Origin of the sequence: Streptomyces sp. NPDC057963 (assembly GCF_042887155.1) — a bacterium.
In the GTDB taxonomy this organism is placed as follows: domain Bacteria; phylum Actinomycetota; class Actinomycetes; order Streptomycetales; family Streptomycetaceae; genus Streptomyces.
Genome location: NZ_JBHVPX010000006.1, coordinates 100,605 through 215,947, shown reverse-complemented (window position 1 = coordinate 215,947; position 115,343 = coordinate 100,605). Strand labels below are relative to the sequence as shown.

The window sequence follows — 115,343 nt, the reverse complement described above, 5'->3', positions numbered from 1 at the left end:
AGTGGAAGCTGCCTTCCTTGTAGGCGGTGAGGAAGGGGTCTTCGATGCCGGTGGCCACGGAGGACTCGGCGCGCAGTTCCCAGTACGGAATGGTGTCCGGGGTCAGGTCGACCACCTGGATGGGTACGAGGTTGTTGGCGGCGAGCGCCTTGAAGTAGTCGCCGCGCGGGTGGATGTTGCACGTGTAGTGCTCGTCGATGCGGCTGACCGCCTTGGAGCGCAGGCCGGTGACGTCGTTGGAGCAGCCGGTGATGCAGACGTAGCGGCCGCCGTACTCCAGCAGCCGCGAGAACTCGCCGAAGAGCTCGTTCAGGTCCACGTACATGGTGGTCTCGTTGGTCCAGATCGCGCGGCGCGAGCCGGTGTCGAGACGGGTGTCCAGCATGTTGCGGAAGTGGAAGCGGACCTTGTCGGCGACACCCCGCTTCTCGGCCTGCTTGTTGGCGAAGGCAACCTGCTGTTCGGAGATGCTCACGCCGTCCATGTGGCAGCCGAAGCGCGCGTTGGCCATGAAGCTGGTGCCGCCCCGGCCGGAGCCGGCGTCCAGCAGGTGGTCGCCGGGGGCGATGGCGCCGAGGTGGTCGAGCAGGACGTCGGCCTGGGCCGTCTCCAGACGGTGGAGTTCCTCGATGATGCGCTGGTCCCGGGTCTCGGCCGGACCCTCCAGGACGGAGCGGTCGTATGCGCCGAGACCGTAGTGGTGGTGGTAGAGGCCGTCGACCTCGCCGAGCCGGATGTTGACGGGGTCCTTCTCCTTGTTCCAGTAGTCCGCCACCGACTTCTGGTAATCGGTGCGCAGCACGTCGCGCATGGCGAGGTTCTCCATCGTGGTGCCGATCTTCGACATGGGGGGTCCTTACTCGTGTTGTGGGGGAGGGGCCGGCGGTGTCAGGCCGGGCCGGCGGGCGCGTGGTAGCGGGCGCTGCCCGCGTGCCATTCACGGCTGCCGCCCAGCCAGGCCCACAGACCGGCCAGGAACCGGGCCAGTGCGGGAGAACCGGTGACGGCCAGCGCCGCCGCCTCGGCCTCGTAGGTGTGCATCAGTTCGTCGTGGATCGCGACCGTGCGCTCGACGGCTTCGTCGAGCGAGCACTGCTCCTCCAGGGCGATCAGCCGCGGCAGGCTGAAGTCGGTCGGATCCTCCTTGCCCATGGAGTAGAGGTCGTTGACGATGACGCTGGCGGATCCGGCCATGGTGAACGCACGGCGCACCCGGGGATCGGCGAACTCGGCCGGGGGGAGCTCGTAACCGGCGACCGCGTCGACGAGCGCCATGCACGGCACGAAGCTGTTCTCGTGCCGGTGCATCAGGAACTCCCAGACCGGCGGGGTCTGTTCGGTGGTGTGCCAGACGGCTTCCTGGTTGTATGCCACGAACATGATGGCCAACTCGTGGCGGAGTCGCCGGACTTGTGAGGCCGTGGCGTAGTGGGCGAGGTTGTCGAGGCCGGAACGGAGCGCGACCATCACCGGGTCCTTGCCGACGACCTCTTCCAGCTGGGGCGCGTACGCCTCGGGAAGGTGCGCCTGGTCGATCACCGAGTGGGCGATCGCGAGGCGCTGGCCCAGCAGTTCGGGGCGTGCCTCTTCGGCCTCGCCGTCGACGTAGTGATCGTCGACCGACCACTCGGACAGCGCGCATTTGGCTGCCGCGAGCAGCCGGTCGGGGTCGTCCGTCTCCGGGTGGGCCAGCATGATGAGCCGTCCGAAGTCGCAGGAGCGGACCCGGTCGAGCTGGCCGGGGTAGATACCGACCTCCCCGGCCCACGCGACGAGCCGTTCATTGACCTCTTGGCCCAGGGCGGGGTCGTCACGTACGGCGGGCGGGCAGTGCAGCACGGGCCCTCGTGGTGTGCCGACGGGGCCTGGTGTGCCGACAGGGGCGGGTGTGCCGACGGGGCCCGGCGGGCGCCCGATGATGTGTACGGCCGAGGAGCCGAGGCCGGTCGGCCCGTCCGGGAGGCTGAGGCCGCGCTCCCGTACGGTCGAGCTCGGCACCGCGGCGGCCGGGACGGTCCCGAGGCGACGCACGGGGACCCGGGCCGCCGACGAGCCCAGCCCGGTCGGGCCCGTCGGGAGTCGGCCGGAATCGCCTGTGGGGCGGGACGGGGCGAACAGGTCGCCGCGGGCGGGTCGCCGCGGGTTGGACAGCAGGGCGGAGATCAGTCCCGCCGTGGTGTGGGCGGCCGCCGGCGCGGCCACCCGGGCGATGAGCGACACCGCGGTCAGCTCCCGTTCAGGCGCGCGACCTCGACGTTCTCCAGGACGCCCAGAGCGTCGGGCACCAGCACCGCTGCGGAGTAGTAGGTGCTGACCAGGTACGAGATGATCGCCTTCTCGTCGATGCCCATGAACCGCACGTTCAGACCCGGCTCGATCTCGTCCGGGATCCCGGTCTGGTACAGGCCGATGACGCCTTGGTCGTCCTGGCCGGTGCGCATGGCGATGATCGAGGACGTGCCCTGCTTGGTGACCGGGATCTTGCCGCACGGCAGCAGCGGCACCCCCCGCCACGCGGGCAGATGGTTCCCGTTGATCTCCACCCCGCTGAAGTAGATGCCTCGCTTGTTGCACTCCCGGCCGAAGGCGGCAATCGCCTTGGGGTGTGCGAACAGGCAGCGGGTGCCGCGGCGCATGCTCAGCAGCTCGTCCAGGTCGTCCGGGGTCGGCGGCCCGGAGAACGTGGAGATCCGCTGGTCGTATTCGGCGTTGTGCAGCATGCCGAAGTCCCTGTTGTTGACCAGCTCGTATTCCTGCCGCTCCCGCAGCGCCTCGACCGTGAGCCGCAACTGCTGCTCGGTCTGGTTCATCGGCTTGTTGTAGAGGTCGGCGACCCGCGTGTGCACCTTCAGTACGGTCTGCGCCACATCCAGCTCGTACTCGCGCGGGTCCAGTTCGTAGTCGGCGAAGGTGGTCGGCAGCGCCGGCTCCCCCGTGTGACCGGCGGCCAGCACGATGTCGGCCTCACCGGCCCTGTTCACCGGCCTGTGCCCGTCGGAGCCGGCCGCCCGTACGTGCTCGCGCAGGTGCGTGTACCGGTCGGCGACCGCCTTGTAGGCGCTGTGCGGCAGGGCGAGGACCGTGGTGGCGGTCGCCGCGCGGGCGGTGAATCCCCACTTGCTGCTTCCGTTGCCCAGCACGTGGCCACCGAAGACGTCTCCGTCGGCCATCAGGCCGAGGACCGTCTCCGCCCCGTACGGCCCCTTGCCGATCTTCTCGACCTTGCCGTGCGCGATCAGGTAGACGTGGTCGGCCTTGCGGCCCGCCTCGATGACGACCTGGCCCGGCTCGTACTCCTTCTGTACGAACTTCTCGGCCAGCGCGCCCAGCGCGTCACCGTCCGAGAAGCCGCGCAGCAGCGGCAGTTCACCCAGTTCCTCCGGGACGACCTTCACCTTGGCGCCGGACTGGATGAAGCTCACGCGCCCGTCGCCGACCGTGAACGACAGGCGCCGGTTGACCCGGTACGCGCCGCCCGGCACATTCACCCACGGGAGCATCCGGGTCAGCCACCGCGAGCTGATGCCCTGCATCTGGGGCTCGGACTTCGTGGTCGTCGCCAGAGTCCGGGCGGCCTGAGTGCTCAGGCTCTGCTGCTGCTCCGTCTGTTCCTCAGCGTTCGCCGCCGGAGGCGCACTCGTCTCGACAGACATGCCGTACCTCTTCCTGGTCTGCTTTGCTGTTCTTCGCACCACTGGGCGACCGAACGTTCTTCGCACCACTGGGTGGCGCGACTCGCATATGTGGCAGTCACGCTCTGCACACAGAACTAGCAGACGATGAATTACTTTCCGTAATGGAATCGGCGGGCGTGCAGGGGCACATACTGTCGGGCGAATGCGCCCTCTGCGCCCAGGAGGAGGTAAAAGTGCAGGCTTTGGGGGCGTGGGCGGCGGAGAGGCATGACACTCAAGGCGGGTCGAGGTGACAGAGTGAAACTGTCGACGTCAACGCCATATGCATTGCCGTCACGTTTGGTGACTAACGTGGGGGGTGTCCCGACGTTCCTGCGACGGACCGGTTCCACGAGGGCGACCCCGGCCGCCAAGGGGCCTGTGCCCGAACGCGCCAGGCAGTGTCAGCCCGACAGATCGGCACCGGTGGGACAACCGGTCTGCGGGTGTACCAGGTCGCTCGGGTCGGTGTTCGCCCCGCACAGCACGACGGCGATGCGCTCACCACTGCGCGGCCGGTAGCCGTGGCCCGGGGCCGGCGACCCGTTCGGAAGGTCCGGAGCGGTGAGTGCGGCCAGCGCGGTGGCGGCGGCGTGCTCGACGGCGACGCGATGGTGGTCCCACAACTCCTGGCGGGCACGGACGATTTCGCCGTCCGGTACGAGGACGGAGCGGACGTCGTCCTGGCGTGCTGCGTGCAGGGCCAAGGGGGTGGCGCGGCGGGCGCCGAGGGCATCGATGGCGACCGAGTCGACGGGCACGTCGACCGGCCGACCGGCCTCGATGGCGGCGTTCAGCGCCCGGCAGTCCTCCGGCTCGACGGCGACCGTGCGGATTCCGTGGTGCTGGGCGGCGGTGGCGACACCGGCGAACAGGCCGCCGCCGCCGACCGAGACCACCACGGTGTCCAGACCGGGGATCCGGGCGTGGATCTCCCCCAGCAGAGTGCCCGCCCCGGCGGCGATCAGCGGGTGGTCGTAGGCGTGCGCGGCGAGCGCGCCGGACCGGAGGGCGAACTCCTCGCACGCTTCGAGCGCCTCGGCGTACTCCGTGCCGACCACCCGCACGTCCGCCCCGAACTCACGGAGCTTGGCCACCTTCACCGCCGGGGCGACGGTCGGCAGGAACACCGTGGCCCGCACGCCCTGCTGCCGGGCGGCCCACGCGCAGGCCAGCCCGGCGTTGCCGCCGGAGGCGATGGTCACCCCCGCGTCCGGCAGGGTTCCGGCCTCGCGGTGGGCCTGGATGAAGTTCTGCGCGCCGCGCGCCTTGAAGGACCCGGTGTGCTGCATGAACTCCAGGGCGAACCAGACCTCGCAGGGCTCCTCGGCGCGCTCCTCGGGGGAACCGCCGTGCGCCGTACGGATCGTTCCCGGGGCGACGGGAGCGACGGCGACCGGGCGGACGTGCCCGCTGATCCGGTCGGTGGCGGCCTTGATGTCGTCGTACGTGAGCTGCTGCACTTCGTTGCTCCTGCCGGGAGAGGCGACGGCGGGCGGTGAGCCGGGCCGGATCGGTACAGGTCAGGAAGAACGCGCGGACGATCACCGCCCGTCAGCGTTCTGCCCCCGCCTGGTGGAAAACCTACCGATCCGGCGAAGCCGTGTCAGTCGCCCCGTGACCTGCACGGCGCCTCGGCCACTGCGACGCAAGGTCTCGGGACCGGGGCGCTGATGTGCGTCCGGCGCCCGCTCGGCTCAGGACGGGTCGGGAAGGTGGGACCAGCCGGTCCAGTTGCCCCCGTTGTCACGGCAGTCTGCCCACAACCAGCCGTCGGATCCCTTGGCGACGAGGCAGAAGAGGTAGGGGTACACCTCCTGCGTGCGGATGGCGGCCGCGCTGTACCACTCTCCGCCCATGGACGTCCACGAGGTCCAACCCCCGGAGGAGTTCGTCCAGCGCGTCCACACGGCCCGGTCGGTGCCGATCCCGAATTCCTGCTTCGTGCCGTCGGGGAGCGTCGTGGTGCTCATGGCGTACTCGCAAATGAAGGTGCCGCCACCCACGTTGCAGTAGCTGGTCGCCTGCGCCGGGGTGGCTGCCACGGTCATACCCGCAACGACAGCAGCCGTGAGGAGGGCGGCCTTGATTCTCTTCATCCTGAATCCCTTTGTTCGCTCGAACGCCACGTTGGTGAGCCGGGCCCGGCCCGGCCGTGAAGCGGCCGGACCTGTCGGCGCCCTTACTCTTCAGCTCACCGCTGACGTCCTGCTCACGTTCCGCTTGCGCCCACGAACTGCGGCTGCCCGCCCAGGGGTTCGTCGGGGCGTTTGCGGCGGGTCAGGATGTTTTGACGGCCTCGACGAACGGCGTCCAGGCGGACGCGGGAACGACGAGCACCGGGCCCTCGGGGTGCTTGGAGTCGCGGACGGGGACGATGCCGAGGTGGCCGTCCGCGACTTCGAGGCAGTCGCCGCCGGAGGAATTGCTGTGGCTGCTCTTGCGCCAGGTGGCGAACCCTTCGGCGACTTCGAGGCAGTTGCCGCCATCGCCGTTGCTGTGGCTGCTCTTACGCCAGCGGGCGAACCCCTCCGCGACTTCGAGGCAGTCGCCACCACTGCCGTTGCTGTAGCTGCTCTTGCGCCAAGCAGCCACGCGGAGATCAGGACCGATGCGGGCCATGCCGGTACTCCTCAGCCGCCTTCTTGATCAGGTCGAGGGACACCTCCGGCGGCAAGGCGGCGGCCCTCAGTCGATCGTATGCCTTGCGGTACCGCATCACGAGGGACAGATCGTCGATGGTCTGACCGTGGTACGGGCCCTCGGTGTAGAGCAGTGGCGGCTCGTCGTCGAAGTCCATGAAGAGGAGCGGCAGCTCGGTGAGGGGGTGGGCCGGACCATTCCACGGAAGGATCTGTACAACGATGCGACCGCGCCCTACCAGCGCGGCGATATGGTCCAGTTGTTCGGCCATCTCCGCAGGCGGGATGATGGAGTTGCGTACGAGGGACTCGTGCAAAACCACCCAGTACTCGGGCTTCTTGGGGTTATTGAACAGCCGGGCCCGCTGCATCCGAGCCTCGATCCTGGCCCCGCTCTCCTCCTGAGTGCTCAAAGCATGCGTGGAGTGGATGACGGCGTGGGCGTAGGAACTGGTCTGGAGCAGCCCCGGGATGAGTGTGCCCGACCACTGGTCGATGGTCCGTGCCCGTTTCTCCGCTTCCGCTACTGGAGCGAAGAACGCGGCGTGAGCCCCCTGCTTGGCCTTCCGTACGTCCTCGCACCGCCGTTGGAAGAATCCGTCCGTCGCCAGCACCCGGTCCACGTGCTGGGCCAGGTCCTTCGGCATCCGCCGGTGACCGTGCTCGATCTCGCTCAGGTACGTGATGCCGTAGAAGCTGCCGTCCACCAGCTTCTCCAGGGTCAGGCCCGCCTCCTCCCGTTTGAAGCGGAGTTCCTTGCCGTAGAACTGCGGGACGCCCGCCGAGCCGTCGATCTCCTTGCGTGTGGCCACTCTTGACCGCCTTTCGCGCTGTGCGTTGTGGAGCGGGAAATGCTTTCAAGGTAGAGCCCTGTGCGGCACCGTGTGAGGCGTTCGTCACGGTAAGCAACGAAAGGTGGACGGCCCCTCATGGACGACACGCGTCCCACGACCCGCACCCCTCACACGTATGACTCACCCCCCTACGACATCGGCGCGGACATCGATGCACTCCGCGACGCGCTCACCGCGCACGGCATCACCCTGCCGTCGCTCGGCGTCGATCCGCTGACCTTTGCCGCGTGGACGACCCGGCCACCGCTCGTCGCGCTCGGCAACTGCAACGCGGCCACCGCGCGTCGGCTGGCCGAGGCGCTGCACGCGGCGGCCGGTGGATGACCCCGCTGCCGCTCACGGTGGACCTGCTCGCCGTGCCGAAGGCCGTACCGGAGATGCGGGACACCCTGCGGGAGCGGTGCGGGGGCGCCGACTCGCCCGATCTGCTGCTCTGCGTCGGTGAGTTGCTGACCAACGTCATCGTGCATCTCGGTGAGGGGACGCCGGTCACGCTCAGGGTCGCCGGTACACGCTCCGGCCGCATCCGCGTCGAGGTGAGCGATCCCGGGCCCGGTCTCTGGCCGGTTCCCCGCACCGCGGGGGACCGCGACGAGTCGGGGCGTGGGCTCGCGCTCGTGGAGGCGCTGGCGTCGCGATGGGGCGTGGAGCAAGGGGTGCACAGGAAGACGGTCTGGTGCGAGCTGCCGGTGCCCGCGGGGTGGGGCCGGGCGGTGGACGAGCCGGTCGCCGTCGGCCCCGGTGGACCGGGCACAGCAGCCGGCCCGGGTGCGGCGTCCCGGGGCGGCGTGGACGGGTGAGGCGGGGAGCCCTGCCGCACGGCCGGACCGGACCGCACCGGTCGGCCCCGCGGCACCCCGGGCAAGCACGAGGGCGGTGATCGGAATGCGTGGACGGCCCCGGCCGGGTGGGGCCGACGCACACCGCCGGTATTCATCGCAGGGTGAGCGGGGTCTCGGATTCCACGCGGGTCAGCTTCTCCGGGTTGCGGACGTAGTAGAGGCCGACGATGCGCGCGTCCTCGACACGGATCGCCATGACGCCGTCGATCTCACCGTCCAGGCGCAGGACGAGGGCCGGGTTGCCGTTGACCACGGTGGGGCCGCTGGTGAGCGCGCCTTCGGCCTTGCCGGAGCCGCCGATGATGAAGCGGGCCACCTTGTCGGCGCCGACGACCGGCCGCCGCGCGGCCTGTTTGACGCCGCCGCCGTCGCTCATCAGGACGACCTCGGGGGCGAGCACGTCGAGAAGGCTCTGGAGGTCCCCGGTTTCGAGCGCGCGCCGGAACGACTCCAGGGCTGCCCGGGTCTCGCCCGGGGAGACCGCCGTGCGAGGGCGGCGGGCATCGACGTGCCGGCGGGCGCGGTGCGCGATCTGGCGGACGGCCGCGGGGCTCTTGTCGACGGCGGCGGCGATCTCGTCGTAGCCGACGTCGAAGGCCTCGCGCAGCACGAAGACGGCGCGCTCCGTCGGCGACAGCGTTTCGAGGACGAGCATCAGCGCCATCGACACACTCTCGGCGAGTTCGACGTCCTCGGCCACGTCCGGTGCCGTGAGCACCGGCTCGGGCAGCCAGGGGCCGACGTACGCCTCCTTGCGGCGCGTCATCGTGCGAAGCCGGTTGAGCGACTGCCGGGTCGTGATCCGGACCAGGTAGGCGCGCCGGTCGCGCACCTGCTCCAGGTCGACCTCGATCCACCGCAGCCAGGTCTCCTGAAGGACGTCTTCCGCGTCGGCCGCCGATCCGAGCATCTCGTACGCGACGGTGAAGAGCAGATTGCGGTGGGCGACGAAAGCCTCGGTCGCCCGATCGGTGGCGTGGTCGCTCATGTCCCGGCCTCTCTCCTTCACGGTCGGCCCCGGTTGCCGAAGGTCTTCACGCGTGCGTCCACAGCAAGGTCCTCTTTCCTCCGTCGACGGCCGGCCGGTGACCGGTGACCGGCCGTCGGTGACAGGCGGCCGGTCACCGGTGCGTGGCCCACCGGGCGGCCTCATGCTGCCCGTTCGGCGGTGGCCGGTGCCGTGCCGCGCTTGTCCCGCAGCAGCTGTCGGCGCTTGTCGTCCTTGGCCCACCAGGTGCGCGCCCCCGGCTTGCGTGCCTCGTACGACAGCTGCCAGACGGTGCCCTTGCAGATGAACTCCTTGAGCTTCGCGCCCGCGTACCCGCCGAGGTGGTACCGCTTGGCGGTGTCGTCCTTGTCGGTGAGCTGAAGGACGCCGCTGCGCCGCCCCAGGCTGATGCACTGGGCGACGAATCCCACGTCGACGGGCGCGGGCGGCTTGCCCGCGAGCCGGCTGAGTACGGTCTCGGCGGCCTGCGGGCCCAGCTGGACCGCGGCCTGACAGCTCATCCGGAACGGCAGGTCCGACGGTGCCGCCGAATCACCGGCCGCGACGATGCGCGCGTCGTCCACGCTCGTCAACGTCTCGTCCGTGAGCAGGCGGCCCAGGACGTCGGTGCTCAGCCCGCTGCGGGCGGCCAGGTCCGGCACGCCGAAACCGGCGGTCCAGACGGTGATCCCGCTCGGGAGTTCGCGGCCGTCGTCGAGCCGCACGGCATCGCGGGTCACCGCCGCCACCCTCGCCCCGGGGCCTTCGAGCACGGTCACACCGAGCCCGGCGAGCCGCCCGGCGACCGAGCGGCGGCCCCGGGGGTGCAGGGACGGGCCGAGCACCTCGCCGCAGACCAGGGTCACGGCGCGGCCCCCCTCCGCCAGCTCGGCGGCGGTCTCGATGCCGGTCGCACCGGCGCCGACCACCGTCACCGCGGCGGTCGCGGGCGCGGCGTCGACGACCGGCCGCAGCCGCTCCGCCTCCTCCAGGCCGGCGATCGGGTAGGCGAACTCCGCCGCTCCGGGCACGCCCGGGTCGGCGCTGCCGCTGCCCACCGCGTAGACCAGGTAGTCGTAGCCGACCGTGCCGCCGGTCGCCAACGCCACGCTGCGCACGGCCGCGTCGATCCGGGTCACGGTGCCGACCACCAGCCGGACGTCCTTGCGCAGGACGTCTCCGTAGTCGACGACCGCGTTGTGGGATCCGCCCACCAGTTGGTGCAGGCGGATCCGCTCGACGAAGGCCGGGCGCGGGTTGATCAGCGTCACTGTCACGTCGTCGCGCTGCGTCAGGCGGTTGGCGGCCATGACTCCGGCGTACCCTCCGCCGATCACGACCACATCGGTGTTCTGGCTCACGGTGCCTCCTTCGTTGCCGGGCTTCGGCATCAAGACACCGCGTGCGGGATGGTTGTGACAGCGCGTGAGGCAGATCACTCGCAGGGGGTCCGGGCCGGGAACGGCGCCCCCGTCCCGTCGTCCCTGTCGTCGTCCCCGTCCTGTCGTCCCTGTCGTCGTCCCCGTCCCGTCGTCCCCGTCCCTCGTTCCCCGTCCGTTCGGCGCAGGGGCCCGGTTCACCGTGGCGGCAGGGGCGGACGGCGCCGGTCCGGGACCGAGTCGTAGGTCGGAGGAGTCGCCGCCGGGTGCGCGGCCAGCAGGTCCAGGGCCACCCGTACCGCGTCGTCGAGCACCGCGTACCGGCCCTCGGCCCAGTCGAGCGGGGTGCGCAGCGCCTCCAGGTCCGGTTCGACGCCGTAGTTCTCGACCGACCACCCGTACGTGTCGAACCAGGCAGCGTTCATCGGCACCGTGATCACCGTGCCGTCGCCCAGCCGGTGCCGGCCGGTCATGCCGACCACGCCGCCCCACGTCCGCTGGCCCACCACCGGGCCCAGTTTCAGCAGGCGGAACGCGGCGGTGATCATGTCGCCGTCGGAGGAGGTCGCCTCGTCGGCCAGGGCGACCACCGGGCCGCGCGGGGCGTTCGAGGCGTACGAGACCGGCTGGGCGTTGCGGGTCAGGTCCCAGCCGAGGATCGTGCGGGTGAGCTTCTCGACCACCAGCTCGCTGATGTGGCCGCCCGCGTTGCCGCGTACGTCGACGATCAGCGCCGGGCGGGAGACCTCCATGCGCAGGTCCCGGTTGAACTGGGCCCAGCCGGAGCCGCCCATGTCGGGGATGTGCAGATAGCCGCACTTGCCGCCGCTCAACTCCCGTACGACCTCACGGCGTTTGGCGACCCAGTCCTGGTAGCGCAGGGGGCGTTCGTCGACCAGGGGGACGATCGCGACCCGGCGGGGGCGGCCTTCCCCCTCGGGCGGGCGGAAGGTGAGTTCGACCGTGGTGCCGCCCGCCGCGGAGAGGAGGGGGTACGGGCCCGTCACCGGGTCGACCGGGCGGCCGTCCACATGGGTGAGGACCGCGCCCTCCCGGATGCCCGTACCGGCCAGCGGGGAACGGGCCTTGGAGTCGGAGGAGTCGCCGGGCAGGATGCGCCGGACCGTCCAGGCGCCGTCCCGGCACGCCAGGTTCGCGCCGAGCAGTCCGATCGCCCGCTGGTAGTGCGGCGGGCCCTCGTTGCGGCGGGCCGGTGAGACGTACGCGTGCGAGGTGCCCAGTTCGCCCAGGACCTCGCGCAGCAGATCGGCGAACTCGTCGGGTGAGGCGACCCGTTCGACCAGCGGGCGGTACTGGTCGAGCACCCCCTCCCAGTCGATTCCGCACATGTCCGGTTCCCAGAAGTACGCGCGGATGATGCGGCCGGCCTCCCCGTACGCCTGCCGCCACTCCGCCGCCGGGTCGACGTCGTGCAGGATGCGGCGCAGGTCGAGGTAGACCGTCGAGTCGCTGTCGCCGATCTCCGTGGCGGGTACGGCGCGCAGTTCGCCCTCGTCCATGACGACCAGCCGCGTGGCGTCGCCGCTGACCGCGAACCAGTCCAGATGGCCGACGAGTTCGGTCTTCCTGGCCTTGGAGATGTTGAAGTGTTCGAGCGTGGGGCGGCCCGACATGTCGGCCGGGTTGGCGAACGTCTCGCCGAGCGCGCCGGAGATCGGCCAGCGCAGCCAGACGAGTCCGCCGCCGCTCACCGGACGCAGGGCCGAGTACTTCGACGCGGAGACCGGGAACGGCGTCACCCGGCTCTCCAGCCCCTCGAACTCGACCGTGACCGTCGACGGCCCCTCGCCCGTACCGGTGTCGGGAATGTCGTCGGCCGGGTCGAGGCCGCCCGCGGCCGGGCGCCCCTCCGGCGACAGGGCGAACGGGGAGGGCGTCGCCGAGGAGAGCGGCACCAGGTACGGGCGGCAGCCCAGCGGGAAGGAGAGGTCCCCGGTGTGGACGTCGTACACCGGGTCGAAACCGCGCCAGGAGAGGAAGGCGAGGTAGCGCCCGTCGCCGGTGAAGACGGGATTCTCGTCCTCGAAGCGGCCGTTGGTGACGTCGACGATCACCGGGGCGCCGGTCCCCAGGATGCGGGCCAGTTTGATCTGGCGCAGCGAACGGCCGATCCCGGGGTGCGACCAGGTCAGCCAGGCGCCGTCCGGCGAGAACGCCATGTCGCGGACCGGCCCGTTGATGGAGCGGATCAGCTCGGTGGGTTCGCCGGTGGACGTCTCCTCGTCCGTCTCCAGGAGCAGCAGCCGGCCGTCGTTCGTCGCGATCGCCAGACGCTCGCCGTCCGGGTCGGAGATCAGCTCCTGGACCCAGCCGATCCGTCCGGAGGCCAGCCGGCGCGGCTCGCGGTCGCCGCTGGCGCGCGGCAGGTAGGCGATCTCGATCGCGTCGTCGCCGTCCGCGTCCGTGACGTAGGCGACCTGGCCGCCGCTGCCGAGCATCTCGGGCAGCCGGACCCGGACCCCCGGGGTGTCGGAGATCGTCCGGGCGGGGCCGTCGCGGTGGGTGAGCCAGTACAGGCTGCCGCGTACGGAGACGGCGCTGGCCCGGCCCGTCTCGTCGACGGACAGCGCGTCGATGTTGCTGGCGGCCGGCACCTGGTGCGTACGCCGTCCGACGCGCGGCCCGCCGAGCCGTACCTCCAGCTTCCGCGGCTCCGCGTCCGGCGACGCCAGGTCGTCCACCAGCCACACGTCGCCCGCGCACTGGTAGACGACCCGGCGCCCGTCGCTGGAGGCGTGCCGGGCGTAGAAGGCGTCGTGGTCCGTGTGGCGGCGCAGATCGCTGCCGTCGGGCCGGCAGGAGTACAGATTGCCGACGCCCTCGTGGTCGGAGAGGAACGCGATCCGGCCGGCGACGAACATGGGCGAGTCGAGGTGCCCGCCGATGTCCGGGAGCAGCCGCCTGCCGTGCAGCCACAGCCGCCCCGTCGCACCGCCCCGGTACCGCTTCCAGGAGGCCGGTTCGTGCGGAGGTTTGCCGGTCAGCAGCAGGGTGCGCCGCTCGCCGTCGATGTCGGCGACGGCGATGTCGGCGACGGGCCCCCAGGGCAGCTTGCCACCGGGGCTGCCGTCCGTGGGGACGGTGTAGGCCCAGGAGACGTGCGAGAACGGCTGGTTGTGCGAGGACACGGCGAGGATCTGCGCGGCGTCCCCCTCGTCGGGGGTCGTCCAGCCGCAGACCCGGGCGTCCGTCGACCCCCAGTAGGTGAGCCGGTGCGCCGGGCCGCCCTCGACCGGCGCGAGATGGATCTCGGGGTCGAGGCTGCGCCAGGTCGTGTACGCGATACGGGTTCCGTCGGGGGAGAAGCGCGGGTGGCCGACCCTGGTCCGGTCGACGGTCACCCGCCACGCGCGGCCGGGCCGCTGCCCCTCCGGGGCGAGCGGGGCGACCCAGAGGTCGTCCTCGGCCGCGAAGCAGAGCAGGTCGTCGTGGAGGTGCGGGAAACGGAGATACGCGACGTCGTCACTCACCCCTCAATGCTTTCCGCGCGAGAGGGCCCCGGCAACTTGTGGTGCGGAACACAAGCGAAACGTTTTCGTTTCGCTGGACCAGAGAGTTACCGTCGATGTGTACGAAACAGTTTCGTTCGATTGACTGATGTACGAGAACAGGAACAGGAGGTCGACCCATGGCACGCACCCGGCTCACGCCCGAGCGTGAGAGCGAGCTGTACGCCGCGGTGCTCGACCTGCTCCGCGAGGTCGGTTACGACGCCCTGACCATGGACGCCGTCGCCGCCCGTACCCATTCCAGCAAGGCCACCCTCTACCGCCAGTGGGGGAGCAAGCCCGAGCTGGTCGTCACGGCCCTGCGGCACAACAAGCCGGTGTCCCTCGCGGAGATCGACACCGGATCGCTGCGCGGCGACTTCCACGCCGCGCTGAGCCGCAGCGACGACTGCCAGATGGAGAAGAACTCCGCGCTGATGCGGGGCCTGACCCATGCCGTCCACACCAATCCCGATCTGCTCCAGGCCCTGCGAGAACTGCTGATCGAGCCGGAAGTGACCGGCCTCGACACGCTGCTGCGCCGAGCCGTGGACCGGGGTGAGCTGCGTCCGGACCATCCGGCGCTGAAATATGTACCGCACATGCTGATCGGCGCCTTCGCCGCACGGCAGCTGGTCGAGGACCGCGCCGTCGATCAGGCGTTCCTCACCGACTACGTCGACTCCGTGATGCTCCCCGCACTCGGAGTCTGACCCCCTCAGTCCCCTTCGCGCGATCCGTCCCCTTCGCGTGGCCTCCTCCCCAGGCCCTACCTGACACGCCGCTCTCGTCGTCGGGCTGGTTCCGCACGCCCTTTTCCCAACACGACCTGACCGGGAGTACGCCTCCGTGGCCACATTCCTCTACAAGCTCGGACGGTTCGCCTTCCGGCGCCGCCGCTATGTCGCCCTGATCTGGGTGGCCCTGCTGGCGCTCGCCGGATTCGGCGCGGCCTCCGCGTCCACCGCCACCTCCAGCTCCTTCTCGATCCCGGGTACGGAGGCGCAAAGGGCCTTCGACCTGCTGGAACAGCGCTTCCCCGGGGCCAGTGCCGACGGCGCGACCGCACGGGTCGTGTTCAAGGCGCCCGACGGCCAGAAGATGACGGACCCGGCGAACAAGGCCGAGGTGAACAAGCTGGCCGGCGAGCTGAAGTCCGGCTCGGACCAGATCGCCTCGGTCACCGACCCGTACACCGGCAACGCCGTCAGCAAGGACGGCTCCACGGCGTACGTCTCCGTGTCCTACAAGGTCAACTCGATGGAGCTGACCGACGCGACCCGGGACGCCCTGCAGGACGCGGGCCAGGCGGCGCAGAAGAGCGGGATGACCGTGGAGATCGGCGGTGACGCGCTCCAGGCGATGCCGGAGACCGGGGCCACCGAGATCATCGGTGTCGCGATCGCCGCGGTGGTGCTCGTCATCACCTTCGGCTCGCTGATCGCCGCCGGACTCCCGCTGCTCACCGCCCTCATCGGGGTCGGTATCGGTGTCTCGACGATCACGGCCCTGGCGAACGTGCTCGACCTGGGCTCCACCACCTCCACCCTCGCGATGATGATCGGCCTCGCGGTCGGCATCGACTACGCGCTGTTCATCGTCTCCCGCTACCGTGCCGAGCTGGCCGAGGGCCGGGAGCGCGAGGAAGCGGCCGGGCGGGCCGTCGGCACGGCCGGTTCCGCGGTCGTCTTCGCCGGTCTCACCGTCGTCATCGCGCTGGTCGGCCTCGCCGTCGTGAACATTCCGATGCTGTCGAAGATGGGCTTCGCCGCGGCCGGCACGGTCGCGATCGCCGTCCTCATCGCCCTCACCCTGGTCCCGGCGATGATGGGCTTCGCGGGCAAGCGGGTCATGGGGCGCAAGGCGCGCAAGGCCGCCGAGGCTCCGAGCCGGCCCGACACCAAGCCGAACATGGGCACCCGCTGGGCGCGGTTCGTGCTGCGCAAGCCGGTCTGGGTGCTGCTGGCCGGTGTCATCGGCCTCGGTGCCATCGCCGTACCGGCCGCCTCCCTGGAGATGGGGCTGCCCGACGACGGCTCCCAGCCCACCAGCACCACCCAGCGGCGCGCCTACGACCTGCTCTCCGACGGTTTCGGCCCCGGCTTCAACGGGCCGCTGATGGTCGTCGTCGACACCGCGAACAGCTCCGACGGCAAGACCGCGGCCAAGCGGGTCTCCGACGAGATCTCGGGCATCCCGGGTGTCGTCGCCGTCACCCCGGCCCAGTTCAACAAGGCCGGCGACACCGCGATGCTCACCGTCGTCCCGAAGGACCGGCCGAGCTCCACCGAGACCGAGAACGTCGTCCACGCGATCCGTGACACGGGCAAGGACATCACGTCCGACACCGGTGCCGAGGTCCTGGTCACCGGCTCGACCGCGATGAACATCGACTTCTCGCAGAAGATGAACGACGCGCTGCTGCCCTATCTGGCGCTCGTCGTCGGCCTGGCCTTCCTGCTGCTGATGCTGGTCTTCCGCTCCGTGCTGGTGCCGCTGAAGGCGGCCCTCGGCTTCCTGCTCTCGGTCGTCGCGGCCCTGGGCGCGGTCGTCGCGGTCTTCCAGTGGGGCTGGCTCGGCTCGCTCTTCGGTGTGGAGCAGACCGGTCCGATCATGTCCATGATGCCGATCTTCATGGTGGGCGTGGTCTTCGGCCTGGCCATGGATTACGAGGTGTTCCTCGTGACCCGGATGCGTGAGGCGTACGTCCACGGCGAGAAGCCCGGTCAGGCGATCGTCACCGGCTTCAGGCACGGCGCCCGGGTCGTCGCGGCCGCGGCCGTGATCATGATGGCGGTCTTCGCCGGCTTCATCGGCTCCAGCGAGCAGATGGTCAAGATGATCGGCTTCTCGCTCGCCATCGCCGTCTTCTTCGACGCGTTCGTGGTCCGGATGGCGATCGTGCCCGCGGTCCTCGCCCTGCTCGGCAGGCGTGCCTGGTGGCTGCCGCGCTGGCTGGACCGGCTCCTGCCGAACGTGGACGTGGAGGGCGAGGGGCTGCGTGAGCAGCTCGGCGAGACGTCCGAGGGCCGCACCGGCGGGGACGGGCGCGGCGGCGGTGCCGGGGACGACCGCGAGCTGAGCCGCGTCTGAGCCGCGTCCGAGCTGTGCCCGAGCTGGTTCCGACCTGCGTCCGAGCCGGTTCTGAGGTTCCGACCTGCGTCCGAGCTGCGTCCGAGTCGGTTCTGACCTGCGTCCGACCTGCGTCTTAGCCGGTTCCGAGCTGGTTCCGAGCTGGTTCTGACCTGCGTCCGAGCTGCTTCCGTGTCGCAGAGAGCCTCCGGGGTCCGCGTCTGAGCGGAGCGCGGCCCCGGATGCGCCGGTTGCCTGTGGGGACGGGGCCGGGGCAATGGCGGAGGCCCCCGTGCGAGCGGCACGGGGGCCTCCGCCATGCGGTGCCCCGTGCGAGCGGCGCGGGGCTTGTGTCCTGCGGTGCGTCACCGCGTGGGGGTCATGCGTCCATACGGGGCATGCGCGCGGGTCCGGCGGTGTTCTCGCCGTGGGTGCGGTGCAGAAAACGGATCAGCGGCGCGTTGTCGAACTGCACCACCTCCACGCCCTCCTTCGAGCGGAGCTCCACGACCAGTTGCGTCCGGCCGCACGGCCACACCCGGATGCCGCCGCGTTCGGCGGGGGAGCGCAGTCCGCGCTCCAGCAGATCGCGGCTGAAGGCCCAGTCGATGCCGCCGGGGAAGGCGACATGGACCATGCGCGGGTCGTCGTCGGCGTCGTACAGCAGGTCGACCGGGACCGCCGGGAGGTCGGGGGTGTCATTGACGAGCCAGGCCTCGGCCTGTTCATGGATCACGGGGGGCATGGGCCGACTCCTCCTGTCTGTTCTCTTCGTCATCCAATGTCCCATATTTCCCACAGGTGGCGCGGGGAGCCGCCAGTTGTGACGCACCCGCTCTTGCGAAGGGTTTGCAACAAGGCCCTATCATTGAGCGGTTCACGACATCGTCCGCGGCAACGCAGGATCGCAGGAAGCGGAGCCTCCCCATGCATGTACCCGACGGATTCATCGACGCCCCCGTCTCCGCCGCCGCCGGAGTCGTCGCCGCGGGCGCCGTCGCCGTCAGCCTGCGGGGCGCCCGCCGTGAGCTGGACGAGCGCACCGCGCCGCTCGCCGGTCTCGTCGCCGCGTTCATCTTCGCCGTGCAGATGCTGAACTTCCCGGTCGCCGCGGGCACCAGCGGGCATCTGCTGGGCGGGGCGCTCGCCGCGATCCTGGTCGGGCCGTACACCGGGGTGCTCTGCATCTCCGTCGTCCTGCTCATGCAGGGCATCCTCTTCGCCGACGGCGGTCTCACCGCGCTCGGTGTGAACGTGCTCGACATGGGCATCACGACCACCGTCGTCGCGTACGCCCTCTTCCGCGGGCTGGTCCGCGTGCTCCCGCGGAGCCGCCGCTCCGTGACGGCCGCGTCCTTCGTCGCCGCCCTGGTCTCCGTACCGGCCGCGGCCTGCGTCTTCACGCTGATCTACTGGATCGGCGGCACCACCGACATCCCGATCGGCAAGGTCTTCACCGCCATGGTCGGCGTCCACGTCCTCATCGGTATCGGCGAGGCCGTGATCACCGCACTGACCGTCGGCGCCGTCGTCGCCGTACGCCCCGATCTGGTCCACGGCGCCCGCGGACTCGCCGCCCCGCTCCAGCTCCGGGTCGACGGCGAGCTCGTCGACGCCCCGGCCCGGCAGCCCGTCGCCCCGGTCGCCGCCCGCTCCACCCGGGGGCTCTGGGCCACCGGCCTGGTCGCCGCCCTCGTCCTGGCGGGCTTCGTCTCCTTCTACGCCTCGGCGAACCCCGACGGCCTGGAGAAGGTCGCCGCCGACCAGGGCATCGACAAGAAGGCCGAGGAGCACGCCGCCAAGGACTCCCCGCTCGCCGACTACGGCGTCAAGGACGTCTCCAACGCCCGTATCTCCGGCGGCCTCGCCGGGGTGATCGGTGTCGGGGCCACGATCGTGGTCGGCAGCGGGATCTTCTACGTGGTCCGCCGCCGTCGCACCCCCGACGCGCCCGCCGCCACCTCGCACGACCGGGAAACCGTCTGACATGGGCGCGGGTCATGCGCACCGGCTCTACCGGCACGGGCATTCGCCCGTCCACGACCTGCCCCCGCACTGCAAGCTCGCGGCCGCCTTCTGCTTCGTCGTGGCCGTCGTCTCGACGCCGCGCGGGGCGGTGTGGGCGTTCGCGCTCTACGCGGTGCTGATCGGCGCCGTCACCGCCCTGGCCCGCATCCCCGCGGGCTTCCTGCTCAAGCGGCTGCTCATCGAGGTGCCGTTCGTCGCGTTCGCCCTGCTCATGCCGTTCGTGGTGCCCGGCGAGCAGACCCATGTCCTCGGCCTCTCCGTCAGCGTCCCCGGCCTCTGGGGCGCCTGGAACGTCCTGGCCAAGGGCACCCTCGGCGTGGCCGCCTCCGTCCTCCTCGCCTCCACCACCGAACTGCGCTCCCTGCTGCTCGGCCTCCAGCGGCTCAGACTCCCGCCGCTGCTCGTGCAGATCGCCTCGTTCATGATCCGGTACGGCGATGTGATCACCGACGAGATGCGCCGGATGTCGATCGCCCGCCGCTCCCGGGGCTTCGAGGCGCGCGGGATACGGCAGTGGGGCGTCCTGGCCGCATCGGCGGGCGCGCTCTTCATCCGGTCGTACGAGCGCGGCGAACGCGTCCACCTGGCGATGGTCAGCCGCGGCTACGCCGGTTCCATGCCGGTCATCGACGAGGTGACGGCCTCCCGGGCCCAGTGGGCGTACGCCTCGGCCCTCCCCGTACTCGCCCTCGTCATCTGTCTGCTGGGATGGACCCTATGAGCCTGCCCACCGCCCCCGCGCCGTCCCTGGAGGTCAGCGGCCTCGCCTACGCCTACCCCGACGGCCACCAGGCACTCTTCGGAGTGAACCTGACGGTCGCCCGAGGCGAACGCGTCGCCCTGCTCGGCCCCAACGGAGCCGGCAAGACCACCCTCGTCCTCCATCTCAACGGCATCCTCGACGCCGGCGCGGGCACCGTCCGGGTCGCCGGTCTCCCGGTCGAGAAGCGCAACCTCGCCGAGATCCGCCGCCGCGTCGGCATCGTCTTCCAAGACCCCGACGACCAGCTCTTCATGCCCACCGTCCGGGAGGACGTCGCCTTCGGCCCCGCCGCGTCCGGGCTGCGCGGCGTCGAACTGGAGGAACGCGTCACCGAGGCGCTGACGCAGGTCGGTATGGCCGAGTACGCGGACCGGCCGCCGCACCACCTCTCCTTCGGCCAGCGCCGCCGCGTCGCCGTCGCCACCGTCCTCGCCATGCGGCCGGAGATCCTCGTCCTGGACGAGCCGTCCTCCAACCTGGACCCGGCCTCCCGGCGCGAACTCGCCGACATCCTGCGCTCCCTGGACGTCACCGTGCTCATGGTCACGCACGACCTGCCGTACGCCCTGGAGCTCTGCCCGCGCGCGGTCGTGCTGAGAGAGGGCGTCATCGCCGCCGACGACCGTACCCAGGATCTGCTCTGCGACGAGGGGCTGATGCGCAGCCACCGCCTGGAGCTGCCCTTCGGATTCGATCCGCGTTCCGTGACGGTGAACATGAGGTGACCCGCCACACGTCCGGCCTGCGCGGGCATGCACCATGGGGGGATGAGCGGGAGCGCAGGAGCAGGCGTGGACGTACGGGGCACGGTGGCCGCCGGATTCGAACCGGTCCGGGACGCCTTCGTCCGTAACTTCGAGCAGCGCGGCGAACGCGGCGCCGCGGTCACGGTCTACCGGGACGGGCGCAAGGTCGTCGATCTGTGGGCCGGTACGAGAGACGTCGACGGCACCGAGCCGTGGGCCGTCGACACCGTGCAGATCGTCCGCTCGGCGGGCAAGGGCATAGCCGCCGCCGTACCGCTGCTGCTGCACCAGCGCGGCCAGGTCGACCTCGACGCCCCCGTCGGCACGTACTGGCCGGAGTTCAAGGCGGCCGGCAAGGAGCGGGTGCTCGTCCGCGACCTCCTCGCCCACCGGGCCGGCATACCCGCCCTCGACTGCCCGCTGACCCCCTCCGAGGCGGCCGACGGGATCTCCGGTCCGCAGGCCGTCGCGGCCCAGCGCCCCCAGTGGGAACCCGGCACGGACCACGGCTACCACGCCCAGACCTACAGCTGGCTCGTCGGCGAACTGGTGCGCCGGGTCACCGGCCGCACCGTCGGCCGCTGGATCGCCGAGGAGATCGCCCGCCCGCTCGGCCTGGACTTCTGGTTCGGCCTCCCGGCGGACGAGGCGCACCGGGTGGGCCGCATCGGCCCCGTCGAACCGCCGGCCGACGCGGGCGGCGGCGGCACGCTGCGGGTGCGCCCCAAGCGGTCCGTCGTCGAGGCCTACCGCGACCCGGAGTCCCTCACCCGCCGCGCCTTCGGGGCCATCGACCCGCTCCCCGACGAGAACGACCCCGCCTACCGGGTGGCCGAACTCCCCGCCTCCAACGGCATCGCCACCGCCCGCGCGCTGGCCCGCTGCTACGCCGCGATGATCGGCCCGGTCGACGGCCACCGCCTGTTCGCCCCGGCCACCCTCACCCTCGCCCGCACCGAGGAGTCGGCGGGCCCGGACCGGGTCCTGGTCGTCAACACCCGTTTCGGCCTGGGCTACATGCTGCACGGCCCGGCGGCCCCGCTGCTCGCCCCCGGCTCGTTCGGCCACCCCGGCCGGGGCGGCTCGCTCGGCTTCGCCGACCCCGAATCCGGCATCGCGCTCGGCTATGTGACGAACGGTCTACAGAAGGGAGTCACCGCCGATCCCCGCGCCCAGGCCCTGGTCAGGGCAGTACGGTCGGCGCTATGACTCCTCCTCACTCCGCAGGTTCACGGTTCGACGGATACGGCGTGCTCATCACCGGAGCGGGCCAGGGCATCGGGGCCGCCACGGCCCGCCGGCTGGCCTCGGAGGGCGCGCGCGTCCTGGTCACCGACCTGGACGGCGACCGCGCCGCACATGCCGCCGCGGCGATACGGGAAACGGGCGGGGCCGCCGAGGCGCTGTCCTGCGACGTGGCCGACCGGGCGGCGGTCGAGGCCGCGGTCGCCCACGCCGTCGCCGCCTTCGGCTCCCTCGACGTGCTGGTGAACAACGCGTACGCCTGCACGCCCGACGCCCCGTTCTTCGAGGACGAGCCCGACGAGGTCTGGCAGCGCGACCTCGACATCACGCTCTCCGGCCCGTACCGGTGCGCCCGCGCCGCCCTTCCGCACCTGGTGGCCTCCGGGCGGGGCGCGATCGTCAACATCGGCTCGGTCAACGGCGAACAGGACTTCGGCAACCACGGCTACAGCGCCGCCAAGGCGGGCCTGGCCAGCCTCACCCGCACCCTCGCGGGCCACGCCGGACCGCGCGGCGTCCGCGTCAACCTGGTCGCGCCCGGCACGATCCGCACGGACGCCTGGGCGGGCCGGGACGCCGAACTGTCCCGGGTGAGCGGCCTCTACCCGCTCGGCCGGGTCGGCGAGCCGGAGGACATCGCGTCCGCCGTCGCCTTCCTCGCCTCGCGCGACGCGGCCTGGATCACCGGCACGACGCTGCGCGTGGACGGCGGGCTGACGGCGACGGACTACGGCTTCCGGGACGCGGTTTCGGGGGCCTGACCGATGCGGGCCCGGTCCGCCCCGCGCCCGGGTCAGGCGAGCGCGGGGTGGATGAGCCGCCCGTTGAGGATGAGGGAGGCGGCCTGCTTGAGACGGCGCACCCGCACACTGATCTCGTAACCCCTGATGCCCTCGGTACGGGCGAACCGGCCGCTGAGGTAGCGGTAGAAGTCCCGGGTGTCCTTGCAGATGACCACGGCCATGATGTTGTGCTTGCCGCTGATGGCCGCGGCGAAGGCGCACTCGTCGTGCCCGCTGAGCTCCTCGCCGATCTCCTGGAGCCGGGGCAGGTCGACCTGGAGCCAGAGCGTGGCGTTGAGCGCGTAACCGAGGCGTTCGGGCACGGTGTCGATGTCGTAGACCAGCGAGCCGGTTGCTTCGAGGACCTCCAGCCGGCGGGCCACGCGCGGCTTGGACCAGCCGGTGGCCTCCGCGAGCCGGGTGTGGGAGGCGCGGCCGTCCTCCGCCAGTGCTTCGAGGAGCGGGCGGTCCTCCTCGGTCGGGGTGAGCGGGGGCCCGGTGGGGGTGGGGCGCTCCGCGGTCAGCAGCCGCACCTGCTCGTCGGTGAGCGAGCCCTCCCGACCGGTCCAGCCGGCCGTGTCCGGGGAGCCGAAGGCGTGGACGAGGAGGTCGACGTTCAGGTCGAGGACCGAGGCCGCCCGGGGGAGCTGCCGCAGCAGCACGTCGTCCCGGGCGGTCGTGGTGGGCGAACGGATGATGCAGATGATCTCCGAACCGCCCGACGCGATGCTCGTGTACGCGACCTCCGGCCTGCGGGCCAGGGAATCCGCGAGCGGCCCCACGGCGTCCGGGCGGCAGCGCAGCCGCGCGATCCACTCGGACCGGCCGTGGGCGGCGGGGCTGCTCAGCCCGACGACGCGGACGACACCGCCGCGGCGCAGGGCGTTGTAGCGGCGCGCCACGGTCTGCTCGGACACCCCGACGACCTCGCTGAGGCGGCGGAAGGAGACTCGCGGCGAGCAGTTCAGGCCATGGATGATTTTGCGGTCCAGATCGTCAGGCATGGATGAATGGTCACATAAGTGGCGCCCCATCCAGAGGTTCCATGACGTTCGCCGGGATCGCTTGGGGATTTATCGACGGTCGGGGCGAAGCTGGTCGACGGCTTTGCGGGTGATCCGGCGGACCGCGTGGAACGCGGTGGTACGCCGGTGCGCCCGGGAGCGGGCGCACGCCGGACGGCGGTGCTCACATCGCAGCCGGTGCCCGCGCGGCACCCACCCCCGCACCAGAAGGAACCTCTTCGTGAATTCCGCAACGACAACGACACAGGGCAGATCAGGGCGGGGCGTCACGCTCGTCATGGCCTGCCTGGGCGTCTTCGTCGCCTACCTCCCCGTGACCACCGTGTCGGTGAGCCTGCCGGCCATCCAGCGGGCTCTGGGCGCCTCCACGTCCCAGCTTTCCTGGGTCTCGGACGCCTTCGTGCTGCCGATGGCCGCACTGATCCTGACCACCGGGGTGTGGGGCGACGTCCACGGCCGTAAGCGGGTCTTCCAGGCGGGCATGGCCTTCTGCGCGCTGGGCGCGGCGATCTCGCTGACCTCGGACTCGGTGCAGGCCCTGTGGGCCGGGCAGGCCGTCTCCGGGCTGGGTGCGGCGGCGCTGCTGCCCACGACGCTGGCCCTGATCAGCCACGCGGCCCCCGACCACCGGGAACGGGGCAGGCTCATCGGCCTGTGGGCCATGTCCCTGATGGCCTCGCTCGCCGTGGGCCCGCTGATCGCGGGTGTGCTGCTGGAGCACGTCGCGTGGCGCTGGATCTTCCTCCTGCCCGTGCCGGTCTCCCTGATCGTGCTGGTCGTCGCGGCGTTCCTGCTGCCCGACTCGCGCGCCCCGCACGGCCGTCGGCTCGACTGGCCCGGACAGATCAGTGCGGCCGTCGCGGTCACCGCGGTTGTCTACGGCGTGATCGAGGGCGGCGCGGACGGCTTCGGCGAGCCCGCCGTGGTGACGGCCCTGGTGCTCGGCGTGGTCGCTGCCGTCGTGTTCGTCGCCGTGGAGCGCCGCAGCGCGAGCCCGATGCTCGACCTGGCGCTGTTCCGCAGCCCGGCCTTCACCGCCACCGCCCTGGTCGCCATGATCAGCTTCCTCGGGCTGATCGGCTTCTTCTTCGTGCTGAGTCTCTACTTCGGCATGGTCCAGCACCTGACCACGATCGAGGCGGCGCTGCGGATGCTGACGGTGTCCGGGGTGGCCCTCGTCGTCGGCGCGCCCATCGGACGCCTGATGCACCGGGTCTCCGCCCGGGTCCTGATCACCACGGGCCTGGTCGTCGCGGCGGGCGCGATGCTCTCGCTGACCGACGTCGACGCCCACACCTCCTACGGCTCGATCGTCTGGCGGCTGGCCCTGCTGGGCCTCGGCATGGGCGCCGTGCTCACCCCGATGACCGCCTCCGCGGTGTCCTCCGTCCCGCACCACCTGGCCGGGATGGCCGCCGCCGGGAACAACGCCTTCCGTCAGGTCGGTGGAGCCCTCGGCCCCGCCGTGCTCGGCGCCCTGCTGACCACCCGGGCCCTCGACGCGCTGCCCGGCCGCCTCACCGACGCGGGGGTGCCCGCCGAGGCGAGTGCCCGCGTCCTCGACACCGCCCGTGAGCAGGGACTCGGCGCCGTGGCCGGGCTCCACCTGGACGCCGCCACCGGACCGGCCCTGACCGCCCTGGGCGACTCCTTCCTCGACGGCATGCGGCTCTGCCTGACCGTCTCGGCCTCGCTCGCCCTGCTGGCCGCCCTCGCCTGCGCCGTGCTCCTGCGCCCGGCCGCCAAGCCGGTGGCCCCGGCGGCCCCGGCCACCGAGGAACCGCCGGCCCGCCCGGCGCCGGTCCCGGTGAGCTGAGCGCGGCGGGACCCGGAGCATCGGCTGCCGCCGCGTCGGCCCGCGAGCTGCCCGCCGCCGACTCCCGCCCTGCGGTGGCGAACTCCAGCAGGTCGGCCGGCGCGGCGGTCGGCGGCACCGCCCGCCCGGCCGTGGCCTGCTTCAACACCCGTATCGTGGAAGCGAGTTCGGCAGCCTGCCTTCGGGCTATCCGCCGGTCGGGCCGCGAGGGTCGGCCAGGCGCCCGACCGCCCCGCCATGCGCGGCACGGCGGGGCGGAGCGGTGTGGGGCCGGTTCACATCAGACGGCGCCGAACTCCCCGGCCTTGACGCCCGCCACGAAGGCGGCGAAGGAGGTGGGGGAGGCGTGCAGCATGGGGCCGCCCGGGTTCTTGGAGTCGCGTACGGGGACGATGCCGGTGGTGGAAGCCTGTGCCGGGGCCCACTCGACGCAGGAACCGCCGTTGCCGCTGTAGGAGGACTTGACCCAGAGAAGGGAGGGGGAATCGGTCATCAGGGGGTGCCCTTTCGTACCTCGTCGATCATGGCCACGGATGCCGCTTGGGAGAGCGCCTCGGCCTGAAGCTGATGGTAGGCCCTTACCAGCGGCAGCACGGATGTCAGTTCCCTGTCCAAGTACCCGTTGGTCTCGGACTCCACGTAGGACATCACCGAGCGGTCGGGCAGGGTCAGCAGATTCACCAGCCGAGTGAACGGGCGACGCTCACCCGTGGAGTAAGGGGCCACCTGAATCACGGTGTTCGGCCGCTCGGCGAACTCGATCAGATGGGCCAGTTGGCGCTCCATAGCCTCAGGTCCGCCGATCATGCGACGGATGCAGCTCTCGTCCAGCACCACGAACAGCATGGGTGGAATGCGCCGAGTCAGGATCGTTTGCCGCTCCATCAGTGCCTCGACCCGCTCCGCAGCCTGGTCCGGGGTGAGCGTGCCCCGCCTGATGTTGCCCTCTTCCATGGCCGTCGCGTACTCCGGCGTCTGTAGCAGCCCTGGAATCACGCCTACGTCGAACAGCCGGATCTCGGCCGAGCGGTGCTCCTGCCCCAGGTACTCCGGGAAGCCTTCCAGCAGACTGCCGTTCCGGAACTCTGCCCACGCGCGTTCGAACGATTCGGCAGTGCTGGTGAATCCGAAGACAGTATCCACGCTCCGCGAAAAGCGGAGCGTTGGCGGTTTGCGGCCGGTTTCGATGGCCGAGATGTGCCTGCCCGAGTACCCCGCCAGGTCAGCCAGCTCATCCTGCGTCCAGCCGCGTAATTCACGGGAACTGCGTAAGCGGGCGCCGTAGGCCGCTCGCGGGCTTGCCTCAGGGTTCAACTGCTTGACGTTTACCAACGTGCCCTCCGATTGCAGAACGTTGAAGATGCCTCGACCGTAGGCCACGCTGAAGCCTCCTGGTAGTGGAATGACTACGGAGCGGAGTTGACGTGCCTGAAGATGACGACGATGCCCTGACTCGTCACGAACCCCTTCAACTCCCCTCGCCCGGCACGCTTGTCCGGGATACCGGCCACGGCTACCGGGTGGGGGAGTTCCGTGGGGTCGCCGGTCCGTACTGGTCATTGCGGCCGGTCGGTGGCGGTGTGGAATGGGAGGCGGAACCCGAGTGGGTCCAGGCGCTGACTCCGGCCGAGCGGCTGAGCGTGGAGAACGCGTTGCGGAATCTGCGGAGCAGCCGGGGTGGGCTGTGAACGGGGCGGCGGTGCCGGAGGGTTATCGGTGCGAGGTGCTGGCCATGGAGTTCTTTGTTGGGGGGACCGGGAAGATGGAGAGACACGTGCTGGGCACGTTCCGGACCATCTCCCCGGTGCTGGCGCTGCGGTGGCTGGGTGGTCAGGCATTGTGGATCGCGGACCGGATCGACGCCGATCCCGACGCCGATCCGGACTCCGACTCCGGCTTCGGCCCGCGATCGGACCTGGAGCGCTCGGCGTGGGTGCAGCCCTTGAAGCGGCTGCCGGTCGGCTCCACGCCCGACCGCCCCGCCGAGCTCCGTGCCTGGTACGAGGACCGGCAGGGCCAGCGCGCGGCCCAGACACACATCAAGAGCGGCAACCCGTTCCTCGTCGTCGTCCCCGACACCGACTTCACGTACACCCTCTCCGTGCACCCCGATTAAAACGTGACGATCGCCCCCCGATGTGTCACGTTCTTTCGTGCATACCCCAGGAGGTCTGCCCGCCCGGACGGACCTCCGAGGGCCAGACGGCGCCGTCAGACGGTGCCGAACTCCCCGGCCTTGACGCCCGCCACGAAGGCGGCGAAGGAGACGGGGGAGGCGTGCAGCACGGGGCCGCCCGGGTTCTTGGAGTCGCGTACGGGGACGATGCCGGTGGCGAGTGCACCGAGCGGGGCCCATTCGACGCAGGAACCGCCGTTGTCGCTGTACGAGGACTTGAACCAGCGAGGGGATTCGGCTGTCACGGGATGCCCTTTCGTAGGAGGCGGAGCTGCGAAAGCGACCTACCCACACGACGCAATGCCCATGGCGGGGAGAGGCATGGGCGAGAACTTTCAGCGCGCGGACTCCGGATCCGCACCGCCCCTGAACCCGCCCCCGCCCCGCTCAACTCGTGTGCAGCATCAGCCCGATGCCGACCACCATCAGCCCCGCCGCCGCGATCCGCGGGGCGCCGAACCGCTCCTTGAAGAACAGCGTCCCGATGGCCGCTCCGACGATGATCGACGACTCCCGCAGGGCCGCGATCGGTGCCAGTGCCGCCCGGGTCTGGGCCCACAGGACGAGGCCGTACGCCGTCACCGACAGGGCCGCGCCCAGCAGCCCGCGTACGGCGAACGGGCGGAGGGCGGGCAGGAGTTCGGCGCGGCGGCGGTACAGCGCGTAGGCCGGGATGGCCAAGCCCTCCAGGATCATCAGCCAGGCGATGTAGCCGAGCGGGGTGCCGGAGGCGCGGACGCCGACGCCGTCCACCGTGGTGTACCCGGCGATGGCCAGGCCGGTCGCGAGGGCGGCCAGCAGGGCCGGCCAGTCGGGGCGCCTGCCGGAGCCCCGGATGCCCCAGAGGGCCAGCCCGACGAGCCCCGCCGAGGCCACCGCGACTCCGGCGGTGGCCCAGCCGTCGGGGTGCTCGCCGACGAAGACCGCGGCGAGGACCGTCACCACCAGCGGCGCCGTGCCCCGGGCGATCGGGTACATCTGCCCGAAGTCGCCCAGGGTGAACGAACGCATCAGCAGCAGCATGTACGCCACATGGAGCGCGGCCGAGACCAGCAGATACGGCCAGGCCGCGGCGGCCGGGAACGGCACGAGGAGGGCACCGGCCGCGCCGATCAGCAGTCCGCCGCCGGAGATCAGAGTGAAGGAGAGGAGCTGGTCCTTGATCGCGTGCGCGATCGCGTTCCAACTGGCGTGCGTGACCGCCGCGACCAGGACCGCGAACGCGACCAGCGGTGTCACTTCGACTGCTCGCGCACGTCCACCACGGTTCCGCCGGCGTGCCCGATCAGCGACTTGGGGTCGAGGGGGAAGACGGTGTGCGGGGTGCCCGCCGCCGCCCACACCACCTCGTGGCCCAGCAGCCCCCGGTCGGCCAGCACCCGGGTCCTCGTACGGTGCCCGAAGGGGGGCACGCCGCCGATCGCGTACCCGGTCGTCTCCCGGACCAGCTCGGCCCCGGCCCGCTTGACCTTCCCGGCGCCCAGCTCCGCGCGTACCCGCTCCACGTCGACGCGCGAGGAGCCGTCCATCAGGACCAGCACGGGGGCCCCGTCGGCCTCGAAGATCAGCGACTTGACGATCTCGCTCAGCTCGCAGCCGATCGCGGCGGCGGCCTCGGCGGCGGTACGGGTGGCCTCGGGGAATCGGCGGACCTCGACATCGAGCCCCAGCTCCCGGAGGGCCTCGGCGAATCGGGGGTGGGCTTCGGCAGCGGCGGTGGCATCGGAAGTGCTCATGCCCCGCACGCTAGCGAATCTCGCGCGGGGCATGCGACGCGGTTCCACGCGGGCGGGAACGGCTGTCACCGTTCCCTGGAGTAATTCACCACGCAGCCGACGGTCAGCAGCACCCCGAACACTCCGAAGGCCAGCAGCCCGAGGACCTTGAGCAGCCCCATCCCGTCCGCCGCGCCCCTGACCGCACCCGCGATTCCGCCCACGGACGCGCAGATTCCGAGAACGAACGTGCGCGATCCCCGGGGCCCGGCAGCCGACATCTCACGACCCCGCACGGAGTACCGCCGCGACCACCGGGCCCGCCGCGTCGCCGCCGTGGCCTCCGGACTGGACGACCGCCGCGGCGGCCAGGTCGTTGCTGAAACCGGTGAACCAGCTGTTGGACGTGGCCTGGCCGTCCACCTCCGCCGAGCCCGTCTTGGCGCCCTTGTCGCCGCCGACCGAGGCCATCGCGGCCCTTCCGGTGCCCCAACTTGCGGTCTGGCGCATCATGTTGGTGATCTGCTGGGAGGCGGACGGGGACAGCGACCGGGACGCGGTGGCGAGCGTCCGGCCGTCCAGGCTCCGGTCCACGAGGACCGGCTGGTGGAAGGTGCCGCTCTTCGCGGTGGCGGTGATGGACGCCATGTTGAGCGCGTTCATCTGGACCGTGCCCTGACCGATGTACTGGGCGGCCGCCTCGCCCCCGGTGGCCTCGGGCACGCTGCCGTCGAAGGACACGACGCCGGTCTGCCAGTCCAGGCCGATGCCGAAGACGTCGCGGGCCTCCTTGGCGAGCGCCGCGTCGTCCTTCGTGTCGTCGATCAGCTTGATGAAGGCCGTGTTGCAGGACCGGGCGAAGCTGGTCGTCAGGGTGCCGTCGGGGATGGAGAAGCCGTCCAGGTTCTTGAAGGTGCGGCCCATGTACATGGCGTCGGGCGGGCACTCGATCTTCTGGTTGGCCGAAGCGAGGCCCTTCTCGATCAGCAGCGCCGCCGTCACGATCTTCATCGTCGAACCGGGTGCCTGCTTGCCCTGCATCGCCGCGTTGAAGCCGGTGGCCGGGTTGTTGGCGATCGCGCGGATCGCGCCCGTGGACGGCCTGACCGCGACCACCGACGCCTGGCTGAACTTCTTCACGGCCACCTCGGCCGCCGCCTGGGCGTTCGCGTCCAGTGTGGTCTGCAACGTGCCCGGCTTGCCCGTGGTGAGGGTCAGCAGGGTCTTGTTCGGGCCCTCCGCGTCCGCGTTCTCGATCCAGGTCTCGATACCGGCCGTGCCGCCGGCCTTCTCCCCGTACTTCTCGCGCAGCGCGTCCAGGATCGACCCCAGGGAGGGGTACTTCTCCTTGGTGAGAACCTTGCCGTTGCGGTCGACGGCCTCGATCGACGGTGTCGACGCCTCCCCCGTCTTCAGTGACGCACCCGCCGTCAGCTGCGGGTGGATCACGGTGGGGGCCCAGTCGATCAGCGGCCTGCCGGTGGTGAGGCCGCGCACCACGGTCAGCTCGGAGGCGTACGACCAGGGCTTGGTCCTGCCCCCGAACGACACGGTCGCCTTCACCGTGTAGGGCACCTTCGTGCCGGCCGCCTCCCCGGGGGTGATCACCGCCCCGGTGACATGGGCGCTCTCGCGGTACCCGGTCAGGGCCGGTTCGGCCTCGGCCGGGTTGTTGGTGAGCTGGGACGCGACAGACGCGTCACCGCTCGCCCAGGCCGTGAGGAACTTCTTCGACGTGTCGTCGATCTCCGCCTTGGTGACCGGCCCCGTCTTCACCTCGGCGGCGGCGGACCTGCTGTCCGTACCGTCGCCGCCCCCGCCGTTCAGCCCGCCCAGGACGTTGTAGGCCCCGTAGCCCACCCCGCCGACCACGACCGCGAACACTCCGCCGACTATCGCAACCTTCGCTCCACTGCGCATCCGTGCAGTCCCCCTCCCCAGGAGTTCCCCCTTGAACGTGTTCAAGGAGATGCCGCTGGGCACCTTACGGGACGGTGGTGAGGGCCGGGACAGTTGTTATCGGAACGCGATATGTGTGGCGTGAGCACGTTGATCCGGACACACCCGGACGACGTGCTCACGGGCGCCCCGACTGTTGCCCATTCGCGCGAGTTCCAGGTCTTCTCTTCCGGATCTCGCTGGACGCGCGACGCCGGGTATCCCTCCCCTAACCCCTAAGGGCGGGGGATCCGCTCGCCGGTCCGGACAAGCGCGGAAGACAGGGAGGCCGCGCGGAGTGGGCCGACGCGCCGGCCCGGCCCGCCACCGCCGCTCCCGAGGAGCTCGCCGCCGACAAGAACTTGGTCACCGGTCGGGCGCTCGACCCGCGCCGCTCCACCCGTACCACCGCCCGCGACACGGCCGAACCACCGCATGGGCCGATCACACGGCCCCTGCTGTCCGCGTGTGGTGCGGACGGTAGCGGGGCGTCAACTGAACGACACCGCCTTTTCGTTGGCTTCCGTCTGCCGGGTGTGGGCGGTCACGAGGAGCGGCAGCCCGGTCGGTGTGGTGCGCAACAAGGCCGGTGTCGTCACCCACCCCGGCGGATGCCGGAACGCGGCAACCGTGTTCACCCGCTCCCGCCCGGGCGCCGACGACACAGCGACCGGCCGCGCCGACGGCGCTGCGGCCGCCTGTGCCATCGCCGCGCCGCGGGCCGGGGCATCCACGGCGTGACGGCCGACAGGCGGCTGATCGGCCGCCTACCCGGAGCGATGAACGACAAGGGCCAGGACTCCAGCAGGAGGTCGGTGCGTCGCCGTACGCCACGAGTTGGATCACGAGCCCATCCCCGAGCCGTACGGGGCACGAGTGGGGCGGAACAGAGACTGGAGGCGATCCGAGACACTGACTTCTGTACAGAGGACTGGCATGGCTCTACGAGGTGGACGAACGATTTCCGCGCTGACGGTCGGCGCGGTGACGGCCATGACGGCAGCGCTCACCCCCGTGACGGCGTTCGCGGCGGGGGATCCGCTCCAGCAGTACGCGCAGCAGAAACTCCGTTGGGAGCGCTGCGATACGGGCGGGCCGGCGGAGTTTGAGTGCGCGAAGGTCAAGGTGCCGCTGGACTACAGCGACCCCGGGGGCCGGAAGATCGACCTCGCGATATCGCGGATCAAGGCGGGCAGTGCGAAGGAGCGGCACGGCGCGCTGCTGATGAATCCCGGGGGCCCGGGCGTTCCGGGGCTGACCATGCCCGTGGAGATGGAGCCGCTGCTGCCGGCGGAGGTACGGGAGCGGTTCGACCTGATCGGCTTCGACCCGCGCGGGGTCGGGCAGAGCTCGCCGATCGGCTGCGGCCTGACGGGCGACGAACAGACCTTCCATCACCCCTACAACGCACGGACGTTCCCGAAGGACGTGGCCCGGGCCCGGACGGTGGCCGACAAGTGCTGGGCCAAGGCGGGGGACGTGCTGCCGCACATCACCACGCGCAACACTGCACGGGACATGGACGTCGTCCGGGCGGCACTGGGGGAGAGGAAGATCTCCTACTTCGGGTACTCGTACGGCACCTACCTGGGTGCCGTCTACACGCAGATGTTCCCCCAGCGCTCGGACCGGTTCGTGCTCGACAGCGCGCTCGATCCGACGCTCGCGTGGCGAGGGGCGTTCCGGGGGTGGTCGGCGGGGGCCGAACTCGCCTTCACCCGGTGGACCGAGTGGGCCGCCGCGCGCAACGCCTCGTACGGGCTGGGCCCGACTCCGGCGGAGGTCCGGAAGACGTACGGGGAGCTCATCGCCCGCGCCGACCGCACGCCCGTCCCGACGACGGGCGGGGCGCTCAGCGGCGGCGCCATCCGTTCCGAGTACGGTGCGTTCGTCCACGTCGCGACCGTCACCCCGTGGATCGTCGCGTTGAAGGACGCGGCCGCGGGCGGACCGCCCGCGCCGGCCACGCCGACCGCGTCGGCGGTGTCCGACTCCGTCCCGGTCCGGTCCGCCGACGTGGGGGCGGGGGCGGGGGCGTTCAGTGCGGACGTTCCGGCGGACAACCAGTCCGCCGGAACGTGGGCCGTATTCTGCGGCGACACCCGCAACTGGCCGCGCAACCCCGAGCAGTACCGCCGGGACGTGATCCGGGACCGGGCCAAGTACCCGCTGGCCGGCGACCTGGGGGCCAACATTCAGCCGTGCGCGTTCTGGAAGTCGGCGGGAAGCGAGCCGGCCACCGTGGTGAGCAACGACGTCAACGCGCTGATCGTGCAGAACCAGTGGGACCCGCAGGCGACGCTGGCCATGGCGCAGGGCATGCGGCGGTCGCTGCACGGCGCGCGGATGGTCACGGTGGCCGGCGGTGAGGGCCACGGCGTGGTGGTGGCCGGCCCGTCCTGTGCGGACGCTGACGTCACGCGGTACCTGACCACGGGCCGGCTGCCCGCGAAGGACCTGACCTGCGGCGGCTAGCGCCATGACCGCATGATCCATTGCCACCGAAGGTTCGACCGGTGTCGCTGCTACTCGCTGGGCATGCCGGCACTACGAGGCTTCGATGCTCTGCGGGACAGGTGCGCGAGCAGCTGACCCGCGCCGACGGCCACGTAGAGCACGACCAGAACCCCGAGTCCGAGGTCAAGCCAGTCATAGGCCGCGCCCCTGAAGAGCGAGGCCCACGCCCTGGCCCCCGCGACGGATCCGGCAACCACCAGCAGCACCGACGCCACGGCGTACAGCGCCTTCGCGGCCCTGGGCCGCCGCTCTTTGAGCAGTTCACCACCCGCACCGAGCACGACCAGCGCGGCGAAGGCGTCGTGCGGCTCCAGACGCCCCGTCCCGATCGCGTCCACGATGTTGATCAGAGCGCCGATCGACCCGACGACCAGGACACCTTGGGATATACGGCGGCTCATCAACCCTCGCCCTGCAGGCAAACCTCGTTGGCAATGAATCGATCCTTGCTGTCGCAGGATAGTGACACCCGCTCCCGCCCAGAGGTTTGGGTGTCACGGCCCCCGTGACGGTGTCAGGTGTCGCACGGGTGTCAGAGCCGTTTCCCGGGCCGACCGCCGGGCCGTCCGCGGGCCGCCGATGGGAACCGGCGATGGCCGGCAAGCACCAGGGGGCCGCAGTCGACGACTGCGGCCCCCTGGTGCTCCTGCCCAGCTAGATCCAGGTGTCCAGCCACATCCGGTCGCGCCACGACCCGTCCGGGATCGGCGTGCCCGTGTAGATCGGCCAGAAGTAGATGAAGTTCCAGATGATCAGCAGGACCAGGACGCCCGCCGCGATCGTGCCCAGCGTCCTCCGGCGTTCCCCCGAGGGGTCGCCGCTCACCAGGCCCAGCTCCTGTTTCGCCCCCGCCCCCGCCGCCGGACCCAGCATCGCGCCGATCATCATCGTCACCGCCAGGCACAGGAACGGCACGAACACGACCGCGTAGAACAGGAAGATCGTCCGCTCCTGGTAGAAGAACCAGGGCAGCCAGCCCGCCGCCACACCGCAGGCGATCGCCCCCGCCCGCCAGTCGCGCCGGAAGAACCAGCGCCACAGCACGTACACCAGCGCGAAGCACGCCGCCCACCACAGCAGCGGCGTCCCGATGGCCAGCACCTCGCGGGAGCACTTCCCGGTCTCCGACGCCGCGCAGCCCGGCTGCTCCGCCCAGAAGTACGAGACGGGCCGGCCGAGCACGATCCAGCTCCAGGGATTGGACTGGTAGGTGTGGCCGGAGGTCAGATTCACATGGAACTCGTAGACCTGGTACTCGTAGTGCCACAGGCTGCGCAGCCAGTCCGGCAGCCATGTCCAGGCGCCGCCCCTGCCGTCGGTCTGCGCCCAGTTCCGGTAGTAGCCCTTGTCGGTGACGATCCAGCCGGTCCAGGAGGCGAGATACGTGAGGATCGTGACCGGGACCGTCGAGACGAACGCCGGCAGCAGATCCCGCTTCAGCACCGCCGCGTACGGCCGTACCGCACCCGCGGTCCGGCGCGCGCCCACATCCCACAGCACCGTCATCAGACCGAAGCCGACCAGGATGTACAGGCCGTTCCACTTGGTGGCGAAGGCCAGCCCCAGCATCAGGCCGGCGGCGAGCCGCCAGGGACGCAGGCCGAGCCGCAGATTCTCCGCGACCCACGCATCGGGGCGCAGCACACCCTCCTCGTCGACCGGCAGCGCGGCGGCGAGCCTGCGCCGCGCCCAGTCGCGGTCGATCAGCAGCGCGCCGAACGCCGCCAGCACGAAGAACATCAGCACCAGGTCGAGCAGCGCGGCGCGGCTCATCACGAAATGCAGACCGTCGACGGCGAGCAGGGTGCCCGCCAGGCACCCCAGGAACGTCGAGCGGAACAGCCGCCGCCCGATCCGGCACAGCATCAGCACCGACAGCGTGCCGAGCACCGCCACCATGAACCGCCAGCCGAACGGCGTGAAGCCGAAGATCTGCTCACCGATGCCGATGATCCACTTGCCGACCGGCGGATGCACCACGTAGCCCGGATCCACCGGGATGTGCACCTTCGACGGATCGGCCAGGATCAGCTTGTCGATGTCCTTGGGCCAGTCGCCCTCGTACCCCTGGTTGATCAGCGCCCAGGAATCCTTGGCGTAGTACGTCTCGTCGAATATCAGCGCGTGCGGGCTGCCCAGGTTCCAGAACCGCAGCACCCCCGCGACCAGCGCCACCAGCAGCGGACCGCCCCACGCGGACCAGCGCACCAGGCGCGCGGCCAGGGGCGGGGAGATGCCGAGCACCGCCCACAGCTGGGCGCCGGGCCGGGTGTACGGCGGAACCAGCCGTTCACGCAGCCCGATTCCGGGCCGGGGCGAATGGCCGAAACGGCGCATCCGCTGCGGCCAGGAGGCGGGCTCTTCGCCGTGCGGTTCCCCGGCGTCTTGGCCCTGCCGGGCCTCGGGCGCAGTACTCGTCACCGCGCCATCGTAGGGAACGCATCTGTGCGAGTGCTGTCGCCCGTGCTGGGAGGATGACTCATGTGACTGGAACGACTGGAACGCTGGTACTCGCAGGAACCCCCATCGGCGATGTGGCGGACGCCCCGCCACGCCTCGCCGCCGAACTGGAGACGGCCGATGTCGTGGCCGCCGAGGACACCCGGAGGCTGCGCCGCCTCACCCAGGCGCTCGGCATCCACACCACGGGCCGGGTCGTCTCCTACTTCGAGGGAAACGAGTCGGCCCGTACGCCCGAACTCGTCGAGGCTCTGACCGGCGGCGCCCGTGTCCTGCTGGTCACGGACGCCGGGATGCCGTCCGTGTCCGACCCCGGCTACCGGCTCGTGGCCGCGGCCGTGGAGAAGGACATCAGGGTCACCGCGGTCCCCGGCCCGTCCGCGGTGCTCACCGCTCTCGCCCTGTCCGCGCTGCCCGTCGACCGGTTCTGCTTCGAGGGCTTCCTGCCGCGCAAGGCGGGCGAACGGCTCGGCAGGCTGCGCGAGGTGGCCGACGAGCGCCGCACCATGGTCTTCTTCGAGGCCCCGCACCGGCTCGACGACACCCTCGCGGCGATGGCCGAGGTCTTCGGCGCCGACCGCCGGGCGGCCGTGTGCCGGGAGCTGACCAAGACGTACGAGGAAGTGAAGCGCGGCCCCCTGGGCGAGCTGGCGGCCTGGGCGGCCGAAGGGGTACGCGGCGAGATCACCGTCGTCGTCGAGGGAGCGGCCGACTCCGGACCCGAGGAACTGGACGCGGCCGAGCTGGTGCGCAGGGTGCGGGTGCGCGAGGAGGCGGGGGAGCGGCGCAAGGAAGCCATCGCCGCCGTCGCCGCGGACGCGGGGCTGCCCAAGCGCGAAGTCTTCGACGCGGTCGTGGCGGCAAAGAATGCGGAGCGAACCGGCCCTGCGTAGGTCAACGAACCGACGTGGTGAGCAAAGCCGGAATCACGAGGCGGGCCTTTCTGCCACGAGTAGGCCAAAACCGCTCCAACACTCGACACGTTCCGATGCTTTTCCGCCAGTAAGGGCGTCCACTGGATCAGGGACGCATTCTCCGGAGTGTTCGTCCGGCGGAGCAAAGGAGCAGGCATGAGCGAGATCACACCCACCACCGTCCATGAGGCGTATGCCTTCGCCTGCATGAGGTGTGGACACGGCTGGGAACAGGCCTACGAGATAGAGCACCACGTCGACGGTTCGAACAACGACTACGTCATATACAAGGCGGACGGGGAACGGGTTCCCTCACCGCTTTCCCGGCCCACCTGCATGAATTGCGACGGACACCTGGTCCGCATCATGGGGTCCGGCCGGGTCTCGACCGTCCAGAAGCTGCTCCACAACCCCCAGCCGACACGGCCGCCGATCGAGGACACCGGCGCAGGGGAGACCGCGGCCGCCACCGCCGCACGCGCGGGCACGCAGCATCACTGGCACCTGGCCGACCTGCTGCACCCGTTCCACCGCAAGTAGGGCACCCGGCTTCCACCACAGGTGGGGCACCCGGCTTCCACGCCGACGAGGTGCCCGGCTTCCATCGGCGGCGAGGCGTCCGGCCTCCACCGCCGACGAGGCGCCCGGCTTCCCATGCCGGCGAGGCACCCGGCGCGGTGCTCGTACGATCGTCGGCATGAGCCGTACCGAAGCCCCGCCGCTGCCCGAGCCCCTCCGGGTACCGGTCGCCGATTCGCACACCCACCTGGACATGCAGGACGCGACCGTCGAGGAGGGCCTGGCCAGGGCCGCGGCGGTCAATGTGACCACCGTGATCCAGGTGGGCTGCGACGTGGCCGGTTCGCGCTGGGCCGCCGAGACCGCCGCCGCGCACGCGAACGTGCACGCGGCGGTCGCCCTCCACCCCAACGAGGCGCCGCGCATCGTGCACGGCGACCCCGACGGGTGGTCGCGGCAGGGGGCCCGTGAGGGGGGCGGGGCGGCGGCGCTGCACGAGGCCCTCGCGGAGATCGACGCGCTGGCCGCACTCGACCACGTGCGCGGGGTCGGCGAGACCGGGCTCGACCATTTCCGTACCGGCCCCGAAGGCATGGCCGCGCAGGAGGAGTCCTTCCGCGCCCACATCGAGATCGCCAAGCGGCACGGCAAGGCGCTGGTCATCCACGACCGCGAGGCGCACGCGGACGTGCTGCGCGTCCTCGCCGACGCGGGCGCCCCCGAGCGGACCGTCTTCCACTGCTACTCCGGCGACGCCGACATGGCCCGGATCTGCGCGGACGCCGGGTACTTCATGTCCTTCGCGGGCAACGTCACCTTCAAGAACGCCCAGCCGCTGCGGGACGCGCTGGCCGTCGCGCCGATGGAGCTGGTCCTGGTCGAGACGGACGCACCGTTCCTGACGCCCGCGCCGTACCGCGGACGACCCAATGCGCCGTATCTCATCCCGGTCACGCTGCGTGCCATGGCTGAGGTGAAGGGCGTGGACGAGGACACGCTGGCGTCGGCCGTCGCGGACAACACGGCCCGCGCATTCGACTACTGACCGTACGCACCCACCGGCCGGGTCCGGTGCGCGGTCGAGCGGTGGAACTCGTGCGCGCGCCGGGCGCGAGCCCCCGGTCGCGCCGCGGCCGTACGCTTACCGGGTGAGCACCACTGAGCCCGACGCCCTCCTGGGCCCCGCAGACATTCGCGAGCTGGCCGCCGAGCTGGGCGTACGCCCGACCAAGCAGCGCGGCCAGAACTTCGTCATCGACGCCAACACGGTCCGCCGGATCGTGCGGACGGCGGAGGTCCGCCCGGACGACGTCGTCGTCGAAGTCGGTCCGGGGCTCGGCTCGTTGACCCTGGCGCTGCTGGAGGCGGCGGACCGGGTCGTCGCCGTCGAGATCGACGACGTGCTGGCGGGCGCCCTGCCGGCCACGGTCGCCGCCCGGATGCCGGGACGCGCGGACCGGTTCGCGCTGGTGCACTCCGACGCGATGCTGGTCCGGGAGCTGCCGGGCCCGGCACCGACCGCGCTGGTCGCGAACCTTCCGTACAACGTCGCCGTGCCGGTCCTGCTGACGATGCTGGAGCGGTTCCCGTCGATCGAGCGGACCCTCGTCATGGTGCAGGCCGAGGTCGCCGACCGGCTGGCCGCCAAGCCGGGCAACAAGGTCTACGGCGTGCCGTCGGTGAAGGCCAACTGGTACGCGGACGTGAAGCGGGCCGGGTCCATCGGCCGCAACGTCTTCTGGCCCGCCCCGAACGTCGACTCCGGTCTGGTCTCGCTGGTGCGGCGCACCGAGCCGATCCCGACGAGCGCGAGCAGGGCCGAGGTCTTCGCGGTCGTCGACGCGGCCTTCGCCCAGCGCCGCAAGACGCTGCGGGCGGCCCTGGCCGGCTGGGCGGGTTCCGCGCCCGCGGCCGAAGCGGCCCTCGTCGCGGCCGGGATCTCACCGCAGGCCCGCGGTGAGGCGCTGACGGTCGAGGAGTTCGCCGCCATCGCCGAGAACAAACCGGCCGGGAACGAGCCCGCCGGGAACAAATCGGCCGGGAACGGGCCCGCCGGGCACGAGCCCTCCGAAAACGGGCCCGCCGGGCACGAGCCCTCGGGGAGCGGCGAGTGAGCGTCACCGTCCGCGTACCCGCCAAGGTCAACGTCCAGCTCGCGGTCGGTGCCCCGCGCCCCGACGGCTTCCACGACCTGGCCAATGTCTTCCTCGCCGTCGGCCTGTACGACGAGGTCACCGTCAGCCCCGCCGACGAGCTGCGCGTCACCTGCTCGGGGCCGGACGCCGCGAAGGTCCCGCTGGACGCGACGAACCTCGCCGCCCGCGCCGCGATCGCCCTGGCCGAGCGGCACGGCATCACACCCGATGTGCACCTCCACATCGCCAAGGACGTCCCCGTCGCGGGCGGTATGGCGGGCGGCAGTGCCGACGGTGCGGCCGCCCTGCTGGCCTGCGACGCCCTCTGGTCCACCGGCGCCACACGCGAGGAGCTCCTCGCCATCTGCGCGGAGCTGGGCAGCGACGTTCCGTTCAGCCTGGTCGGCGGCGCGGCCCTCGGGGTCGGCCGCGGCGAGCGGCTGACCCCGATCGATGTCGGCGGAAGCTTCCACTGGGTCTTCGCGGTCGCCGACGGCGGGCTCTCCACCCCCGCCGTCTACGGCGAGTTCGACCGGCTCACGGCCGGTACGGACGTCCCGGTCCCCGCCGCGTCCGACGCGCTCCTGGACGCGCTGCGGGCCGGTGACACCGCCGCCCTCGCCGGCGCCCTGAGCAACGACCTCCAGCCCGCCGCGCTCTCCCTGTGCCCCGCCCTGGCCGACACCCTCGCCGCGGGCACCGCGGCCGGAGCCCTGGCCGCCCTGGTCTCGGGCTCCGGGCCGACCACCGCGTTCCTGGTGGCGGACGAGGAATCGGCGCAGAAGGTGGCCGAGGCCCTGATCACCTCGGGGACGTGCCGGAACGCCCGGCCCGCGGTGTCCCCGGCGCCGGGGGCGACGATTCAGCGGCCGTAGTGGTAGCGGCACGAGACGATACGTACCTCGTCCTCGACCACGCGGTGGATGAGCCGGTGCTCCCCGCATACGCGCCTCCCGGTGTGCAGTGACGTACAGGAAGCTGTACGAGCCGGGGCCGCCGGGAGGAAAGGCCGCCCGCGGAAACCCGCCCGCGGGCCCCGTACCCTGGGAAGTCGATCGATCCCCCGGGGCAGGAGTGAAATGGCCGTCAATCTGGTCAATGTCGAGCAGGTCAGCAAGGTGTACGGCACCCGTGCCCTGCTCGACGGCGTGTCGCTCGGCGTGTCCGAGGGGGACCGGATCGGTGTCGTCGGCCGCAACGGCGACGGCAAGACGACCCTCATCCGGATGCTGGCCAGGCTGGAGGAGGCGGACAGCGGCCGTGTCACCCACAGCGGCGGGCTGCGCCTCGGAGTCCTCACCCAGCACGACTCGCTCGACCCGGAAGCGACCATCCGCCACGAGGTGATCGGTGATCTCGCCGACCACGAGTGGGCGGGCAGTGCCAAGATCCGCGACGTGCTCACCGGGCTCTTCGGCGGGCTCGCCCTGCCGGGCTTCGAGCACGGCCTGGACACCGTCATCGCGCCGCTCTCCGGCGGCGAGCGGCGCCGCATCGCGCTGGCCAAGCTGCTCATCGCCGAGCAGGACCTGATCGTCCTCGACGAGCCGACCAACCACCTCGACGTCGAGGGCATCTCCTGGCTGGCCGGACATCTGCGGGTCCGCCGTTCGGCGCTCGTCTGCGTCACCCACGACCGCTGGTTCCTCGACCAGGTCTGCACACGCATGTGGGACGTCCAGCGCGGCACGGTCCACGAGTACGAGGGCGGCTACAGCGACTACGTCTTCGCCCGCGCCGAACGGGAGCGGATCGCCGCGACCGAGGAGTCCAAGCGGCAGAACCTCATGCGCAAGGAGCTGGCCTGGCTGCGCCGCGGCGCCCCCGCCCGTACCTCCAAGCCGCGCTACCGCATCGAGGCGGCCAACGAGCTGATCGCCGACGTGCCGCCGCCGCGCGACACCAGCGAGCTGATGAAGTTCGCCAACGCGCGCCTGGGCAAGACCGTCTTCGACCTGGAGGACGTGACCGTCCAGGCCGGCCCCAAGACGCTGCTCACCCACCTCACCTGGCAGCTCGGCCCCGGCGACCGGATCGGCCTGGTCGGGGTCAACGGCGCGGGCAAGACCTCGCTTCTGCGGGCGCTCGCCGAGGCGGCCCGGACGCAGGGCGACACCCAGCCCGCCGCCGGGCGGGTCGTCGTCGGCAAGACCGTCAGGCTGGCCTACCTCTCCCAGGAGGTCCAGGAGCTCAACCCGAACCTGCGGGTGCTCGAAGCGGTGCAGCAGGTACGGGACCGGGTCGACCTGGGCAAGGGCCGGGAGATGACCGCGGGCCAGCTCTGCGAGCAGTTCGGCTTCTCCAAGGAGAAGCAGTGGACCCCGGTCGGCGACCTCTCCGGCGGTGAGCGGCGCCGGCTCCAGATCCTGCGTCTGCTGATGGACGAGCCGAACGTCCTCTTCCTCGACGAGCCCACCAACGACCTCGACATCGAGACCCTGACCCAGCTGGAGGACCTCCTCGACGGGTGGCCCGGGTCGATGATCGTGATCTCCCACGACCGGTTCTTCGTCGAGCGGACCACGGACCGGGTGATGGCGCTGCTCGGCGACCGCACGCTGCGGATGCTGCCGCGCGGGATCGACGAGTACTTGGAGCGCAGGCAGCGGATGGAGGAGGCGGCCACGCCCTCCGCCGCGCCTGCGGCGGCCAAGGAGAAGGCGGCGCCGGTGGCGGCCGTCTCCCCGCAGGCCGCACGTGCGGCGAAGAAGGAACTGCAGAAGGTGGAGCGCCAGCTCGACAAGATCTCGACGCGGGAGACCTCGCTGCACGCACAGATCGCGGACAACGCCACGGACTTCGAGAAGGTGGCGAAGCTGGATGTGGAGCTCCGTGAACTGGTCGCGGAACGCGACGAGTTGGAGATGCGCTGGCTGGAACTGGCCGAGGACGCCTGATCGTTGAGGCGCCTTCGGCGTGAACCGGTCGCAGTGATGCGACCCGTGCGACCCGCACGACTCGTGTGACCCGCGCGAATTGGTGCGAACAGGTGTGACCGGTGGGGTCTGTGGGGCGGGTGGTAGAAAGAAGGCTTGCCCGGCACAGGTGCAGATGCCGGCCCGGTCCGCACGAAGGGGGACGTGCTGATGACCCAGCCGCCCGGCCAGCAACCGCCGCAGGGAGGCTTCGGAGCCCCGTACGATCCGGCGCCGGGGCAGGCCCAGCCGCCGCCCCCGCCGCCCGGCCCCGGACCGGGGTACGGCTCCGCCCAGCCCGGTCCGTACAACGCGCCCGCCCAACCGGGGCCGTACAACCCGCCCGCGCAGCCCGGCCCGTACAACGCGCCCGCGCAACCGGGCCCGTACGACGTGCCCGCACAGCCGGGTGCGTCCGGTCGGCCCGCGCAGCCCGGCCCCTGCAACGCCCCCGCACAGCCGGGCCCGTACGGGATTCAGCAGCCCGGCCCGTACGGCGCGCCCGCACCGCCCGCCCACGGTTACCCGCAGCAACCGCGGACGCCCGGTCCGAGTGGCCCCTCCCGCGGACCGTTCCGGGGCAGGCCCGTAGTGATCATCGGGGCTGCTCTCGCCGCGCTCCTGGTCGTCGGCGGCGGTGTCTACCTCGGCACGGGCGGGGGCGGGAACGGCAAACCCCTCGCCGAGGCGAGCGCGGAGAACACCGATGGCGGGCAGCCGAGCACGCCGCCGCCGGCCAAGGCGCCGAGCGGCGCGGACCGCGTCAAGGAACGGGCCGCGGCCGACGCGCGGGAGACCAAGAATTTCAACGCCGGACGCAAGCCGGGCGAAGCGCGGGTGGACTGGCTCCAGACCAACACCGTCGACCTGCCGCGCCTCGGCGCCGACGCGTACGGCCCCTGGGTGTTCGGCGACACGGTCGTCAGGGGCATGTACCGCACGCTCTCGGGCTATTCCGTGGCCGACGGTGAACAGCGGTGGTCCCTGAAGTTCGGCGCGAACATCTGCGCGGTGCCCAACGAGGCGTCGACCGACGGCAAGCTCGTCATCGGCCTCATGAACGGCACGTCCGACAAAGCCGACTGCGCGGAACTCCAGATGGTCGACCTGAGGACCGGCAGGGCGGGCTGGAAGAAGTCCGTCGACCGGAAGGGCGTGCAGGATCTGCTGTCGGACCTCGCCATGGGGATCAGCGGCGGCGTCGTCACCTTCGGCCGCACCAGCGTGAGCAACGCCTACCGGGTCGCGGACGGCACGGAACTGGACATCGAACAGCCCGGCAACTGCCAGCCCTTCGCCTTCGCGAGCGGCCCCCGGATGATCGCCGCCACGAGCTGCCTGACGGACGACGCCGATGTGCACAACGACCAGGTGCAGGAGTTCGATCCGGTCACCGGCAAGCCGAAGTGGACGTACAAGGTCAAGACCGGCTGGCAGGTGGACCACTTCTACTCGGTCAGCCCACTCGTGGTGTCGCTCAAGAAACGCGGTCGGTGGGGCATCGTCGCCCTGAACGAGAACGGCACCTACCGGTCCCAGATGTCGGGCAAGGGGGACTACGCGGTGAGGTGCGCGGACGAGTACGCGGCGACCGTCAGGAACATCGACGGATGCATCGGCGCGGCGGCCGACGCGAACACGTTCTATCTGGCGACCAAGCAGGTGACGAGCGACACGGCGCCCAACAACGCGGTCGTCGCCTTCGACCTGGACACCGGCAGGCAGAAATGGCGTGTGGAGTCCCCGGCCGGCCAGACCGTCCAGCCGCTGCGGATGGCGGGCTCCGACCTGCTGGTCCAGATCGAGGCCACCTATCGCAAGAGCGGAGGGCTCGCCACCGTCGCGCCCTCCGGCGGCGCTCTGCGGACGGTGCTGCGGCACCCGGCTTCGACGTCCCGGGTCGAGAGCAGCCTCTTCCTTTCCAGGGTCGTCCACACGGGCGGCCGTTCCTTCCTCATGAGCGCGGCGGTGAGGGAGCAGGGCGACAAGGAGGAGCTGAAGGCGAAGACCATGATCGTCTTCAGTGAGTGAGGGGCCGGAGGGGGCCGGACGGGCTCCGGAGTACCGGTACGGGCGCGTCCGCGCGAACCGGCTTCCGCCCGTGACGAGTTGACCGACGGTCACCGCAGCTGCCGTCAGGAACCGGCCCCCAACCGCGTAACGGCGGCATCACGGGGCGGTTCTCCCTTGGGAACAGGGGGCGGACCGGCCCGGTGCCCGGGGTGTTGCGGGTGGTACAAAGAAGCCCCGCTCGACTGTCTTGACGCCGCGGAACCCATGCCCGATTCGCTCCTTTCCCAGGGGAATTCGGGGGTCTTGCCGGACCCCGTGAGCCCTGTGGAATCGCGGGGGAGACCGGAACGGGCACCGGACCGCACGAAGGGGGACGTGCTGATGACCCAGCCGCCCAGCCAGCAACCGCCGCAGGGAGGCTTCGGCGCACCGCAGGAGCCGCCGCAGGGAAGTCCTCAGCCGCCCCAGGGGCCTCCGCAGACCCCGCCGCCCGCGCAGCCGCCCAAGGCACCGGCCGCCCCGCAGACGCCTCCGCCGCCGCCCGCCCAGCCCGGTCACGGCTACCCGCAGGCCCCTGGCGAGGCTCCCGGTCAGGTACCCGGCCAAGCTCCCGGTCAGGCCCCCGGTTACGGCCATCCCCAGCAGCCGGGCCCGTACAACCAGCAGCCCGGTCCGTACAACCAGCAGCCGGGCCCCTATGCCCAGCAGCCCGGCCCGTACGGTCAGCAGCAGCCCGGCCCGTACAACCAGCCGACACAGCCCGGCCCGTACAACCAGCAGCAGCCCGGCCCGTACGGCCAGCCGACGCAGCCCGGTTACGGCTACCCGCAGCAGCAGTACCCCGGCGCACCGGCCCCCGGCCCCGGCGGCGACTCCGCCAAGCGCAAGCCCGCGCTGATCATCGGTGCCGCGGTCGTCGCGCTCCTGGTGATAGGCGGCGGCGTCCTCATAGCCACGAGCGGGGGCGACGACAAGAAGCCCGTGGCGGAGAAGAGCGGCGACGTCAAGCCGAGCAACTCGCCCTCCGTCGACGAGGGCAACGGCAACGGCGACGGCCGTGAGGTCGACGACGACCTCAACGCCGGCCGCAAGGAGGGCGAGGCGAAGGTCCTCTGGCTGCAGAAGAACGACATCGACCTGCCGCGCAACGGCTCGGACGTGTACGGCCCCTGGGTCGTCGGCGACACCGTCGTCAAGGGCATGTACCGCACCGTCTCCGGCTACTCCGCGGCCGACGGCAAGCAGAAGTGGACGCTGAAGCTGCCCGCGGACCTGTGCGCGGCGCCCTCGCAGCCCACCACCGACGGCAAGATCGTCATCGGGGTCGAGAACGGCACCACCGACAAGGCGAGCTGTGCGGACCTCCAGATGATCGACCTCAGCACCGGCAAGGCCGGCTGGAAGAAGTCGGTCAAGCAGAACGGCGTCTGGGACCTGATGTCGGACATCTCGCTCGCCATCAGCGGAGACACCGTGACGGTGGGGCGCACCGGCAACTCCAACGCCTACCGGGTCAGCGACGGCAAGGAACTGTTCGGCAAGCAGCCGGGCAACTGCCAGCCGTTCGCCTTCGCGGGCGGGCCCAAGCTGATCGCCGCCTCCAGCTGCCGCACCGACGACGTCAACAACCCGCAGCACCAGATCCAGGAGCTCGACCCGGTCACCGGGAAGCCCCGGTGGACGTACCAGCCCAAGCGCGGCTGGGAGATCGACCGGGTCTACTCCGTGAGCCCGCTGGTGGTCTCCCTGAAGAAGGACAAGGAGTGGAGCATCCTCGCGCTCAGGGAGAACGGCTCGCTCCGCTCCGGACTCGCCAGTGACAAGAGCGACAAGTTCGCGCCGGACTGCGGCAGCACCTTCGCCATCTTCGGCAAGTCCCTGGACGGCTGCACCGGCGTCGCCGCCGACGCCAACACGTTCTACATGTCGACCTCGCCGGAATCCAGCGGCCTCACCCGTACGAACAAGGTCGTGGCGTTCGACCTGAACACCGGCAAGCCCAAGTGGAAGGCCGCTGCCCCGGCCGAGCGCACGGTGAAGCCGCTGCGCATGGAGGGCGGCAACGTGCTGCTCTACGTCGAGGCCGGTTACAACAAGGGCGGCGGGATCGCCACCCTCGCACCGACCGGCGGCACGGTGAGCATGGTGCTGAAGCACCCCGTGTCGATGTCCGAGATCGAGAGTTCCTTCTACAACTCGAAGATCGTCTACACGGGCGGCCGTTCCTTCATTGCGAGCGGACGGGTCAGTGCGCGCAACGACAAGGAAGAGCTGGAGACGAAGACCATGCTGGCCTTCGGCAACTGACGGCTCACCAAGGCTCTCGACGGCACCGGGCCGTCGGTGCCCGACGGCTCACGACCGGCAGCGGGCCGGACCACTCCCGACCGCTGCCGGTACCGACCCACCGACTCCCTTCCCCCCAGAGGTACGTACGCCATGACGCAGCCGCCCCAGCCGCCCAACGAGCCGCCCCAGGGTGGGTTCGGTGCTCCGCAGGACCCCCCGCCGGGTGGGTTCGGTGCTCCGCAGGACCCCCCGCCGGGTGGGTTCGGTGCTCCGCAGGACCCCCCGCCGGGTGGGTTCGGCGCTCCGCAGGACCCCCCGCCGGGTGGGTTCGGCGCTCCGCAGGACCCCCCACCGCAGGCAGGCAGCCCGCAGACCCCGCCGCCCGCGGGCGTCCCGCAGCAGCCGGTCCCCGGGTACGGCTACCCGCAGGCCGGACCCCCGCAGCCGGGCTACGGCTACCCGCAGGCCGGGCCTCCGCAGCCCGGTTACGGGTATCCGCAGGCGCCCGTCCCCGGCCAGCCGCAGCAGGGCTACGGCTTCCCGCAGGGGCTCCCGCCCGGTCAGCCGCCGCAGCAGGGCTACGGCTTTCCGCAGGGGCTGCCGCCCGGTCAGCCGCCCCAGCAGGGGTACGGCTACCCGACCACCCCGACGCAGCAGCAGTACCCGCCGCAGCAGAACGGGGGCGGGAGCGGGAACGGCGGCAAGAAGTTCTCCACCCGGATGCAGATCATCGTCGCCGCGTCGGTCGCCGTCGTGCTGATCGTCGCCGGGGGCGTCTGGTTCGCCTCCAGCGGCGGTGACGACGGCAAGAAGAACAAGGCGACCTCGTCCAGCGGCGGCACCGCCGAGGACAAGGGAAGCGGCACGGTCGGTGGCGGCGGCACGGAGAAGGCGCCGGCGGACCCCAAGTCCAAGCTCGCCTTCCAGCTGCCGGAGCCCAAGGTCACCGACATCACCAAGGTCGACGGTTCCTGGGTGACCGACAAGGCGTACGTGAAGAGCGGCCTGAACGAGATAGTCGGGTACGACCTGGCCAAGGGCACCAAGCTGTGGTCCATCCCGCTGGCCGGCCGGCTCTGCGCCGCCTCGCGGCACATGTCCAAGGACTTCAAGACGGCCATCGCCTTCGAGGCGGGCAAGCCGACCAAGGCCAAGAAGTACCAGCCGTGCAACAAGGTCGGCGCGCTCGACCTGAACACCGGCAAACTGATGTGGAGCAAGTCGGTGACGGCCGCCACCAGCGGTGACGAGCCGGTCAGGTACAGCGAGGTCACGCTCAGCGGCACCACGGTCGCCGCGGCCGGCACCGAGGGCGGCGCCGCGTTCGACCTCGACACCGGCGCCGAGCGCTGGAAGCCCAAGGTCTCCGCGGACGGCTGCTACGACGCCGGCTACGCCGGCGGCGAGGCCCTCGCCGTCGTCCGCAAGTGCGGCACGTACGACGACCCGCAGCTCGTCGTCCAGGCGCTGAACCCGACCAGCGGCGCCCCGCTCTCCTCGTACAAGATGCCGCCCGGCGTCGACTTCGCGAGCATCGTCTCCACCAAGCCGCTGGTCGTCGCGGCCGACGTCGGTGACACCGCCGGTGACGGCAGCGGCATCTCGGACTTCTTCTCGATCGACGCCTCCACCGGCAAGCTGCTCACCCGGATCGCGGCGGACGGCGAGAAGTACGCCGCGCGCTGTGCCTCCACCGAGGTCGAGAGCTGCCAGAAGCTGGCCGTCGGCAACAACCGCATCTATGTGCCGACCGAGGACCACGAGGGCGCCGGCGAGTACGGCGACACCAACGAGATCGTCTCCTTCGACCTCACCACGGGCAAGCCGACCAGTGACCGGGCCGACGCGGGCGACCGCTACACGATGTACCCGCTCCGCATGGACGGCGGCAACATCATCGCGTACAAGAGGCCCCCCTACGACAAGGGCGGCCAGATCGTCTCCATCGACGGCTCCACCTTCAAGCAGACCCTGCTGATGGAGAACCCGGGCGAGGAGTCCGTCCGTGACGCCGAGAACAGCTTCTCCGGGGACTACTCCGAGATGATCTACTCCGCCGGCCATCTGTTCATCTCGCAGACGATGCTCAGCAAGCCGAGCGGGAGTTCGCTGGACGACAAGGAGTACCTCGCCGTCTCCTTCGCCACCGGCTGATCCCTCCGCGGTACCTGTGACCCGGCCCTGCCGGTCGATCATTCGACCGGCAGGGCCGATCGTTTTCCGCCCGCCGAGCAGCCCTGGATGGCACATAATCCGACACTCCGGGGGCCTTCTGCCGGGTAGGGGGTCCGCAACGTCGAACAAGCGTGTAGCTTGCCGGGTCAGGGCGGGCCGGGGGGCCTGGTGCCGGTGCTACGGGGGTGTACTCGATGGGCGTGCGGCTCATGGTGGTCGATGATCACCGACTGCTTGCCGAGGCGCTCGCCTCGGCGCTGAGGCTGCGCGGTCACCGGGTGCTCGCGGCGGCCGCGCCGACCACGGGGGCGGCGGAGTTGGTGGTCAGCAGGGCGCCGGAGGTCTGCCTCTTCGGCACCGCGGCCCCCGCCGAACCGGGGGCCTTCGACCCGATCGTACGGATCCGGCGGGAGCGCCCGCAGGTGGCCGTGGTGGTGCTCGGTCCGGTGCCCAGTCCGCGCGGGATCGCCGCGGCCTTCGCCGCCGGCGCCGCGGGATACGTCCGCCACGACGAGCGCATGGAGGGCGTCGAGCGGGCGATGGCCAAGGCGCGCGCGGGAGAGGCCGCGGTGGCGCCGCAGCTGCTCCAGGGCGCCTTCGCCGAGCTGCTCAATCCGGCCGCGGCGCCGGACGACGAGGGGCAGCGGCTGCTGGAGCTGCTGACCCCGCGCGAGATCGAGGTCCTGGTGCGGGTCGCCGAGGGTGAGGACACCCGGCTGATCGCGGCCGGGATGCGGATCGCGTCGAGCACCGCGCGCACCCATGTGCAGCGGGTGCTGATGAAGCTGGGTGTCGGCTCCCGGCTGGAGGCCGCGGCGCTCGCGGCCCGCACGGGGCTGCTGGACCGGGCGGCGCCGCTGGGCCGGCCGCTCGACGACCCCGTCGACGAGAAGGGGCCCGGCGACATCGGGTGATGCCCGTCGGCCCCTGCCGAAGGCCGTACGTCGGCCGTCGGCCGGGTCCGGGGCCCTGAGGAGTGTGACGGCGACCCTGGCCACCGCACCGGCGGCGAAGCCGACGGTCGCGGTGACGAAGCCGACGACCGCGGGGACGGAGCCGACCACCGCGGGGACGGAGCCGACCACCACGGGGACGGAGTCGGCGTCCCGGCCCGTGGGGATTCGACGAGCCCCCGTTCATGGATCGCGAAGAGACCGGCCATCGTGGCGATGACGCCCGCCCCCGGCCCCCGGGGTCCGGCAGCCCGCCCTGAACCCCCCGGCCCTGCCCCCCCCACCCTCAACTCCCGCACGCACGCGCGGAGGCCCTGATCGCAGGCGCTCCGTGCCCACCGCTCATGCCGTCGTCGGTCTCATTGACGCGCCTGTTGACTTGTGGTTCATTGTGTTTGGTTATGTTTGGAGGAACTTGGTGAAGAAGACGGTTACGACGCTCGCCGACGGCCGGGAGCTTCTCTACTACGACAGCCGTGACGATGCCGTGCGCGATGCCGTCGACCGGCGGCCCCTCGGCCCCGTCTCGACCTCGTCCGAGATCCGTCGTGACCCGTTCCTCGGTGACAGCGTCGCCATCGCCTCGCACCGCCAGGGCCGCATCTACCACCCGCCGGCCGACGAGTGCCCGCTCTGCCCCTCGCGGGACGGCCGGCTGAGCGAGATCCCCGAGGCGGACTACGACGTCGCCGTCTTCGAGAACCGCTTCCCCTCGCTCGCGGGCGACTCCGGCCGCTGCGAGGTCGTCTGCTTCACCTCCGACCACGACGCGTCGTTCGCCGACCTCACCGAGGACCGGGCCGCCCTGGTCCTGGAGGCATGGACCGACCGCACCGCCGAACTCGCCGGGCTCGCGCAGGTCGAGCAGGTCTTCTGCTTCGAGAACCGCGGTGCCGAGATCGGCGTCACGCTCGGCCATCCGCACGGGCAGATCTACGCGTACCCCTTCGTCACCCCGCGCACCGAGCTGATGCTCCGCTCGATGGCGGCCCACCGCGCCGCGACCGGCCGCAACCTCTTCGACGACGTCGTGGCCCGCGAGGAGGAGGACGGCTCGCGGATCGTCATCGCCGGCGAGCACTGGCTCGCCTTCGTGCCGTACGCGGCGCACTGGCCGTACGAGGTGCACCTCCACCCCCGCCGCCGCGTTCCCGACCTGCGGGGGCTGGACGAGGCCGCGCGCACGGAGTTTCCACAGGTCTATCTGGAACTCTTGAGGCGATTCGACCGGATCTTCGGCCCCGGGGAGCCGCCGACGCCGTACATCTCGGCCTGGCACCAGGCCCCGTTCCGGGCCCCCGGCCGGGAGGACTTCGGGCTCCATCTGGAGCTTTTCACCATCCGACGTACCTCCGGCAAGCTGAAGTTCCTCGCGGGTTCCGAATCCGGCATGAACGTGTTCATCAACGATGTGCCGCCGGAAGCCGCGGCCCAGCGACTGCGAGAGGTAGCGAGCGAGTGAGCAAGCCCCAGAAGAAGTACCTGGTCACGGGCGGCGCGGGATATGTCGGCAGCGTGGTCGCCCAGCATCTGCTGGAGGCCGGTCACGCGGTCACCGTCCTCGACGACCTGTCGACCGGGTTCCGGGAGGGCGTCCCGGCCGGGGCCGAGTTCGTCGAGGGCCGCGTCCAGGACGCGGCGAAGTGGCTGGACGCCTCCTACGACGGAGTGCTGCACTTCGCCGCCTGCTCACAGGTCGGCGAGTCCGTCGCGGACCCGGAGAAGTACTGGCTGAACAACGTCGGGGGCTCCGTCGCGCTGCTCGCCGCGATGCGGGACGCCGGGGTCCGGACCCTGGTCTTCTCCTCCACCGCCGCGACCTACGGCGAACCGGTCAGGTCCCCCGTCACCGAGTCCGACGCGACCGCGCCCACCAACCCCTACGGCGCCACCAAGCTCGCCGTCGACCACATGATCACCGGCGAGGCGGCCGCCCACGGACTGGCCGCGGTCTCGCTGCGCTACTTCAACGTGGCCGGCGCGTACGGCGGTTGCGGGGAACGGCACAGCCCCGAGTCGCACCTCATCCCGCTGGTCCTCCAGGTCGCCCTCGGCCGGCGCGAGTCGATCTCCGTGTACGGCGACGACTACCCGACCCCCGACGGCACCTGCGTCCGCGACTACATCCACGTCGCCGATCTCGCCGAGGCCCACCTGCTGGCCCTGGAAGCGGCCGCCGCGGGCGAGCACCTGATCTGCAACCTCGGCAACGGCAACGGCTTCTCCGTGCGCGAGGTCATCGAGACCGTCCGTGCCGTCACCGGCCACCCGGTCCCCGAGACCACGGCGCCGCGCCGCGCCGGCGACCCCGCCGTGCTGGTCGCCTCCGCCGCCACCGCCCGGGAGCGGCTCGGCTGGGCGCCGTCCCGCGCCGACCTGGCCGGAATCGTCTCCGACGCCTGGACGTTCGCCCGCCGAGAGGAACCCACCGCCCCATGACCGGGAACAGCGAGCTGATCGCCGGCTTCACCGAGCTCTACGGGAACGCCCCCGAAGGAGTCTGGGCGGCGCCCGGCCGGGTCAACCTGATCGGCGAGTACACCGACTTCAACGACGGCTTCGTGATGCCGCTCGCGCTGCCGCACGCCGCGCGCGCCGCCGTCGCCCGCCGCACCGACGGCGAGCTGCGGCTCCACTCGACCGACGTACCGGGCGGCGTCGTCCGGCTCCGGGTCGACGAGCTGGCCCCGCACCAGGGGCACGGCTGGGCGGCGTACCCGGCCGGTGTCGTCTGGGCGCTGCGCGAGGCCGGCCACCCGGTCACCGGGGCGGACATCCAGCTGACCTCCACCGTCCCCACCGGCGCCGGGCTCTCCTCCTCCGCGGCCCTCGAAGTCGTCACCGCGTTCGCTCTCAACGACCTCTTCGGGCTCGGGCTCTCCGCCTCGGAGCTGGCGGTGCTCGGCCAGCGCGCCGAGAACGCGTTCGTCGGTGTGCCGTGCGGGGTCATGGACCAGATGGCCTCCGCCTGCTGCACCGAGGGCCACGCCCTGTACCTCGACACCCGCGACCTCACCCAGCGCCAGGTCCCCTTCGACCTGGCCGCCCACGGACTGCGGCTGCTGGTCGTCGACACCCAGGTCAAGCACGCGCTCGGCGACGGCGCGTACGCCGAGCGGCGGGCCGGCTGCGAGGCCGGTGCGGCGGCGCTCGGGATACGCACCCTGCGCGAGCTGCCGTACGACGGACTCGGCGCGGCCCTGGACACCCTGGCCGAGGCCGGTGCGGACGAGTCCGTGGTGCGCTGCGTACGCCATGTGGTGAGCGACAACGAGCGGGTGAAGCAGGTCATCGCCCTGCTCGACGCGGGCGAGGTGCGGGCCGCGGGCCCGGTCCTCGACGCGGGGCACGCCTCGCTCCGCGACGATCTGCGCGTCTCCTGCCAGGAGTTGGACCTGGTGGTGTCGGCGGCGGGCGAGGCCGGCGCGCTCGGCGCGCGGATGACCGGCGGCGGCTTCGGCGGCTCGGCGATCGTCCTGGTGGAGGAGGAGCGCGCGGAGCCGGTCGCCGCGTCCGTGCTGGCGGCGTTCGCCTCGGCGGGGTACGCGGCGCCGCGGATCTTCCCCGCGGTTCCTTCGGCGGGTGCCCGGCGCCTCCACTGAGGTTCTCCGCCTCGGGCGGAACCCGGGCCACGCCCCGAGAGTCGACCGGCACCGGCCAACTGCGGGCCGGAGTATGCCAGTTCTGCCAATCGCCTTCCGCATCGGCCGTACGGCCGTACGCTGATGGGTGGTACCGGTGGGGGCCGGTGCCGATTCAGGGGTACGAGACAGTCGGGTACGGCGCCCGGGGCGGGTGGCGGTCGGCACACGGCGGCGGTCGTGGGGCTGCGGTCCATCTCCCCGATCCGGGCGGCCGTACCCGCGCCGTTGCGTCCCTCCGTCGGGCCGGGGGTGGCCCAGGAACAGAGGCGACATGGGGGTGCCTGTGGTTCGTATCCGGGTTCTCGTGGTGGACGACCATCGCATTTTCGCCGAGTCGCTCGCGGCGGCGCTCGCGGCCGAGCCGGACGTCGAAGTGGCGGCGGCGGGCAGTGGTCCCGCCGCGCTGCGCTGTCTGGACCGGGCCGCGGCCGAGGGGCGCGGTTACGACGTGATGCTGGTCGATGCCGAACTGGGCATCCTGTCCGGGGCGAGGGGCCGCCGGGCACCCGTCCCGGTGCCCCGAGGCGGCGAGGACGCCCCGGTGGACGGCATCTCGCTGGTCGCCGGGGTCCGTTCGGGCCGCCCCTCCGTGCACACGGTGGTGCTCGCCGAGAAGGACGACCCGGTCCGCGCCGCGCTGGCGCTGCAGGCCGGGGCCTCGGGATGGGTGGCCAAGGACTGCTCGCTGCAACGGCTGCTCACGGTCGTCCGGGGGGTGCTGCGCGGCGAGACGCATCTGCCCCCCGCCCTGCTCACGGGCGTGCTGCGGGAGCTGACGGCGGCGCGCAAGCACCGCACCGAGAGCGAGCGGCTGGTCGAGTCGCTGACTCCGCGCGAGCGCGAGGTGCTGCGCTGCATGGTGGCGGGGCTGGGGCGCAAGGCGGTGGCGGAACGGCTCTACCTCTCCCCGCACACGGTGCGTACGCACATGCAGAACGTGCTGGGGAAGCTGGGTGTGCACTCGACGCTGGCGGCGGTCGCACTGGCCCGACGGGCGGGTGTCGGGCCGGCCGATCTGGCACCGGCCCGGGTGTCAGCCGGGGACGTTGTCGAACGGGGCGGTCAACTGGCGTAGCAGTCCGGCCAGTTCGCCTCGCTGCTGAGTGGAGAGCTCGCTCAGGATGGCGCGCTCCTGGGCGAGCAGCCCGGCCAGTGACTGGTCGGCCTTGTCGCGCCCTTCGGCGGTGAGCCGGACCAGTACGCCGCGGCGGTCGCTGGGGTCGGGGAGCCGCTCGACGAGGTTCTTCTTGGTCAGCCGGTCGATGCGGTTGGTCATCGTGCCGGAGGTGACCAGGGTCTGGGTGAGCAGTTGGCCGGGGGAGAGCTGGTAGGGGGCGCCGGCGCGGCGCAGTGACGTCAGGACGTCGAACTCCCACGGCTCCAGATGGTGCTCGGAGAAGGCGATCCGGCGGGCCCGGTCCAGATGGCGGGCCAGGCGGGAGACGCGGCTGAGCACCTCGAGTGGTTCCACGTCGAGGTCGGGGCGCTCGCGGCGCCATGCAGCGACCAGTCGGTCGACCTCGTCCTCCATGTGGATCAGTGTAGAGGGTCTGTCGACATGAAGTCTCTTGAATTCAAGTGTCTTGACATCAAGATACCCTCCGGTGATCCTGTCACCATGACCGCACCCACCTGGGATCCGCAGCAGTACCTGCGCCACGCGGACCATCGCACCCGCCCCTTCCGCGACCTCCTGGCCCGCATCGCCGAGCCTCCGGCCGCCCCCGCGCCCCGCATCGCCGACCTCGGCTGCGGCGCGGGAAACGTCACCGTCCTCCTCGCCGACCGCTGGCCGAGGGCCCGGATCACCGGCTACGACAACTCCCCGCAGATGCTGGAGCGGGCGCGGGCCCACGCCGGCCCCCTCCTGGACTTCGCCGAGGCCGACGCCGCGACCTGGACCCCCGGGGAGCCGTACGACCTGATCGTCTCCAACGCCCTGCTCCAGTGGGTCCCGGACCACATCGCCCGCTTCCCGGTCTGGCTGGACGCGATCACCCCCGGCGGGACGTTCGCCCTCCAGGTCCCCGGCAACTTCGACCAGCCCAGCCATGTCCTGATGCGGGAACTCGCCGGCTCCCCGCGCTGGCGCGACCGCCTGGGCGGCGTACTGCGCCACGCCGACGCGGTGCCCGGCCCCGCCGCCTACCTCGACGCGCTGACGGCCCCCGGCATCACGGCCGACGTCTGGGAGACCACGTATCTGCATCTGCTGCCCGGCAAGGATCCGGTGCTCGACTGGGTGAAGGGCACCGGGCTGCGCCCCGTCCTGACGGCACTGGCCGACGACCCCGGGGCCCGCGAGGCGTTCCTCGCCGACTACCGCGACCTGCTGCGCACCGCCTACCCCGAGGGGCCGCACGGCACGGTCTTCCCGTTCCGCCGCATCTTCGCCGTGGCCCGCAAGGAGCCGTGACGACCGCCGCCGCGGCTCGTGCTCCTGCCGGTGAGCGGCTGTCCCGCTCAGCTCTTGCGGTGACCTATCAGCCGCGGCTTCGACTCCAGGTTCTCCAGGCCGTGCCAGGCCAGGTTCACCAGATGCGCCGCGACCTCCGCCTTCTTCGGCTTGCGGGCGTTGACCCACCACTGGCCGGTCAGGGCGACCATGCCGACCAGGGCCTGGGCGTACAGCGGGGCCAGCTTCGGGTCGAAGCCGCGGGCCTTGAACTCCAGGCCCAGGATGTCCTCCACCTGGGTGGCGATGTCGCTGATGAGGGAGGCGAAGGTGCCGGTCGACTGGGCGACGGGGGAGTCGCGGACCAGGATGCGGAAGCCGTCCGTGTACGTCTCGATGTAGTCGAGCAGGGCGAACGCGGCCTGCTCCAGGAGTTCGCGGGGATGGCCCGCGGTCAGGGCGCCGGTGACCATGTCGAGGAGCTGGCGCATCTCGCGGTCGACCACGACGGCGTACAGGCCCTCCTTGCCGCCGAAGTGCTCGTAGACGACCGGCTTGGAGACGCCCGCGCGGGACGCGATCTCCTCGACCGAGGTGCCCTCGAAGCCCTTGTCGGCGAAGAGGGTGCGGCCGATGTCCAGCAGTTGCTCGCGGCGTTCCTTGCCGGTCATCCGCACCCGGCGGGTGCGCCGGGTGGAGGAGGGACGGTTGTTCTGGCTGCTGGTACTGGAGTCGGTCGCCACGTCGTCAATCATGCCGCGTCGACGCGGGGGCGGTCGCGGCGGGCGTCGATACGGCGGGACGCGATGCGGGCGGAGTCCGGCCAGCGCACGTCGGACGCCCAGCCCAGCTTCTCGAACCAGCGGATCAGCCGGGCGCTCGAATCGATCTGCCCCTTCATCACCCCGTGCCGCGCGCTCGTCGGGTCCGCGTGGTGCAGGTTGTGCCATGACTCGCCGCAGGACAGCACCGCGAGCCACCACACGTTCCCGGACCGGTCACGGGACTTGAAGGGGCGCTTGCCGACCGCGTGGCAGATGGAGTTGATCGACCAGGTGACGTGGTGCAGCAGCGCCACCCGGACGAGAGAGCCCCAGAAGAACGCGGTCGCCGCGCCCCACCACGACATCGTCACCAGACCGCCCACCAGCGGCGGAAGCAGCAGCGAGGCGGTCGTGAAGGTGAGGAAGTGGCGGGAGATCCCGCGGATCGCCGGGTCCTCGACCAGGTCGGGGGCGTACTTCTGCTGCGGAGTCTGCTCCTCGTCGAACATCCAGCCGATGTGCGCCCACCACAGGCCCTTCAGCAGGGCGGGGAGGCTCTCGCCGAACCGCCACGGCGAGTGCGGGTCGCCCGCCGCGTCGGAGAAGCGGTGGTGCTTGCGGTGGTCGGCCACCCAGCGCACCAGCGGACCCTCCACGGCCAGGGAACCCGCGACGGCCAGGGCGATGCGGAGCGGCCGCTTCGCCTTGAAGGAGCCGTGGGTGAAGTAGCGGTGGAAGCCGATGGTGATGCCGTGGCAGCCGATGAAGTACATCGCCACCAGCAGGCCCACATCGAGCCAGCTCACGCCCCGGCCCCAGGCCAGCGGGACCGCGGCGACCAGTGCCGCGAACGGCACCACGATGAACAGCAGGAGGGCGAGCTGCTCGACCGACCGTTTCTTGTCCCCGCCGAGCGTGGCGGAGGGAAGGGCCTGGCCGTCGGCCGGGGGCGGCTGGTCGTCGTCGATCGCAGCGGGGCTGGTGTTCATGGGGGGTCCCCTGGGGATGAGGAGTACGACGGATAGCTCTGGCTACGCATCCGTAACCTACGGCTACGTAAGTATGGCAGCGCGGAAGCCTGCGGCACGAGAGCGCGGCGGACCGCCCGTGAAGGGAAACCCGAACGGGGCGCGAGCGTCGCCGAAGGCGTGGACACCTATCCTGGTGGGGTCGGACAGCGCGGTCCGCACTCTGCTTTCCCGGGGTGGCGTCAGCAGCGCTGCCGACCGCGGCCCCGGAAACCTCGTGCACCACCACTGCAAGGAGCCGCACACTGTGAGCAGTGCCGACCAGACCCCTGCCGCCAGCCCCGAGCTGCGCGCCGACATCCGCCGCCTCGGCGACCTGCTGGGCGAGACCCTCGTACGCCAGGAGGGCCAGGAACTCCTCGACCTCGTCGAGCGGGTCCGCGCCCTGACCCGCACCGACGGCGAGGCCGCGGCCGAACTCCTCGGCGACACGGACCTGGAGACCGCCGCGCAGCTCGTGCGGGCCTTCTCCACCTACTTCCACCTCGCCAACGTCACCGAACAGGTCCACCGCGCCCACGAGATGCGCGACCGCCGCGCCGCCGAGGGCGGGCTCCTGGCCCGTACCGCCGACCGGCTGAAGGACGCGGACCCGGACCACCTGCGCGAGACCGTCCGGAACCTCAACGTACGGCCCGTCTTCACCGCGCACCCGACCGAGGCCGCCCGGCGCTCCGTGCTGAACAAGCTCCGCCGCATCGCCGAGCTGCTGGAGACGCCCGTCATCGACGCCGACCGGCGCCGCCAGGACCTGCGGCTCGCCGAGAACATCGACCTCATCTGGCAGACCGACGAGCTGCGCGTGGTCCGGCCCGAGCCGGCCGACGAGGCCCGCAACGCCATCTACTACCTCGACGAACTGCACACCGGCGCCGTCGGGGACGTACTGGAGGACCTGGCGGCCGAGCTGGAGCGGGTCGGCATCCAACTGCCCGCGGGCACCCGCCCCCTCACCTTCGGCACGTGGATCGGCGGTGACCGCGACGGCAACCCCAACGTGACGCCCGCCGTCACCCGGGAAGTGCTGATCCTCCAGCACGAGCACGGCATCACCGACGCGCTGGAGCTCGTCGACCACCTGCGCGGACAGCTCTCCAACTCCATCCGCTACACCGGCGCCACCGACGAGCTGCTGACCTCGCTCCAGGCCGACCTGGAGCGGCTCCCCGAGATCAGCCCGCGCTACAAGCGGCTGAACGCCGAGGAGCCGTACCGCCTCAAGGCCACCTGCATCCGGCAGAAGCTCGTCAACACCCGCGAGCGCCTCGCCGGCGGCACCCCGCACCGCCCCGGCTGCGACTACCTCGGCACCGCCGAACTCGTCGCCGACCTGGAACTCATCCAGACCTCCCTGCGCGAGCACCGCGGCGGCCTGTTCGCCGACGGCCGGATGGACCGCACCATCCGGACGCTCGCCGCGTTCGGCCTCCAGCTCGCCACCATGGACGTGCGCGAGCACGCGGACGCCCACCACCACGCCCTCGGCCAGCTCTTCGACCGGCTCGGCGAGGAGTCCTGGCGCTACGCCGACATGCCGCGCGACTACCGGCAGAAGCTGCTCGCCAAGGAGCTGCGCTCGCGCCGCCCGCTCGCCCCGACCCCGGCCCCGCTGGACGCCGCGGGCGAGAAGACCCTCGGCGTCTTCCACACCATCAAGGAAGCCTTCGAGCGGTTCGGCCCCGAGGTCATCGAGTCCTACATCATCTCCATGTGCCAGGGCGCCGACGACGTCTTCGCGGCCGCCGTCCTGGCCCGCGAGGCGGGCCTGGTCGACCTGCACGCCGGCTGGGCCAAGATCGGGATCGTCCCGCTCCTGGAGACCACCGACGAACTGCGCGCCGCCGACGTCATCCTCGACGAGATGCTCGCCGACCCCTCGTACCGCCGGCTCGTCTCGCTCCGCGGCGACGTGCAGGAGGTCATGCTCGGATACTCCGACTCCTCCAAGTTCGGCGGCATCACCACCTCGCAGTGGGAGATCCACCGGGCCCAGCGCCGGCTGCGTGACGTCGCGCACCGCTACGGCGTGCGGCTGCGGCTCTTCCACGGCCGCGGCGGCACCGTCGGCCGCGGCGGCGGCCCCTCGCACGACGCGATCCTCGCGCAGCCGTGGGGCACCCTCGAAGGCGAGATCAAGGTGACCGAGCAGGGCGAGGTCATCTCCGACAAGTACCTCATCCCCGCGCTCGCCCGGGAGAACCTGGAGCTGACCGTCGCGGCCACCCTCCAGGCGTCGGCGCTGCACACCGCGCCCCGCCAGTCCGACGAGGCCCTCGCCCGCTGGGACGCGGCGATGGACACCGTCTCCGACGCCGCGCACGCCGCGTACCGCAGGCTGGTCGAGGACCCGGATCTGCCCGCGTACTTCTTCGCCTCCACCCCGGTCGACCAGCTCGCCGAGCTGCACCTCGGCTCGCGCCCGTCACGGCGTCCGGACTCCGGCGCGGGCCTGGACGGGCTGCGTGCCATCCCGTGGGTCTTCGGCTGGACCCAGTCCCGGCAGATCGTGCCCGGCTGGTACGGCGTCGGCTCCGGCCTCAGGGCACTGCGCGAGGCCGGTCTGGACACCGTTCTGGACGAGATGCACGAGCACTGGCACTTCTTCCGGAACTTCATCTCGAACGTGGAGATGACGCTCGCCAAGACCGATCTGCGGATCGCCCGCCACTACGTCGACACGCTCGTCCCCGACGAGCTGAAGCACGTCTTCGCCGACATCGAGGCCGAGCACGCGCTCACGGTCCAGGAGGTCCTCAAGGTCACCGGCGAGTCCGAACTGCTCGGCACCAGCCCGGTGCTCCAGCAGACCTTCGCCATCCGGGACGCCTACCTGGACCCGATCTCCTATCTCCAGGTCTCGCTGCTGGCCCGCCAGCGCGAGGCGGCGGAACGCGGCGAGGCGGCGGACCCGCTGCTCGCACGGGCCCTGCTGCTCACCGTGAACGGTGTCGCCGCGGGTCTGCGCAACACCGGCTGAGCCGCCGGGGCGCGGGCGCGGTCCCGCTCACAGGGCGATGAACGTCGCCCCCAGCAGGACCGCGCCCGCGATCCCGGTGCCCCAGGCGATCCGGGGCAGCCGCAGACCGCCGCCGATCACCAGGGCGGCCAGCACCAGCGCCCCGCCCAGCGGCACCCAGGCATGCAGGAAGCCGGCGGCCCCGGTGCGTACGACGTCGTCCGTACCGGGCTCCACGACGACGGGGAAGCGGTCGCCGCGCCGCGCCGCCACGGACTTCTCGACCGTCACCCGGGAGCGCGCGGCGGCCTGCCCGGACGGTGCGAACGGACCGGTGCAGACATCGGCACCGCAGCCCGTGACGGTCATCGTGCCGTGCTCGCGGCCCTTGGCCAGAATGATGTGGTGCGCCGCTCTCCAGGAGGAGTGCACACCCGCGACGAGCAGCAGCAGGACGACACCGCCCATGGCTGCGTTGCGGGCGTATGTCAGGGCGCGGTGGGAGGATCTCCGCTTCATGGGGAGCGATCCTTGGGCAGAGCGATGCGCCCGGTCAACTCATGGCCGGAAAACGCCGGGGTACCGGCGGGAATGTCAGAGTTGTGCGGCGCTGCGGAGGTCAGGAGTTGTACGCGCTCTGCGCGCGCTCCAAGCCCTCCGCGAGCAGGCACTCCACCGAGTCGGCGGCCCGGTCGACCAGGTACCCGAGCTCCTTGCGCTCCGTGGCGGAGAAGTCCTTCAGCACGAAGTCCGCGACCTGCATCCGGCCCGGCGGGCGGCCGATCCCGAACCGGATCCGGTGGTAGTCGGCGCCCATCGACTTGGTCATCGACTTGAGCCCGTTGTGCCCGTTGTCGCCGCCGCCGAGCTTCAGCCGGAGCGTCCCGTAGTCGATGTCCAGCTCGTCGTGGATCGCCACGATGTGGTCGGTCGGCACCTTGTAGAAGTCGCGCAGCGCGGTGACGGGGCCGCCGGAGAGGTTCATGTACGACATCGGCTTGGCCAGGATCACCCGGCGGTTCTCCGGTCCGGGCGGGCCCATGCGGCCCTCGACGACCTGTGCCTGGGCCTTCTGCGCCCGCTTGAACTTCCCGCCGATCCGCTCGGCGAGGAGATCGACGACCATGAAGCCGGCGTTGTGCCGGTTCGCCGCGTACTCGGGACCGGGGTTGCCGAGGCCCACGATGAGCCAGGGTTCGGTGGCGTCGGACATCTGCGCGCGGTCTCCTTCGCGTACGGGTGGTTCCGGATGGCCCTGTCACAGGGGAACGGGGCGGCGGGCCCTCGAACAAGGAACCGCCGCCCCGTCAGTGAAGCAGTGAAGCTCAGTGGAGCAGTGAAGGCGAGGCTCAGGCCTCGGCGCCCTCTCCCTCGGCGCCCTCGGCCGACGGCTCCTCGGCCTGCGCGGCGACGACCTGCAGGACGACGGCGTCCTCGTCACCGGCCAGCACGGAGCCCTTGGGCAGCGGGATGTCCTTGGCGAGGATCGAGTCGCCGGCGTCCAGGCCCGCGACGGAGACCGTGACGGACTCGGGGATGTGGGTGGCCTCGGCCTCGACGAGCAGGGTGTTCTGCACGTACTCCAGGAGGTTGCCGCCCGGGGCCAGGTCGCCCTCGACGTGCACGGCGATCTCGACGTTGACCTTCTCGCCGCGCTTGACGGTCAGCAGGTCGACGTGCTCGATGCTGCCCTTGAGCGGGTTGCGCTGCACGGCCTTCGGGATGACCAGGGCGTCCTTGCCGTCGATCTCCAGACCGATCAGGACGTTGGCGGTCTTGAGCGCCATCATCAGGTCGTGGCCCGGCAGGGTGATGTGAACGGGCTCGGCACCGTGGCCGTAGACGACCGCGGGAACCAGGTTGGCGCGGCGGGTGCGACGAGCGGCGCCCTTGCCGAACTCGGTACGGACCTGGGCGGCGAGCTTGACCTCAGCCATGACTGCACTCCTCGTAGGGTGACGGAACTTGGACGGTCACCCGGCCCACGACAGGCCTGCTACGAAGAGCGCGTCGATAACGGACCGCCGTACACATGAGTACGGCCTCCCTCGCCGAGCAACTCGCTGAGTCTACCCGGCGGGGAGGCCGCACCCCAAGTGGATCTTCCGACCCGTACTGCCTGCCGCTCTGCCTACTGCTCCTCGAAGAGGCTGGTGACCGAGCCGTCCTCGAAGACCTCGCGCACCGCGCGGGCGATCGTCGGGGCGATCGAGAGCACCGTGATCTTGTCGAGCTCCTGCTCGCCCGGGGTCGGCAGGGTGTCGGTGAAGACGAACTCGCTGACCTTGGAGTTCTTCAGACGGTCCGCGGCCGGACCGGAGAGCACACCGTGGGTCGCCGTCACGATGACGTCCTCGGCGCCGTGCGCGAACAGGGCGTCGGCGGCGGCGCAGATGGTGCCGCCGGTGTCGATCATGTCGTCGACCAGGACGCAGACCCGGCCCTTGACGTTGCCGACGACCTCGTGGACGGTCACCTGGTTGGCGACGTCCTTGTCGCGGCGCTTGTGGACGATCGCCAGCGGGGCGTCCAGGCGGTCGCACCAGCGGTCGGCGACGCGCACCCGGCCGGCGTCCGGGGAGACGATCGTCAGCTTCGAGCGGTCGACCTTGGCTCCGACGTAGTCGGCGAGTATCGGCAGCGCGAAGAGGTGGTCGACCGGGCCGTCGAAGAAGCCCTGGATCTGGTCGGTGTGCAGGTCGACGGTGAGGATGCGGTCGGCACCCGCCGTCTTCATGAGGTCGGCGACCAGACGGGCCGAGATCGGCTCGCGGCCGCGGTGCTTCTTGTCCTGGCGGGCGTAGCCGTAGAACGGCACGATCACCGTGATGGAGCGGGCCGAGGCGCGCTTCAGCGCGTCCAGCATGATGAGCTGCTCCATGATCCACTTGTTGATCGGAGCGGTGTGGCTCTGGATCAGGAAGCAGTCGGCGCCGCGGGCGGACTCCTGGAAGCGGACGTAGATCTCACCGTTGGCGAAATCGAAGGCCTTCGTCGGCACGAGGCCGACACCCAGTTGGTGTGCAACCTCCTCGGCCAGCTCGGGGTGGGCGCGGCCGGAGAAGAGCATCAGTTTCTTCTCGCCGGTCGTCTTGATCCCGGTCACAGCACAGTCTCCTCAGACGTGTTCCTGGCGCTGCACGCATGTGTCCCGATGTGCAACGAGCCAGCCGAAATGGGGTGAGCATCTATCACGGTACGCCGTGGGCGACGTGCCTGTTTCCGGTCAGCTTTCGTCTTCGGGCCCCGACGTGGCGGCCTGCGCCGCCTGCGCGGCGGCGCTTCCCGGGCGCTTGCGGGCCACCCAACCCTCGATATTCCTTTGCTGGCCGCGGGCGACGGCCAGCGAGCCGGGCGGTACGTCCTTGGTGATGACCGAGCCGGCGGCGGTGTAGACGCCGTCCCCGACCGTGACGGGCGCCACAAACATATTGTCCGCCCCGGTACGGCAGTGGGAGCCGATCGTGGTGTGGTGCTTGGCTTCGCCGTCGTAGTTCACGATGACGCTGGCGGCACCGATGTTGGTGTGATCGCCGATCGTCGCGTCGCCGACGTAGCTCAGGTGCGGAACCTTGGTGCCCTCGCCGATCGTGGCGTTCTTCATCTCGACGTACGTGCCGGCCTTGGCCTTCGTGCCGAGCTTCGTGCCGGGCCGCAGATAGGCGTACGGGCCGACCGTCGCGCCCTCGCCGACCTCGGCCCGGTCCGCGACCGTGCTGTCCACGCGCGCGCCCGCGCCCACGACGGTGTCCGTGAGACGGGAGTTGGGGCCGACCTCGGCGTCCTCGGCGAGGTGCGTGGTGCCGAGCAGCTGGGTGCCCGGGTGCACGATCGCGTCGCGCTCGTAGGTGACGCCGGCGTCGATCAGCGTGGACGCCGGGTCGACGACGGTCACACCGGCCAGCATGGCCCGCTCCAGCAGCCGCTGGTTCAGCAGGCGCCGGGCCTCGGCCAGCTGGACCCGGTTGTTGATGCCGAGGATCTCGCGGTGGTCGCCGGCGACGCAGGCGCCGACGCGGTGGCCGGCCTCGCGCAGGATGGAGAGCACATCGGTGAGGTACTCCTCGCCCTGGCTGTTGTCCGTACGGATCTTGCCGAGGGCGTCCGCGAGCAGCCGGCCGTCGAAGGCGAAGACCCCGGAGTTGATCTCCCGGATCGCGCGCTGGTCCTCGGTGGCGTCCTTGTGCTCGACGATCTCGGTGACCGCGCCGCTGCCCGGGTCGCGGACGATCCGGCCGTAGCCGGTGGAGTCCGGGACCTCGGCGGTCAGCACGGTGACGGCGTTGGAGTCGGCCGTGTGGGTGGCGGCGAGTGCGGTGAGGGTCTCGCCGGAGAGCAGCGGGGTGTCGCCGCAGACGATGATCACGGTGCCCTCGACGGTCCCGCCGAGCTCGTCGAGGCCGACGCGCACGGCGCTGCCGGTGCCCCGCTGCTGGGCCTGGTAGGCGGTCCGCAGCCGGTCGTCGACGGCGGTGAGATGCGCGGTGACCCGCTCGCTCTCGTGGCCGACGACCACGACGAGGTGCTCTGGATCCAGTTCGCGGGAGGCGGCGACGACATGTCCGACGAGCGAGCGCCCGGAGATTTCGTGCAGGACCTTGGGGGTCTTCGACTTCATGCGGGTGCCCTCACCCGCTGCGAGGACGACGACGGCTGCCGGGCGTTCGGAGCTCACGGAAATGCCCTTCGGCTTCGGGTGGTGGACACCCGCAGGATACCGGGGCACCTGTGGACCGACGCGGGCGCGGGCCCCGACCGCAGTGGTCGGGGCCCGCGCGCAGAAGCTCCCCTGCCAGGATTCGAACCCGGACAAATGGCACCAAAAGCCACTGTGCTGCCGTTACACCACAGGGGACAGCAAAGCCGATCGACTGGACATACCGTCAGGTCGTCGACCGGGCAGCCACCACTATGCCGTACCACCGGCCCCGGACGCGACGGGTCACGGCGCCCCGATCCGCGCTTGCTGTCCAGGTCGCCCGAAAAGGGGATGCGCCCGCCCGTAGGCTGGACGGCATGACCACAACGGGGGCATACCGGGAAGCCGCGGGTGCGACCACCCGCGGCTATGGGTGGTGGGAACGGCGGCGCGGTGTCGTTCTGGACGTGGGGCTCGCGCTCCTGTCGGCGCTGGAATGCGCACTGGAAGGGGTGGAATTCGCCGGGGACACCGCGCTGCCGGTGCCGGTCGGCGTGGTGTTCGGGCTGCTCGCGGGGTCCGTGCTGGTGGTGCGGCGGCGCTGGCCGATCGCCGTGGTGCTGGTGTCGATCGCGACGACACCCGCCGAGATGGGCTTCCTGATGGGCCTGGTCGGCCTGTACACGCTGGCCGCCTCCGAGGTGCCGCGGAGGATCACCGCGGTGCTGATGGGGATGTCCTTCGCGGGCACGTTCATCGTCACGTACGTGCGGCTGCGGCAGAGCGTCGCCGAGCAGGCCGATTTCGGGCGCGACGACTGGTACGTACCGCTGCTCTCGCTGTTCATGTCGCTCGGGCTCACCGCGCCGCCCGTGCTGTTCGGCCTCTACATAGGAGCCCGGCGCCGGCTGATGGAGAGCCTGCGGGAGCGGGCGGACTCGCTGGAGCGGGAGCTGTCGCTGCTCGCGGACCGGGCCGAGGAACGGGCCGAGTGGGCGCGTACCGAGGAGCGCACCAGGATCGCCCGTGAGATGCACGACGTGGTCGCCCACCGGGTCAGCCTGATGGTCGTGCACGCCGCCGCTCTCCAGGCCGTCGCGCCGAAGGACCCGGCGAAGGCGGTGCGGAACGCCGCGCTGGTCGGCGACATGGGCCGGCAGGCGCTGACCGAGCTCCGCGAGATGCTCGGGGTGCTGCGCAGCGGGGAGCCCGTGGCGGCCCGGTCCGCGCAGGTGCCGCTCGCCTCGGTCGGCCGGGCGGCCGCGGCCGTGGCCGCCGCCGCGGCGGAGGACGGACCCCGGCTGCACGAGGTGGAGACCCTGGTCGGGGAGTCCAGGGCGGCCGGTATGACCGTCGAGCTCTCGGTGGACGGCGAGGTCCGCCCGTACGCCCCCGAGGTCGAGCAGACCGCGTACCGGGTGGTGCAGGAGGCCCTGACGAACGTGCACAAGCACGCGGCTGGCGCGAAGGCGTGGGTACGGCTCGCGCACCGGGACGCGGAGGTCGCGATGCAGGTGGAGAACGGCCCGTCGGACGCCGCGACGGCGGACGCGGGGCTGCCGAGCGGGGGCAACGGGCTCGTCGGCATGCGGGAGCGGGTGCTGGGGCTCGGCGGCGTCTTCGTCTCCGGCCCGACGGACGCGGGAGGCTTCCGGGTATCGGCCGTCCTGCCGGACCGCGGAGCGGCCTGACGGTACGGGGCGGGCGGCCGGTCCGGCTGGTCCTGGCCGGTCCGGCCCGTCCCCGCCCGGCCCGTCCGGCGGGAACAGGCGGTCGCCGGGCGGACCGGTGCTCAGCCGCTCAGCCGGGGATCAGGCGGTCCGGCTGGATGCCGCCGACCAGGGTCGCCAGCGCCTGGTCGATGTCCGGGCCGAGGTACCAGTCCCCGGTGTGGTCGATGCTGTACACGCGGCCCTCCGTGTCGATCGCGAGGACCGCCTGCCCGTCCCCCTCCTCGCCCAGCGGGCTGACCTCGGTCTCCAGCGCCCGGCCGAGGTCGCCGAGCGTGCGGGCGAGATGCAGGCCGCTCATCGGGTCGATCCGCACCGGGGCCGGTGCGATCTGCCGGCCCGGCGCGGAGGCCGTGATGTGCAGCCCGCCGAACTCCGCCCACGCCTCCACGGCCGCCGGGAAGACCGCGTGCTGATGGCCGGCGGGTGACGCGTGCGAGCGCAGCGCGTCGGCCCACTCCTCGGCCTGCCGGATGTCCCAGCGGCCGGGCTGCCAGCCCGCGGCCCGCAGGGCGGCGTCGACGGCGACGGGGAAGCGGGTCGAGGCATGGCGGTCCCGGCCTGCGGGGCCCGCCTGTTCGGGTAGGTCGGTTCGGTCGTGCATCGGCGCCCGGTCAGCCCTTCTCGGCGGTGGTCGCCGCCCCGGTGGTCGTGAGGTCGACGGGACGGACGCCGAAATGGGCGAGCATCGCCGTACAGGAGCGGCACGGCGGTGCGTAGCTGTCGTGCATCGGGTCGCCGTCCTCACGGATGCGCCGTGCGGTGAGCCGTGAGTGCTTCAGGGCGCGGCGGGCCTCGCCGTTGGTCAGCGGCTTGCGCTGGGCCCGCTTGGAGCGGCCGGCTTCCGCCGCCGTCAGTTGCCGGGAGAGCAGTATCGCCTCGGGGCAGCGGCCGGTGAAGCGTTCGCGCTGGCCGCTGGTGAGGGTGTCGAGGAAGTCCTGGATCAGGGGGTGCAGGACGGGCGGCTGGTCGCCCTTGCCCGCCGTGCAGGTGAGCGTCTCGCCGCGTACGGACAGCGCAGCCGCCACCGCGGGCAGGATGCCGTCGCGGCGGTGCTGCAGACGGGGCGTGTGGCCGGCCCCGGTGCTGCTCCAGCTGAGGCGCGGGTCCCCGGATGTGACTGATTGTGCAGTGTGCATGGTGCTTTCCCTCCCGTGCCCGCAGCGGTAGCTGCGCGATGTGCACGCCCCCGAGTTGCGGTGACAGCCTGCCAAATGTCCCGGCTGGTCGGGAAGCTGGGGCGGGGAAACGCACCTTCGTGTCGCCGCGCGGTGGCAGGAGCGTCGCCCGTCCGTCACACCGCTGTGACGGTTCGTGACGGTCGGGGGAGAGGGTCGCGCAGGGGCGAGACCCGCTCTTGCGCCACCGCATAGGCTGTGCCCGGACCGCCCCCTTGGGCAGGTCGGTCCTCACCAGTCAGACGCAGCAGGGGGCAACCGCCATGACGACAGGTCGGCTCGGTCAGCAAGCCGCGCCACCGAACGCGGCCTACGCCGGGCAGCTCGTGCATTTCCCGGACCCGGTCCGGGCGTCCCGCCACCCCAGAGGTGTGCGCATGGACGAGAACGGCAGCCCGGACTTCGCGCCGTACGCGCGCGCCGCCGCCGAGATCGCCGAGCCCCCGCAGGGCTTCGGCGTCGACGAGCTGCGGCTCACCGACTACGTCTCGGCCAACGCGGCGCTGGCGGCGAGCGGCCACGAACTGTGGGACACGATCCCCGCGGTCGCGACCCCGCACGGCTGGACCTGGCACCACGTTTCCGGCGGCCGGCGCATGGAGCTGGTCCCGGTCGAGGTCAAGGCACTGCTCAGGCACCACGGCGGCCTCGCCGCCACCGCGGTCGACCAGGACAAGCACGGCACCCGCCCGTTGCGGGAGACCCGGCCCGCGCACTTCCGGCTGCCCAAGGGGGCCGTCGCGGTGAGCGAGCAGCAGATCCTGGGCGTCGAGGAGGACCTCGGTTACCGCCTGCCCGGCGCGTACCGCTCCTTCCTGAAGGCGGCGGGCGGTTCGGCCCCGGTCGGCGCGGCGCTCGACGCGGAGCTCGGTCTCCTGGTCGACCAGCCGTTCTTCACGGTGCGTGAAGAGGCCGCGGTGAACGACCTCGTGTACGTCAACAAGTGCCTGCGGGACCACCTCACCAAGGACTACCTGGGCGTCGGCTTCGTCCAGGGCGGCATCCTCGCGGTGAAGGTGAAGGGCAACGGGGTCGGCTCGGTCTGGTTCTGCGCGTACGACGACGCCCGGGACCAGGACGGCTGGAGCGTGCAGGAGCGGGTGGACCGGCTGCTGCTGCCGTGCGGCGGCGACTTCGACGCCTTCCTGCAGCGGCTGGCGGGCAATCCGCCGGAGCTGGAGACCGTGGCGAACCTGATGGTGGACGGCGGCTTCGCGCGGGCCGTCCCGGTGGAGGGGTGAGCGCGATGGTGACCTTTGCACAGGCGCAGGAACGCGCGGACGAGTGGATCAACGGCGACATGCCCGCGTACCAGCACCGCGAGGTGCGGGTACGGGAGTTCGAGCTGGGCTTTGTGGTGTGGGGCGAGGACCGCGCCGAGGGCCCGGTCTCGGACGGCGGCCGGCAGCGGCTGGTGATCGCCCGGGACAGCGGGGAGGCCACCCTGTGGCCGGGACTGCCGGTGGGCGAGGTGATCCGGCGGTACGAGGAGGAGTACGGCGCGCACGACGCGGCGCCGGCCGCTCCGGAGCCGCCGCAGCGCATCGATCTGAATCAGACGTCGTTCCTGCTGAGCCCCCCGGAGTGGCTCCAGGAAGCGGCCGACAAACTGGGCATCCCGGATCATCGGGCGGGCCGGGACGGGGGCGCGCCGCCTCCGGTCCCCTCCGCTCCTCCGGCCCCTGCGGACACTCCGCCGCCCGCCGCCCCCGTCGGGCCCGCGCCCGCGCAGGGTTCGCGGGGCGGGCCGGTCGGGTACGAGCCGACCGCCAACGACGGCGTACCGGCGTCCTCCGTTCCGGTATCCCCGCCGAACGTCCCTGCCGGGTCCACCCCCTGGGCCGGGACCGACACCAACGGGGGTTCCGACGACGGTGCGGTGCCCCTGCCGGCCACGGTGTTCGCACCGCCCCTCTCGGGCGCCGACGACGAAGGCACGCCGCCGCCGGTCGTACCGGCCGACGCACCGACCGCCCTGATGTCCGGCGGCAGCCAACTGCCCGCGACGGCGGTCGTCCCCGGCCTGGAGCCGCGGCGAAGCGGCGCGCCCGCTTCCGGTGAGCCCGCTCCGGGTACTCCGGGCGCTCCGGGCGCTTCCAGCCCCGGTGACATCGCGGACGCGGCCACCAGCAAGGCCGTCGTGCCCCCGCGCGGTGCGCGCGGGGCTGGTTCGGCTCCCCCGCCGCCGCCCGGTGTCCCCGGCACTCCGGGAGCCCGGCCGGGTGCGCCCGTGCCGCCGCCCTCGGGCCCGGGTGCGCCCGGCGCTCCGGCGGGCGGATATCTGCCGACGCAGCTCGTCTCCCAGCAGGGCCCGCCGCCCGGTCCTCCGGGTCCGCCCGGTCCGCCCGGAGTCCCGGGTGCGCAGCAGCAGTCTGCGCCTCCCGGTCCTCCTGGTCCTCCCGGTTCGCCTGGTTCGACGCCTCCGTCGCTCGGTGGTGGGGTGCATCATGCGGCGACGATGCTGGCCGATCCGAGCATGGGCGGTCCGGGGACGCCGCAGCCGCCCGGTCCTCCGGGTCCGCCCGGTCCGCCCGGAGTCCCGGGTGCGCAGCAGCAGTCTGCGCCTCCCGGTCCGCCCGGTTCGCCTGGTTCGACGCCTCCGTCGCTCGGTGGTGGGGTGCATCATGCGGCGACGATGCTGGCCGATCCGAGCACGGGCGGTCCGGGCACGCCGCAGCCGCCCGGTCCTCCCGGCCCGCCCGGTCCTCCCGGAAGGCCGCAGAGCGGCGCCCCCACGCCGCCCCCGGCGTACGGGTATCCGCCGGCGCCGAGCGGTCAGCCGACCGTCGGCCCCGGCTACCAGGCCGTGCTGCGCTACCGCGCGCCCGACGGCAGCGAGCAGCAGCTGATCCGCCGCTCGGCGCCCGGCACCCCGCACCCCGAGTGGCAGATGCTGCATGAGCTGCGGGCCATGAACGTGCCGCCGCAGCAGGTCATCGAGCTGCACACCGAACTGGAGTCGTGCGAGCTGCCCGGCGGGTACTGCGCGCGGATGATCCGGGAGACCTGGCCGCAGGTACGGATCACCAGCGTCGCCCCGTACGGCACCGATCACGCCAGCCGCCAGCAGGGCATGCAGCATCTGCTCACCCATCAGGGCGAGCTGCACCAGGTGGCGGACGGGCCGGCGCGTCCGGCGCCGGTGCGGGCACCGCTGCCGCAGATGCCGCCCGCGGCCCCGGTGCCGCCGGAGGCCGTCGCCCAGGAGCTGCTCCAGGCCTTCGGACCGCAGGGCATCCTCCGCTTCGACCAGCGCGCGGTGTCCCGGCAGGGCGTGCCCGACACCGTGGCGCAGACGCTGGTGTGGGCGGGGCTGCCCGCCGACTTCGGGCCGTTCTTCTGGGCGCAGCCGGGCCACCCGGTGGTGCCGACGCTGGCTGAGCTGGCCGTGCAGCGGCAGGTGCAGGCCGCTCCCGACGCGGGGTCGTACCTCGTCATGGGGTCCGACTTCGGGCGGGCGATCTGTGTCCAGTACGGCACCGCGAACATCGTGGCCGTGCCGGTCGAGGCGGCTTCCCCCGCGGACGGGCACAGTCGGTCGGTGGCGCCGCAGTTCGTGAACACCGGGCTGCCGGAGTTCCAGCGCTCGATGGCGTTGCTCGGCCGGATGTGGCGGCTGCGCTTCGGGCTCAACCCGGAGCAGGCGGGCCGCTGGACGGTCGACTTCCAGGCTCAGCTGGTGGCGCTGGACGCGGCGGCGCTGGCGTCGCCGGAGAGCTGGTGGTCCGTACTCCTTGAGCAGATGTGGGACGGGCTGATCTGACCCGGCAGGCTCTGCGGACGGTGCCCGGCTCCCCGAGAAGGGGGGCCGGGCACCGTGCTGTGTGCGGCCTGTGATGCCTGTCGCTTCCGTCCGGAAAGCCGCTGATCGATTCCGACTTCTGTGTCAATTGCCGCATCCTTGACTTACCGCAGGTGGTCGAAGAGTCGAAAGAGGCTTCAGGGATGAGTTCTGCACCGGTGTCCGCTCATGGCTTTGTCGGCGTACGGGGACGTGGCTACCGTCCGGAGCAGGTGGACCGCACGGTGGCCGCGCTGTCGGCGGAGCGGGACGAGGCGTGGGAACAGGTGGCCCGGCTGACCGCGCTGGCCGAGGAGCTCTCGGCCGAGTCGGTCCGGCTGAACGAGACCGTTGCCCGGCTCGCCCCGCAGGACTACGCGTCGCTCGGTGAGCGCGCCCAGCGGATCCTGGCGCTCGCCGAGGGCGAGTCCGAGGCCGTCCGGGGCGCAGCCCAGGAGGAGGCGCAGGCGCTGCGGGACGCGGCGGACGCGGCGGGCCGGGGGCTCCGTGAGTCGGCGCGCGCGGACGCCGGGGCGATGCGGGCGGCGGCCGAGAAGCACGCCGACGAGACGCTGTCCGCGGCCGGGGGCACCGCCGGGACGACCGTCGCCGAGGCCCGCGAGGAGGCCGCGGAGATGGGGGAACAGGCGGAGTCCGCGATGGCCGAGACGCGTCGCCGCACCGCGAGCGTCCTCGCGCACCAGGAGCAGGAGCACGCCGAGCGGGGGAAGACGGCCGAGCGTGAGGTGGCGGAGGCCGAGGCCGCGCAGGCGGCGCACCACGACGAGCTGACCGGGCGGGCGGAGGCCCGGCTGGCCGAGGCGCGACGGGCGCTGGCGGAGACCGAGGAGGCCGCACGGCACGGCCAGGAGGACGCCGAGGCGCAGGGGGCGGAGCTGATCGCGGCGGCCCGGGTCCGTGAGGAGCGGGTGGCCAGGGAGACGGAGCGGATTCTGCGGGAGCACGAAGAGAGCCGCGAGGAGGTGCAGGCGCACATGGCGCACGTACGGAACTCACTCGCGGCGCTCACCGGCCGGGTGGCCCCGGCGGAGGACTGAGACCCGCCCGCCCGGTCCATCTGCCCGCCGCCCGCCGCCCGCTGCCCGCCGAGAGCCGAGAGCCGAGAGCCGAAAAGCTGCCCGCCGGAAGCCGTCAGCGCCTGGCGGTTGTTGCGCGACCGGGCGGAGGCCGGCGCCGCGCGGGCGCGGCGGCCCGTACGGGGCCGGGCCCTGCCCGCCGGGCAGCCGAACGGCCTTGTCGCGCAGCCGTGTTCAGTTCCGCGTTGCCGGGGGTGCGCCCGCCAGGAGGCATGGCTCCTCGGCCTGGTACAGCCGCCGTGCCTCGGGTGCCGTGTGGCGGGGGAGGACCGTTCCCAGCCAGCCCGCCAGGAATCCGGCCGGGATGGAGACGAGTCCGGTCGTGGTGAACGGGAACCAGTTGAAGTCGTACCCGGGGAAGACCGACGTGGGTGACCCCGAGACCAGATTGGTGCCGGTGATCAGCACCAGGACGGTGAGGGTGCCGACTATCAGGGTGCAGAGCAGTCCCGTACGGGTGAAGCGCCGCCAGAACATGCTGTAGACGAGCGCCGGGGCCAGCGCCGACGCGCCGACGCAGAACGCGAGCGTCGCCAGTGCCTGCACGTTCCAGTGCCTGGCGACGACGGCGAGCGTGGTGGCGAGGAGCCCGACGGCGACCGCCGAGGCCTGTGCCGTACGCATTTCGGACAGACCCGGCAGCGGCTTCCTGTCGGGGTCGCGCACCCCGTGCAGGCCGTGGGCGAAGAGATCGTGCGCGAGGGAGTTCGCGCAGGCCAGAATCATTCCGGCGACCGAGGCGAGCAGGGTCAGGAAGATCGCCGTCGTCATCGTCGTGACCACCAGCGCGCCCAGTTGGCCGCCGCCCGCGACCTCGCCGCTGACCTGGAGGATCGAGCTGTTCCCGGACGCCCCGGCGGCGGTGATGCGGTCATGGCCGACGAGCGCCCCCGCGCCGAAGCCGATCACGACGACGAGGAGGCAGATCGTGGCGACCACCGCGACCGCCCAGGACATCGAGCGGCGGACGGCCTGGGTGGAGCGGCTGCTCGTCATGCGCATGGCCACGTGCGGCAGGCAGGCGGCGCCGAGGACCACGGTCAGTTCGGAGCTGACCATGTCGAGCCCGCTGCCCTCGAACTGGAGCCCCGAGCGCAGATACGCGGCCCCCGCGCCGCTGCTGTACCGGGCGGCCGAGAGCAGGGCGCCGGTGTTCCAGTCGAAACGGTTCATGATCAGCACGGAGATGGTGAACGCGGCGATCAGGAGGACCAGGATCTTCACGATCTGGATCAGCGAGGTGCCCTTCATGCCGCCGATCGCCGCGTAGCCGATCATCAGGATGCCGAGCCCGATGATGGCGCCGGTACGGAATCCCGAACTGTCGAACCCCAGGATGAAGGCGAGCAGGTCGCCGCTGCTGGCGAGCTGGACGACCATCATCGGAACGAGTGCGGCGAGGGTCGTCGCGCAGGCGGTGATGCGGACCGCACGGCCGGGTGCGCGGCGCACGAGCAGGTCGCCCACGGTGAACCCGCCCGCGTTGCGCAGGGGTTCGGCCAGCAGGAACATCAGCAGCACGAGCGAGAGGGTGATGCTCAGGGCGAGGATCATCCCGTCGTAGCCGGTGAGCGCGATGATGCCGGTGGTGCCGAGAACCGTGGCGGCGGAGAGGTAGTCGCCCGCGAGGGCGAGGCCGTTCTGCAGGGGCGAGAGCGTGCGGGAGCCGGTGTAGAACTCGTCGAGGTCGTCGCGGTCCGGACCGGTCATCACGCAGAGGAGCAGGGCGATGGTGGCCACGGCGAGAAAGGCCACCAGGGACATCGACTGCGCGGAGTTGTCGAATCCGTTCACCGGGCCGCTCCCGCTCTTCGGATCCGGGCGGCCAGCGGGTCGACCGTGTGCCGGGCGGTCCGTTCGTACAGGACGATGGCGAGCAGCGTCACCGGGAACTGGCAGAGCCCCAGCGCCAGGCCGACGGTGAGACCGCCGAACAGGGCGCGGTCCATCAGGTCCTTGGCGAATCCGGAGAGCAGCAGGAAGACGACGAAGTAGCCGAGTGCGGTGAGGGTCGTGATGCGCCGCAGGAGCCGGTACGCGGTGCGCAGTCGGCGCAGATCGCCGTGGCGGGCGGGGGCGGCGACGGGTGTGGCGGGCGGGTCCTGCCGCTCCGGAAGCGGCGAGAGGGCCGAACTCTGCCAGGGCAGCAGGTAATCGGGCTGGTGCGGAGGCGGGGGCTGATGCCGCCGGGACGGCTTCGGCAGCCGTTCGGGCCAGGAGGAGTACGGGGAAGGGGGTGGGCTTCCGTACGACATCTGGGTGCTGCTCCTTGCATGGCTCGGGTCCTGGGTTGGACGGCAAGGCAGGAGTGCGGTGGTGCTGTCGGAAGCGCGAACATTACTCGCGGGTATGGGGAGTTGGGGAGACATTGGCCGGAACTCCTCATGGTAATGGCTCAGTTGCATGAGGTGTCGACCGGCGGCGGCCCGGCAGAGGCCCGGCGGAAAGGCATTCGACGGCATCTGTTCATCCGTGGGGCCGGTGGAACCCCGCCGTCCGCCGTCCGCCCTGCCCGGCGCCGGAGCGCGATGCGGGCGCCCGCCGCACGCGGCCATGGTCTGCGGTCCGCCGCCCGGTGCGGGCCGGGCGTACGCCCGCGGTCTACCGGGCCGGGGCGTCGTCGCCGGGCTCCTCGGGGAGGACCGGGAAGCGGCGCGGGGCCACGAAGACCAGTACCAGCAGGGCGAGCGCGGCTGCCCCGGCGGCGCCCAGGTAGACGTGGTCGACGGCGGCGTCGACGGCCCGCCGCAGATAGTCCGTCGCCGCGCCCGAGAGCCTGCCCGGGTCGTCCAGGGCGTGCGATATCGCGTCCAGGTCGTCCGGCAGTCCGGGCACCGGGGCGGCGGCCAGCCGGGAGGCGAGGATCCCGTTGGCGACGGCACCGAAGAGCGCGGCTCCGACGCTCTGGCCGACCTGGCGGCAGAAGAGCACGGAGGCGGTCGTCGTACCGCGCTCGGCCCAGCCGACCGTCGACTGGACCCCGACGATCAGCGGCAGTTGGAACAGCCCGAGCGCCGCGCCGAGCAGCAGCATGATCAGGGCGGGCTGCCAGGGCTCGCCCGGATACGGCAGCAGCGGGAAGGCGAGCAGTATCAGCAGGGCGCAGCTCATGCCGATGATCGCGGTGCGGCGGAAGCCGATGCGGTTGTAGACGCGGTTGGAGAACGCCGCCGACACCGGCCAGCTCAGGGTCATCACGGACAGGACGAATCCGGCGGCGATCGGGCCGAGGCCCAGCACCGACTGGGCGTACGTCGGCAGGAAGACCGTGGGGGCGACCATCAGCAGGCCCATCGCACCCAGCGCCAGATTGACCGAGGCGATGGTCCGCCGCCGCCAGACCCAGCCGGGAATGATCGGCTCCGCGGCCCGCCGCTCGACGACGACGGTCAGCGCGCCGAGCACGACGCTGCCGGCCAGCAGCCCGAGGGACGGGGCGGAGAACCAGGGCCAGGCGACCCCGCCCTGGACGAGCGCGGTCAGCAGCAGGGTGCCGGTGGCGAAGACGGCGAGGGCGCCCGCCCAGTCGATGCGGGGGCGGGGCGCGCCGGCCGCCCGGCGGTTGCGGGACGGCTCGTGGAGGTGGCGTACGACGAGCCAGAGCGCGAGCGCCCCGATCGGAAGATTGATCAGGAAGATCCAGCGCCAGTCCGCGTACACCGCGAAGAGCCCGCCGATCACCGGGCCGGCGACCGCCGACGTGGCCCATACGGTCGACAACTTGGCCTGGATCTTCGGGCGCTCCTTGAGCGGGTAGAGGTCGGCGGCGATCGTCTGCACGGTTCCTTGGAGGGCGCCGCCGCCCAGACCCTGAACGACCCGGAAGGCGATCAGCGCGGCCATGTTCCAGGCGGCGGCGCAGAGCACCGAACCGAACAGGAAGAGGGCTATGCCGGCGATCAGGACCGGCTTGCGGCCGAAGGTGTCGGAGAGCTTTCCGTACACCGGCAGGGAGACCGTCACGGCCAGCAGATAGCCGGAGAACAGCCACGAGAAGACGGAGAAGCCGCCGAGATCGCCGACGATCTGCGGAACGGCGGTGGAGACGATGGTGCCGTCGATGGCCGCCAGGGCCATCCCGAGCATCAGGGCGGCGACCACCGGGCCGCGCCCGCGCGGCGTCGCGGGGGAGGGGGAGGCCGGGCCCACCCCGGAGCCGGACACCGCTTCGGTACTGCCGCCCGCGCCGCTCACGAGATTCCTTCCCCCTGCACGTATTTTCTCGGGACACTGTCTCACCCGGGGGCCGCGGCGGGGAGGGGCCGCTGCCGGCCGACGGCTGCCGCGAGCGCCGCGGACCCCGGCGCGTGCACCTCCGGATGCAGTCCCTGATACGGCCCTCCACCCGGGGTCCGAGACCCCTAGGGGGCGCTCCCTACTTCGGCCCGGGGGCGGTTCCTCCCGGCGGAGGACGTGACGGCGGGGGGCCGTTCCTTAGCGTGTTCCTACACCGCGAAAAACGTCCGGATCCACCGCGAATGCGGCCGGCCGCAGAGGCCGGGGTGGGGAAAACCTCAGCCGAAGACTGCGCTGGGCACCAGTGTGCCGGACCTCCTCGCGACACCAGACTTCTCGCGTACTCCACGACATCCCGAACACTGACCGACATAGGAGAAAAACCGTGACAACGGCTGTAACCATTCCCAGGCACGAGGGCACTGGAGGGCGTACGGCCGTCGCTGCGCGAGCACGACAGGTCGTCAAGGCTTACGGGGCGGGGGAGACTCGGGTCGTCGCGCTCGACCATGTCGACGTGGACATCGCGCGCGGGCAGTTCACCGCGATCATGGGCCCGTCCGGCTCCGGCAAGTCGACCCTGATGCACTGCCTGGCCGGCCTCGACACCGTGACCTCCGGTCAGATCTTCCTCGACGAGACCGAGATCACCGGGCTCAAGGACAAGAAGCTCACCCAGCTCCGCCGCGACCGGATCGGCTTCATCTTCCAGGCGTTCAACCTGCTCCCCACGCTCAACGCGCTGGAGAACATCACGCTGCCGATGGACATCGCGGGCCGCAGGCCCGACGCCGCCTGGCTGCGGCAGGTCGTGGAGACGGTCGGTCTCGCCGAGCGGCTGAAGCACCGGCCCACGGAGCTCTCCGGCGGCCAGCAGCAGCGTGTCGCGGTGGCCAGGGCACTCGCCGCCCGGCCGGAGATCATCTTCGGTGACGAGCCCACCGGAAACCTGGACTCGCGGGCCGGCGCCGAGGTGCTGAGCTTCCTGCGCAGGTCCGTCGACGAGCTGGGCCAGACCATCGTCATGGTCACCCACGACCCGGTCGCCGCCTCCTACGCGGACCGGGTGCTGTACCTCGCCGACGGACGCATCGTCGACGAGATGTACAACCCGACGGCCGATCAGGTCCTCGACCGCATGAAGGACTTCGACTCGCGCGGGCGGACCTCATGACCGTCTGGAAGACATCGAGGCGCAACTTCTTCGCGCACAAGGGACGCATGGCGCTCTCCGCCGTCGCGGTCCTGCTGTCGGTGGCGTTCGTGTGCGGCACGCTCGTCTTCACCGACACCATGAACACCACGTTCGACAAGCTCTTCGCCGCCACGTCGGCCGACGTCACCGTGACCCCGAAGAGCCCCAAGGACAACGACCGGCTTCCGGAGAACGGCAAGCCCGTCACGCTCCCCGCCTCCGCCGTCCAGCAGATCGCCGGGGCCACCGGCGTGAAGGACGCCGAGGGCGCGGTCTCCAGCATGTCCGTCACCGTCGTCGACAGCCACGACAAGAACATGGGCTCGACATCGGGCGGCCCGACGATCGCGGGCAACTGGACGAAGAACTCCCTGCGTTCGATGGAGATCACCTCCGGCCACGCACCGCGCGGCCCGACCGAGGTGATGGTCGACGCCGACACCGCCGACAAGCACCACCTGAAACTCGGTGACGAGCTGCGCACCATCGCCGCGACCGGCGACATCAGGGCGAAGATCAGCGGCATCGCCACCTTCAAGGTCACCAACCCCGGTGCGGCGATCGTCTACTTCGACACCGTCACCGCGCAGACGAAGCTGCTCGGCAAGCGGGACGTCTTCAGCATCGTCTCCGTGACCGCCGAGGAGGGCGTCACCGACCCGCAGCTGAAGCGGAACGTCGCCGCGGCGCTCGGCGACACCTCCGCGTACGAGCTCCGGACCCAGAAGGAGGCCGCGGACAACAGCAAGGACTCGATGGGCTCCTTCCTCGACGTCATGAAGTACGCGATGCTCGGCTTCGCCGGGATCGCCTTCCTCGTCGGCATCTTCCTGATCGTCAACACCTTCTCGATGCTGGTCGCCCAGCGCACCCGCGAGATCGGCCTGATGCGCGCCATCGGCGCCGGCCGCAAGCAGGTCAACCGGTCCGTGCTGATCGAGGCGCTGTTCCTCGGCATCGTCGGCTCCGTACTCGGCGTCGGCGCCGGGGTCGGCCTCGCCGTCGGCCTGATGAAACTCATGGGCGCCGCGGGCATGGACCTGTCCACCAAGGACCTCACGGTCGCCTGGACGACCCCGGTGACCGGCCTCGCGCTCGGCATCGTCGTCACCGTCGTCGCCGCGTACATCCCGGCCCGCCGTGCCGGGAAGATCTCGCCGATGGCCGCCCTGCGCGACTCCGGAACCCCGGCGGACGGCCGCGCGGGCCGGGTCCGGGCCGCGATCGGCCTGGTCCTCACCCTCGCCGGCGGCGCCGCGCTCTACGCCGCGACGCGGGCCGACAAGTCGAGCGAGGGCTCGCTCTACCTGGGTGCGGGCGTGGTGCTCAGCCTGGTCGGCTTCATCGTGATCGGCCCGCTGCTGGCGGGCTTCGTGGTCCGGGTGCTGAGCGCGGTCATGCTGCGGATGTTCGGCCCCGTCGGACGGCTCGCGGAGCGCAACGCCCTGCGCAACCCGCGCCGCACCGGAGCGACCGGCGCCGCCCTGATGATCGGCCTCGCCCTGGTGGCCTGCCTCTCCGTCGTCGGCTCCTCCATGGTCGCCTCGGCCACCGAGGAACTCGACAAGTCGGTCGGCGCCGACTTCATCGTCCAGCCGACCGGTGGCGGCGGCGGGCTGATCGTGGATCAGGCGGCGAAGTCCCTCAGGGCCGTCCCGGGCATCGAGCACTTCACCGACTACAAGCACGTCAGCGCCTCCCTCACCGCCCCCGACGGCACCACCGGGAACGAGGGCCTGACCGCCGTCGACCCCACGTACAAGGACGACGTCCGACGCGAGACGGTCTCCGGGAAGCTGACCGACGCGTACGGCAAGGACGCCATGTCCGTCGGCGAGACGTACGCCACCGAGCACCACATCGAGGTCGGTGACCGGATCACCGTCGCGTTCAAGGGCGGTGAGACGGCGAAGCTGAAGGTCGCCGCCATCACCTCGGACGACGTCAACATCGACAAGGGCGCGATGTACATCAACATCACGACCGCCGAGCGCTACGTCCCCGCCGACGCCCTGCCGGACGACATGATCATGTTCGCGAAGGCCGCGGACGGCAAGGAGAAGGAGGCGTACGCCGCCCTCAAGGACGCGCTCGACGGCTACCCGCAGTACGAGGTGCAGAACCAGGCCGACTTCAAGCAGCAGTTGCAGGACCAGATCGGCCAGCTGCTGAACATCGTCTACGGCCTGCTGGCGCTCGCGATCATCGTTGCGGTGCTGGGTGTGGTGAACACCCTGGCCCTGTCGGTGGTCGAGCGGACCCGTGAGATCGGCCTGATGCGCGCCATCGGCCTCTCCCGCCGCCAGCTGCGCCGGATGATCCGCCTGGAGTCGGTGGTCATCGCGGTCTTCGGCGCCCTGCTCGGCCTCGGCCTGGGCATGGGCTGGGGCACGGCGGCCCAGAAGCTGCTGGCCCTGGAGGGCCTCGGCGTCCTGGAGATCCCGTGGCCGACGATCCTCACGGTCTTCGTCGCCTCGGCCTTCGTCGGACTGTTCGCGGCCCTGGTCCCGGCGTTCCGGGCGGGCAGGATGAACGTCCTGAACGCGATCGCCGCGGACTAGCGGGCACCGGTGCGGCCCGACGGCCGACATAGGATGACCTGATCCGGCCCCGGGGTGTTCCTCCAAACACCCCGGGGCCGGATTCGTGTCCGTACATCCCGGGCCGGATTCGTGTCCGTGGGTGTCTCTCCCGGACACCCCGCAGCCGGATTCGGGTCCGTGCGACCGGGGACGGGCCGCCGGGCGCGCGGCGGACGGATCCGCGTCCGTGCGGTCCGGGGTGCCGTTCCGGACACCGTGGCCTGGACCCTTGCACGAAGCTGCCGTGGCCCGTGCAGCAAGCTGACACGGCCGGGCGCGCCCCCGCGCCCTCCCCGCTGGCATCGTCGTCCTGCCGGGACCCCCCGGCAGGACGCAACAGCCGAAGGGGAAAACGTGCTCAGGTCTTCGCTTTCGCGGCAGTACGCCGGCGCCGCACGCACCGCCGCCGTCACCGGTCTCGCCCTCGTCTCGCTCGCGCTCTCCGCCGGTGCCGCCACCGCCTCGGGAGCGGCCCCCTCGGCTCAGCGGCACGGTCCCGCGCCCGCCGTCCAGACGCTCTGTACATACCTGGAGGCGGTGGTGGACCGGCTCCCCCTGCCCGCCGTACCCGCAGAGGTGTGCACGCTGGTCAACGGCTGGGACTAGACCGCCGTGATGCGGTTTCAGCTGCTAGGGCCGCTGACCCTCACGGACGGCCCCGAGGCCGTCGTGCTCCAGCCGTCGAAGCCGACGATCCTGCTGGCCGCGCTTCTCCTGCACGCCAACGCCGTGGTGTCCGCCGACTACCTCCAGCGGGCCGTGTGGGGAGAGGAGCAGCCGGCCACCGCCAAGGCCGCGCTCCAGACCTGTGTCCTGCGGCTGCGCCGGCTCTTCACCAAGCACGGGGTGACGGAGACCTCGATCGAGGCGGTGCCGGGCGGCTACCGGATCACCGCGGAGCCGCACTCCCTGGACCTGCTCGGCTTCCGGGACCAGGTGCGCCGGGCGCTGGTCCTGTCGGACGATCCGGAGGCGGAGCTCTGCGCGCTCAGGGACGCGCTGTCCCTGTGGCAGGGCTCGCTGCTGGCCAATGTGCGCTCCGACGTGCTGCACCGCGACGAGGTGCCGCGCCTCGCCGAGGAACGGCTGCGCAGCGTGGAGCGGGTCTGCGATCTGCTGCTGGGACTGGGCCGCTACGGAGAGGCCCTCGTCGAACTGTGGACCGCTACGCGCGTATACCCGGGCCATGAGCGGCTCCACGAGCAGCTGATCGAGGCGCTCTACCGGACGGGACGGCAGACCCAGGCCCTCGCGGAGTACCGGAGGATCAAGGAGTTCCTGCTGGACGAGCTGGGTGTCGACCCCTCTCCGGCCCTCCAGCAGCTGGAGCTCGCGATCCTGCGCGGCGAGGACCTGGAGGCGGCCGCCGGCCGGGCCCCGCGACGGCCGGGCGCCGCTCAACTGCCCGGAGCCGCCGCGCGGGTGGTCGAAGGGGAAGTGGTCGCGGCCCGGGGCCCCGGGCCCGCGGAACCGGCCGCGCGCCCGCCGGGGGCGTCCGGCGCCGCGGCCGCGCCGGACGTGACCGTGCCCCCCGTCCCGCCGCCGGTTCCCGCGGTGCCGAACTTCACCGGGCGGGACGCCGAGACCGCCGCCATGGTGGCCCGCCTCACCACCCCCGCCGCGCCCGGCGAGGGCGACCGGCACCCGCTCGCCGTCCTGGTGTCGGGGGCGCCCGGCATCGGCAAATCGGCCCTCGCCCACCACGTCGCGCACCTGGTGCGGGACAGCTTCCCGGCCGGCCGGCGGCTCGTCCGGATGACCCGGCCGGACGGCGGACCCCGGGGCGCCGCCGACGTCGCGGCGGAGGTCTCGGCGGCCCTGTGCCCCGGGCAGGCGGGCGGAAGCACCCTGCTCGTACTCGACGACGTGGTCGACGCCGACCAGGTGCGCCCGCTGCTGCCCGTCGTCGCGCGGGCGCAGGGGGCCGTGATCGTCACCAGCCGGATGGGGCTCGCCGGACTCATCGCCACGCACGGCGGGTGGGTGCACCGGCTCTCCGCGTTCACCGGGGCGGAGTCGTACGCGCTGCTGCTGTCCGTGCTCGGCACCGAACGCGTCGAGGCGGAACCGGACGCCGCACGCCGGCTCGCGGCGCTGTGCGGTCACTTCCCGCTCGCCCTGCGCATCCTGACGGCCCGGTTGCTGACCCGGCCCGGACTGCGGCTCGGGGACGCCGTCGGCTGGCTGGGCGAGGACCCGCTCGCCCGGCTCACCCTCACCGACTCCCCGGGCCTCTCCGTGACGGCCCGCTTCGACGGCGCGCTGAACCGGCTCGGCCCACGGCTCTCCGAGGCGTTCCTGCGCGTCGCGGCGGCACCCGGGGACACCTTCACGGCCCAGGACGTCCCGGCCGCCACCGAAGCGGTACTGGAACAGCTGGCCGACGCCGGACTGCTGGAGGACGGCCCGCCCGGCCCGTACCGCATCCACCGACTGCTCCGCGCCTACGTACGAAGAACCGACCAGGAACGTATCCACCGCACAGAGAAGGTGTGACCCCATGGCCGAGAGTGCCCAGACTGCCGCAACCGCTGCGACCGGGACGTTCGACGCGCTCGCCGCGACCCGGCCCCGCATCCGCCGGGACGTGCTGTTCACCGAGACGCCCGGCGGCGTGCTCTTCCACAACGCCGACGGCGGCTTCCATCTGGCCGGCCGCACCGCCTACCGCTTCGCATCCCTCGTCGTCCCGCACCTCGCCGGTCACCACCGGCTCGCCGATGTCTGCGCGGGCTTCGGACCGGGGCAGCGGGCGATGGCGGCAGAGCTGGTCAAGACGCTGTACGAGCGGGGCTTCGCCCGCGACGTGCCCGAGTCCGGCACCGCGGACCGGCCGGTGCCGGACGAGGTGGCGGAACGGTTCGCGGCACAGATCGCCTACGTCGACCACTACGCCGACGGAGCGCCGGAACGCTTCGCCCGCTTCCGCGCCACCCGTGTCGCCGTGCTCGGGGACGACGAGGTCGCCCGGTGGTGCGCGCTGAGCCTGCTCCGCAACGGATGCGTGCGGATCGGCACGGCCGCGGAGTTCGGCGAGGTCACGGCCGAGGCGGGCCGGACAGCCGCCCGGGTGGACCCCATCGGCGCCGGTACGGAGGCCGGCTGGGAGGCCCTGGGCGGCTACGACGTCGTCGTGGTGACCGGGGCCGGTGCCGGCGCGCGCACCCACCGGCTGCTGGCCGCCGGGGTGCCCGAGGGCCGGACCCTGATCCCCGCCTGGCTGTTCGGCGAGCGTCTGGTCGTTGGCCCGCTCTCCACCGCGTCCTCCACCGGCTGCTGGTCCTGTGCCGTGCTGCGGCTGGGCGGCAACGTGGCCGCCGGGCAGGCCGCCGAGCTCTGGGGCGAGGCGGCGGGCGCCGTCCCGGTGTCCGGGGACGAACTGTCCGGCCCGGTCGCCGCGATGGTGGGCAACCTCCTCGGCTACGAGATCTTCCGCCTCACCACGGGGGCGCTGCCCGCCGAGACGGACGGCCAGGTCCTGGTCCAGGACCTGGCCTCGCTGGACGTCATGTCCGAACCGGTCCAGCCGCACCCCCGCTGCGTCCGCTGTGCCGCCCTGGACGCGCGGGAGCCGGGGGCCGCACCGCCGGACGGACTGGCCCTTCCGGTCACCCCGACCGTGGAGACCGCCCGCGACGCGGAGGCCATGGTCGAGGACCTGAACCGGATCAGCACGGCGCTGGTGCGCCCGTACACCGGGATCTTCAGCCGCTACGACGACGAGGGGCTGACCCAGACCCCGCTGAAGATCAGCCGGGTGGAGGTGGCACTCGGCGCCGGGACGCGGCGCCGGATCGCCGCCTTCGACGTGCACCACCTGGCGGGCGCGCGGATGCGGGCGCTGTACGCGGCGGCGACCGCGTACGTGGAGCACCTGGTGCCCCTCGACACGGCCGCCGAGCCGGCGGCGGACCGGATCCTGGGCCCGGACGCCCTGACGACCGGCGGCGGGAGCGGCGCCCTGCCGGGCGCCTGGACCGTGGCGACCTCGCTGATCGGCAAGGACCGGGTCCGGGTGCCGGCCGCGGCCGTACGGAGCTTCGGGGCGCACAACCGGGACCGGACCCACCTCGCGACGGCCGCGGGTTCGGGCGCGGGCGCGGACGCGCGGGAGGCGGCGGGCGTCGGTCTGATGTCGGCGCTGGCGCACGACGCGCTGCTGCGGGCGGTCCGGGGCACGACCGGGGTGAGCCCGGTCGCCGCCGACGGCGACGACCCGGAGCTGGTGTTCCTGCTGAAGTCCGCGGCCAACCTGGATCTCGCCGTGGAACTGCTGGACCTGGGGGAGGGGGAGCGCACCTCGGCCCAGGTGGTGCTGGCCCGGGAGTCCGACGGCGGGCGGGGCGAGGGCCGCTGGGCGGCCTGCGCGGGGCTGTCGCGCCGGGAGGCGGCCTGCGCCGCGCTGCGGGACCTGCTCGGCCGGGCGCAGCTGGCCGCCGAGGACCCGGGCGCGGACGTCGACCCGGGCGACCCGCTGGTCCGCGACCTCGCCGCCGGGAGCATCGCCGTGACCGGCGCCCCGGTCACGGCGGACGGGCCCGCGACGACGTTCGCGGCGGTCCTCGACCGGCTCCGGCTCGCCGGACGCGACGTGCTGTACGTGGCCACCACCCCGGCCGATCTCGCCGCCGGCGGCATCAGCACCGCCCGGGTGCTGCTCACGGCGGACGGCGAGGGCGGGCCCGATGCCCGTTGAGACCCCGGCCCGCGAACACCGCGCACGGACGGACCCCGCACCGCTGGCGGATTCCGCGCGCACCCTCGCGGCGCTCCTCCAGAACGCGCTGACCCAGCACGGCACCCCGTCCCCGCTGGACGTGGCGCCGCTCGGCGTACGCGACGCCTTCGCGGCCGGCGCGGCCGGTCCGGGAGCCGCGTCCGGTCCGGGAGCCGCGTCCGGGGCCGCCGCCGCGCCCGCCGTGCCGGTCCGGTTCTACGGGCGGCACGTCGTCGTCGGCCCCTTCGCGCCCCCCGGGCCCGTCGGCCGGCGGGTCTGCGCGCACTGTCTCGAACGACGCTGGCAGGCGGTCCGCTCCGTCGCGCTGCGCGAGGCGCTGGAGCTCGGTTCGGGCACCCGGACCGCCGGCGAGTCCCCCTACCTCACCCCGTTCGCCGCCCAGGCGCTCGCGGGAGTCGTCGCCGCCCGGCTCGACGGCGGCGGACCGGACACCGGCGCCCTGCCCACCGTGCACCTGGTGGACCTGGAGACCCTGCTGGTCCGCCACTACCCGCTCGTCCCCGACCCCGAGTGCCCGCGCTGCGGGGTGGTGGAGCCGGACACCGCCGAGGCCGCCGCGCTCACCCTGCGCGCCGCGCCCAAACGCCGGCCGGGCGGCTTCCGGGTCCGGGACATCGAGGAGTACGAGCTGCCCGTCGAGCCGTATGCCAATCCGGTGTGCGGTTCGCTCGGCCCGTCCGTCGTCCAGGACGTCTCCTCCACCTCCACCTCCGCCACCATCGGCTGCTTCTCCATGCGTTCGGGGGAGTACCTGCGCGAGACCTTCTGGGGCGGCCACGCCGACACCTTCGCCGAGAGCATGCGCATCGGGGTGCTCGAAGGTCTGGAGCGGTACGCGGGCATGCGGTCGCGGTCCCGGAAGGCGCGGACGCGGGACTCCCTGAACGCCCTGCGCGCCCGGGGCGAGCACGCGCTCGACCCGCGGGTGTGCGGGCTGTACTCGGACGCCTTCCACCGCGCCAACCCCCGCGTCACCCCGTTCTCCCCGGACCGTGCGATCCCCTGGGTCCAGGGCTGGTCCCTGCGCGAGGGGCGCACGGTCCTGGTGCCCGAGGTCCTCACGTACTACCACGCACCCGGCCTGGAGAACCGCTTCGTCCAGGAGAGCTCCAACGGCTGCGCCTCCGGGGGCTGCCTGGAGGAGGCGGCCTACTTCGGGCTGATGGAGGTCGTCGAGCGCGACGCGTTCCTGCTCGCCTGGTACGGCCGGGCCGCCCTGCCGGAGATCGACCCGCGCACCAGCCGCCGCCCGGCCACCCGCCAGATGGCCGACCGGCTGGAGATGTACGGCTACGAGGCCCGCTTCTTCGACACCCGTATCTCCTTCCCGATCCCGGTCGTCACGGGCGTCGCCGTGCGGACGGACGGCGGCCCCGGTCTGATGTGCTTCGGCGCGGGTGCCGGACTGGACCCCGAGGCGGCCCTGGCCGGCGCGCTGTGCGAGATCGCCACCGACGCGGTGAACCTCCGCCGCCGCACGGAGCGCGACCACGAGCGGCTGCGCGCCATGGCGGACGACTTCCACCGGGTCGAGGCGCTGCACGACCACCCCCTGGCCTACGGCATCCCGGAGATGGGCCGCCACGCGTACTTCCTGCTCGGCGAACCGGGAGCGCCGCGCCCGCCCCTGCGCTCCTTCGACCAGCTGTACGGGGACGGCTCGGTGCTGCCCGTCTCCGACGACCTGCGAGACGACCTGACCCGCTGCGTGGACGCCGTCACCGCGGCCGGATTCGACGTGATCGTCGTCGACCAGACCATGCCCGAACAGCGCGAGCTGGGCCTCACCACGGTCGGCGTCATCGTGCCCGGACTGCTGCCGATCGACTTCGGCTGGACCCGGCAGCGCGCGCTCGGCATGAGCCGGCTGCGCACCGCCCTGCGCGAAGCCGGGCTGCGCGAGAGCGACCTCACCGACGCCGACCTCAACCCCGCCCCGCACCCCTTCCCGTGACCGAGGAGCCCGCCATGGGGTACGCCCATGAATACGCCGCCGCGATCCTTCAGCGCGGCCGGGTCCCGATGGACCCCGCCGACTACGTACCGAACTGGTCGGACGGCCCCCGCAAGGCCAAGTTCTACCCCGGCGTCGACAGCCTCCCGCTGCCCGGCTGCGACTACCCGGCCGACGCGGCACTCGACCGGGGCCTGGCCCAGGAGACCGACGGGGAGGCGGAGTTCGACCTCGCGCTGCTCTCCGGGATGCTCCGTGACTCCTACGGGCTGATCGGCCGCCGCCTGGGCGTCCAGACCAACACCGACCTCAGCGCCCTGCCGCACTACCCGCTCGCCAACTGGTCCCGGGGCTCCGCGTCCGGCGGCGGGCTCTACCCGGTCAGCCTCTACTGGGTGTCCGGGCCGAGCGGCCCCGTGCCGCCGGGGGTGCACTACTACTCCACCCGGCACCACGCGATGCAGCGGCTGCTGACCGGCGATGTGTCGGGCGAGGTGCGGGCGGCGCTCGGAGACGGGGCGCCCGGCCCGCAGACCGATCAGTACCTGGTGCTCGGCATCAAGTACTGGCAGAACGCCTTCAAGTACAACAACTTCTCCTTCCACGCCGTGTCCATGGACCTCGGGGCCTGTGTGCAGACCTGGCGCATGTGGGCCGGCGCCCGGGGACTGGAGGTGGAGCCCGCGCTCTGGTTCGACGAGGAGCGGCTCCAGCGGCTGCTCGGTGTGGACGCGGAGGCGGAGGGCGTCTTCGCCGTCGTACCGCTGAAGTGGGCCGGGGCCGCCGCCCGCACGGCGTCCGCCGCCCCGGTCTCCGTGCGCCACCGGGACCGCGAACGCTCGCGCACGGTCCTCGCCTTCGACGCGCTCCGGCGGATGCAGGCCGTCACCGCCGCCGGCGCCACCGACCGCCCCGACCCGGCGGCGCTCGCCCCGGCCGCCGCGCACCCCGCCGACCGGACCCGCCCCGAGGTGGCGCTCCCCCCGGTTCCGCCGCTGGACACGGACGTACGCACCGCGCTGCGCGCCCGCCGCAGCAGCTTCGGCCGCTTCGACGCCCAGCGCCCGGTCGGCGCCGCGCAGTTGGCTGCCTGCCTGGCGGCCTCCGTGGCCGGATCGCGGATCGGCGGGGACACCGGAGGGCAGCGGCTGGCGAAGCTCTACGCGTTCGTCGGCCATGTCGAGGGGATCGCGCCCGGTGCGTACGAGTACGACCCCGACGCGCACCGCCTGCGGCTGGTGAAGCCGGGCAGGCCGGGCGAGTTCCTGCAGAAGAACTACTTCCTGTCGAACTACAACCTGGAGCAGGCGGGCGCGGTCCTGGTGCCCACCGTGCGCACCGAAGCCGTCCTCGACGCCGTCGGGGACCGCGGATACCGCCTGGTCAACGCCACCGTCGGGGCGATCGCCCAGACCGCCTACACCGCCGCGTCCGCCGTGGGCGTCGGCTGCGGGGTGGCGCTCGGCTTCGACAACATCTCGTACATCGAGGAACTCTCGCTCGCCGGGACGGGCGAAGCGCCGCTGCTGATCATGATGATCGGCAACGAGCGGCCCGCCCCGGCCGACTTCCGGTACGAGATCGCCTGAGCGCCGCCACCTTGGACGACCACCGGAACGAGAAGGGGAGACCCGCCATGACCCCGGACCACCCACCCACCGCCACCGCCACCCGCCCCCGCTTCATGCTGCGGGTCGCCGGGCTGCCGGTCGAGAGCGTCCGGGCCCTGCGCTGCCCGGAGAGCCGCCGCTGGGCCGACGAAGTCCTGTGCGCCACCGAGCGGTCGCGCGCCGACGGCGAGCGGCTCGGCGACCTGATCCACGACCTCATCGGTGGCAGCGACGACGAGGCGCTGCGCCGCACGCTCCTGGGACTGCGCCGCGACGTCTTCAACAACCGGCTGCCGGGCCCCGGGACCGCCGACCGCGCGCTGGCCCTCGTGCGGGACCTCGACGCGGCGGCCGGCGCGGCGCTGGCGGACTGGCTGACCGGCCGGCGCCGACTGGACGAGCACCGGGCGGCGGGCGCCGGCCTGCTCGCCGACGAGACCCGCCGCGCCCGCGGTGTACTGCGCGGGCTGGCGGCCGAGGAGCGGCTGCGCAAGGGGCTGCTGCTGGCGTCCCCGGCGCTGGACGCGCAGCTCGACGCGTACGCGCGCGGCGGTGGCGACGCGCGCCCGGACAAGAAGCGGCGCAAGATCGAGCGCTCGCTGCTCTCGTACCTCTACCGCACGGCGTGCAAGACCAGCCCGTTCTCCACATTCACCGGGGTCGCCCTCGGCACCTTCGGCGAACCCGCCGACGGCCCGGGGCTCCGGGTCCGGGTGGACGACGCCTGGTCCGGGCGGCTGCGGCTCAACGTCGTCGCCGTCGGCAGGCTCGCCGAGGCGGTGATCGCGGACCCGGTCCGCCGCGCCGATCTGCCGGTCGCCCCGGCCTCCGGCTGGAACCGCGACGACGACCGGGTCCGCTATGTGCGCCGCTGGGTCACCCAGGGCGACGAGGACACCGCCGTCACCTTCGACGCGGTGAAGGACCGGCTGTTCTTCCTCCGCCGCAGCGGCACCCTGGAACGCCTCCTCGGCCTGTTCGAGGAGCGCGACACCCTGCGCTACGGGGAGCTGGCCGGCTGGCTCGCCGAGGACCGGGGCGCGGACGAGGAGGAGTGCGCCCACTACCTTCAGGCGCTCCTCGACCTCGGCATGGTGCAGGTCCCCTGCCTGCGGACCGAGGTTCACGACACCGATCCGCTGCGCGCCTTCCAGACCTCGCTGCGCGGCCTGGACCGCCCCTGGGCGGACCGGCTCGCGGACCGGCTCGACGCCCCGGCGTCCTGCGTCGAACGGTTCGCGGACGCCGGCCCGGCCGAACGGCGGGCCCTGATGGAGGAGTTGCGCACCGCGCTGCGCACCGTCCAGGAGGAGGAGCTCGGCGCGGACCGGGCGAGGATCCCGCAGACCCTGCTGTACGAGGACGTGGCGGCCGGGCAGCGCACCGCGCTCTCCGCCCCGGACTGGGAGGCGCTGGCGGCCGGGCCGCTCGGCGCGGTGGAACGCGTGCTGCCCGCCTTCGACCTGACCCTGCCGCAGCGCGTCACGTTCAAGGGGTTCTTCCTCGCCCGGTACGGGCAGGGCGGCCGCTGCGACGACCTGCTGAAGCTGGTCCACGACTTCCACGAGGACTTCTTCGACCAGTACATGTCGTTCACCGCGAAGCGCACCACGTTCGACGCGGACGGGAACTACGTACCGGAGGAGAACTGGCTCGCCCTGCCGCAGCTCAAGGCCCTCGACACGGCCCGGCAGACCTTCGTGGAGCGGATGCGCGCCCTGTGGTCCGCCTGGGAGAAGGGCGGCTGCACCGGCGCCGAGATCCAGGTCGACGAGGAATTCCTCGACGAGGTGGCGTCCGAACTGGACCCGCTGGCGGCCGAGTTCACCCCGCTCGCGCACCATGTGCAGATCGTGGACCGGCCCGTCGACCCGCTGGTCGTCCTCAACCGCTCCTACGGCGGTGTCTCCTTCCCGTTCAGCAGGTTCACGCACCTCTTCGACGGCCTCGACGAGGAACTGCTCGCCGCCACCGCCGGACTCCTCCCCGAGGGCGCCGTCCTCGCCGAGGTCACCGGCGGGCCCGTCACCAGCAACCTCAACCTGCACGGCCGGCTCACCGAGTACGAGATCGTCTGCCCCGGCGAGCGCGGCACCCTGCCCGCCGCCCACCGCATCCCGCTGGACGACCTCCACCTCGCCCACGACCGGGCCTCCGACCGGCTCGTGCTGCGCTCCACCCGGCTGGGCAAGGAGGTGGTGCCCGTCTACCTCGGCTACCTCGTCCCGCTCGCCCTGCCCGAACTGCCCCGCACCCTGCTGCTGCTCTCACCGACCTCCATGTCCCCGCTCAATGTGTGGGGCGGGGTGCCCGAGGGCGCCTCGGACGGCGGCGTCACCCTCAGGCCGCGGGTCCGGCACGGCAGTGTGGTGCTCAGCCGGCGCAGCTGGAGCGCGCCCGCCGCCGTGCTGCCGCTGCGCGGGCCGGGGACCGGCGACGACGCCTGGTTCCTCGGCTGGCACGCGTTCCGCCGCGCCCACGGGCTGCCCGACCGGGTCTTCGCCACCGTCGCCGACAGCGGGGCGCGGGGGGCGACCGGCGCCAAGCCGGGCTACGTCGACTTCGACAGCCCGCTCTCCCTGTCCGCGTTCGAGGCGCTGATCAGGAGTGCCGGGGCCCGGGTCGTGTTCCGGGAAATGCTGCCCGACGAGGACGGGCTGCACACCGTCTCCGGCCGGGGCCGCCATGTCGCCGAACTCGCGGTGGAGACCGCCGCCCCCGTCCGAAGGAGAGACCAGTCATGAGCACAGCACCACCCGCCGGCGCCGCCGAACGGACCCGCCGGGCCGGGGCCTGGCAGGCCACCCACATCTTCTACGCCGCCAACCCCCGGCCGATGCTCACCCATTGCGTCCGCCCCCTGGTGGCGGAGCTGGAGGCCGACGGCCTGCTCGCGGGCTACTTCTTCATCAACTACTGGCTCGAAGGCCCCCATGTGCGGCTGCGGATCAGGCCCGCCGCCCCGGAGGCCGAGGCCGAGGTCCGGCGCCGCACCGAGGCGGCCGTCGACGCGTTCCTGGCCGAACGGCCCGCGCTGTACGAGGTCGACTCCGGGTTCCTCAACGACTTCTACAACACTCTGTTCGACATCGAGTTCCCCGGCGCCGAACGCGGCCACTACATGGACGACCAGGGCCGGATGAACCTGCGCCCCAACAACTCCCGCAGCGACGAACGCTACGAACCGGAGTACGGCAAGTACGGCGGCCCGGCCGGGATCGAGCTCGCCGAATGGCACTTCAGGCACTCCAGCGACCTCGTCATCGACGCCTTCCGGACGAAGAACCTCCATCTGCGGACCGTGCTGCTCGGCACCTCCGCCCAGCTGATGATGGTGATGGCCGCGGCCTTCCTGCCGGACCGGCGGGAGCTCGCGGACTACCTCGACAGCTACTACGAGTTCTGGCACCGGGCCTTCCCCGGGACCGGCTTCATCGGCAGCGACGAGTACGACCGCAACTACGCCTCGATGGCACCCGGCCTGGCCGCCCGCTTCGCCCGGATCCGGGCCGCCGTGGCGGGCGAGGAGGGTGCGGCACGGCTGCCCGGATACCTCGCCGGCTGGGCCGAGCACTGCGCCGAGCTGCGCGACAGAGCCGTCGCGCTGACCCTCAAGGGCGATCTGACCTTCCGCTCCTGGGACGGCGAGCGCGACGAGCTGGTCACCGACCCGGCGGCCGCCCTGCCGCTGCTCCTCTCCCCGTACATGCATATGACCAACAACCGGCTGCACGTGACGATCAGGGACGAGGCGTACCTCTCGCACGTGCTCGGCCGGGCCCTGCGGGAGCCGGGGTGAGCGCCGCCGAGGCCCTCGCCGGGTACCGGCCCGCACTGCGGCCCGGGGTCCTGCTCAGCGACGCGCTGCTGCACGGCGCCGCCACGGTTCATCTGATCAAGGACACCGGCGACGGCAGCTCCTTCAAGGTCGGCCCCAAGGAGCACTTCCTCATCGCCAGGATGGACGGGGAGCGCAGCCTGCGGGAGATCGGCGAGGAGTACGCGCGGGAGTACGGGCGCAGACTGGACGGCGCCCGCTGGCAGCAGATCCTGCGGATGCTCGGTTCCCGCGGCCTGCTGGCCGGGGCGCCGGCCGGCGCACCCGCTGCCACGGCGCCTTCCGCGCCATCTCCCGCGGTGCCTTCCGCCGCGCCCCCCGCCGCGCCCTCCACGGTGCGTTCCGCGTCGTCTCCCGCGCTGCCCGGACGCGGGGTGATGCGCGGCAGCGTCCGGCTGGTCGCCGACGCGGACGCCACCACCGCCCGGCTGCACCGGGCGGTCGGCTTCCTGCTGGCTCCGGGGTGGCTGGTGCCCCTGCTGTGCCTGGTGGCGGCGATGGAGGCGGCCGTCGTACTGAACATCGGTGAACTCCTCGTGAACGCACGGGAGTTGTTCACAAATCCGGTACTCCTGGCCGGCGCCGCCACACTGCTCTGGTTCAGTACCGCCCTGCACGAACTCGCCCACGGACTCGTCGCCCGGCACTACGGCGGTACCGTGGCCGAAATCGGCCTGCGCTGGCGGCTGCCCGTGGTCATCATGTACTGCACGGTCGACAACTACCTCTACCTGGGCTCTCGTTGGCAACGTATCCACACGGCGCTGGCGGGCGCGGTGATGAACCTGCTGTTCCTGCTCCCGTTCTGCGCGCTGTGGCTGTTCGCCCCGCTCGACGCGGCCACGCACGACGCGCTCGGCGCCCTGCTGCTCCTCGGCAGCGTGCAGGCGTTCGCCATGCTCGTCCCCTTCCCGCCGCTGGACGGCTACCGGATCGCGAGCCAGCTGTGCGGGGCCACCGAACTGGCCGCGTCGACCGGCACGTACCTGCGCCTGGCCGCCCGCCGCGACCCGGCGGCGGCCGGATACCCGCGCCGCGCCCGGACCGCCTACCTCGCCTACGGACTGGGCTCGGTGCTGGTGCTCGTACTGATCGCCGGCGCCGTCGTGGCGAGCGCCCACCACCTGCTGACCGTGTGACCACCCACCGCAAGGAGAAGTCCATGACCCCCACCGCCCCGTCCGCCTCCCCGGGGAACCAGGCCGGCCCGGACGGCGGCCCCCCGCCGGCCGCCGTCGTACTCGACGACGTCCACAAGCGGTACGGCGACACGCATGCCGTCGACGGGGTGTCCCTCACCGTGCCGCGCGGCGAGTTCTTCGGGCTGCTCGGCCCCAACGGGGCGGGCAAGACCACCCTGGTGGAGATCATGGAGGGGCAGCGCAGGGCCGACTCCGGGACCGTGACCGTCCTCGGCACCAGCCCCTGGCCGCGCAACGCGGCCCTGCTGCCCCGACTCGGCGTGCAGACCCAGACCTCGGCGTTCTTCGTCCGTCTCACCGCCCGCGAGCACCTGCGCACCATGGCCGCCCTCTACCGGACGGACCGTGCCGCGGCCGAACGCGCGCTGGACTCCGTCGGCCTCACGGAGCAGGGCGACACCCGGGTGGACGACCTCTCCGGCGGCCAGCGCCAGCGGCTCGCCATCGCCTCCGCACTCGTCCACGAACCCGAACTGATCTTCCTGGACGAGCCGACCGCGGCCCTCGACCCGCAGGCCCGCCGGACCCTGTGGCAGGTGCTGCGCGACCTCAAGGGCGCGGGCCGCACCATCATCTACACCACCCACCACCTCGACGAGGCGGAGGCGCTCTGCGACCGCGTCGCCATCATGGTCGGCGGCTCCGTCGCCGCCCTCGACAGCCCCGCCCGCCTGATCGCCGCGGCCGGTCCCAGCACCAGGCTGCTGGTACCCGCCGGCCGCCTGACCGCCGACCAGGCACGGGCCATCGAGGGCGTCGACAACGTCACCGAGGAGCCGGACGCGCTCGTGCTGGAAACCCTCGAATCGGGCAGGGTGCTGGCCGCCGTCGATGCCCTGGCCGGACTCCAGGGCGTGCAGACGCGCACCGCGAGCCTCGAAGACGTGTACCTGACGCTCACCGGAGCCCCCCAGCCGTAAAGGGCCGGACCACCCCCACGCCCGCAGCCCCACCACCCTCGCACCCAGCAGCGATACGGAGACACCCCCCGATGAGCGCATACGCGGCGCTGAGCCAGGCCGGATACCGGGCCTACACGCGCGACAAGACCACCCTCTTCTTCACCTTCGCCTTCCCGCTCATCTTCCTGGTGGTCTTCGGACTGATCTTCCACGGGCAGACGGTCGAGGAGAGCGGCAAGCCGTACATCAACTACATCGCCCCCGGCGTCCTGTCGTGGGGCGTCGGCAACGCGGCCGTGTTCGGAGTCGGATTCGTCCTCATGCAGTGGCGGCGCGACGACATCCTGCGCCTCATCCGGATGACCCCGACGCCGGTCTCCGCCGTCCTCGCCTCCCGCTACGTCCTGGCGCTGGGCATCGGGGCGGTACAGGCCGCGCTCTTCGTCGCCGTGGCCCTGCTGCCCTCGTTCGGCCTCCGGCTGGACGGCCGCTGGCCGCTCGCCCTGCCCGTGCTGGTCATCGGCATCACCGCGTTCCTCGCGCTGGGCGTGATCGTCGGCAGCTACGCGAAGACGCCCGAAGCCGTCGCCGCCGTGGCCAACTGCCTGATGATCCCCATGGCCTTCCTGTCCGGTTCGTTCTTTCCACTGGACGCCATGCCGGCCTGGATGCAGAACCTCTCCCGGGTACTGCCGCTGCGCTACCTCAACGACGGGATCTCCGGAGCCCTGACCGGCGACGGCACCACCGCGGACATCGGCCTGTCCTGCGCGGTGCTCGCCGGCTTCGCCCTCGTCCTCTGCGCGATCGCGCTCAAGACCTTCCGCTGGAGCGACAAATCATGACGACCGCCACCGCCGACCCGCCCGTACGCGGCGAGAGCCCGCTGGAAGCCGCCCGCGCCGGCCTCCAGCACGAACTGACCCTCCGGTACCGCAGGCTGTCCGCACCGGCGGGACTTCCGGCCCCGCTCGTCGTCCCCCTGGGCGCGGCCGACACCCTCGGCTTCGGCCGCCCCGACCCGTACGCCGGAATCCGGCCCGCCGCCAACGTCCAGCTCACGTCCCGCGCCGTGCTCATCGGTCCCTGGGGCGGCGGGCCCGGCGCCGCGGCCTGCGGTCAGTGCCTGGCCATGCGCTGGCAGCGGCTGCGCAGCCGCTCGGAGCGCGAGGCCCTGGAGCTCGGCGGCGCGCCGCACGGCGCCGTCGACTGGCCGGTCCTCACCGACTACGCGGTCGACGCCGTCTGGGCCGTCCACCGCGCCGCACTGGGCGGCGGCCACGACACCCCGGACGCGACCCCCGCCGACCGCGCCCTGCCCCGGGTCACCCGGATCGACCTGGTGACCCTCGCCACCGCGACGTTCCCGCTCCTGCCGGAACCCCTGTGCCCCTCCTGCGTCCAGGAGGTCCCCGACACCGCCGTATCGGCCCGCATGGTCCTGCGCCCCACACCCAAACCGGACCCGGACGGCTACCGGCTGCGCCCCCTCGCCTCCTACCCCCTGCCGACCGCGGCCCTCGCCAACCCGGTGTGCGGCACCCTGGGCTCCGACATCTGGATCAATCCGACGTCCACCACCACGGCACCGGTCGCCGGCACCCATTTCGTACGCGGCTACGCCGGCCTCAACGACGTCACCTGGAGCGGCCAGGCCAACAGCTACGACACCAGCCGCGTCCTCGCCCACCTGGAGGGCCTGGAGCGGTACGCGGGCACCACGCGCAGACGCGGCACCTCGCCCGTCGTCGGCTCCTACACCCAGCTGGCCGACCGGGCGCTCGATCCCGCCGACTGCGGTCTCTACGCCCCCGAGACCTACGCGAGCGACCCCATGGTGTCCCCGTTCGACCCGGACCGCCCCATCCCCTGGGTGTGGGGCCACTCCCTGCGCGACGACCGGCCCGTCCTGGTGCCCGCCAGGCTCGCCCACTACAGCGCCGGGGTCGAGGCCGACAACTTCGTCTTCGAGTGCTCCAACGGCTGCGCCACCGGCGGCAGTCTGGAGGAGGCGATCCTCTTCGGACTCCTCGAAATCATCGAGCGGGACGCCTTTCTCCTGGCCTGGTACGGCCGTGCGCCCCTCGCCGCGATCGATCTCGGGACCTGCCGCTCCCCGGCCGTCCGCACGATGATCGACCGGGCCGAGCTGCACGGCTACGACGTCCATGCCTTCGACACCCGGATGGATCTGGCCGTCCCCGTCGTCACGGCCCTCGCGGTGCGCAGGGACGGCGGGTACGGGACGCTGTCGTTCGCCGCCGCCGCGGGATTCGACCCGGAGAGCACCGTCGAGTCCGCCCTGTCCGAAGTCCTCACGTACATTCCCCACCTGCCCTACCAGGTTGCCGAGCGCCACGGCGAACTCGCCGCCATGGCCCAGGACTTCACCCTCGTGCGGCAGCTGAAGGACCATGCCCAGCTCTACGGGCTGCCCGCGATGACCGAGCACGCCAAGGAGTACCTGGAGCCCGTCGCCGTTCACCCGCTGGCCGGCACCTTCGGCGACTGGGAGCCGCGGCGTCCCCGCACCGGAGACCTGCTGGACGACCTGAACCTGCTGTGCGGCCAGCTCGCCGCCGCCGGGCACGACGTCATCGCGGTCGACCAGACCACTCCCGAGCAGCGCCGGATGGGCCTGCACACCGTCGCCACCGTCGTCCCCGGCTTTCTGCCGCTGGACTTCGGCTGGACCCGGCAGCGCGCCCTGCTGATGCCCCGGCTGCGGACCGCGCTGCGGGCGGCGGGGCGGCGGGACGGCGATCTCCCGGAGTCCGCGATCAAGCGCGTCCCGCACCCGTTTCCGTGACCGGCGCCGAGATGACGGACGTGGGAGCGGCGGACGAGGGCGGGACGGATGTGAGTGCGACGGACGTGGACGGGGCGGACGCGGGCGCGATGGATGTGGATGGGCCGGACGCGGGCGGGGCCGATGCGGGTGCGACGCCCGCGAGCCCCCTTCGCGTGCGTTCCGCGAAGAGGGCTTGTGGACCTGCGCGAGGTGCGACCGGGTCAGGCGCAGCAGGAGGTGGTGCTGGTGGTGCTGGAGCAGGTCGACGTCGAGGAGCAGGACGTCGAACCGGCGAGTACGACCTCCGCCGCGTCCGAGTAGTCCGAGATCTCGAAGGTCTCCGACTCCAGCTCCAGGATCTCGTCGGCGAGGGTGGCGAGCTCGGTCTTGGGGGCCATGGTGTTCTCCCTTGGGTCGTGGGGACCGGCCGGCGAGTCCGGCGCTGTTCCCCTGCGTCGTTGCCATTGCAGCGGGAGCCGCTGTCAGATCGGCCGCGCTTCCGCTGTCAGATCGCTGGCACCCCATGACAGCGGAACGCCGAATTCCTGAAGCCGGTACGGCGCAGGCTCATGGACCGGACCCCACCCGCCCCAGCGGAACGAGGTGAGATGACATGAAGGAGAACCCCACCCCACCCGAACCCCCGCCGCCGGTGCCGCCCCCGGCCGTCCCGCGCGCGGTGCTGCGTCCCGCGGTCGAGCTGTACCTCGACGTGCATGCCCACCCGGAGCTCTCCGGGACGGAGCGGCGCACCGCCGACCGGTTCGCCGCCCGGCTGGAGGCGAGCGGCTGCACGGTCACCCGCAAGGTCGGCGGCGGCCACGGACTCGTGGGCGTCCTGCGCAACGGAGCCGGTCCGACCGTCATGCTCCGCACCGAACTCGACGCGCTCCCGGTCACGGAGCGCACCGGCCTCGCCTACGCGAGCACCGTGCCCGGCGTGATGCACGCCTGCGGCCACGACCTCCATCTCGCCGCGGTCGCCGGAGCGGTGGCCGAACTCTCCCGGACGCGCTCCGGATGGAGCGGCACCGTCCTGGTGGTGGGCCAGCCCGCCGAGGAGACGCTGACCGGGGCGCGGGACATGCTGGCGGACGGGCTGTACGAGCGGTTCGGCACTCCGGACGCGGTCCTCGCCCAGCACAGCTCGCCCGCGCCCGCCGGCACCCTCGCGCACGCCGTGGACTTCCGCATCCCGCTGATGGCGGCCAGCGCGGCGGTGGACGTCACCCTCTACGGCCGCGGCGGTCACGCCGGTACCCCGCACCTCGCCGTCGATCCGGTCCTGGCGGCGGCGGCCACCGTCCTGCGGCTCCAGTCCGTCGTCTCGCGGGAGACCGCGCCGGCCGAGCAGGCGGTGCTGAGCGTCGGAATGCTGCGGGCCGGGGAACGCGGCAACGTCATCCCGGAGACGGCCGAACTGGCCCTGTGCCTGAGGGCGTTGTCCGAGCCGGTGCTCGACCGGATGACGGCCGCCGCGCTGCGGATCGTGACGGCCGAGAGCGCGGCGTCCGGCTGCCCGCGGGAACCGGACTTCGCCGTCACCGCGCGTTCGCCCGCCCTGCTGACCGACGCCGCCGCCACCGCGTCCGTACGCGGGGCCCACGAGGCGCTGTTCGGCCCGGAGCGGGTGGCGGACTGCGGTCCCCTCACGGCGACCGAGGACTTCTCGGCGTTCGGCTCCGGGGGCGTGGCGACGGTGTACTGGATGCTCGGCGTGACCGGGGTACGGCAGTGGCGTGCCGCCCGGGGCGGCGGGCCGCGCGTACCGCCCAACCACGCGCCGGAGTTCGCCCCGGACGTGCGTACCGCCCTGCCCGCCGGGATCGCGGCGATGGCCTCGGCCGCCGGACAGGTGCTGGCCCCGGAAGGGGGCACGCCGTGACCCGCCCCGACAGGGAGGCCGCCCCCGGGCCGGAGGCCGTGCACGCCCCGGGCCATGTCGATGTGGTCGCCGTCCGCCGGGACGGCGCCGCCCCGACCGGCGAGACCACCGTCGTACGCCTGTTGAGTCTGCTCCCCGCCCACTGGGCCTGCACGCCGCGAGCGGTGGGCCCCGACCGGATCGCCCTGCGCATCGCCCTGACCCCTGCCGTCGACGGGCGGGCGGTCCGCCGTGCCGTCTCCAGTGCCCTCGCCGACCGGGCACTGGAGGGCTGGGCGGAGGAGCGGTGAGGGCGCGGGAGCGATGCGGTAGCCGGTCCGGGCGGGCCCGCGCCAGGAGCCCGGGACCGCGAACCGCGCTCAGATCCAGCCGCGCTCCCGGGCCAGCAGCGCCGCCTGGGCGCGGCTCGCCGCGCAGAGCTTCTGCATCAGATCGGCGACGTACCGCCGGTAGGTGCGCACCGAGACGCCCAGCTCCCGGGCGCCCGCCTCGTCCTTGCCCACGGTGCACATCGACACCAGCACCCGCCGCTCGGTCTCCGACAGGCCGTCGTCCGCCGTCCCGGTGTCCTCGCCGCTCGCCTGCGAGAGATCGTCCGCCTGGTCCCAGATCTTCTCGAAGAGGGCGATGATGTTGGAGACCAGACCGCTGCGGTGGGCGAGCAGCGCGCCGCGCGAGGTGTCGCGCGGGTCCAGGGGGACCAGCGCGGCTCTGCGGTCGTACACCAGCAGCCGTTCGGCGGTGTGCGCCGTCACCCGGATCGAGGCCCCGTGCGCGGCCAGCTCCCGCAGATAGGCGGCGGTCGCCGGATCCCGCAGCGCGGCCTGTGCGACGACGTTCCGGATGCGCACACCGCGCCGCAGACAGCGCAGATCCAGCGGGCGCGAGCGGGCGATGTTCTCGGGCGACAGCTTCGTGTACGGCTCCACGGAGAGGATCTCGTCCCGGGCGAAGAAGGCGAGGTCGTCGATCCGGTTGCGGATCTGGGCGAGCCCCTCCAGCTGCTCGATGCCCGGCGGAGGGGGTCTTCGCGCACCCTGCTCCGCGCGTAGACCGTCGATGACATGGCGGGACCGGGTGACACGCTGCAGCTCCTGGTGGAGGGCGTGCAGGCGTAAATCGATCAGCCGGGCCAGCGCGACCTCGGGGTCCGTCGGGAAAATGCGCTGGTCGGGGCCTTCCGGATGGAGCAGCCCGAGCTCCTGGAGGCGGTCGACGCACGAGCGGGCGACCTGCGGGTCGGTGTGCAGCAGGAGGTGCAGGTCGTCGGTGGCGGTGCCGGGGTTGCGCAGGAAGTGCCGGTAGATCTCTTCCTCGGCCTCCGAGACCCCGAATACGGACATCTCGTTGTCGCCCACGTGTGCCCCCGCCTGGTCCATGCGCGGCCGCGCACCTCCGGGGGTCGCCCTTGAGTGCTGGTCGACGGCTGCCGTACTCGCTGCCCGTGCAACTGTCTGTGGAATCTTCGGCCAAAGCGTAGACGCTGGGACCGTTTCTGTGACGATCCCGGACACAACTGTGTGGGATACGGAGATGAACGGTGCGTGGTCCGCGACGAGCGGCGCCGCACGCACGACGGGCGGCGCTGGACGTATGACGGGCGGTGCCGGACGTATGACGGGCGGTGCCGGACGTATGACGGGCGGTGCCGGACGTATGACGGGCCGTGCCGACCGGAACCGGACCGGTCCCGGCAGTGGGTCGGCCCCGGGCGGACCGGCAGTACCGCGCCGTCCACCGTCGGAATCGGGCCATGCGCCGCCCCTCGTCGGAATCGGGCCATGCGCCGTCCACCGCCGGAATCGGGCCGCGCGCCGTCCGCCGCGGGGCGATTGCGCACGCGGCTGCCACGGGGGAGTCGTAGGCTTGAACCCCCGGCCCGTGAGACGTGTCGGGTCCTTCGCGTTGCCCCCTGGCAGCAGCCGGCTGCCAGACCTCGCCCTCGTTACCCGGACGGAAGCCCTTCATGAGCCTGCACGGTCTGCTGGATGTCGTCGTACGTGACCCGGCACTCTCCGAAGCGGTGAAGGCCGCCACCGACGGCCACCGGATGCATGTCGACCTCGTCGGTCCGCCCGCCGCCCGCCCCTTCGCCGTGGCCGCGCTGGCCCGTGAGGCCGGGCGGACCGTGCTCGCCATCACCGCGACCGGCCGGGAGGCCGAAGACCTGGCGGCCGCGCTGCGCACCCTGCTGCCGCCGGACACGATCGCGGAGTTCCCGTCCTGGGAGACCCTGCCGCACGAGCGGCTCTCGCCCCGCTCCGACACCGTGGGCCGCCGCCTCGCCGTGCTGCGGCGCCTGGCGCACCCGCGGACGGACGACCCGGAGACCGGCCCGGTCAAGGTCGTCGTCGCACCGGTCCGCTCCGTGCTCCAGCCGCAGGTCAAGGGGCTCGGCGACCTGGAGCCCGTGGCGCTGCGCATCGGACAGAGCGCCGACCTCGGCAAGACGGTCGAGGCGCTCGCGGCAGCCGCGTACTCCCGGGTCGAACTGGTCGAGAAGCGCGGCGAATTCGCGGTGCGCGGCGGCATCCTGGACGTCTTCCCGCCGACCGAGGAGCACCCCCTTCGGGTGGAATTCTGGGGCGACGACGTCGAGGAGATCCGCTACTTCAAGATCGCCGACCAGCGGTCGCTGGAGATCGCCGAGCACGGGCTGTGGGCGCCGCCCTGCCGTGAGCTGCTGCTGACCGACGAGGTGCGCGAGCGGGCCGCCGCCCTCGCCGAGCTCCACCCGGAGCTGGGCGAACTGCTCGGCAAGATCGCCGAGGGGATCGCGGTGGAGGGCATGGAGTCCCTCGCCCCGGTCCTCGTCGACGACATGGAGCTGCTGCTCGACGTCCTGCCCAAGGGCTCGATGGCGCTGGTCTGCGACCCGGAACGGGTCCGTACCAGGGCGGCCGACCTGGTCGCCACCAGCCAGGAGTTCCTCCAGGCGTCCTGGGCGGCGACGGCCGGTGGCGGCGAGGCCCCGATCGATGTCGGCGCGGCCTCCCTGCGGGGCATCGCGGACGTCCGCGACCGGGCCCGCGAGCTGGAGATGATGTGGTGGTCGGTCTCCCCGTTCGCCGCGGACGACGAGCTCGACGAGGACACCCTCAAGCTCGCGATGCACGCTCCGGAGTCCTACCGGGGCGACACCGCCCGCGCGCTCGCCGACACCAAGGGCTGGATCGCCGACGGCTGGCGCACGGTGTACGTCACCGAGGGCCAGGGGCTCGCCTCCCGTACCGTCGAGGTGCTGAGCGGCGAGGGCATCGCCGCCCGCCTGGACCCCGACCTGGCGGAGATCTCCCCGTCGCTGGTCCACGTCTCCTGCGGCGCGATCGACCAGGGCTTCATCGATCCGGCGCTCGGGCTCGCCGTCCTCACCGAGACGGACCTGACCGGCCAGCGCACCGCCACCAAGGACCTGGGCCGGATGCCGGCCCGCCGCCGCAAGACGATCGACCCGCTGACGCTGGAGACCGGCGACTACATCGTCCACGAACAGCACGGTGTGGGCCGCTACATCGAGATGGTGCAGCGCACCGTGCAGGGCGCCACCCGCGAGTACCTCCTGGTCGAATACGCCCCCGCCAAGCGGGGCCAGCCCGGCGACCGCCTCTACATCCCGACCGACCAGCTGGAACAGGTCACCAAGTACGTCGGCGGCGAGGCGCCCACCCTGCACCGGCTCGGCGGCGCCGACTGGACGAAGACCAAGGCGCGCGCCAAGAAGGCGGTCAAGGAGATCGCCGCCGACCTGATCAAGCTCTACTCGGCGCGGATGGCGGCGCCCGGCCATGTCTTCGGCCCCGACACCCCCTGGCAGCGCGAGCTGGAGGACGCCTTCCCGTACGCGGAGACGCCCGACCAGCTCTCCACCATCGCCGAGGTCAAGGAGGACATGGAGAAGTCCGTCCCGATGGACCGGCTGATCTGCGGCGACGTCGGCTACGGCAAGACGGAGATCGCCGTGCGGGCGGCGTTCAAGGCGGTCCAGGACGGCAAGCAGGTCGCCGTCCTCGTCCCCACGACCCTCCTGGTCCAGCAGCACTACGGTACGTTCACCGAGCGCTACTCCCAATTCCCGGTCAATGTACGGGCGCTCAGCCGCTTCCAGTCCGATTCCGAGTCCAAGTCGACCCTCGAAGGACTCCGCGAAGGCTCCGTCGACCTGGTCATCGGCACCCACCGCCTCTTCTCCTCCGAGACGAGGTTCAAGGACCTGGGCCTGGTCATCGTCGACGAGGAACAGCGCTTCGGCGTCGAGCACAAGGAGCAGCTGAAGAAGCTCCGCGCCAACGTGGACGTCCTCACCATGTCCGCGACGCCCATCCCCCGTACGCTCGAAATGGCCGTGACCGGCATCCGCGAGATGTCGACGATCACCACGCCGCCCGAGGAGCGCCACCCGGTCCTCACCTTCGTCGGCCCCTACGAGGAGAAGCAGATCGGCGCGGCCATCCGCCGTGAACTGCTCCGCGAGGGCCAGGCGTTCTACATCCACAACCGCGTCGAGTCGATCGACCGGGCCGCCGCGCGACTGCGCGAGATCGTCCCCGAGGCGAGGATCGCCACCGCCCACGGCCAGATGTCCGAACAGGCCCTGGAGCAAGTGGTGGTGGACTTCTGGGAGAAGAAGTTCGACGTCCTGGTCTCCACGACGATCGTCGAGTCCGGCATCGACATCTCCAACGCCAACACCCTGATCGTGGAGCGCGGCGACAACTTCGGCCTCTCCCAGCTCCACCAGCTGCGCGGCCGCGTGGGCCGTGGCCGCGAGCGCGGTTACGCGTACTTCCTCTACCCCCCGGAGAAGCCCCTCACCGAGACGGCCCACGAGCGCCTGGCCACGATCGCCCAGCACACCGAGATGGGCGCGGGCATGTACGTGGCGATGAAGGACCTCGAAATCCGCGGCGCCGGAAACCTCCTGGGCGGCGAACAGTCCGGCCACATCGCGGGCGTCGGCTTCGACCTCTACGTACGCATGGTCGGCGAGGCGGTCGCCGACTACCGGGCCTCCCTCGAAGGCGGCGTGGAGGAGGAACCGCCCCTGGAGGTCAAGATCGAGCTCCCGGTCGACGCCCACGTCCCCCACGACTACGCGCCCGGCGAGCGGCTGCGCCTCCAGGCGTACCGCGCCATCGCCTCCGCCAACACCGAGGACGACATCAGGGCGGTCCGCGAGGAACTCACCGACCGCTACGGCAAGCTCCCCGAACCGGTCGAGAACCTGCTCCTGGTCGCGGGCCTGCGCATGCTGGCCCGCGCCTGCGGCGTCGGCGAGATCGTGCTCCAGGGCTCGAACATCCGGTTCGCCCCGGTCGAGCTGCGCGAATCGCAGGAGCTCCGTCTGAAGCGCCTCTACCCGAAGACGGTCATCAAGCCGGCCGTCCACCAGATCCTGGTCCCCCGCCCCACCGCAGGCAGGATCGGCGGCAAGCCGGTGGTCGGCCGTGAACTGCTGGCGTGGACGGGGGAGTTCCTCACGACGATCCTGGGGTCGTAGTCCCTGAGCGTTTCCTGCCCCGGCCCTGTCGGACACCCGACAGGGCCGGGCCCTTTCATGGCGTCCGGGGAGCCACGGGCCTCTTGAAGGCGAGCCGCACGGTCTTGCCGACGACGTGATCATCGACGCCGAAGCCGCGTGAGGCACCAACGGAGGTGCGCCTGCGGGGAAAGTGTCGTTGCTGCGACAGGGACACGGTGGTTCACCGCCTTGCTCGCGGGCCGTAAGGTGATGGTGGCTGTACTGCTATTCACGAAAAGCAGCCAGATTTACGCTGGGGGGCGCACTTGAGTCGCCTACCGTGTGATGCGGCGGGTTGCGCTGCACGAGCGCATCGCGGCCGACCTCAGAGACCAGATCATGGGCGGCGACCTCGCCCCGGGTGCCGGCCTTCCGTCCACCGTGCACCTCAAGGAACGGTTCAACGCCTCGAACGCGACCGTGCAGAAGGCATTGCAACTGCTCAAGGACGAGCAGTTGGTGATCGGCAGGCCGGGCGCCGCGGTGACGGTCCGCGAACACCGGCAGCGAACCGTGCGCCCGGCCTCGTACATGACTCCGGCAGGTTCGGGCGAGCCGTACCGCTGGCTGACAGAAGCGGCCAAGAGCGGCTCCCGCGCGCACAGCACACTCCTTGAGGCCGCCGAGGCCGAGCCGCCGGCAGACATTGCCGAGGCGCTCCGGCTCCCGAAGTCCGGCACCGCACTTCTGCGGCGCCAGCTTCTCGTGATGGACGACGAACCGGTCGAGCTGGTCGCGTCCTACTACCCGCTGGAGATCGCCCGTGGCACGGCGATGACGGAGCGCCGGAAGATCCCCGGCGGCACCCCGACTCTGCTGGCAGAGCTGGGCTACCCGCCGCGGCTCAGCGTGGACCGGGTCTCCGCGCGGGTGCCCACGCAGGACCAGTACCAGGCACTCCGGCTGCCCGGTGACCTGCCGGTGCTCCGTACCCTGCGCGTGGTCTACAGCGACGACGAGCGGCCGATCGAGGCGACGGTCATGGTCAAGGCAGGTCATCTGTATGAGCTTCAGTACGAGTTCACGGCCGAGCGCGAGTGAGAGCCGGCACGGCCGACGCATGTGAAACCGCCCCCTGGCACCCGATAGCCGTCCGTCGGTCTCGGCTGTCCGGAACCTCTGCACGAGGACACCGGCAACGCCGGAGCACGGCGGGTCGGCAGCCGGCTGTGTCCGACAGCTAGCCTGTCGCTTCCTCGTCCATGGTTTCCGAACCTCCTGATTTCTGGATCACTGAGTGATTCACCGCGGTAGGCCGCCCAGCCCGCGCCGGGGCGCGAAGAGTGCGCACTTGCGGAACCAGCAACGCTCCCAAGGTCGCCGCAACAATCAGAGCGCCGCAAGCAAACAGCATCCGGTCCGTACCCCATGCATCGGCGGCCGGCCCCGCGACCAGCAAGCCCAACGGAGCGAACGCGAGCGAACCGAACCAGTCGTACGAGCTGACCCTGGACAGAGCCTCCTCCGGTACTTCCCGCTGAATCGTGGAGGACCACAGCACACCGAAGACATCGGAGGACACTCCCGACCCGAACATCGCCACCGCGATCAGCCACACCGGAGCCCCGAGCCCCAACAGCACAATCGGCACGGCTGACGGCAATGTGGCCAGAACCGCCACCAGGACCGGCCGTTCGACCCGCACCTTGGCCGCCAGGCCCGCGCCCGCGACAGCTCCGAGGGCTTGTGCGGCAACGATCGCCGACCAGGCGCGAGCGCCACCAAGATGGTGCTCGGCTGCCAGCGGACCCAGCACGCCGACGTTGGCGTTCAACGCGGCAACAACGAGGGTGTATTGGCAGACCACAGCCCACAGCCACTGCCGGGAGGAGAACTCCCGCCACCCCTCTCGCAGGTCCGCCCAGCCGGAGGACTGCTTCCGCGGACGTCCACCGATCACCAGCAATGACGTCAGCACCGCACTGATCACGAATGTGAGGGCATTCAACGCCAGCGCCCAGCCGGCGCCCAGCCAAGCCACCGTCACACCCGACAGGGCCAAGCCCAACAGCAACGAGATGTTCGTACCCACACGCAGCAATCCGTTGGCCTGCTGAAGCTGCTCGGCCGGTACCACCAGGGGCACCACGCCGTCCATCGCCGGAGCAAACAGCGCCGTAGCCGTGCCCGCGGCCACAGCCAGCACGCACATCAGCAGCAGCGGGGCATGGCCTGCCAGTACCAGGACCGCCAACCCGCCGTATGCCGCAGCACCGACCACATCGGCCATCGCCATCAGCCGGGAACGTGACATCCGATCCGCGATCACGCCCCCCAACAGGATGAGAGCCAGTTGCGGTACCGCCTGACAAGCCAGGACCAACGACAGCCGCCCCGGACCGGAGCCCGGCAGAGCCAGCACTGCGAACGCCAGCGCCACGCGGGCGAAGCCGTTGCCCAGAACCGAAATGGCGCGCGCGGAAGCAAGAAGGGCGAACTGCCGGCTCCGCCACAACGGCGACCGGTTCACGTCGAGGGACATGGCGGTGGACTCTACGACCCCGCCGCTTCGCCAGACTTCTGATCAGGCCAGCACGGCAACACTGCCGACCAGCGCAAAGAAGGCGTGCGGCCTTCCAACTCCGGCCAGGTACAGACTCCTCGATGGCCTGAACGAGCCTCTCCGCTGATCATTTCTGCCCGTCCTCCGAAGAGAACCACCGTGAGTGACCTCGACCTCTCGCAGCTTTGCGACTGTCAGGGTCGTTCAGCCTGCCGGGAGACGGAGACGGAGACGGGGCCCTTGCTCTTCCTGTTCGGGAAATGCCCGTACTCTCCTTCGCCGCCCGCGCCGAGGCGCCCAGGACGGCGACAAAACATACATGAATGTATGATACATCGACGTAACATACCTGGATGAATGTTAAGTGAGCCGTTCTGCGGTGTCGGTGAACAGGCTGTAGCCCCCCGGCGGTGAACCCGCGGTGGCCCCGGCGCGCTTCGACGGGAAGTGTGATTCAGGCCGCATCCGGCCCGAACCGTAGCCATGAGCATGCCTCCCAGGGGGAGACATCCGTACGATTCCCAAGATCAGCTTTCTCCCCGTCAGGACGGCTTCGAGTGATATCTCCCCGTACGTACCGAGTAATGCTGCCCGCCCTCAGCGTGGCGGCTGTGCTGGCCCTGGCCGGCTGCGGCCCCGAGCAGACGTCCTCCGGGACCGGGCAGAAGGGCGGCGGGTCGCAGGACGGCGGACGGGCCGTCACCGGGTTCGGGGCGAGCCCGCTCGCCAACGCCGACGGTACGAAGCCGGGGCTCGCGCCGCTCACCTCCGAGGCGGACCGGGCGGCCGGCCGGAAGATCATCGAGAAGGTGGCGACGAAGGGGCGGGGCCCGAAGACCGGGTACACGCGCGACAAGTTCGGCTATGCCTGGAAGGACTCGATCGACGGGATACCGCTCGCGCGGAACGGCTGCGACACCCGCAACGACCTCCTCGCCAGGGACGGCAAGGACGTGAAGTTCCGCTCTGGTTCGGACTGCGTGGTCGTGTCGATGACCCTCAAGGACCCGTACACCGGCTCGACCATCGACTGGCGCAAGCAGCAGGCCGCCAAGGTCCAGATCGACCACGTGATGCCGCTGTCGTACGACTGGCAGATGGGCGCCGCCCGCTGGAACGAGACCAAGCGGCAGCAGATCGCCAACGACCCGCTCAATCTCATCCCGGTCGACGGCCCGGCCAACAACGCCAAGCGGGACTCGGGGCCGGCGTCCTGGCTGCCGCCGTACAAGCCGGTCCGCTGCTCGTACGCGGTGCGGTTCGCACAGGTCTCCCTGAAGTACGGACTCCCCGTCACCACCGACGACAAGAAGGCCATGCTGGAGCAGTGCGGCGGCTGACCGGGCGCCGCGGGGCCCAGGGTGAGGGCTGGCGGGTACGGGACGGAGCCGGCCCTCACCGCCCTCGGGTGCGGCGCCGGGTGTGAACGCGCGGACGGAACCCGCCCGTTGCGGGGCGGGTTCCGTGGTGCCGTGCGGGTCAGGAGGGTGAGATCTTCGGCTTCCTCACCGGGAACGGCTTGTTGAACCCGGAGAACTCGACGGTGAGGGGGCGGCCGTCGCCGCGCGCGCCGTCCGTCAGGTGGGCCCGCAGGAGGTAGGGCCGGCCCTCGGTGGCGATGCTCGCCGTCCATGTCCCGCCGTTCGCCCTGCCGCTGACGGTCAGAGCGGGTGCGTCGGTGGTGGCGTCGGGGCCGGGCGTCGTGGCCCTTCCCTTGCGGGCCGTCGCGCTCCTCGGCGCGAGGCGGCCGAGCAGCGTCTCGCGGTCGCAGTAGCGCAGGGCGAACTCCGTGTGGCGGTCGCCGCCGGGGGCCTTCACCCAGCGGCCGGTGAGCTTCTCGATGCCGGCGGCGGTGCTGCCGTTCCCGCGCGGCCCGCCGGGGGAGGCGGCCGTCCTCAGCATCGCGGCGTCGGACCGGGTGTAGACCGTGCCCCCTGTCCGCACCAGCTCAAGGGTGCCGGCCGCGCCCAGGGAGAGCGTGACCGTGCACTCGCCCCTGACGTCCGTGGCGACGTATGCCTCGACCGGGCCCTCGGGGGAGGTCGTCTCCACCGTCATGCGCACCGACTTGGCGCCCCGGGTCGCCGCGAGGGCCTTGTTGACGACCTCGGGGCCGGTCAGCCGGGCAAAGGGAGCGGCGTTCCGCTCGTCGTCGAAGAGCGTGCCGCAGGCCGCCGTGAGGGCGAGGGCCGTCATGGTGCACAGGGCGGCTGCCGCGGTACGGGCGAGTGGGCGCATGGGGGTCGGCTCCGGTCGAAGGGTGGGGGAGGTCAGAGCTTCAGGTCCCACTGGGTGGCGTCGTACGTAAAGCCGGGGTTGACCTCGACCGTGAGGTCCTTGGCGCCCGCGGGGGCGTCGAAGGCGAACTGGACCGTGACCTTCTTGCCCGGCAGAACCGTGCCGCTGAAGCCCTCGCCGACCTTGCCGTCGAAGACCTGCTCGGCCTCCGCGCCCTCCTGGCCGGCGCGGGCCGTGACGTTGACGAGCGCGGCGTCGAACTTCTCCTTGCCCGCGTTCTCGACGACGACGGCCACCCGGTACGCCTTGTTGCCCTTGGTGTGCCCGGCGGCGTACGCGTCCGGGGTGTACGAGGTGGCGTCGCCCACCGTGACCGTCAGGTCGTCGTCGTACACGGCCGAGTCGCCTGCCTCCAGTGCCTTGCCGGTGTCCTTCTTCTTGCCCGCGCCGCCGTCCTTGGCGGAATCGTCGCCGCCGGGCTTCGGCTTCGCGGAGGCCGTGGTGTCCGACACTGCCTTGTCGAGGTCCTTCACCGCGTCGTCCACCACCTTGTACGTGATCACCGCGCCCACCACCGTGAGGATCAGCGAGATCAGGCCGAGGACGGCGCCGAAGGTGGCCATGCCCTTGTTGGTGGCCCCGCCCCGCTTGGCCCGGCCCCGGCCCGCCAGACCCAGGATCAGGGCGATGACGCCGAGGATGCCCGCCAGCCAGAACATGAACGGGATCAGGCCCGACACGGCGCCGATGATGCCCAGAACGAGGGCGGAGATGCCCAGTCCGTTGCGCGCCGGACGGGTGCCCGGCGCTTGGGCGGGGGCGTACGGCGGCTGGGGCTGCGGGGACTGCGGCGGCTGCGTGAACTGGGACATGGCTGTGCCCTCCGGCAAAAGCAGAGACGGGTGGTGAGCGATTCCGTGCGTCGCTCGTGTAGCGATGGGTCAATAACAACAGAGCTTGTGAACCGAGTCAACACTGTTCACGATGGATGGGTTGATGCACGCTGTGAATCGATGTCGCGCAAACAGGATCGGTATGCTCGCCGACACCGCACGAGGGCCAACGCCGCACGAGGGCCAACGCCGCACGAGTGCCGACACCGCACGAGGGCCAAGCACCGCACGAGGGCCGGTGCCGGGACCAGCCAGTGCCGGGACCAGCCAGTGCCAGGACCAGGGAGACAGTCAGTGCCGGAGAACTCGACAGAGGTGACCGCGGCCGGGATCGCCCGGCTCGCGGGCGTGGGACGGGCCGCCGTCAGCAACTGGCGCCGCCGCCACGCCGACTTCCCCAAGCCGGTCGGAGGCACCGAGACGAGCCCGTCCTTCGCGCTGCCCGAGGTCGAGCAGTGGCTGCGCGAGCAGGGCAAGCTCGCCGAGGTCCCCCTCCGCGAACGGGTCTGGCAACAGCTCGCGGGACACCCGGCAGGCGCGGTCCCCGCCCTGGTCCACGTGGGCTGCGCCCTGCTGCTCCGGCGGAACAGCCCCACCGCCTGGCAGGAGATCACCGCGGTGTCGGACGAGGCGATGGCGGGCGTGCTGTCCCTCGCCCTCAACGACCTGCTCGCCGACCGCTTCGGACTCGCCGCGGAAGCCGGAAGGGCCGTTCACGCCCCCGGTCGGGCGGAACTGCTGCCGTCCGTTCCGCTGCTCCGCGGCGCCTCGGAGCTCGCCGCGGAAACAGGGGCCCGGGAGACCTTCGAGTTCCTGCTCGGCCGTCAACTGGACGCCAACCCGCGCCAGTACACACTCACCCCGCCCGGACTCGCCGAGCTGATGGCGGCCCTGGTGGAGACCGGGAAGCGGCCCGCCCGCACCGTCCTCGACCCCGCCGCGGGCACCGGTGCCCTGCTGTGCGCCGTCGACCGCCCGGCCGCCCTGTACGCGCAGGAGGCCGACCCCGACCTCGCCGCGCTCACCGCGCTGCGGCTCGCCCTGCACACCGACGCCGGCAGTGGCCGCGCCGTCGCGGCACGGACCGGCGACACCCTGCGCGCCGACGCCTTCCCGCAGCTCGCCGCCGACGCCGTGCTCTGCCACCCGCCGTTCAACGAACGCAACTGGGGCCACGACGAACTCGCCTACGACCCGCGCTGGGAGTACGGCTTCCCGGCCCGCACCGAGTCCGAACTCGCCTGGGTCCAGCACGCCCTGGCCCATCTGCGCGAGGGCGGTACCGCCGTACTCCTGATGCCCCCGGCCGCCGCCTCGCGCCGTTCCGGCCGCCGGATCCGCGCCGATCTGCTGCGCCGCGGAGCCCTGCGCGCCGTCATCGCGCTCCCGGCCGGCGCCGCACCCCCGTACGGCATCCCGCTCCACCTCTGGGTGCTGCGCAAGCCGGGCAGCGGTCTGCACCCCTCGCCCGAGCTGCTGCTCGTCGACACCGCCGAACCCGTCGATTCCCCCTCGGCGGGCCCGGCGGCCGCCGCCCCGTCCGGCGGGCGCGACCGGCTCGACTGGCAGGCGCTGCGCGGCGCCGTGCTCGATGCCTGGCGGTCGTTCGAGGGCGTGGGCACGGGTGAGGGCAAGGACGCGGGCGAAGGCGCAGGCGCAGGCGAACATGAGGACGCGGGCGCGGGCAGGGGCAGGGGCAAGAGGGCAGGCAGGCCCAGCAGGGCGGAACCGGCCGGGCCCGGCCCGCTCTCCGCGGTCCGTCCGGGCGCCGGGCGCGCCGTCCCCGTCATCGAACTCCTCGACGACGACGTGGACCTGGCCCCCGCCCGCCATCTGCCACCCCCGGCGGCCGCGGGCGGACCGGCCGAGCTGATCCGCGTACGGGAACGGCTGACCGAGACGCTCGGACTCACCGGCACCCTCACCCCGCCGGCCGCGACCCTCTCCGACCCGGCCCACTGGCCGCTCACCACCGTCGGTGAACTCGCCCGCGCCGGCGCACTCCAGCTCCGCACCGGCGGCTCGGGCACCGGCCCGGCCCCCGTCCTCACGGAACACGACGTCCTCGGCTCCACCGCCCCGTCGGGAAGCCTCCCCGCCGACGGCGCCGCCGAGGAGCCCGTCCTCGTCGAACCGGGCGATGTCGTCGTCCCCGTGCTCGGCGGCGGATCCGTCGCCCGCGTCATCGACGACGCCACCGCGGGTGCCGCACTGGGCCGCAACCTCCAGCTGCTGCGCCCCGATCCGGCCGCCCTCGACCCCTGGTTCCTCGCCGGCTTCCTGCGCGGCACCGCTAACAACCGCCAGGCCAGCAGCTACGCCTCCACCGCCACCCGGCTGGACGCCCGCCGTCTCCAACTGCCCCGGCTGCCGCTCGCGGAACAGCGGCGGTACGGGGCACGGTTCCGCGCCCTGGCCGAGTTCGAGGACGCGCTCCGGCTGGCCGGGCGGCTCGGCGGTCAGCTGGTCCAGGGGATGTACGACGGGCTGACGGACGGCACGGTCACGCCGGAGTGAGCCGAACCACAACGGTTCCGTACAACCCGGGGCCAGTTGCCGGTGTCGCCCTTTACGCTCGGTTCTGCGTGCATCGAACGTGTGCGTGGACGTTCAACGACCAGGTCTCCAGGAGCAGCCATGTACGCCCCGGGTCATCCGCCGACGCCGCCGCGCCGGGTTCCCAGCCGGGCCTGGATCGTCTCGATGCGTGTGCTGTTCGCCGTGCTTTCGGTGGGTTCCCTCGGACTGCTGCTGTGGAGCCCGCTGCTCCGTCTCGCGATCGTGCGCCGCCGGGCGTCCGACTGGTGGCTGACCGCGGCCGGCTTCGTGTTCGTCTGCACGCTGTTGCCGATCCTCGGCCGGGACGGCAACGACGACCCCAGCGGCATCGACAACGTCCTCATACCGCTGCTGCTGGTGGTGATGGTGGCCGCTCCCGCGTACTACCTGGTAGGGGACATCCGGCACTACGAACGGCTGACGAGGCAGAACGGCATGGGCGGATACGCCCCCTTGCCACCGGGGTACGGATACGCGGCCACGGTGCCGATGCCCGCGCCCGCGTCCGCGCCCGTCCACGCACCGGCCCAGGCCCCCACACCGGCGCCGGCCCCCATGCCCGCGATCCCCCAGGCCCCCGCGCCCGCACAACAGTCGCCCGTCGCATCACCACAGCAGTACCAGCAGCCCCAGCCGCACCCCTCGGCCCACCCCCAACCACATCCCCAACCACATCCCCAGCCCCACCCCCAACCCGGCCCGCGGCCCCAGCGCATCGACCAGGTCCGCGCCGAACTCGACGAGTTGAGCGACTACCTCCGAGGCGACCACCCCCGCGCCGACCACCTCCCCGCCGACCACCTCCCCGGCGACCACCTCCCCGGCGACCACCTCTGCAAGGAGGAGGGCCGGTGAGCGGACGCCTCATCGGCGGGCGGTACCAGCTGGCGACCATCCTCGGCCAGGGCGGCATGGGCCAGGTCTGGACGGCATACGACCAGCGCCTCGACCGCCGGGTCGCGGTGAAGCTGCTCCGCCCCGACCGGGTCACCGGTCCCCTCGGCAGCGGGGCGGCGGGCGAGCTGCGCCGCCGCTTCGTCCGCGAGTGCCGGGTCACCGCCCAGGTCGACCACCCGGGCCTGGTCACCGTCCACGACGCGGGCAGTGACGGCGACGACCTGTACCTCGTCATGCAGTACGTCGAGGGCGCCGACCTCGCCGACCATCTTGCCGAGCACGACCCGTACCCCTGGCAGTGGTCCGTCGCGGTCGCCGCCCAGCTCTGTGCCGTCCTCGCCGCCGTGCACGCGGTGCCGATCGTCCACCGCGACCTCAAGCCCCGCAATGTGATGGTGCGTCCGGACGGCACCGTCACCGTCCTCGACCTCGGCGTGGCCTCCGTCCTGGACACCGACACCACCCGCCTCACCCACACCGGTTCACCGATCGGCTCCCCGGCCTAC

94 protein-coding genes and 1 tRNA gene (2 of these 95 cut by a window edge) are annotated in these 115,343 nt (G+C 72.0%); 55 read left to right on the top strand and 40 right to left on the bottom strand.

Going from position 1 to position 115,343, the window contains the following annotated elements; genetic code table 11:
- From ACFVT1_RS16510 to ACFVT1_RS16480, 7 genes are all read right to left on the bottom strand, one after another.
- A protein-coding gene (locus ACFVT1_RS16510) for a geranyl diphosphate 2-C-methyltransferase (RefSeq protein WP_389795759.1) crosses the window boundary here: on the bottom strand, positions 1-847 show its 5' portion. Its footprint begins 29 nt before the window's first position; only the first 847 of its 876 coding nucleotides appear in the window; the start codon lies at positions 845-847; the stop codon falls past the left edge of the window.
- A gap of 41 nt (positions 848-888) precedes the next feature.
- The gene (locus ACFVT1_RS16505) at positions 889-2,220 is read right to left on the bottom strand and encodes a family 2 encapsulin nanocompartment cargo protein terpene cyclase (protein WP_389795758.1); all 1,332 of its coding nucleotides are present in this window, start codon (positions 2,218-2,220) and stop codon (positions 889-891) included.
- A gap of 5 nt (positions 2,221-2,225) precedes the next feature.
- Entirely contained in the window at positions 2,226-3,653 is a 1,428-nt protein-coding gene (locus tag ACFVT1_RS16500; RefSeq protein WP_389795756.1) for a family 2B encapsulin nanocompartment shell protein, read from the bottom strand.
- Between the two features lie 425 nt (positions 3,654-4,078).
- The gene (locus ACFVT1_RS16495; RefSeq protein ID WP_389795755.1) at positions 4,079-5,137 is read right to left on the bottom strand and encodes a threonine/serine dehydratase; all 1,059 of its coding nucleotides are present in this window, start codon (positions 5,135-5,137) and stop codon (positions 4,079-4,081) included.
- A gap of 234 nt (positions 5,138-5,371) precedes the next feature.
- A complete protein-coding gene (locus ACFVT1_RS16490) occupies positions 5,372-5,773 on the bottom strand; it encodes a hypothetical protein (RefSeq protein ID WP_389795753.1) in 402 nt (133 codons plus the stop codon).
- A 181-nt stretch (positions 5,774-5,954) separates the two neighbouring features.
- Positions 5,955-6,296, bottom strand: coding sequence for a DUF397 domain-containing protein (locus tag ACFVT1_RS16485; protein WP_389795752.1), 342 nt, complete (start codon positions 6,294-6,296; stop codon positions 5,955-5,957).
- A complete protein-coding gene (locus ACFVT1_RS16480; protein ID WP_389795750.1) occupies positions 6,277-7,128 on the bottom strand; it encodes a helix-turn-helix domain-containing protein in 852 nt (283 codons plus the stop codon). Before ACFVT1_RS16480 ends, ACFVT1_RS16485 begins: the two co-directional genes overlap by 20 nt.
- A 117-nt stretch (positions 7,129-7,245) precedes the next feature.
- Here ACFVT1_RS16480 and ACFVT1_RS16475 point away from each other — a divergent pair, with 117 nt between their 5' ends.
- Both ACFVT1_RS16475 and ACFVT1_RS16470 read left to right on the top strand, forming a co-directional pair.
- Positions 7,246-7,494, top strand: coding sequence for a hypothetical protein (locus ACFVT1_RS16475; RefSeq protein ID WP_389795749.1), 249 nt, complete (start codon positions 7,246-7,248; stop codon positions 7,492-7,494).
- A complete protein-coding gene (locus ACFVT1_RS16470) occupies positions 7,491-7,970 on the top strand; it encodes an ATP-binding protein (RefSeq protein WP_389795747.1) in 480 nt (159 codons plus the stop codon). Before ACFVT1_RS16475 ends, ACFVT1_RS16470 begins: the two co-directional genes overlap by 4 nt.
- 133 nt (positions 7,971-8,103) lie before the next feature.
- Here the strand turns inward: ACFVT1_RS16470 and ACFVT1_RS16465 are convergent, their stop codons facing one another.
- The 3 genes from ACFVT1_RS16465 to ACFVT1_RS16455 all read right to left on the bottom strand — a co-directional run bounded on the left by ACFVT1_RS16465 (position 8,104) and on the right by ACFVT1_RS16455 (position 13,870).
- Positions 8,104-9,000 (bottom strand): RNA polymerase sigma-70 factor, encoded by an 897-nt coding sequence (locus ACFVT1_RS16465; protein ID WP_389795745.1) that lies wholly within the window; start codon positions 8,998-9,000, stop codon positions 8,104-8,106.
- Between the two features lie 161 nt (positions 9,001-9,161).
- Complete coding sequence (locus tag ACFVT1_RS16460) at positions 9,162-10,361, bottom strand: NAD(P)/FAD-dependent oxidoreductase (protein ID WP_389795744.1); 1,200 nt, start codon at positions 10,359-10,361, stop codon at positions 9,162-9,164.
- Between the two features lie 215 nt (positions 10,362-10,576).
- Positions 10,577-13,870: a S41 family peptidase gene (locus tag ACFVT1_RS16455; RefSeq protein ID WP_389795743.1), complete on the bottom strand. Its 3,294-nt coding sequence runs from the start codon at positions 13,868-13,870 to the stop codon at positions 10,577-10,579.
- Positions 13,871-14,028: 158 nt separating this feature from the next.
- Between ACFVT1_RS16455 and ACFVT1_RS16450 the strand changes: the two genes are divergently transcribed.
- Both ACFVT1_RS16450 and ACFVT1_RS16445 read left to right on the top strand, forming a co-directional pair.
- Positions 14,029-14,601 carry a TetR/AcrR family transcriptional regulator gene (locus ACFVT1_RS16450; RefSeq protein WP_389795741.1) on the top strand — a complete coding sequence of 191 codons (573 nt, stop codon included), beginning with the start codon at positions 14,029-14,031 and terminating at the stop codon, positions 14,599-14,601.
- A gap of 136 nt (positions 14,602-14,737) precedes the next feature.
- Complete coding sequence (locus tag ACFVT1_RS16445; RefSeq protein ID WP_389795739.1) at positions 14,738-16,981, top strand: MMPL family transporter; 2,244 nt, start codon at positions 14,738-14,740, stop codon at positions 16,979-16,981.
- 358 nt (positions 16,982-17,339) lie between these two features.
- Here the strand turns inward: ACFVT1_RS16445 and ACFVT1_RS16440 are convergent, their stop codons facing one another.
- Positions 17,340-17,705, bottom strand: coding sequence for an SsgA family sporulation/cell division regulator (locus ACFVT1_RS16440; RefSeq protein WP_389795737.1), 366 nt, complete (start codon positions 17,703-17,705; stop codon positions 17,340-17,342).
- 182 nt (positions 17,706-17,887) lie between these two features.
- Between ACFVT1_RS16440 and ACFVT1_RS16435 the strand changes: the two genes are divergently transcribed.
- The 5 genes from ACFVT1_RS16435 (at position 17,888) to ACFVT1_RS16415 (ending at position 22,503) form a co-directional block, all read left to right on the top strand.
- Entirely contained in the window at positions 17,888-18,946 is a 1,059-nt protein-coding gene (locus ACFVT1_RS16435) for an energy-coupling factor ABC transporter permease (protein WP_389795735.1), read from the top strand.
- A gap of 1 nt (position 18,947) precedes the next feature.
- Entirely contained in the window at positions 18,948-19,709 is a 762-nt protein-coding gene (gene cbiQ / locus ACFVT1_RS16430; RefSeq protein WP_389795734.1) for a cobalt ECF transporter T component CbiQ, read from the top strand.
- A complete protein-coding gene (locus ACFVT1_RS16425) occupies positions 19,706-20,476 on the top strand; it encodes an energy-coupling factor ABC transporter ATP-binding protein (protein WP_389795733.1) in 771 nt (256 codons plus the stop codon). Before cbiQ ends, ACFVT1_RS16425 begins: the two co-directional genes overlap by 4 nt.
- A 66-nt stretch (positions 20,477-20,542) precedes the next feature.
- Positions 20,543-21,706, top strand: coding sequence for a serine hydrolase domain-containing protein (locus ACFVT1_RS16420; protein WP_389796190.1), 1,164 nt, complete (start codon positions 20,543-20,545; stop codon positions 21,704-21,706).
- The gene (locus ACFVT1_RS16415) at positions 21,703-22,503 is read left to right on the top strand and encodes an SDR family NAD(P)-dependent oxidoreductase (RefSeq protein ID WP_389795732.1); all 801 of its coding nucleotides are present in this window, start codon (positions 21,703-21,705) and stop codon (positions 22,501-22,503) included. Before ACFVT1_RS16420 ends, ACFVT1_RS16415 begins: the two co-directional genes overlap by 4 nt.
- A gap of 32 nt (positions 22,504-22,535) precedes the next feature.
- On the opposite strand, the gene ACFVT1_RS16410 is transcribed toward ACFVT1_RS16415, so the two are convergent.
- A complete protein-coding gene (locus ACFVT1_RS16410; protein ID WP_389795730.1) occupies positions 22,536-23,528 on the bottom strand; it encodes an Lrp/AsnC family transcriptional regulator in 993 nt (330 codons plus the stop codon).
- A 298-nt stretch (positions 23,529-23,826) separates the two neighbouring features.
- On the opposite strand from ACFVT1_RS16410, the gene ACFVT1_RS16405 reads away from it, so the two are divergent.
- Positions 23,827-25,365 carry an MFS transporter gene (locus ACFVT1_RS16405; RefSeq protein WP_389796188.1) on the top strand — a complete coding sequence of 513 codons (1,539 nt, stop codon included), beginning with the start codon at positions 23,827-23,829 and terminating at the stop codon, positions 25,363-25,365.
- Between the two features lie 280 nt (positions 25,366-25,645).
- Here ACFVT1_RS16405 and ACFVT1_RS16400 read toward each other — a convergent pair whose 3' ends face one another.
- Entirely contained in the window at positions 25,646-25,858 is a 213-nt protein-coding gene (locus tag ACFVT1_RS16400; RefSeq protein WP_389795729.1) for a DUF397 domain-containing protein, read from the bottom strand.
- Positions 25,858-26,697: a helix-turn-helix domain-containing protein gene (locus tag ACFVT1_RS16395; protein WP_389796186.1), complete on the bottom strand. Its 840-nt coding sequence runs from the start codon at positions 26,695-26,697 to the stop codon at positions 25,858-25,860. The genes ACFVT1_RS16400 and ACFVT1_RS16395 overlap by 1 nt, the downstream gene beginning before the upstream one ends.
- Before the next feature lie 92 nt (positions 26,698-26,789).
- Between ACFVT1_RS16395 and ACFVT1_RS16390 the strand changes: the two genes are divergently transcribed.
- Positions 26,790-27,053: a hypothetical protein gene (locus tag ACFVT1_RS16390; RefSeq protein WP_389795727.1), complete on the top strand. Its 264-nt coding sequence runs from the start codon at positions 26,790-26,792 to the stop codon at positions 27,051-27,053.
- 86 nt (positions 27,054-27,139) lie between these two features.
- Positions 27,140-27,481 (top strand): hypothetical protein, encoded by a 342-nt coding sequence (locus ACFVT1_RS16385; protein WP_389795725.1) that lies wholly within the window; start codon positions 27,140-27,142, stop codon positions 27,479-27,481.
- A 95-nt stretch (positions 27,482-27,576) separates the two neighbouring features.
- On the opposite strand, the gene ACFVT1_RS16380 is transcribed toward ACFVT1_RS16385, so the two are convergent.
- The 5 genes from ACFVT1_RS16380 to ACFVT1_RS16360 all read right to left on the bottom strand — a co-directional run bounded on the left by ACFVT1_RS16380 (position 27,577) and on the right by ACFVT1_RS16360 (position 31,176).
- Entirely contained in the window at positions 27,577-27,786 is a 210-nt protein-coding gene (locus ACFVT1_RS16380; RefSeq protein ID WP_389795723.1) for a DUF397 domain-containing protein, read from the bottom strand.
- 142 nt (positions 27,787-27,928) lie between these two features.
- Positions 27,929-28,780 carry an EamA family transporter gene (locus ACFVT1_RS16375; RefSeq protein ID WP_389795721.1) on the bottom strand — a complete coding sequence of 284 codons (852 nt, stop codon included), beginning with the start codon at positions 28,778-28,780 and terminating at the stop codon, positions 27,929-27,931.
- On the bottom strand, positions 28,777-29,277 hold the full coding sequence (locus ACFVT1_RS16370) for a YbaK/EbsC family protein (protein WP_389795719.1): 501 nt from the start codon (positions 29,275-29,277) through the stop codon (positions 28,777-28,779). Before ACFVT1_RS16370 ends, ACFVT1_RS16375 begins: the two co-directional genes overlap by 4 nt.
- 65 nt (positions 29,278-29,342) lie before the next feature.
- Complete coding sequence (locus tag ACFVT1_RS16365) at positions 29,343-29,480, bottom strand: hypothetical protein (RefSeq protein ID WP_389795718.1); 138 nt, start codon at positions 29,478-29,480, stop codon at positions 29,343-29,345.
- Between the two features lie 58 nt (positions 29,481-29,538).
- The gene (locus ACFVT1_RS16360) at positions 29,539-31,176 is read right to left on the bottom strand and encodes a penicillin-binding transpeptidase domain-containing protein (protein WP_389795716.1); all 1,638 of its coding nucleotides are present in this window, start codon (positions 31,174-31,176) and stop codon (positions 29,539-29,541) included.
- A 486-nt stretch (positions 31,177-31,662) separates the two neighbouring features.
- On the opposite strand from ACFVT1_RS16360, the gene ACFVT1_RS16355 reads away from it, so the two are divergent.
- On the top strand, positions 31,663-31,935 hold the full coding sequence (locus tag ACFVT1_RS16355) for a hypothetical protein (protein ID WP_389795714.1): 273 nt from the start codon (positions 31,663-31,665) through the stop codon (positions 31,933-31,935).
- 252 nt (positions 31,936-32,187) lie between these two features.
- Positions 32,188-33,669 carry an alpha/beta hydrolase gene (locus ACFVT1_RS16350; protein ID WP_389795712.1) on the top strand — a complete coding sequence of 494 codons (1,482 nt, stop codon included), beginning with the start codon at positions 32,188-32,190 and terminating at the stop codon, positions 33,667-33,669.
- Positions 33,670-33,719: 50 nt separating this feature from the next.
- Here the strand turns inward: ACFVT1_RS16350 and ACFVT1_RS16345 are convergent, their stop codons facing one another.
- Positions 33,720-34,112, bottom strand: a complete 393-nt coding sequence (locus ACFVT1_RS16345; protein WP_389795711.1) for a hypothetical protein — start codon at positions 34,110-34,112, stop codon at positions 33,720-33,722.
- Positions 34,113-34,365: 253 nt separating this feature from the next.
- Positions 34,366-36,132: a dolichyl-phosphate-mannose--protein mannosyltransferase gene (locus tag ACFVT1_RS16340; RefSeq protein WP_389795710.1), complete on the bottom strand. Its 1,767-nt coding sequence runs from the start codon at positions 36,130-36,132 to the stop codon at positions 34,366-34,368.
- Between the two features lie 53 nt (positions 36,133-36,185).
- Here ACFVT1_RS16340 and rsmI point away from each other — a divergent pair, with 53 nt between their 5' ends.
- The 14 genes from rsmI (at position 36,186) to ACFVT1_RS16270 (ending at position 54,803) form a co-directional block, all read left to right on the top strand.
- A complete protein-coding gene (gene rsmI / locus ACFVT1_RS16335) occupies positions 36,186-37,064 on the top strand; it encodes a 16S rRNA (cytidine(1402)-2'-O)-methyltransferase (RefSeq protein WP_389795708.1) in 879 nt (292 codons plus the stop codon).
- Between the two features lie 177 nt (positions 37,065-37,241).
- The gene (locus tag ACFVT1_RS16330; RefSeq protein WP_389795706.1) at positions 37,242-37,625 is read left to right on the top strand and encodes a hypothetical protein; all 384 of its coding nucleotides are present in this window, start codon (positions 37,242-37,244) and stop codon (positions 37,623-37,625) included.
- A gap of 157 nt (positions 37,626-37,782) precedes the next feature.
- The gene (locus ACFVT1_RS16325) at positions 37,783-38,649 is read left to right on the top strand and encodes a TatD family hydrolase (RefSeq protein WP_389795704.1); all 867 of its coding nucleotides are present in this window, start codon (positions 37,783-37,785) and stop codon (positions 38,647-38,649) included.
- A 103-nt stretch (positions 38,650-38,752) separates the two neighbouring features.
- Positions 38,753-39,718, top strand: coding sequence for a 16S rRNA (adenine(1518)-N(6)/adenine(1519)-N(6))-dimethyltransferase RsmA (gene rsmA, locus ACFVT1_RS16320; RefSeq protein WP_389795702.1), 966 nt, complete (start codon positions 38,753-38,755; stop codon positions 39,716-39,718).
- On the top strand, positions 39,715-40,614 hold the full coding sequence (locus ACFVT1_RS16315; protein WP_389795700.1) for a 4-(cytidine 5'-diphospho)-2-C-methyl-D-erythritol kinase: 900 nt from the start codon (positions 39,715-39,717) through the stop codon (positions 40,612-40,614). The genes rsmA and ACFVT1_RS16315 overlap by 4 nt, the downstream gene beginning before the upstream one ends.
- A 204-nt stretch (positions 40,615-40,818) precedes the next feature.
- Positions 40,819-42,636 carry an ABC-F family ATP-binding cassette domain-containing protein gene (locus ACFVT1_RS16310; protein WP_389795698.1) on the top strand — a complete coding sequence of 606 codons (1,818 nt, stop codon included), beginning with the start codon at positions 40,819-40,821 and terminating at the stop codon, positions 42,634-42,636.
- A 189-nt stretch (positions 42,637-42,825) separates the two neighbouring features.
- The gene (locus ACFVT1_RS16305; RefSeq protein ID WP_389795697.1) at positions 42,826-44,685 is read left to right on the top strand and encodes a PQQ-binding-like beta-propeller repeat protein; all 1,860 of its coding nucleotides are present in this window, start codon (positions 42,826-42,828) and stop codon (positions 44,683-44,685) included.
- 363 nt (positions 44,686-45,048) lie between these two features.
- Positions 45,049-46,974 (top strand): PQQ-binding-like beta-propeller repeat protein, encoded by a 1,926-nt coding sequence (locus ACFVT1_RS16300; protein WP_389795695.1) that lies wholly within the window; start codon positions 45,049-45,051, stop codon positions 46,972-46,974.
- Between the two features lie 132 nt (positions 46,975-47,106).
- The gene (locus ACFVT1_RS16295) at positions 47,107-49,110 is read left to right on the top strand and encodes a PQQ-binding-like beta-propeller repeat protein (protein ID WP_389795693.1); all 2,004 of its coding nucleotides are present in this window, start codon (positions 47,107-47,109) and stop codon (positions 49,108-49,110) included.
- Positions 49,111-49,325: 215 nt separating this feature from the next.
- Positions 49,326-50,045 carry a LuxR C-terminal-related transcriptional regulator gene (locus ACFVT1_RS16290; protein ID WP_389795691.1) on the top strand — a complete coding sequence of 240 codons (720 nt, stop codon included), beginning with the start codon at positions 49,326-49,328 and terminating at the stop codon, positions 50,043-50,045.
- Between the two features lie 457 nt (positions 50,046-50,502).
- Positions 50,503-51,546 carry a galactose-1-phosphate uridylyltransferase gene (galT, locus tag ACFVT1_RS16285; protein WP_389795690.1) on the top strand — a complete coding sequence of 348 codons (1,044 nt, stop codon included), beginning with the start codon at positions 50,503-50,505 and terminating at the stop codon, positions 51,544-51,546.
- A complete protein-coding gene (galE, locus tag ACFVT1_RS16280; RefSeq protein ID WP_389795688.1) occupies positions 51,543-52,523 on the top strand; it encodes a UDP-glucose 4-epimerase GalE in 981 nt (326 codons plus the stop codon). Before galT ends, galE begins: the two co-directional genes overlap by 4 nt.
- Positions 52,520-53,686, top strand: a complete 1,167-nt coding sequence (gene galK / locus ACFVT1_RS16275; RefSeq protein ID WP_389795686.1) for a galactokinase — start codon at positions 52,520-52,522, stop codon at positions 53,684-53,686. The genes galE and galK overlap by 4 nt, the downstream gene beginning before the upstream one ends.
- 325 nt (positions 53,687-54,011) lie before the next feature.
- Complete coding sequence (locus ACFVT1_RS16270; RefSeq protein WP_389796184.1) at positions 54,012-54,803, top strand: LuxR C-terminal-related transcriptional regulator; 792 nt, start codon at positions 54,012-54,014, stop codon at positions 54,801-54,803.
- On the opposite strand, the gene ACFVT1_RS16265 is transcribed toward ACFVT1_RS16270, so the two are convergent.
- On the bottom strand, positions 54,762-55,259 hold the full coding sequence (locus tag ACFVT1_RS16265; protein WP_362199830.1) for a MarR family transcriptional regulator: 498 nt from the start codon (positions 55,257-55,259) through the stop codon (positions 54,762-54,764). The two genes, ACFVT1_RS16270 and ACFVT1_RS16265, sit on opposite strands and share 42 nt — an antisense overlap.
- 87 nt (positions 55,260-55,346) lie before the next feature.
- Here ACFVT1_RS16265 and ACFVT1_RS16260 point away from each other — a divergent pair, with 87 nt between their 5' ends.
- A complete protein-coding gene (locus ACFVT1_RS16260; protein ID WP_389795684.1) occupies positions 55,347-56,144 on the top strand; it encodes a trans-aconitate 2-methyltransferase in 798 nt (265 codons plus the stop codon).
- A 47-nt stretch (positions 56,145-56,191) separates the two neighbouring features.
- Here the strand turns inward: ACFVT1_RS16260 and ACFVT1_RS16255 are convergent, their stop codons facing one another.
- Positions 56,192-56,878, bottom strand: a complete 687-nt coding sequence (locus tag ACFVT1_RS16255) for a TetR/AcrR family transcriptional regulator (RefSeq protein ID WP_362199836.1) — start codon at positions 56,876-56,878, stop codon at positions 56,192-56,194.
- The gene (locus tag ACFVT1_RS16250; protein ID WP_389795682.1) at positions 56,875-57,876 is read right to left on the bottom strand and encodes an acyl-CoA desaturase; all 1,002 of its coding nucleotides are present in this window, start codon (positions 57,874-57,876) and stop codon (positions 56,875-56,877) included. The genes ACFVT1_RS16255 and ACFVT1_RS16250 overlap by 4 nt, the downstream gene beginning before the upstream one ends.
- A 286-nt stretch (positions 57,877-58,162) precedes the next feature.
- On the opposite strand from ACFVT1_RS16250, the gene ppc reads away from it, so the two are divergent.
- Positions 58,163-60,892, top strand: coding sequence for a phosphoenolpyruvate carboxylase (ppc, locus tag ACFVT1_RS16245; RefSeq protein ID WP_389795680.1), 2,730 nt, complete (start codon positions 58,163-58,165; stop codon positions 60,890-60,892).
- A 27-nt stretch (positions 60,893-60,919) separates the two neighbouring features.
- Here ppc and ACFVT1_RS16240 read toward each other — a convergent pair whose 3' ends face one another.
- The 6 genes from ACFVT1_RS16240 to ACFVT1_RS16215 form a co-directional block, all read right to left on the bottom strand.
- Positions 60,920-61,390, bottom strand: coding sequence for a hypothetical protein (locus ACFVT1_RS16240; RefSeq protein ID WP_389795678.1), 471 nt, complete (start codon positions 61,388-61,390; stop codon positions 60,920-60,922).
- A 100-nt stretch (positions 61,391-61,490) separates the two neighbouring features.
- The gene (pth, locus tag ACFVT1_RS16235; protein ID WP_389795677.1) at positions 61,491-62,084 is read right to left on the bottom strand and encodes an aminoacyl-tRNA hydrolase; all 594 of its coding nucleotides are present in this window, start codon (positions 62,082-62,084) and stop codon (positions 61,491-61,493) included.
- 136 nt (positions 62,085-62,220) lie between these two features.
- Positions 62,221-62,808 (bottom strand): 50S ribosomal protein L25/general stress protein Ctc, encoded by a 588-nt coding sequence (locus tag ACFVT1_RS16230; RefSeq protein ID WP_389795675.1) that lies wholly within the window; start codon positions 62,806-62,808, stop codon positions 62,221-62,223.
- A 194-nt stretch (positions 62,809-63,002) separates the two neighbouring features.
- Positions 63,003-63,977, bottom strand: coding sequence for a ribose-phosphate diphosphokinase (locus tag ACFVT1_RS16225; RefSeq protein ID WP_362199854.1), 975 nt, complete (start codon positions 63,975-63,977; stop codon positions 63,003-63,005).
- 120 nt (positions 63,978-64,097) lie between these two features.
- Entirely contained in the window at positions 64,098-65,546 is a 1,449-nt protein-coding gene (gene glmU, locus ACFVT1_RS16220) for a bifunctional UDP-N-acetylglucosamine diphosphorylase/glucosamine-1-phosphate N-acetyltransferase GlmU (protein WP_389795673.1), read from the bottom strand.
- A 109-nt stretch (positions 65,547-65,655) separates the two neighbouring features.
- A tRNA-Gln gene (locus ACFVT1_RS16215) sits at positions 65,656-65,726 on the bottom strand.
- Positions 65,727-65,887: 161 nt separating this feature from the next.
- Here ACFVT1_RS16215 and ACFVT1_RS16210 point away from each other — a divergent pair.
- Positions 65,888-67,201 carry a sensor histidine kinase gene (locus ACFVT1_RS16210; protein WP_389795671.1) on the top strand — a complete coding sequence of 438 codons (1,314 nt, stop codon included), beginning with the start codon at positions 65,888-65,890 and terminating at the stop codon, positions 67,199-67,201.
- Between the two features lie 109 nt (positions 67,202-67,310).
- On the opposite strand, the gene ACFVT1_RS16205 is transcribed toward ACFVT1_RS16210, so the two are convergent.
- Positions 67,311-67,844, bottom strand: coding sequence for an SUKH-3 domain-containing protein (locus ACFVT1_RS16205; protein WP_362199863.1), 534 nt, complete (start codon positions 67,842-67,844; stop codon positions 67,311-67,313).
- A gap of 10 nt (positions 67,845-67,854) precedes the next feature.
- Complete coding sequence (locus tag ACFVT1_RS16200; protein WP_389795669.1) at positions 67,855-68,379, bottom strand: YwqJ-related putative deaminase; 525 nt, start codon at positions 68,377-68,379, stop codon at positions 67,855-67,857.
- A gap of 302 nt (positions 68,380-68,681) precedes the next feature.
- Here ACFVT1_RS16200 and ACFVT1_RS16195 point away from each other — a divergent pair, with 302 nt between their 5' ends.
- From ACFVT1_RS16195 to ACFVT1_RS16185, 3 genes are all read left to right on the top strand, one after another.
- Positions 68,682-69,659 carry an SMI1/KNR4 family protein gene (locus ACFVT1_RS16195; protein WP_389795667.1) on the top strand — a complete coding sequence of 326 codons (978 nt, stop codon included), beginning with the start codon at positions 68,682-68,684 and terminating at the stop codon, positions 69,657-69,659.
- Positions 69,660-69,664: 5 nt separating this feature from the next.
- Positions 69,665-72,181, top strand: coding sequence for an SUKH-4 family immunity protein (locus ACFVT1_RS16190; protein ID WP_389795665.1), 2,517 nt, complete (start codon positions 69,665-69,667; stop codon positions 72,179-72,181).
- Between the two features lie 182 nt (positions 72,182-72,363).
- Positions 72,364-73,257, top strand: a complete 894-nt coding sequence (locus tag ACFVT1_RS16185) for a cellulose-binding protein (RefSeq protein ID WP_389795663.1) — start codon at positions 72,364-72,366, stop codon at positions 73,255-73,257.
- 213 nt (positions 73,258-73,470) lie between these two features.
- On the opposite strand, the gene ACFVT1_RS16180 is transcribed toward ACFVT1_RS16185, so the two are convergent.
- The 3 genes from ACFVT1_RS16180 to ACFVT1_RS16170 form a co-directional block, all read right to left on the bottom strand.
- Positions 73,471-75,090, bottom strand: a complete 1,620-nt coding sequence (locus tag ACFVT1_RS16180) for a cation acetate symporter (RefSeq protein WP_389795661.1) — start codon at positions 75,088-75,090, stop codon at positions 73,471-73,473.
- Entirely contained in the window at positions 75,087-75,551 is a 465-nt protein-coding gene (locus tag ACFVT1_RS16175) for a DUF485 domain-containing protein (RefSeq protein ID WP_389795660.1), read from the bottom strand. Before ACFVT1_RS16175 ends, ACFVT1_RS16180 begins: the two co-directional genes overlap by 4 nt.
- 346 nt (positions 75,552-75,897) lie before the next feature.
- Positions 75,898-77,382, bottom strand: a complete 1,485-nt coding sequence (locus ACFVT1_RS16170) for an MFS transporter (RefSeq protein ID WP_389796183.1) — start codon at positions 77,380-77,382, stop codon at positions 75,898-75,900.
- A gap of 535 nt (positions 77,383-77,917) precedes the next feature.
- Here ACFVT1_RS16170 and ACFVT1_RS16165 point away from each other — a divergent pair.
- The 13 genes from ACFVT1_RS16165 (at position 77,918) to ACFVT1_RS16105 (ending at position 98,362) form a co-directional block, all read left to right on the top strand.
- Positions 77,918-78,706 carry an ABC transporter ATP-binding protein gene (locus ACFVT1_RS16165; RefSeq protein WP_362199884.1) on the top strand — a complete coding sequence of 263 codons (789 nt, stop codon included), beginning with the start codon at positions 77,918-77,920 and terminating at the stop codon, positions 78,704-78,706.
- Positions 78,703-81,288 carry an ABC transporter permease gene (locus tag ACFVT1_RS16160; protein WP_389795658.1) on the top strand — a complete coding sequence of 862 codons (2,586 nt, stop codon included), beginning with the start codon at positions 78,703-78,705 and terminating at the stop codon, positions 81,286-81,288. Before ACFVT1_RS16165 ends, ACFVT1_RS16160 begins: the two co-directional genes overlap by 4 nt.
- 375 nt (positions 81,289-81,663) lie before the next feature.
- A complete protein-coding gene (locus tag ACFVT1_RS16155; protein WP_389795656.1) occupies positions 81,664-81,915 on the top strand; it encodes a hypothetical protein in 252 nt (83 codons plus the stop codon).
- 9 nt (positions 81,916-81,924) lie between these two features.
- Positions 81,925-83,805, top strand: coding sequence for a BTAD domain-containing putative transcriptional regulator (locus tag ACFVT1_RS16150; RefSeq protein WP_389795654.1), 1,881 nt, complete (start codon positions 81,925-81,927; stop codon positions 83,803-83,805).
- 4 nt (positions 83,806-83,809) lie between these two features.
- Complete coding sequence (locus ACFVT1_RS16145; protein ID WP_389795653.1) at positions 83,810-86,005, top strand: TOMM precursor leader peptide-binding protein; 2,196 nt, start codon at positions 83,810-83,812, stop codon at positions 86,003-86,005.
- On the top strand, positions 85,995-88,001 hold the full coding sequence (locus ACFVT1_RS16140; protein WP_389795651.1) for a TOMM precursor leader peptide-binding protein: 2,007 nt from the start codon (positions 85,995-85,997) through the stop codon (positions 87,999-88,001). Before ACFVT1_RS16145 ends, ACFVT1_RS16140 begins: the two co-directional genes overlap by 11 nt.
- Before the next feature lie 14 nt (positions 88,002-88,015).
- Entirely contained in the window at positions 88,016-89,590 is a 1,575-nt protein-coding gene (locus tag ACFVT1_RS16135) for a SagB family peptide dehydrogenase (protein WP_389795649.1), read from the top strand.
- 47 nt (positions 89,591-89,637) lie between these two features.
- Entirely contained in the window at positions 89,638-92,355 is a 2,718-nt protein-coding gene (locus ACFVT1_RS16130) for a lantibiotic dehydratase (RefSeq protein ID WP_389795647.1), read from the top strand.
- On the top strand, positions 92,352-93,410 hold the full coding sequence (locus tag ACFVT1_RS16125; protein WP_389795645.1) for a lantibiotic dehydratase C-terminal domain-containing protein: 1,059 nt from the start codon (positions 92,352-92,354) through the stop codon (positions 93,408-93,410). Before ACFVT1_RS16130 ends, ACFVT1_RS16125 begins: the two co-directional genes overlap by 4 nt.
- Complete coding sequence (locus ACFVT1_RS16120) at positions 93,407-94,588, top strand: site-2 protease family protein (RefSeq protein ID WP_389795644.1); 1,182 nt, start codon at positions 93,407-93,409, stop codon at positions 94,586-94,588. Before ACFVT1_RS16125 ends, ACFVT1_RS16120 begins: the two co-directional genes overlap by 4 nt.
- Positions 94,589-94,611: 23 nt before the next feature.
- Positions 94,612-95,571 carry an ABC transporter ATP-binding protein gene (locus ACFVT1_RS16115; protein WP_389795642.1) on the top strand — a complete coding sequence of 320 codons (960 nt, stop codon included), beginning with the start codon at positions 94,612-94,614 and terminating at the stop codon, positions 95,569-95,571.
- Positions 95,572-95,642: 71 nt separating this feature from the next.
- Entirely contained in the window at positions 95,643-96,398 is a 756-nt protein-coding gene (locus ACFVT1_RS16110) for an ABC transporter permease (RefSeq protein WP_389795640.1), read from the top strand.
- Entirely contained in the window at positions 96,395-98,362 is a 1,968-nt protein-coding gene (locus ACFVT1_RS16105) for a TOMM precursor leader peptide-binding protein (protein ID WP_389795638.1), read from the top strand. Before ACFVT1_RS16110 ends, ACFVT1_RS16105 begins: the two co-directional genes overlap by 4 nt.
- Before the next feature lie 203 nt (positions 98,363-98,565).
- On the opposite strand, the gene ACFVT1_RS16100 is transcribed toward ACFVT1_RS16105, so the two are convergent.
- Complete coding sequence (locus ACFVT1_RS16100) at positions 98,566-98,742, bottom strand: thiazolylpeptide-type bacteriocin (protein ID WP_073790073.1); 177 nt, start codon at positions 98,740-98,742, stop codon at positions 98,566-98,568.
- Between the two features lie 215 nt (positions 98,743-98,957).
- On the opposite strand from ACFVT1_RS16100, the gene ACFVT1_RS16095 reads away from it, so the two are divergent.
- Positions 98,958-100,229 (top strand): amidohydrolase, encoded by a 1,272-nt coding sequence (locus tag ACFVT1_RS16095; RefSeq protein ID WP_389795636.1) that lies wholly within the window; start codon positions 98,958-98,960, stop codon positions 100,227-100,229.
- Complete coding sequence (locus tag ACFVT1_RS16090) at positions 100,226-100,519, top strand: hypothetical protein (protein WP_389795634.1); 294 nt, start codon at positions 100,226-100,228, stop codon at positions 100,517-100,519. Before ACFVT1_RS16095 ends, ACFVT1_RS16090 begins: the two co-directional genes overlap by 4 nt.
- Before the next feature lie 69 nt (positions 100,520-100,588).
- On the opposite strand, the gene ACFVT1_RS16085 is transcribed toward ACFVT1_RS16090, so the two are convergent.
- Positions 100,589-101,587: a LuxR C-terminal-related transcriptional regulator gene (locus ACFVT1_RS16085; protein ID WP_389796182.1), complete on the bottom strand. Its 999-nt coding sequence runs from the start codon at positions 101,585-101,587 to the stop codon at positions 100,589-100,591.
- A gap of 608 nt (positions 101,588-102,195) precedes the next feature.
- Between ACFVT1_RS16085 and mfd the strand changes: the two genes are divergently transcribed.
- Complete coding sequence (gene mfd, locus ACFVT1_RS16080; protein WP_389795632.1) at positions 102,196-105,726, top strand: transcription-repair coupling factor; 3,531 nt, start codon at positions 102,196-102,198, stop codon at positions 105,724-105,726.
- 306 nt (positions 105,727-106,032) lie between these two features.
- The gene (locus ACFVT1_RS16075; protein ID WP_389795631.1) at positions 106,033-106,788 is read left to right on the top strand and encodes a GntR family transcriptional regulator; all 756 of its coding nucleotides are present in this window, start codon (positions 106,033-106,035) and stop codon (positions 106,786-106,788) included.
- 139 nt (positions 106,789-106,927) lie between these two features.
- On the opposite strand, the gene ACFVT1_RS16070 is transcribed toward ACFVT1_RS16075, so the two are convergent.
- The gene (locus ACFVT1_RS16070; protein ID WP_389795630.1) at positions 106,928-108,229 is read right to left on the bottom strand and encodes an MFS transporter; all 1,302 of its coding nucleotides are present in this window, start codon (positions 108,227-108,229) and stop codon (positions 106,928-106,930) included.
- A 578-nt stretch (positions 108,230-108,807) separates the two neighbouring features.
- On the opposite strand from ACFVT1_RS16070, the gene ACFVT1_RS16065 reads away from it, so the two are divergent.
- On the top strand, positions 108,808-109,590 hold the full coding sequence (locus ACFVT1_RS16065; protein ID WP_389795628.1) for an HNH endonuclease family protein: 783 nt from the start codon (positions 108,808-108,810) through the stop codon (positions 109,588-109,590).
- A gap of 139 nt (positions 109,591-109,729) precedes the next feature.
- Here ACFVT1_RS16065 and ACFVT1_RS16060 read toward each other — a convergent pair whose 3' ends face one another.
- Together ACFVT1_RS16060 and ACFVT1_RS16055 are read right to left on the bottom strand one after the other, a co-directional pair.
- Positions 109,730-110,488, bottom strand: a complete 759-nt coding sequence (locus ACFVT1_RS16060; RefSeq protein ID WP_389795627.1) for a hypothetical protein — start codon at positions 110,486-110,488, stop codon at positions 109,730-109,732.
- Positions 110,489-110,520: 32 nt separating this feature from the next.
- On the bottom strand, positions 110,521-111,360 hold the full coding sequence (locus ACFVT1_RS16055) for a DUF4190 domain-containing protein (RefSeq protein WP_389795625.1): 840 nt from the start codon (positions 111,358-111,360) through the stop codon (positions 110,521-110,523).
- A gap of 315 nt (positions 111,361-111,675) precedes the next feature.
- Here ACFVT1_RS16055 and ACFVT1_RS16050 point away from each other — a divergent pair, with 315 nt between their 5' ends.
- From ACFVT1_RS16050 to ACFVT1_RS16040, 3 genes are all read left to right on the top strand, one after another.
- On the top strand, positions 111,676-113,898 hold the full coding sequence (locus ACFVT1_RS16050; protein ID WP_389795623.1) for an N-6 DNA methylase: 2,223 nt from the start codon (positions 111,676-111,678) through the stop codon (positions 113,896-113,898).
- A 120-nt stretch (positions 113,899-114,018) separates the two neighbouring features.
- Positions 114,019-114,795 (top strand): hypothetical protein, encoded by a 777-nt coding sequence (locus ACFVT1_RS16045; RefSeq protein WP_389795622.1) that lies wholly within the window; start codon positions 114,019-114,021, stop codon positions 114,793-114,795.
- Positions 114,792-115,343, top strand: partial view of a protein kinase gene (locus ACFVT1_RS16040; RefSeq protein ID WP_389795621.1) — the 5' end (the start) only. The gene runs 987 nt beyond the window's last position; 552 of the gene's 1,539 nt are visible here — the first part of the coding sequence; its start codon is at positions 114,792-114,794; its stop codon lies off the right edge, out of view. Before ACFVT1_RS16045 ends, ACFVT1_RS16040 begins: the two co-directional genes overlap by 4 nt.

Coding starts and splice junctions, on each gene's coding strand:
- ACFVT1_RS16500 (WP_389795756.1), bottom strand. CDS start 3,653: ATGTCTGTCGAGACGAGTGCGCCTCCGGCGGCGAACGCTGAGGAACAG.
- ACFVT1_RS16490 (WP_389795753.1), bottom strand. CDS start 5,773: ATGAAGAGAATCAAGGCCGCCCTCCTCACGGCTGCTGTCGTTGCGGGT.
- ACFVT1_RS16485 (WP_389795752.1), bottom strand. CDS start 6,296: ATGGCCCGCATCGGTCCTGATCTCCGCGTGGCTGCTTGGCGCAAGAGC.
- ACFVT1_RS16475 (WP_389795749.1), top strand. CDS start 7,246: ATGGACGACACGCGTCCCACGACCCGCACCCCTCACACGTATGACTCA.
- ACFVT1_RS16470 (WP_389795747.1), top strand. CDS start 7,491: ATGACCCCGCTGCCGCTCACGGTGGACCTGCTCGCCGTGCCGAAGGCC.
- ACFVT1_RS16465 (WP_389795745.1), bottom strand. CDS start 9,000: ATGAGCGACCACGCCACCGATCGGGCGACCGAGGCTTTCGTCGCCCAC.
- ACFVT1_RS16450 (WP_389795741.1), top strand. CDS start 14,029: ATGGCACGCACCCGGCTCACGCCCGAGCGTGAGAGCGAGCTGTACGCC.
- ACFVT1_RS16440 (WP_389795737.1), bottom strand. CDS start 17,705: ATGCCCCCCGTGATCCATGAACAGGCCGAGGCCTGGCTCGTCAATGAC.
- ACFVT1_RS16435 (WP_389795735.1), top strand. CDS start 17,888: ATGCATGTACCCGACGGATTCATCGACGCCCCCGTCTCCGCCGCCGCC.
- cbiQ (WP_389795734.1), top strand. CDS start 18,948: ATGGGCGCGGGTCATGCGCACCGGCTCTACCGGCACGGGCATTCGCCC.
- ACFVT1_RS16425 (WP_389795733.1), top strand. CDS start 19,706: ATGAGCCTGCCCACCGCCCCCGCGCCGTCCCTGGAGGTCAGCGGCCTC.
- ACFVT1_RS16415 (WP_389795732.1), top strand. CDS start 21,703: ATGACTCCTCCTCACTCCGCAGGTTCACGGTTCGACGGATACGGCGTG.
- ACFVT1_RS16410 (WP_389795730.1), bottom strand. CDS start 23,528: ATGCCTGACGATCTGGACCGCAAAATCATCCATGGCCTGAACTGCTCG.
- ACFVT1_RS16405 (WP_389796188.1), top strand. CDS start 23,827: ATGGCCTGCCTGGGCGTCTTCGTCGCCTACCTCCCCGTGACCACCGTG.
- ACFVT1_RS16400 (WP_389795729.1), bottom strand. CDS start 25,858: ATGACCGATTCCCCCTCCCTTCTCTGGGTCAAGTCCTCCTACAGCGGC.
- ACFVT1_RS16370 (WP_389795719.1), bottom strand. CDS start 29,277: ATGAGCACTTCCGATGCCACCGCCGCTGCCGAAGCCCACCCCCGATTC.
- ACFVT1_RS16360 (WP_389795716.1), bottom strand. CDS start 31,176: ATGCGCAGTGGAGCGAAGGTTGCGATAGTCGGCGGAGTGTTCGCGGTC.
- ACFVT1_RS16350 (WP_389795712.1), top strand. CDS start 32,188: ATGACGGCAGCGCTCACCCCCGTGACGGCGTTCGCGGCGGGGGATCCG.
- ACFVT1_RS16345 (WP_389795711.1), bottom strand. CDS start 34,112: ATGAGCCGCCGTATATCCCAAGGTGTCCTGGTCGTCGGGTCGATCGGC.
- rsmI (WP_389795708.1), top strand. CDS start 36,186: ATGACTCATGTGACTGGAACGACTGGAACGCTGGTACTCGCAGGAACC.
- ACFVT1_RS16330 (WP_389795706.1), top strand. CDS start 37,242: ATGAGCGAGATCACACCCACCACCGTCCATGAGGCGTATGCCTTCGCC.
- ACFVT1_RS16325 (WP_389795704.1), top strand. CDS start 37,783: ATGAGCCGTACCGAAGCCCCGCCGCTGCCCGAGCCCCTCCGGGTACCG.
- ACFVT1_RS16310 (WP_389795698.1), top strand. CDS start 40,819: ATGGCCGTCAATCTGGTCAATGTCGAGCAGGTCAGCAAGGTGTACGGC.
- ACFVT1_RS16305 (WP_389795697.1), top strand. CDS start 42,826: ATGACCCAGCCGCCCGGCCAGCAACCGCCGCAGGGAGGCTTCGGAGCC.
- ACFVT1_RS16300 (WP_389795695.1), top strand. CDS start 45,049: ATGACCCAGCCGCCCAGCCAGCAACCGCCGCAGGGAGGCTTCGGCGCA.
- ACFVT1_RS16295 (WP_389795693.1), top strand. CDS start 47,107: ATGACGCAGCCGCCCCAGCCGCCCAACGAGCCGCCCCAGGGTGGGTTC.
- ACFVT1_RS16290 (WP_389795691.1), top strand. CDS start 49,326: ATGGGCGTGCGGCTCATGGTGGTCGATGATCACCGACTGCTTGCCGAG.
- galK (WP_389795686.1), top strand. CDS start 52,520: ATGACCGGGAACAGCGAGCTGATCGCCGGCTTCACCGAGCTCTACGGG.
- ACFVT1_RS16265 (WP_362199830.1), bottom strand. CDS start 55,259: ATGGAGGACGAGGTCGACCGACTGGTCGCTGCATGGCGCCGCGAGCGC.
- ACFVT1_RS16260 (WP_389795684.1), top strand. CDS start 55,347: ATGACCGCACCCACCTGGGATCCGCAGCAGTACCTGCGCCACGCGGAC.
- ACFVT1_RS16255 (WP_362199836.1), bottom strand. CDS start 56,878: ATGATTGACGACGTGGCGACCGACTCCAGTACCAGCAGCCAGAACAAC.
- ACFVT1_RS16250 (WP_389795682.1), bottom strand. CDS start 57,876: ATGAACACCAGCCCCGCTGCGATCGACGACGACCAGCCGCCCCCGGCC.
- ACFVT1_RS16240 (WP_389795678.1), bottom strand. CDS start 61,390: ATGAAGCGGAGATCCTCCCACCGCGCCCTGACATACGCCCGCAACGCA.
- pth (WP_389795677.1), bottom strand. CDS start 62,084: ATGTCCGACGCCACCGAACCCTGGCTCATCGTGGGCCTCGGCAACCCC.
- ACFVT1_RS16230 (WP_389795675.1), bottom strand. CDS start 62,808: ATGGCTGAGGTCAAGCTCGCCGCCCAGGTCCGTACCGAGTTCGGCAAG.
- ACFVT1_RS16210 (WP_389795671.1), top strand. CDS start 65,888: ATGACCACAACGGGGGCATACCGGGAAGCCGCGGGTGCGACCACCCGC.
- ACFVT1_RS16205 (WP_362199863.1), bottom strand. CDS start 67,844: ATGCACGACCGAACCGACCTACCCGAACAGGCGGGCCCCGCAGGCCGG.
- ACFVT1_RS16200 (WP_389795669.1), bottom strand. CDS start 68,379: ATGCACACTGCACAATCAGTCACATCCGGGGACCCGCGCCTCAGCTGG.
- ACFVT1_RS16195 (WP_389795667.1), top strand. CDS start 68,682: ATGACGACAGGTCGGCTCGGTCAGCAAGCCGCGCCACCGAACGCGGCC.
- ACFVT1_RS16190 (WP_389795665.1), top strand. CDS start 69,665: ATGGTGACCTTTGCACAGGCGCAGGAACGCGCGGACGAGTGGATCAAC.
- ACFVT1_RS16185 (WP_389795663.1), top strand. CDS start 72,364: ATGAGTTCTGCACCGGTGTCCGCTCATGGCTTTGTCGGCGTACGGGGA.
- ACFVT1_RS16175 (WP_389795660.1), bottom strand. CDS start 75,551: ATGTCGTACGGAAGCCCACCCCCTTCCCCGTACTCCTCCTGGCCCGAA.
- ACFVT1_RS16170 (WP_389796183.1), bottom strand. CDS start 77,382: ATGCTCGGGATGGCCCTGGCGGCCATCGACGGCACCATCGTCTCCACC.
- ACFVT1_RS16160 (WP_389795658.1), top strand. CDS start 78,703: ATGACCGTCTGGAAGACATCGAGGCGCAACTTCTTCGCGCACAAGGGA.
- ACFVT1_RS16150 (WP_389795654.1), top strand. CDS start 81,925: ATGCGGTTTCAGCTGCTAGGGCCGCTGACCCTCACGGACGGCCCCGAG.
- ACFVT1_RS16145 (WP_389795653.1), top strand. CDS start 83,810: ATGGCCGAGAGTGCCCAGACTGCCGCAACCGCTGCGACCGGGACGTTC.
- ACFVT1_RS16140 (WP_389795651.1), top strand. CDS start 85,995: ATGCCCGTTGAGACCCCGGCCCGCGAACACCGCGCACGGACGGACCCC.
- ACFVT1_RS16135 (WP_389795649.1), top strand. CDS start 88,016: ATGGGGTACGCCCATGAATACGCCGCCGCGATCCTTCAGCGCGGCCGG.
- ACFVT1_RS16130 (WP_389795647.1), top strand. CDS start 89,638: ATGACCCCGGACCACCCACCCACCGCCACCGCCACCCGCCCCCGCTTC.
- ACFVT1_RS16125 (WP_389795645.1), top strand. CDS start 92,352: ATGAGCACAGCACCACCCGCCGGCGCCGCCGAACGGACCCGCCGGGCC.
- ACFVT1_RS16115 (WP_389795642.1), top strand. CDS start 94,612: ATGACCCCCACCGCCCCGTCCGCCTCCCCGGGGAACCAGGCCGGCCCG.
- ACFVT1_RS16110 (WP_389795640.1), top strand. CDS start 95,643: ATGAGCGCATACGCGGCGCTGAGCCAGGCCGGATACCGGGCCTACACG.
- ACFVT1_RS16105 (WP_389795638.1), top strand. CDS start 96,395: ATGACGACCGCCACCGCCGACCCGCCCGTACGCGGCGAGAGCCCGCTG.
- ACFVT1_RS16100 (WP_073790073.1), bottom strand. CDS start 98,742: ATGGCCCCCAAGACCGAGCTCGCCACCCTCGCCGACGAGATCCTGGAG.
- ACFVT1_RS16095 (WP_389795636.1), top strand. CDS start 98,958: ATGAAGGAGAACCCCACCCCACCCGAACCCCCGCCGCCGGTGCCGCCC.
- mfd (WP_389795632.1), top strand. CDS start 102,196: ATGAGCCTGCACGGTCTGCTGGATGTCGTCGTACGTGACCCGGCACTC.
- ACFVT1_RS16075 (WP_389795631.1), top strand. CDS start 106,033: ATGCGGCGGGTTGCGCTGCACGAGCGCATCGCGGCCGACCTCAGAGAC.
- ACFVT1_RS16070 (WP_389795630.1), bottom strand. CDS start 108,229: ATGTCCCTCGACGTGAACCGGTCGCCGTTGTGGCGGAGCCGGCAGTTC.
- ACFVT1_RS16060 (WP_389795627.1), bottom strand. CDS start 110,488: ATGCGCCCACTCGCCCGTACCGCGGCAGCCGCCCTGTGCACCATGACG.
- ACFVT1_RS16055 (WP_389795625.1), bottom strand. CDS start 111,360: ATGTCCCAGTTCACGCAGCCGCCGCAGTCCCCGCAGCCCCAGCCGCCG.
- ACFVT1_RS16045 (WP_389795622.1), top strand. CDS start 114,019: ATGTACGCCCCGGGTCATCCGCCGACGCCGCCGCGCCGGGTTCCCAGC.